Genomic DNA, 114647 nt, shown 5'->3' with positions numbered 1-114647 from the left:
GCAAGTCAACCGCCCGCCGCGGCGGCCGGGCCCCGAGATGCCCGACGGCGAGATCCAGCTCCAGGAGCCGCCCGGCCTGCCCGAGAAGCAGAGCGGTGTGGGCAGCATCATCACGATGGTGCCGATGGCGCTGTCCTCGCTCTCCATGGTCTTCATCTTCCTGCGCCCCAACGGCGGCATGATGACGTACATCGCCATGGGCACCATGGCCGTGTCCGCCATCGGCATGGTCGTCACCCAGATCATGCGCGGCAACGCCGACCGCAAGCAGGAACTCACCGGCGAACGCCGCGACTACCTGCGCTACCTCGCACAGATGCGGCGGCAGGTCCGCAAGGAGATCCTCCGCCAGCAGGAGGCCCTCGCCTGGCGCCACCCCGACCCGGCCGAACTGCCCTTCCTGGTGCGGACCTCGCGCCTGTGGGAACGCCGCTCCTCCCACCCCGACTTCAGCGACGTGCGGATCGCGCTGGGCTCCCAGCGGCTCGCCGTCCGCCTCGCCCCCCTCGCCACCAAGCCGGTCGAGGACCTCGAACCGCTCAGCGCCCACGCGCTGCGCCGCTTCATCCACGCGTACGGCTCCCTCGCCGACCAGCCCGTCGCCATCCACCTGCGCGGCTTCGCCCACGTCCTGATCCGCACCGGGGACACCGGCGCCGAAGCCGGTGCCGCCGAGCCCGGGGCGGGGACGGAATCCGAGGACGACCGGGCCCGCGCCCTGGTCCGCGCGGTCCTCGCCCAGCTGGCCACCTTCCACGCTCCCGACGAACTGCGCGTCGCCGTCGTCGCCGCCCCCGACCGGCGCGCCCACTGGGAGTGGACCAAGTGGCTCCCGCACGCCCTGCACCCCCACGAGACGGACGGCGCGGGACCGCTGCGGCTCGTCGCCGGCAGCATCGGCGAACTGGAGCAGCTCCTCGGCGAGGAGTTCGGCGCCCGGCCCCCGTACGAGCCCGACGCCACCCCCAGCCGCGACGAGCCCTACACCGTCGTCGTCCTCGACGGCGCCGTCCTCACCGGCCCGCACCGGGCCGCGCTCGGCGGCTACCGCAACGCCACCGTCGTCGACATCGGCTCCACCCTGGAGTGGACGCACGGCCGCCTCACCCTCCGGCTGCGGATCACCGGCGCCCCCGATGTCCCCGGCGCCCTGGAGATGGTCGGCGCCGACCGCAACCGCAAGGACCAGGTCACCCCGCTCGGCGTCCCCGACGCCCTGACCCCCGCCGCCGCCGTCCGGCTGGCCGCCGCCATGGCCCCGTACCGCCTCGGCGACAGCTTCGACGCGGGCGAACCCCTGGAGAGCGACTTCGACCTGGCCGGCCTGCTCGGCATCCCCGACCTGCACCGCTTCGACGTCAAGGAGCAGTGGGCGCGGCGCAACCAGTCCAACAAGCTGCGCGTCCCGCTCGGCCTCGGCCCCGACGGCACCCCCATCGACCTCGACATCAAGGAGTCCGCCCAGGGCGGCATGGGCCCGCACGGCATGCTCATCGGTGCCACCGGCTCGGGCAAGTCCGAACTGCTGCGCACCCTCGTCCTCGCCCTGGCCCTCACCCACTCCTCGGAGATCCTCAACTTCGTCCTCGTCGACTTCAAGGGCGGTGCCACCTTCCTCGGCCTGGACGGCCTGCCCCACACCTCGGCCGTCATCACCAACCTCGCCGACGAGGCCGACCTCGTCGACCGCATGCGCGACGCCCTGCACGGTGAGATGGTCCGCCGCCAGGAGGTCCTGCGCGCCGCCGGGAACTACGCCTCCCTCCTGGAGTACGAGACCGCCCGCGCCGCCGGCACCCCGCTCGACCCGCTGCCCACCCTCTTCGTCGTCGTCGACGAGTTCTCCGAACTGCTCGCCGCCCACCGTGACTTCATGGACCTCTTCGTCATGATCGGCCGCCTCGGCCGCTCCCTCGGCGTCCACCTGCTGCTCGCCTCCCAGCGCCTCGACGAGGGCCGCGTGCACCAGCTGGAGTCCCATCTGTCGTACCGGATCGGCCTGCGCACCTTCTCCGCCATGGAGTCCCGCGGCGTCCTCGGCGTCCCCGACGCCTACCAGCTGCCCTCCCAGCCCGGAAACGGCTACCTGCGCAGCGACATCTCCACCCTCAGCCGCTTCAAGGCCGCCTACGTCTCCGGCACCTACCGGCCCAAGCGGCGTCCGGACGCCCGCCGTTCGGTCATCGAGAGCCAGGTCGTCGCCCTCGGCACCGAGTACGTGGCCCCGCACGTGCTGCCCGCCGCCCCCGATCCGCAGGAGGAGACGGCCGCCGAGGAGACCGGCACCCTCCTCGACATCGCCGCCGAACGCCTGGTCGACGCGGGTCCCCCCGCCTACCAGGTGTGGCTGCCGCCGCTCGACGTGCCGCCGACCCTGGACGAACTGCTGCCCCCGATCGGCCCCGACCCCGAGCACGGCTTCACCGCCGAGGGCGAGATCCGCGGCACCCTCAAGGTCCCCGTCGGCGTCGTCGACAAACCCTTCCAGCAGGTCCGCGACCTGCTCGTGGCCGACCTGGGCGGCGCCGACGGCCACATCGGCGTCGCCGGTGCCCCGCAGTCCGGCAAGTCCACCCTCATCCGCACCCTGATGACGTCGCTCGCCCTCACCCACACCCCCGCCGAAGTGCAGTTCTACTGCCTGGACTTCGGCGGCGGCGCCCTGTCGAGCCTGCGCGGCCTGCCGCACGTCGGCGGCGTCACCGGCCGGCACGACCCCGACCGGGTCCTGCGCACCATCGCCGAGGTCAACGCGATCATCACCCGCCGCGAGAAGTACTTCGCCGAGCTCGGCGTCGACTCCGTCGCCGCCTTCCGCCGCAAGAAGGCCGCCGGTGAACTTCCCGACGACCCGCACGGCGACGTGTTCCTGGTCATCGACGGCTGGAACACCCTGCGCCAGGAGTTCATGGACCTGGTCCAGCCCCTCACCCTCATCTCCCAGCGCGGCCTCAACTACGGCGTCCACCTCTTCATCGGCACCACCCGCTGGGGCGAGGTCACCGGCGCCCTCCGCGACCAGCTCCAGACCCGCTTCGAACTGCGTCTGGGCGACCCCGTCGACTCCGTCGTCAACATGCGGGCGGCGGGCAAGGTCCCCAAGATCCCCGGCCGCGGCCTCACCGCCGACCAGATGCACTTCCTGTGCGCGCTGCCCCGCATGGACGGCATCGGCACCGCCCACGACCTCGGCGAGGGCGTCGCCGACCTGGTGGACGTCGTCGCCGACCACTGGACCGGCCCCCGCGCCCCCGAGGTCCGGATGCTCCCGCTCGTCCTCGACGCCGCCGACCTCCCCGAGCCCCACGGCTCCCTGCGGATCCCGCTCGGCCTGGAGGACACCGAGGTCCAGCCGCTGTGGCACGACTTCTCCCGCGACCCGCACCTGATCGTCGTCGGCGACAGCGAGACGGGCAAGACCAACCTCCTCAAGCACATCGCCACCCAGATCATGCGCGCCTACACCCCCGACCAGGGCCGCCTGATGCTGGTCGACTTCCGCCGCGAGATGTACGAGACGGTGCCCGAGGAGTACCGCCTCGGCTACGCCGTCTCCGTCGACCCGCTGCGCCAGATGATCACCGGCGCGGGCAAGGCCATCGCCAACCGCGTCCCGGCCGCCGACATCACCCCGGACCGGCTGCGGCGGCGCGACTGGTGGAGCGGACCCGAGCTCTTCGTCCTCGTCGACGACTACGACCTCGTCAACGGCTCCATGACCTCCCACCCCTTCGCCGCCGTCCTCGACAACCTCGCCCAGGGTGCGGAGATCGGCCTCCACATCATCGTCGCCCGCTCCGCCAACGGCGCCGGCCGCGGCCTGTCCGACCCGCTCCTGCGCAGGCTCCAGGACGTCAACACCCCCGCCGTCCTGCTCTCCTGCCCGAGCACCGAGGGCTACCTCTTCGGTGGTACGAAGCCGAAGGTGCTGCCCGCCGGACGCGCGCAGCACATCACCCGCCGCCGCACGGTGCAGCTCCAGACCCCGCTGCTCGACCCCGACGGCGGGACCCCGCAGAACGGACACCCCGGATGACCAGCCGCGTCCCCGCACCCGCTTCCGGGACGGGCACCCACCCCGTCGGCCCGCACCTGGTGATCTCCTCCGCGGAGACCGCCGCCGCCCTGGCCCCCGTCCTGGACGGACTGCCCCCGCTGCCCGGCACGCTCCTGGTGCTGGCCGCCGCCCCGGACGCGGCCCCGTTCCTCCGCCGCACCCTGCCCGATCTGGTGCTCCTCGCCCGGGAACGCGGCGCGACCCGCCTCCTCCTCGCCGCCTCGGGCCTCGCCGCCCCGGGTTCCGGCGGCGACCGCCCGGTACGCGCGGTGGCCACGGCGGCGGACTTCACGGTGATCGCCCCGGACGGTGCGGCCAGCGTCGAACCGGACGGCACGCTGCGCCTCGCGGAACCGGGCAGCTGGTGGCTGGCGGAGCCCGGGGAGGAGCCGTACGAACTGGGCCCGGGCTGGCCCCCGGAGGCGGCGGAGCCCGCGGAACCGGAGCCCGCGGAACCGGAGCCCGCCGCGGAGGACGAGGAGGTGATTCCGGCCCCTGCTCCTCCCGTCCCCGTGGTGGCGGAATCCCAGGGCGGCGCGCACCGTTTCGGCCCGACGGCGTCGGAGGAGCGGGCGGAGGACGCCCGTACGGTTCCGGGAGGAAGCTGGCTCGGAGCACTGCCCGAGGCGGTCGAGCCGCTGATCGGCGTCGCCCCGGACACCTACCTCCTGGGCGTCGGATCACCTGCCCGTCCCGCGCTGCCCGCCACCGAACTCCTGGCCCGGGTGCCGGCGGAGGCGGCGGAGGCGCGGCACCTGCTGCTGGCCGCGCCGTGGGCCGATCCGTCCGACCTCGTCGCCATGGCGGTGGCTCTCGCGGACGACCTCGACCGTACGGTGCGGGCCGCGATCGGCCTTCCCGTGCGGACGGCCGACGACCACGCCACCACGTTCCTCGACGGACGGGGCGCGCCCACCTGGCAGCCCCTCCTGCTCGAACTCGCCGCCTCGCCCGCCCGTCACCGCGTGGCGCCGTCCGCGTGGCTGCGGCCGTCCGGACCGGAGGCGAAGGCCCCGGCCCTGTACGCGTGCGCGGACCCGGAGGGCTGGGTCGCCGAACTCGTCCCGGCGGGCCTCTGGCTGCGTCCGGCGGACCGGCAGCCGGACGCGGCACCGCGCACGAGCCGCCCCGACCCGGCCCGCCCGGCCCTGATCGTGGGCGACGGCGCACACCTGTTGCCGCCCGAGCTCCTGCACGCCCTGCCCGGTGTCCTGGCCACGCTTCCCGACCTGGGGGCGACGGAACCGTACGGCCTGCTGCTCCACGGCACCGCGTCGGACGAGGACCGGGCGCGCTCCTGGGCGGAGGAACTGGACCTGCACTGGCTCGGCTCCACCTCCCTGAGCCCACCTCGGCAGGAGCGGGAGCGGGAGCAGGAGCAGGAACGGAAGCAGGAACGGGAGCGGGAACCGGAGCGGGAACGGGAACCGGAACCGGAGGCGGACCCGGCGCCGACCTCCCCGGCACAGCAACCCTCCACCCTCCCGCCCGCGCCGGGCGGCCGCAGCGGCCCGGACGACCGGGCGGCCCTCCGAGGACTCCTGGGCGAGAGGTACCACATCCTCGCCAGCAAGGCGGAGCTGCTGGCCTCCCGGCTGCCGTCCCTGCGCTCCCTCGCGCAGGACGGCCTCAAGGCGGACCTGGTGGCCATCGCCCTGTATCAGGACGACGCCCCCGACCTGGGGTCCCGCGCGGGACTGGCCGAGGCGGCGAGGGCGGGCGGGCCCGGCCCCTTCACCCCGCTGCTGCGCTGCCTGGACTCGGGCCTGCGCCGCCTGCCGGGGCACTACGGGGCCGTCATGCTCGCGGCCCCGGCGGAGGAGGTGCCGCTGGACCGGTACGCGCAGGGCGCGGTCCTCGTCGAGCCCGCGGCGGTGGCGGCCGTCCCGGCGTGCGACGCGGAACTGGAGGGCGTGGTGGAGTTCGGGATCTGGTCCACCACCGGCCGGCGCACGTCCGTGTTCCTCGGCACGGACGACGAACCGGAGGTGGTGTTCCCCCCGGGCACGGCCTTCTCCGTGCTGGACCTCCACCTGCCGGAGGAGGAGACGGCGCCGATCCGCGTCCTGCTCCGCGAGATCTCCCCCGCGGAGACCGACCGCGCGGACGAGCGCTTCCGCAGGCGCGACGAACAGGCCCGGACCCGCCTGACCGAATGGTTCGCGCGCAGGGACATGCTGGAACCCCACGACCGCCGCCCCCTCCCGGACGCCTCCCGCTTCCACGTGGTCCCCGGGGCCGCCCGGGAGCCCGGGTCCGGCACGCGCAGGACATGAGGCGCGGTGTGCGCCGATGCCCTCCGGACGGTCCGGCGAAGCTCCCGGCGGACGGGTACTCCGCCATGATCCGCCGCCTCGGCGAGCAGGTCATGGCCACCCGGGGGCCGGCGGAGCGCGGCGGGACCGCCGACGGTCCCGCCGCGCTCCGCCGGCGGCCCGGTGTCCGAAGAGTGAGACGCGTTGTTCGGCACGTGGGCTTCGTGGGAAGATCGGGGCATGCAGCGGCGGCTCATTATCAGCGCCCGCGTGCCGGCACCGAGGTGACCGGAGGCGAACCCTCCCGGTCGGCCCCACCGCCCGCACGCAGACCTCTCGTGTTCCACGAGGGGTCTTCTTGTTTCCCGGAAACCCTGACACCACGGCCCACCCGGCCCGGCAGACCTGGACAGGAACCTCCCATGGCACACGACAGCACCTCCCTCGCCGGCAGCACCCTCACCGACACGGCCAGGCCCCGCGAGGAGGGGCCGGACGCCTCCGACGCGTGCACGGTGGTCGTCGCGCTCCGGGACAGCCCCGGGGCGCTGGCCCGGATCGCCGCCACCCTCGGCAGCACGCCCGTCCTGGCCCTGGCGTACGTCGTCACCGGCCCGCGGCGGGCCCTCGCCGAGATCCGGCTGCCCCGGGCGCACGTGGTGCGCGCCCGGAACAAGCTCAGCCGCATGGTGGACACCACCTACGTCTCGGACCCCGGCCCCACCCCCACCCGCACGCTCTGAGCCCCGCCCCCACACTGAGCCGCACCCGCACCCGCACGTCCTGAGCCCGTACCGGCCCCTCCCGCCCGGCCGGAGGTCGTACCGCCATCGTCCGATCGGTTGATCGCGGATCGAGCGGGACGGCCGATACCGGCGAGGCCCCGGCGGGGACGATCGTGGGGGCATGGCGATGATCGAAGTGCGGGACCTGCACAAGGCGTACGGGGAGCGGAAGGCCGTCGACGGCGTCTCCTTCTCCGTGGACGAGGGAGAGATCTTCGGGATCCTCGGGCCCAACGGCGCCGGCAAGACCACCACCGTCGAGTGCGTGGCCGGCCTCCGGACCCCCGACTCCGGCGTGGTGCGGGTGGCGGGCCTGGACCCCGTCGCCGACCACGCCCGGGTCACCCGGCTGCTCGGGGTCCAGCTCCAGCAGAGCGAGCTCCAGGCCAAACTCACCGTCCGGGAGGCGCTGGAGCTGTACGCCTCCTTCTACGAGCGGCCCGCCGACCGGCGGGCCCTCGCCGGGCGGCTCGGGCTCGACGCCCACCTGGACGTGCGCTTCGGGAAGCTGTCCGGCGGCCAGAAGCAGCGGCTGTTCATCGCCCTCGCGCTCGTCGGCGACCCCCGCGCCGTCATCCTCGACGAACTCACCACGGGCCTCGACCCCCGGGCCCGCCGCGACACCTGGGCCCTCGTCGAGGACATCCGCGCGAACGGCGTCACCGTCCTCCTCGTCACCCACGTCATGGAGGAGGCCCAGCGCCTCTGCGACCGGATCGCGGTGATCGACCGCGGCCGGGTCACGGCCCTCGACACCCCCGCCGGGCTCATCGGCCGCACCGCCACCGCCCGGGTGATCTCCTTCGCCGCCGACAGCCCCCTGGAGACGGCCGAACTCACGGCCCTGCCCGGCGCCGCCGACGTGACCTCCCGCGACGGCCGCACCGTCGTGACCGGCACCGACGCCACCGTCGACGCCTTCGTGTCGCTGCTCGCCCGCCGCGCGGTCACCGCCCGCGGCCTGCGCATCACCGACACCACCCTCGACGACGCGTACCTCGACCTCACCTCCTGACCCACCCGCGACCCGACCCGCGATCCTCCGCCCGGCCGCCCGCCTCCCGACAGGAGCAGACCCATGGCCAGCACCACCGCACCGGCCTCACCCACCCGCGCGGTCCTCAGGACCGAGGCCCGCCTCTTCGCCCGTGAACCGGCCGCCCTGTTCTGGGTGATGGTCTCGCCGACCGTCCTCCTGGTGATCCTGGGACTCGTCCCCTCCATGCGGGAAGCCTCCCCGGACCTCGGTGGCCGCCGGCTGATCGACGTCTACGTCCCCGTCTCCGTCCTCTTCGCCCTGATCATGGCCGGCCTCCAGGCCATGCCGCCGGTCCTCGCCGGCTACCGCGAACGCGGCATCCTGCGCCGCATGTCCGCCACTCCGGTCCGCCCGGCCGCGCTCCTCACCGCCCAGCTCGTCCTGCACGCCGCCGCCGCGCTCGTCTCCGCCCTGCTGGTGATCGCCGTCGGCCGGGCCGCCTTCGGCGTCGCCCTCCCCGGCAACCTCCCGGGCTACCTTGCCGCGCTGCTGCTCGCCGTCGCCGGCGCCCTGGCCCTCGGCGCGGCCGTCTGCGCGCTCTCCCGCACCCAGAAGATCGCCACCGCGGTCGGTACGGCCGTCTTCTTCCCGACCATGTTCACCGCGGGCGTCTGGGTGCCCGTCCAGGCCATGCCGGATACGCTGCGCCGGATCGTCGAGTTCGCGCCGTACGGGGCCGCCTCGCGGGCCCTCGACGAGGCGGCGCGCGGCGGCTGGCCGAGCCTGGTCGCGGTCGGGGTGATGGCCTTCTGGGCGGTCGCGCTGACGGCGGCGGCGATCCGCCGCTTCCGCTGGGAGTGACGGGGAGACGGCAGGCGGAGGGGGCACCGGACATGGCGGCGACGGTCGAGGAACGGTGGCGGCAGTACTTCCGCTGGGGGCCGTACGCGCTCCTCGGCATCGCCACGGCGCTCGCCGGCGCCACCGCGGGCGAGCTGATGACCGGGCCCGAACGGGCCGCCGCGGGCTGCCTGACCGCCGCCGCCCTCGTCCTCCAGCTGTGGTGGCACACCCGGTGGACGGCCGTGCCGCCGCCGGCGGACGGGGAGGACGGCGACCCGGTCGCGCTCGTCCCGGGCGCCCCGGGGCGCGCCTCCACCGTCTACTTCGCCCTGCGGACGGCGTTCGCCTTCACCCTCACCTGGCTCAACCCGTTCTTCGCCGTCTTCGCGTGCGTCGGCTACTTCGACGCCGTCCAGCTCCTGCCGCCCCGCCCGTCCTACGTCCGGGCCGGACTGCTCGTCGTCGCCCTCACCCTGGCCGGCTCCCAGTCGGGCGGGCTGCCGCCGGCCTCCCCCCTCCAATGGGTCGCGTTCGGCGTGCTGTTCCTGCTCAACGCCGGTCTCGCCGTCGGCCTCGCGCACCTCGGCGCCAAGGAGGCCGAGAAGACCGCCGAGCGCGCCGCGACCATCGCGCAGCTCGCCCGCGCCAACGCCCGCCTGGAGCAGGCCCTCGCCGCGAACGCCACCCTCCACGCCCAACTCGTCCTCCAGGCCCGGGAGGCCGGTGTCGCCGACGAGCGGCGCCGGCTCGCCGCCGAGATCCACGACACCCTCGCCCAGGGGCTCACCGGCATCATCGCCCAGCTCCAGGCCGCCGACGCCGCCGACCCCGGTCAGGCCCGCGTCCACCACCAGCGGGCCGCCGACCTCGCCCGGCACAGCCTCGGCGAGGCCCGCCGCTCCGTGCAGAACCTCGGCCCGGTCGCCCTGGAGCACGACAGCCTGCCCGCGGCGCTGGAGAAGACCGTCGGCGGCTGGGCCGAACGCACCGGCATCACCGCGCGGTTCACCTCCACCGGCACCGAACACCCCCTCCACGACGAGGTCGCGGCCACCCTCCTCCGCATCGCGCAAGAGGCGCTGGCCAACGCCGAACGCCACTCCGGGGCCGGCCGGGCCGGGGTGACGCTCTCCTACATGGGCGACGAGGTCGTCCTCGACATCCGCGACGACGGACGGGGCTTCGACCCGGCCGCCCCGCCCGCGCCGGGCTCCCACGGCGGCTTCGGACTGGACGGGATGCGGGCCCGCGCCGCCCGCCTCGCCGGGGAGGTCGAGGTCGAGTCGGCGCCGGGGGAGGGCACCGCGATCTCCGTTCGCGTACCGTTGGCCCGCCATGACTGAGATCACCCTGCTCGTCGTCGACGACCACCCCGTCGTCCGGGACGGCCTGCGCGGCATGTTCGACGCCGATCCCGGATTCCGCGTCCTCGGCGAGGCGTCCGGAGGCGTCGAGGCCGTCGAACTGGCCCTCCGCCTCGACCCGGACGTCGTCCTCATGGACCTGCGCATGCCCGCGGGCGGCGGCGTCGACGCCATCGCCGCCCTCGCCCGGCACGGCGCCCGCGCCCGGATCCTCGTGCTCACCACGTACGACACGGACACCGACACCCTCCCCGCCATCGAGGCCGGGGCGACCGGCTACCTCCTCAAGGACGCGCCCCGCGACGAGCTGTTCGCCGCCGTCCGGGCCGCCGCCGAGGGCCGTACCGTCCTCTCCCCGGCCGTCGCCACCCGCCTCGTCAGCGCCGTGCGCCGGCCCGCCGGGCCCGCCGACGACACCCTCTCGGCCCGCGAGCGCGAGATCCTCGTCCTGGTCGCCCGGGGCACCTCCAACCGCGGGATCGCGGCCGAACTCTTCATCAGCGAGGCCACGGTGAAGACCCACCTCACCCACATCTACGCCAAGCTCGCGGTCAAGGACCGGGCGGCGGCCGTCGCCGCCGGCTACGACCGCGGCATCCTCGGCCGCGGCTGACCCCGTCCGCCCGGGGCCCCCGCCCCGTCCGGGAGGCGTGGCGGCGGTCACGCTCCGGCACCCGGCCGGCCGGGTATACCCGTCACGAGCCGTCGCGGGACGGCGGGGGAGGGGGAGACCATGGCGGAAGTCGTGGGGGTGGCGGTCGTCCTGTTCGTCGGCTGGATCGTCGTCCGCGGCCTGGGGCGCGGCGGATCGGACAAGGGCGGCGACCACGGCGGCGGAGGGGCCGGGAACAGCGGTGGCAGCGGCAGCGGTTGCGGGGGTGGCTGCGGGGGCGGGGGCTGCGGAGGGTGCGGCTGCGGCTGAGCACGGCGGGGACGCGGCGGGGAGCCTCCGGCGCCGCCCGCTCAGCGGACCAGTTCCGCCGCCAGCAGGTCCATCAGCAGCCCGTCGTGCCAGGTGCCGTCCTCGCCCCGCTCGTACTGGCGCATCACCCCGACCGGGCGGAACCCGGCCTTCTCGTAGCAGCGGATCGCCGCCGCGTTGTCGGCGGCCGGATCGATGACCAGCCGGTGGAAGCCGTGGTCGTCGACGAGGTGCCGGGCGAGGGCGCGGACGGCGTCGGTGCCCAGGCCCCGGCCGTGCACCGACGGGTCGAGGAACAGGTCGATGCCGGCGTGCCGGTAGTCCGGCTCGTCCTCGGAGTACCACTGGATCATGCCGACGATCCGGCCCTCGTGGCGGATCGTCAGGCACCGCGTTCCGGGGTCCTCCAGATCGGCGGCGACCTCCCCGGCCAGGTCGTCCCCGCCCCGCCAGCGCGCCCGCACCTCGGGCGTGGCCCGGACGGCGGCCAGGGCGGGGACGTCCGCGGGGACCGCGGGCCGCAGGACGACGGCGGCACCGTACACGTCGCTCGATTCGCTCATGGCCCCAGCTTGCCCGACGCCCGGCCCGGGGCGCGGGCGCCGTCGGACGGACGGCGGCACCCGGGGCCGGGCGGGACGGCGTCAGTCGCCGGAGGGCGGACCGCCGTCGGGGTGCGGGGCCGGGCCCGTCACGACCTTCGGCAGGGCGGCCGGGTGCTCCCGGGCGAGCCAGCGCACCAGCTCCTCGCGGACGGCGCAGCGCACCGTCCACAGCTCGTCCGGGTCCTTGGCCGTGACCAGCGCGCGGACGGTGATCCCGGTGGGGGAGGTGTCCGTCACGGCCAGGTCCCAGCCGCGCCCGTCCCAGCCGGGGCACTCGTCGAGGAACGCGCGCAGACGCGCCCGCAGCAGCGGCACCGGGGTGGCGTGGTCGCAGTGGAGGAAGACCGTGCCCGTCATCTCGGCACCGCCCCGGGACCAGTTCTCGAAGGGGCGGGAGGTGAAGTACGAGACCGGCAGCGTGACCCGCCGCTCGTCCCAGGTGCGCACGGTGAGGAAGGTCAGGGTGATCTCCTCGACCAGGCCCCACTCCCCGTCGACGACGACGGTGTCGCCGATCCGGACCATGTCGCCGAAGGCGATCTGGAAACCGGCGAAGAGGTTGCCGAGGGTCGACTGCGCCGCCACGCCGGCCACGATGCCGATGATCCCGGCCGAGGCGAGCAGCGACGTCCCCAGCGCCCGGAACGACGGGAAGGTCACGAGCGCCACCGCGCAGGCGATCACGCCGACGGCCACCGACACCACCCGGGTGATCAGCGTGACCTGGGTCCGCACCCGCCGCACCCGGGCCAGGTCCGGCGTGCGCCCGGCGTAGCGCGCGTACGAGGACTCCACCAGGGCGGTGGCGACGCGGACCGTCAGCCAGGCGCCGCTGCCGATCAGACAGAGCACCCGGATCCGGGCGACGAGACCGGCGTGGTCCTGCGCCGGCGCCCAGCCGGTGACGCGCACCGCCCACCCGAGCAGAGCCGTGAACAGGACCACGAAGAGGGGGGTGCGACAGCGGCGCAGCAGCGCCCACAGGGGCGTGCCGGGGCGTCGGGCGTCCGCGCGGCGGGCCGCGAGGTCCGCCCCGCGGACGACGGCGTACGCGGCGAGCGCGGAGCCGCACAGGGCGATCAGCAGCCGCAGCGAGTTCTCCATGTCCTCCGCCTCACCGCCCGGGCCGCGGTCAAACCACCCCGTGACGGGAGGGGTCCCTCGGGGCCGGAGGGGAGGCGCTCGGCCGCGACGGGTCCCTCGGGGCCGGAGGGGAGGCGCTCGGCAGCCCCGGACGGGAAAGCGGCCGGACGGGTTCGCCTCCGCGGGGACCATTCCGTCCGGTGGGCCTCCTCCGTGCGGCGTACACGATCCGCTCCTCGCGCGGGATTCCGTGAGGCCGCGATCCGCGAAAGGGTGCTGCGGACCGATCCCTCCGCACCCACGAGGAACTGACGCCCCGTGCGCATCCGCATAGCCTCCGTCGTGGCGCTGACCACCGCCGCGGCGCTCCTGCCCGCACTCACCCCCGCCTCCGCCGCCCCGTCGCCGGCCGCGGCGACCGTCTCCCCGGCCACCGGCGCGCCGGCGCCGTACACCCGGCAGAAGCCGCGCTGGGCGCCCTGCGACCCGCAGGCACCGGCCGGCCTCGAATGCGCCACCCTCAAGGTCCCCCTCGACTACGCCGACCCGGCCGGCCGGAAGATCGACCTCGCGATCTCGCGGACGAAGGCCACCAGCCCCCGGGACCGGCGCGGTGTCCTCCTCCTCAACCCCGGCGGCCCCGGCGGCCCGGGCCTCGACATGCCCCTGTGGATGGCGCCGCAGCTGCCCGACGCCGTGAAACAGCGGTACGACCTCATCGGCTTCGACCCGCGCGGCGTCGGCCGCAGCTCGCCCGTCGGCTGCGGGCTCACCGGCGACGAGCTGAACTGGCAACGCCCCTACAAGGCCGCCTCGTTCGACCAGGACGTGCGCTGGGCGCGGACCGTGGCCGAGAAGTGCCGGGCGCGCAACGGAGCCGTGCTGCCCCACCTCACCACCCGCAACACCGCCCGCGACATGGACGTCGTCCGCGCCGTGCTCGGCGAGAAGAAGATCTCGTACCTGGGCTACTCCTACGGCACCTATCTGGGCGCCGTCTACGCCCAGTTGTTCCCGCGCCGCACCGACCGCTTCGTGCTCGACAGCGCCGTCGACCCGGCGCGGATCTGGCGCGGCATGATCCAGCAGTGGGCGGAGGGCGCCGAACCGGCCTTCACCCGCTGGGCGGGATGGACCGCGCGGCGGGACGCCGCGTACCGGCTCGGCGACACCCCCGGTGAGGTCCGCGCGGCCTTCTGGAAGCTCGTCGCCCGGGCGGACCGCACCCCGGTCGAGCTCGACGGCGAGCGGCTGACCGGCGACGACATCCGGATCGGCCTGCGGGCCGCCTTCTTCGACCCGCGGGCCGCCGCCGACCTGGTGGTCCGGCTGCGGACGGCCGCCGAGGGCGGCACCCCGCCGGCCGCGCCGTCCCGGCGGCCCGCGCCGGAGCGGCCCGCGCCGCCGTCCTTCGCCGCCGGGGCGCTCGCCGAGACCCCCGCCGACAACATGGACGCGAGCTTCTGGTCCGTCGTCTGCGCCGACACCCGCGCCTGGCCGCGCGACCCGGAGCGGTACCGCCGCGACGCCGTCCGCGACCAGGCGGCGTACCCCCTCTACGGCGACGTCGCCTCCCACATCAAGCCGTGCGCGTTCTGGCCGGCCGGCGCCGAGCCCGCCACCCGGATGGACACCGCGGCCGGCGCGCTCATCCTCCAGAACGAGTGGGACTCCCAGACGCCCCTCGCCAGCGGCCAGGGTCTGCGCCGGGTCATGCGGGGCGCCCGGATGGTCACCGTCCTCGGCGGCCAGGGCCACGGCGTCTACGGTTCCGGGTCCTGCGCCGACGCGACCGCGACGGCCTACCTGACGACGGGCCGGCTGCCCGCCGGCGACCTGGCCTGCCGGACCGCGCCGCAGCAGGCCCGCCACGACCTGCGGCTGCCGCTGCCGGCCCCGCAGGGCTTCTGACGGGGCGGGGCCCTCCCGTGAGGGGGAGGGCCCCGCACCACCGGAAGGGAGGAATTCCCGGCGCGCGCCCCGCGCCTGGAACCCTTCGCCGCCGAACACCCTCATGATCGGTAGGCACGGGGGCACGGCCGGCGACGTCGGCGTGTGCCCCCGGCCACGCGGCCACGGAGGGCGTGCGCCGCGCCGAACACCACGTGAGCAGCCGAGGATCCATCGTGACCCTGACGTCCCACCGCCGCCTGACCACCGGCGCCGCCGCCACCCTGATCGCCGCGCTCGCGGCCGGACTCGCGCCCGCCGCGACCGCGAGCGCCGCCCCCCTCCCCTCGGCGTCCGCCGCCGCGACCCCGGCGACCCCCGCCCCCGACGTGGCCGGCATCGCCGCCGCCCTGAACGCGGCCATGGCCGACGGCGCTCCGGGCGCGATGGCCCGCTTCGCCGGCCCCGACGGCGTCGAGAGCCTGACCGCCGGCGTCCGGGACCGCGCCACCGGGGCGCCGATGGACATCCACGCCCGCTTCCGGATCGGCAGCGTCAGCAAGACCTTCTCGACCGTCGTCCTGCTCCAGCTGGTGGAGGAGGGACGGCTGGAGCTCGACGCACCGGTCAACCGCCACCTGCCCGGGCTGCTGCCCGACGACCGCATCACGGTCCGCCACCTCCTGACCCACCGCAGCGGCCTCGCGGACTACACCAACGCGATGTTCGCCGACACGGTGCCGGGCTTCGAGGCCGTGCGGAACCGGGTCTTCGGCTACCAGGAGCTCGTCGACCTCTCGCTCGCCGAGCCGCGCACCACCGAGCCCGGCGTCTCCTACCGCTACTCGAACGCCAACTTCGCCGTCGTCGGCATGCTCATCGAGAAGCTCACCGGCAAGCCGGTGGACCGCGCCTACGAGCAGCGGATCTTCAAGCCGCTGAAGCTGCGCGACACCTCCTACGTCCACCCCGACACCCGCATCAAGGGCCTGCGTGTGCGCGGCTACCTGCACCCGGACGCGGCCGGCGAGCCGCTGGTGGACTCCACCGAGCAGACCGTGTCCTGGGCGCAGTCGGCCGGCGCCGTCATCTCCAGCCCCGCCGACCTGAACACCTTCACCAGCGCGCTCATGCGCGGGCGGCTGCTCTCCCCGGCGATGCTGGAGCAGATGACGACGGTCACCCCGACCGACGCCACCGGCACCCGCTTCTACGGGCTCGGCCTGCGCCGCTACGACCTGTCCTGCGGCGCCCAGATCTTCGGCCACACCGGCACCGTGCAGGGCTACTACACGTACGCCTTCTCGACCCGTGACGGCCGGCGCAGCCTGTCGGCGGTCGCCAACACCTCCAACCACGGCGCCGCCAACACGGCGCTCGGCGGCACCCTGGAAGCGGCCTTCTGCGGCCCGAAGCCGGCGCCGCAGGCGTCCGCCCGGACCGCGTCCGGCGCCGCGTCCGCCGACAGCGCGCCGCTGCCGGCGGAGCGGGACCTGCCCGAGCGCCACTGACGCGGCACCCCGGCGGCCGGCACCCTCGGGCCGTCTCCAGGAGGGGCCCGGGCCGTTTCTCCCGGATCGGCCCGGCACCATCCGAGAGGGACGGCCTAAGGGGTTCGGCCGGTCGCCGGGGGGAGGCTGCGGGGCCCCGCGCAGCGGGCCCCCGCCTCCTCGACCCGCCGGCGCAGTTCCCGGTCGGCCGTGATCACCAGACACGGCCGGCCGGCCGCGTTCCGGGCGAGCTCCGCGATCAGGTCGTCGCCGCTGCCGGCGGCCTCCTCCACCCGGACCCCCGGCACGGACGCCACCCCGCGGGCCCGCCCCTCGACGACCAGCACGATCTCGTACGGCCCCGGCCACGGCCCGTCGACGGGTCCGCCGTCCGCCGCGAGCCGGTCCCGCAGCCGCTCCGCGGCCCCGCGCCGGTCGCGCCACCACCCGTCCGGCACGGATCCCACGACGTTGGCCCCGTCGACGACGAGCAGGGGACGGGGCGAGGGGGCTTCGGCGCTCATGGCTCCAGCATGTCAGCCCCGGCGCGCACCCGGCGGGAACGGCTCTTACCGACGGTCACGGAGCCGCCGCGGCCGCACCGCCGTCCGGCGGCGGAATGCGGCGCTCCGGACGTGTGTACGCTCCGTGACGAGAAGGGCGGCGAACGGCCGGACCGCACCCGTCGAGGGGATTCCGGTCCGCTCCGGACCGGGGACGTTTCCGCAGCGGAAGGGGGTCAATTGGCGCCTCCGCCCTCTTTCGTACGGTTCCGCTCCCGGCAACTCGCCTGCCGGAAGGGTGACTTTAGGCCAATCAATCTCGGCCGATCACACCGGTCTCGATACCAGACTCCGCAGGTCTACGGGCAGGTTTGCCAACTGCGCCCCCCACGCAACCGGTTGACGACTACCCTGAGTGGTCGGTGATCATCGGTAGGCTCATCGCACCTGCCGTCCTCACCGGCACTCCCCTCAGCAGCCCCGCACACCCCCAGCCCACGAGCACCCCCAAGTACCCCTCAGTACGCCGAATTTCCGGGCACGTACCAAGGACACTCATGTCACAACTTCGCGCACCCGCCCCGCGGTCCGACCGCCGCGAGGGCGGGCGGCACGGCCGATCGGGCGCCCGCACCACGACCACCGGCACCACTCCGGCCAGGCCCGCGACGGCCGCCCCCGCCGAAGTGCGCATACGCCCCCAGCTGCTGCGCACCTCGGTTCTCCCCGCCGTCGCCGTCGCCCTCGGCGGCGCCGCCGCCGTCCTCTTCACCCTCCGCTCCACCGGCACCAGCCCGACGCCCGCCCTGTGGGCCGCGCTCGCCGGAGCCGCCGCGATCACCGTCGCGTCCGTGGCGGCCGCCGCGATCGGCGCCGACCGCGCCGCCCGCGCCGTCCTCACCCGCGTCGCCGGCCTCCGCCGCGACGCCGCCCAGGACCAGAACGAACTGCGGACGCTCATCGAACAGCTGCGCCGCGGCGAGGACCCCGCCCCCCGGCCGGTCCTCCCCGCCACCGCCGGCGGCGACGAGTTCGACCGGCTCGGCACCGAGCTGGCCCGCTCCCACGAGGCCGCCGTCGCCGCCGTCGTCCAGGCGTCCCGGCTCTCCACCAACGTCGGCAACGAGCAGAAGGTCGAGGTCTTCGTGAACCTCGCCCGCCGGCTCCAGTCCCTCGTCCACCGCGAGATCCAGCTCCTCGACGAGCTGGAGAACGAGGTCGAGGACCCCGAGCTGCTCAAGGGCCTCTTCCACGTCGACCACCTGGCCACCCGCATCCGCCGCCACGCCGAGAACCTCGCCGTCCTCGGCGGCGCGATCTCCCGCCGCCAGTGGTCGAACCCGGTCACCATGACCGAGGTGCTCCGCTCCTCCATCGCCGAGGTCGAGCAGTACCCCCGGGTGAAGCTCGTCCCGCCGATCGACGGCACCCTGCGCGGCCACGCCGTCGCCGACGTCATCCACCTGCTCGCCGAACTCGTCGAGAACGCCACGGTGTTCTCCGCGCCGCACACCACCGTGCTGCTGCGCGCCCAGTACGTCACCGCCGGCCTGGCCATCGAGGTCGAGGACCGCGGCCTCGGCATGCCGGTCACCGAGCAGAACAAGATGAACGCCCTGCTCGCCGACCCCGACCAGGTCAACGTCGCGCACCTGCTCCAGGACGGCCGCATCGGCCTCTTCGTCGTCTCCGCGCTGGCCCGGCGCCACGGCATCGCCGTCCGCCTCCAGTCGAACATCTACGGCGGCATCCAGGCCGTCCTCGTCCTCCCGCAGGGCCTCCTCGGCGCCGACCCGGAGGGCCTCGCCCACCACGAGCGGCAGACCGCCGCGGTCACCGGCGGGGGCGGCACCCCCCAGCAGCCGCAGCCGCAGCCCCAGCCCCAGCACGACCGGCCCCAGCAGGACCGGCCGGCCTACCCCCGGACCGACGCCCCCTCCGCGCCGCTCCCGCCGGCCGGGGCCCCCGCCCCGGTCCCCGTCTCCGCGGACACGCAGGCCCCGCCCGCGTACCCCTACCAGGCGCCCGCCGCACCGGTCGCGTCCCCCGCGCCCGTCGCCCCCGCCGTCCCGCAGCAGCCCGCGGTCCGTGCCGAGGAGCCCGTCGCCCCGAACCCCTTCGTCCCCTCCCGTACCGGAGCGGCGAACGGGTACGCGGAGCACGGCGCCGCCCCGGCCGGCTTCGGCGCCGCCGCACCGCAGGCGCACCTCGCGCCCCGCGCGGAGGCACCCGGCCGGCCCGACCTCCCCAAGCGACGCGCCCAGGAGCACATCGTCCCGCAGCTGCGGGACCAGCCGATGACCCGCGCCTCCGAGGAGCACGCCCTGCACGACCCCGGCCTGATGGCCGCGTTCCAGCGTGGGATCGGCCTGGCCGAATCCCAGCCCACCCCCCAGGAGTCGCTGCGTCACGGCGACGCGCACAAGGAGTAGATACACGATGGCGAGCAATGTGCCGACCGGCCATTCCTCGGATCTCGACTGGCTGTTGAGCGGTCTGGTCCAGCGGGTCCCGTACACCCGCAGCGCGGTCCTGCTCTCCTCCGACGGCCTGGTGAAGTCCGTCCACGGGCTCGACCCCGACGCGGCCGACCACATGGCGGCCCTCGCCTCCGGGCTCTACTCGCTCGGCCGCAGCGCGGGCGTCCGGTTCGGCGACGGGGGCGAGGTCCGCCAGGTCGTCGTGGAGCTCGACTCCACCCTGCTCTTCGTCTCCACGGCCGGGTCGGGCACCTGTCTGGCCGTGCTCGCGGGCCGCGAGGCCGACGCCGCCGTCCTCGGCTACGAGATGGCGATGCTGGTCAAGAGCGTCCGCCCGTACCTGGTGACGCCCGCCCGGCAGGCGGCCGCAGCGGCGGGTGGCGCCGGTCAGTGAACGTGTCTCCTCCGCAGGAAGGGCCCTGGCTCGACGACGCGGCCGGCCGGCTGATCCGCCCGTACACGGTCAGTGGCGGACGGACCAAGCCCACCGCCTCGCTCGACCTGCTCTCCCTGGTGATGGCGACCGGATCCGACCCCCAGGCCCACATGGGCCCCGAGCACAGCCTGGCCCTCAGGCTGTGCGACGGGCCCACCTCGGTGGCCGAGATCGCGGCGCACTTAAGACTCCCGGCCGTCGTCACCAAGGTCCTGCTCTCCGACCTCGTGGACTGCGGGGCCCTCACCGCCCGGGCCCCGCGCTTCCACGCCAACCCATCCGACCGTTCCTTGCTGGAGGCAGTGCTCGATGGCCTACGACAGCGGCTCTGAACGCCATGACGGTTTCGCGGCCGATCCCTTCCCCACCGCGCTGAAGATCCTGGTGGCAGGGGGCTTCGGCGTGGGAAAGACGACCTTCGTCGGCGCGGTCAGCGAGATCGAACCGCTCAGCACGGAGGAGCTGCTGACCTCGGTCAGCGCCGCCACCGACAGCCTGGAGGGGGTGGAGAGCAAGACCACCACCACCGTGGCCATGGACTTCGGCCGGATCACCCTCGACGACCGCAACGTCCTCTACCTCTTCGGCACCCCGGGCCAGGAGCGGTTCTGGTTCATGTGGGACGAGCTCTCCGAAGGGGCGCTCGGCGCGGTCGTCCTCGCCGACACCCGCCGCCTCCAGGAGTGCTTCTCCGCCATCGACTTCTTCGAACGGCGGGGCATCGCCTTCGTGGTGGCCGTGAACGAGTTCGACGGGGCCTTCCGCTACGACCAGGGCGAGATCCGGCAGGCGCTCGACCTCGACGGCGACGTGCCGATCGTCCTCTGCGACGCCCGGATCTCCAGCTCCGCCGTCACCACCCTCCTGACCCTCGTCCAGCACCTGCTCAACTCGACCCCGGCCAGCGAGCCGAGCTTCGGAGTCACGCCATGACCTACGACCCGACGGGTCACCTCCTCCTGACCCCCGTCGACAAGGAGGCCCCGGACCGGGTCCGGCGGCTGCGCGAACTCGGCCTCGGGGAGCGCCCCGACCCGGCCTTCGACGAGTTCGCGCACCGGCTCGCCGAGGTGACCGGAGCCCCGTTCTCGATGGTCAACTTCATCGACGAGAACCGGCAGTTCTTCGCGGGCCTGCACACCCCGGGCGGCTCCCACTCGGGCACCGACCTCGGCGCGGCCGGCGCGGGCGGCGTCGGACGGTTCATGGCGCGCGACCACGGCTACTGCCCGCACGTCGTGGTCCGCAGGAAGGCGCTCGTCCTGGAGGACGTCTGCGACTACCCGCGCTTCGCCGGCAACCCGGTCGTCGACGAGATCGGCATCCGCTCCTACATGGGCGCGCCGCTGATCGACCGCACGGGCGTGGCGCTCGGCACCATCTGCGTGGTCGACACCGACGTCCGGCCGTGGGGCCGCTCCGGTCTGGAGACCATCAAGGCGATGGCGGCGGAGCTGGTCGAGCAGATCCACCGTCGCGAGGACGGCATGTTCTGACCCGGTTCCGGGCAGGGGTGGGGCCCGTACGGCACGTGCCGTACGGGCCCCACCCGTTCCGTCACGCGGAGGCGGGCTCCAGCTCCGGGGTGCGGACCAGCTCGGAGAGCCGCTCCGACCAGCTGCCCTTGTCCTGGCCGAGGGCGACCTCGCCCAGCCGGAGGAGCTGGATGTCGGAGGTGCCGGCCGGCGCGAAGATGTGGTGCGCGTCGCGGAGGTAGCGCTCGATGGAGCGGTCGGTGAAGAGACCGGCGGCGGCGTGGATCTCCATGGCGCTGCGGCCCGAGTCGATGGCCGACTCGACGTTCACCAGCTTGGCGTTCATCAGCTCGGTGTCGCAGGAGAGGCCCTGGTCGAGCAGGTGCACCGCGTGGTACGCGGCGAGCCGGGCGGTCATGAGCCGGGACTGCATCTGCCCCAGCTTGAGCTTGACCGTGGGCAGCTCGGAGAGCGGCTTGCCGTAGCGGATCCGCTCGGTGGCGAAGCGGGTGGTCTCCTCCAGGATCGCCTGGTGGATGCCGAGCGAGACGGCGGTGAGGTTGGCCCGCCCGTACAGCACGCTGGAGGAGTACGCGACGGCGAGACCGTCGCCCTCGTCGCCCAGGCGGTTGGCGGCCGGCACCCGGCAGTCCTCGAAGATCAGCTCGCCGAAGCTGAAGCCGTGCAGACCCATGGCGGGCTGCTGCGGTCCGAGCCGGAAGCCCGGGCGGTCGGCCTCGACGAGGAAGGCGGTGAGCCCCTTCGAACCGGGACCGGTCCTGACCACGACGCCGTGCAGGTCGCCGACGTGGCTGTTGCCGACGTACACCTTGCTGCCGTTCAGGATGTAGTCGTCGCCGTCCCGGACCGCGCTCGCCTCCATGCCGAGCACATGACCGCCGGACTCCGGCTCGGTCACGGCGATGGTCGGCAGGCACTCGCCCGAGGCGACCTTCGGCAGCCAGGTCTTGCGCTGGGCGTCGGAGCCGAAGTGGACGATCTTGGCGGTGCCGAGCTGGGACGCCTGGACCATGGCGCCCATGGCGCCGCTGACCCGGGAGAGCTCCTCGATGATGATCGTCTTCGCCAGGTGGCCCGCGCCCATGCCGCCGTACTCGGGGCTGATCGTCGCGCCCAGCCAGCCCTGCTCGGCGATGAGCCGGGACAGCTCGTGGTGGACCGTCCGGGAGGACTCCATCTCGGCTATCCGGGGTCGCACCTCCCGTTCCGCGAAGCCGCGCACCGTCTCCCGGAGCTGATGATGGAGCCGGCTGCTGAAGTAACTGTCCATACGAGTCCCTCCCTGCGAATCGCCTGCCCGGCATCGTCCGAGCAGGTGGAGCATCGGCAGTGGTCCCGTCCCGAACAGGCCGACACTTCATGGTGTTGATCTTTCCGGGGTGGAGCAATATCGACTCAGTGTTTGTCCGAAACAGGTGCTGTTGACGATCACTTCGGACTGTGTTTGTGCGATCTGGAGGTCCTCGGTCCGTCCCGGCCCGATTGTCCAGGGGCGTCTTTCTGCCACATGCCAGCGGCAAGAGCGGTGATTCAGGCCACCGCCCGGTGTGACGCCGGTAAAGCCGTTCGTGACCACGACAGGAAGTGCGGTATTGTTCTCTTGCACGCCAGGCCGGGGGAAACCCCAGGTCAGACGGGCATCGGGACGTGGCGCAGCTTGGTAGCGCACTTGACTGGGGGTCAAGGGGTCGCAGGTTCAAATCCTGTCGTCCCGACTCGAAAGAGTCGTGGTTCGAGGGGCCGTTTCAGAGAGATCTGGGACGGCCCCTTGATCGTTCCCGGAGACCCGCCCGGGGAAACCCGGGTGCGGGGCGGGGCGGGGAGCGGGCAGACTCCCGCGCATGATCATGGACCACTGGCCCCTGTACGGGCTGCGCGTGCGGACCCCCCGGCTGGAACTGCGGCTGCCGTCCGAGGAGGAGCTGGCCGCCGTCGCCGGTGTCGCGGCGGACGGGGTGCACCGGCCGGAGGAACGGCCGTTCCTGACGCCCTGGGGCGAACTGCCCCCCGCCGAACGGGCCCGGCACGTCCTCCAGCTGCACTGGAGCCGGCTCGGCCGGTGGACGCCCGGCGACTGGGCGCTGAACCTGGTCGCCTTCCACGAGGGGCGGCCCGTCGGCATCCAGGACGTGCGGGCGGTGGACTTCGGGGTACGGCGCGAGTTCGTCTCCGGCTCCTGGCTGGGCCTCGGCCACCAGGGGCGCGGGCTCGGCACCGAGATGCGCGAGGGGATGCTGCACCTGGCCTTCGCCGAACTCGGCGCCGAATCGGCGACCTCTCTCTCCTTCACCGACAACCACTCCTCGCTCGCCGTCTCCCGCAAACTCGGCTACCGGCCGGACGGCATCACCCGGGACGTGCTGCACGGAAAGGTCGTCGCCTCCCAGAGGTTCCGGCTCTCCCGCGCCGACTGGGAGCGGCGGACGGACCGGCCGGAGGTGACGGTCACCGGCCTCAAGGGCTGCGAGGACCTGTTCGGCATCGCGGAGGAGCCGCGCGAGGGCTGACCGGCCGCCGGCGACCGGTCGCCGGTGACGTGCCGCCGGTGACCGGCCGGGGGAGTCGTTCACCTCCCCGTACGCGTACCCGTGCCCGTACCGGTCTTCGTACCCGTACCCGTGCCCCTTGCCGGCGCGGGCCCGAGCCTCATCTCGCGGCCCTGCCAGCGGCGCCGGAGCCAGCGGTCGTGGCTCGCCACGACGATGGCGCCGGGCCCCGCGCCGAGGGCCTCCTCCAGTTCGTCGCAGAGCCGGGGCGAGAGGTGGTTCGTCGGCTCGTCGAGGAGCAGCAGCTCCGGCGGACGGGCCATCAGAAGGGCCAGGGCCAGCCGCCGGCGCTGGCCCGCCGACAGACGGCCGACGGGCTTGTCCAGGTCGGCCGCGCCGAACAGGCCGAGGCCGGCCAGCGGCGTCCGCTCGGCCCGCTCGGGCCCCAGCTCCCCGGCGTACGTGTCGCGGACCGTGCGGTCCCGCGCGGCGAACACGGTGTCCTGGGCGAGCAGCCCCACCTTCAGCGCCGGCCGCCTGCGCACCTCGCCCTCGGCCGCGAGGTCTCCGGCGAGCAGCGCGAGCAGGGTCGACTTGCCCGCGCCGTTGCCGCCGGTGACCAGCAGCCGGTCGTTCGCGGACACCTCCAGGGCGGCGAGCGCGAGCCGGCCGGGCACCCGTACGTCCCGCAGGGACACCAGCGGGTCCGGGCCCTCCGGCGCGGCCACGGCCGGGTGCGGGGCCGCGAACCGCAGCGGGGGCGGCGGAGCGGCGACCCGGGTGCGCTCCAGCTCCGCGAGGCGCCGGGTCGCGTCGCGGACCCGGCGGGAGACCTGGCTCTGCACGCGGCCCGCCCGGTGGCCGTACCCCATCTTCTCGTGGTCGCGCGGCCCCCGGTCCGGCGCGACCCGCCGCGCCGTGACGCCCGCCGCGTGCCGCAGCGCCTCCGCCTCCTCCCGCTCCTCGGCGTACCGGCGCTCCCAGCGTGCCCGCTCGGCCCGCTTCTCCCTCACGTAGGAGCTGTAGCCGCCGCCGTACCGGACCGGCCCGTCCACCGCCGGATCGAGGTCGATCAGGTCGGTGCACACGGCGTCGAGGAACGCCCGGTCGTGGGCGGCGAGGACCACGGCGCCCGGCAGTCCGCGCAGCCGCTCCTCCAGGAAGGCGGCGGCACCGTCGTCGAGGTGGTTGGTCGGCTCGTCGAGCAGCAGCGCCGGTGGGCGCCGTACGAGGAGGGCGGCGAGGGCCAGCCGGGCGCGCTGCCCGCCGGAGAGCGAGCCGAGCGTCCGGGCGGGGCCGAGCCCGCCGAGGCCCAGCCCGTCCAGGACCAGGGCCGCCCGGCGGTCGGCGTCCCACGCCTCCCGGTCCCGGGCCCGCTCCAGCAGCGCGGCGTAGGCGTCGAGCAGCGCGGGGTGGCCGGGGTCGTCCTCCGGGAGCCGCGCCAGCTCCTCGCCGAGCCGGTCGAGCCGCGCGAGGTCCTCGCGGGCCTCGCGCAGCGCGTCGTCCAGCACCGCGGCGAGGGTGGAGCCGGGCTCGAAGGGCGGCTCCTGAGGCAGGAAGCCGAGGCCGGGCGGGCGCGAGACGCTGCCGGAGTCCGGCCGGTCGGCGCCGGCGAGCACCCGCAGGAGGGTGGACTTGCCGGCGCCGTTCTCCCCGATGAGGCCGACACGGCGGCCCGGGGGAGCGGTGAGGGACACGCCGTCGAGGACGCGGCGGTCGCCGAGGACGCGGACGAGGTCGTGGGCGAGGAGGGCGGGCTGGGGCATGGTGACCTTCCGGGGTGGGCGGGGGCCCGCCGGGCACGGGGCCTCGGGCGCGGGCCGTGGCACGCACCGGCGGGTCACTCCCCGGGGGCTCCCGTGGTCCGCAGCGTCCCGTCCTCCAGCCGCAGCCACCGGTCCACCCCGATCTCGGAGAGGAACCGCTCGTCGTGGCTGACCACCATGAACGCGCCCCGGTACGCGTCGAGCGCGCTCTCCAGCTGCGCCACGCCGACCAGGTCGAGGTTGTTGGTCGGCTCGTCGAGCAGCAGCAGCTGCGGGGCCGGATCGGCGCACAGCACGCAGGCGAGGGTGGCCCGCAGCCGCTCCCCGCCGGAGAGGACGCCGACGGGCAGATGGGCCCGGGCGCCCCGGAACAGGAAGCGCGCCAGCAGGTTCATCCGCTCCGCCTCGGCCCGCTCGGGCGCGTACGCGGCGAAGTTCTCCGCCACCGTGCGGTCCGGGTCCAGCAGGTCGAGGCGCTGCGAGAGGTAGGCGACGCGGCCGTCACCGCGCTTGATCTGTCCGCCGTCCGGGGCGAGTTCACCCGTGACGAGCCGCATCAGGGTGGTCTTCCCCGAGCCGTTGGGACCGGTCAGCGCGATCCGCTCGGGACCGCGCACGGACAGGTCGACACCGCCCTCGGCGAAGACGTCCCGGCCGTCGTGCCGGACCCGCAGCCCCTCGCCGAGGAAGAGGGTGCGCCCGGCCGGCACCTGGGTGTCGGGGAGGTCGAGGACGAGGCGCTGCTCGTCCCGGAGGGCGCGCCCGGCCTCGTCGAGCCGGGCCTGGGCCTCGCCGACCCGGGACGCGTGCGTCTGCCCGGCCCGGCCCGCGGACTCCTGGGCGCCGCGCTTCATGGTGCCGGCGAAGATCCGCGGCAGTCCGGCGTTCTTGAGGTTGCGGGCGGCGTTGCTCGCCCGCCGGTCGGCACGCTCGCGCGCCTGCTGGAGCTCCCGCTTCTCCCGCTTCAGCTCCTGCTCCGCGGTGCGCACGTTCTTCTCCGCGACCTCCTGCTCGGCGCGCACGGCCTCCTCGTAGGAGGTGAAGTCGCCTCCGTACAGGCGCAGTCGGGAGGTGCCGAGCTCGGCGATGGTGTCCATCCGGTCGAGCAGCGCCCGGTCGTGGGCGACGACCAGGAGGAGGCCGCCGAAGTCGGACAGCGCGTCGTACAGCTTGTGCCGGGCCTCCCCGTCGAGGTTGTTGGTCGGCTCGTCGAGCAGCAGCACGTCGGGCCGCTTGAGCAGCTGCGCGGCGAGGCCGAGGGAGACGACCTGGCCCCCGCTGAGGGTGCCGAGGGAGCGGTCGAGGGCGAGCCCGCCGAGGCCGAGCCGGTCGAGCTGGGCGCGGGTCCGCTCCTCGATGTCCCAGTCGTCTCCGATGGTGGTGAAGTGCTCCTCGCTCACGTCGCCGGACTCGACCGCGTCCAGGGCGTGGATCACGGCGGCGACACCGAGCACGTCGGCGACGGTGAGGCCGGCGGTCAGGGGGAGGGTCTGCGGCAGGTGACCGAGGGTGCCGCCGACCTGGACCGATCCCGCGGTGGGACGCAGCTCGCCGGCGATCAGCTTGAGCAGGGTGCTCTTCCCGGAGCCGTTGGGCGCGACCAGGCCCGTGCGGCCGCCGGTCAGGCTGAACGACAGCTCGCTGAAGACGGGGGTGTCGTCGGGCCAGGCGAAGGACAGGTCGGAGCAGACGACGGTGGTGTGGGACGCGGCATGAGACATGGCGATGACCTCGGGGGAGGACAGGGGACGGGCGACGGACACAGCTCCGCCCCGGGCAGACGAGGGAAAAGGGGTACGACGGACGGGCCACTCCGGCGTCGCGCTCCTCGGCGCGTCCGGTGGCCGTCAACTCCGGATCTCACCCGGAGATGTCGTCGTCACCCGCCATGTCTGCCGCTCCTCGTCAAAGGTTCAAGGTCCCTGCCAGCGTAACAGTCCGCCGTCGCGGACCGGCGGAATTTCCGGGCGCGCTACGCCCGGGGTGTGCGGGCCGGGTGGGGATGCGCCTTGGTGAGGGTGCAGACGCCGTCGGCGCACTGGCGCTCCAGCCGGCCGCGGGAGATCGTCTGCGCCAGGCCGACCGCCCAGCAGGTGGGGCAGCCGCGGAAGGCGATGAGGGCGAGCGGGGCCGCGAGGAGGGTGACCGGCCCTGCCACCGGGATCAGGGCGATGGAGCCGGCGATCAGCCCGAAGCCGACGGCGCCGCGCGCCAGGTGGCGCGGGACGGACGTGCTGGCGTAGTCGGGGCCGGGGGCGCGGACGGGCTTGAGGGTGATGGGCCGCGCGGTGAGGGACGGCACGGGGGTGGGCTTCACGGTGACGGGGGCGGGCGTGATGCCCACGGCTCCGGCATGCGGGGCGTCGGTCTGCACGGCTCCGGCGTGCGGGGCGCCGGTCGTCACGGCTTCGGCGTGCGGGGCATCAGTGTCCACCGCGGTGGCGTCGGCGGCGGTGGCTTTCGTGGTGCCGGCGGTGGGTGGGGTGTTCACGGTCGCGGGTCTCCTTCGTCGGGACGACGATCGGGCGCGGGATCGGACGGGGCGGGTGACGCCGGCCCGGGCGGGGCGAGCGGCGCCGGCTCGGGTGCCGCCAGGGCGAGGCGCAGGGCGGCTCGCGCCCGGTGCAGGCGGGACTTCATCGCCGCGTTGCTCAGGCCGAGCGCGTGGGCGACGGTCCTGCCGGGCAGGCCCTGGACGTCCCGCATGATCAGGACCTGGCGCTGGTCGCGGGGGAGCGCGCCGACGGCGGCGGCGATCCGCCGGGCCTCCAGGCGGTGCAGCACGGCCTCCTCGGCGGAGGGTTCCGCCGCCTCCGGTCCGCCCTCCGGCTCCTCGCCCCGCCGGACGAGCTGCCGGACCTGCCGGAGGCATTCGTTGCGCACGATGCGGAACATCCACGAGGCGAGCGCCCCCGTCGCCCGGAGGGTGCCGATCTTCCGGTACAGGATGATCAGCGCCTCCTGGGCCGCGTCCTCAGCGTCCTGCGGGGAGGCGCACAGCGACAGGGCGAACTTCCGCACGTGCGGCTGGGATTCCAGGACGACGGTGGTCAGCGAGGCGACGTCGCCGTCCTGCGCCGCCTTGACCAGCCGCTCGTCGGGCCAGGAGAAGGGTCGGTTCATGTGCTCTTCCTCGTGGTGCTCCGCGGGCTCCGGCGGGGACCGGATCAGGCCCGGCTCCGGTACCGCCGCAGCAGATGCCAGCCGCACGCTCCGACGAGCACGACTCCGACGGCGACGAGGGCGGTGATCAGCATGATGTCTCCTTCCGGGACCGGCCCGTGCGGCCGGTACGGGGATAGGAGACGGCGGGACGCGAAAAGGATTCACCCCCGCCGCGACGTTCTTCGCGGCGGGGGTGACGGAGAGCGGCGGGCCCGGCCTCGCCTCGGCCCGCCGGGCCGGGAGCCCATGGGCAGCCGGGCCGTGAGCCGCCGGAACGGGGTCCGTCAGACCGGGAGACGCTCCAGCAGACCCGTGAAGTCCGTCGCCGGGGGGAGGGTGCCGAAGGCGAGGCCCTGGTCGCCGGAGAGCCGGGACGCGCAGAAGGCGTCGGCGACCGCCGCCGGGGCGTGCCGGACCAGGAGCGAGCCCTGGAGCACCAGCGCGGCCCGCTCGGCGACCCGGCGGGCGCGCAGCGGCGCGTCCTCGGTGAGCCGCAGCTCGCCCTGGAGCGCGGTCCAGGCCGCGTCGAGCCGCCGGTCGGCGCCGGCCGCCGCGCCGATCTCCGCTCGGAACGCCTCCAGGGCCTCCGGCTCGCGGGCCAGGGCGCGCAGCAGGTCCAGGGCGCTGACGTTGCCGGAGCCCTCCCAGATGCTGTTGAGCGGGGCCTCGCGGTACATGCGGGGCATGCCCGACGCCTCGTCGTAGCCGTTGCCGCCCAGGCATTCCAGGGCCTCGGCGACCGCGGCGGGCTGCCGCTTGCACACCCAGTACTTGCCGACGGCCGTGGCCAGCCGCAGGAAGGCGCGCTCGCCCTCGTCGCCGAGCCGGGCGCGGTCGGCGGCGCCGGCCAGCCGCAGGCCGAGGGTGGTGGCGGCCTCCGACTCCAGCGCGAGGTCGGCGAGGACGTTCCGCATCAGCGGCTGGTCGACGAGGGTGGCGCCGAAGACCGAACGGTGGCGGGCGTGGTGGGCGGCCTGGGCGAGCGCGCCGCGGATGCCGGCGGCGGAGCCGAGCACGCAGTCCAGGCGGGTCATCGTGACCATGTCGATGATGGTCCGCACGCCCTTGCCCTCGGTGCCGACCAGCCAGGCCACGGTGTCGTCGAACTCGGGCTCGCTGGAGGCGTTGGAGCGGTTGCCCAGCTTGTCCTTGAGCCGCTGGATCCGGAAGGTGTTGCGGGCGCCGTCGGGCAGGACGCGCGGGACGAGGAAGCAGGAGAGGCCGCCGGGCGCCTGCGCGAGGACGAGGAAGACGTCGTTCATCGGCGCGCTGGTGAACCACTTGTGACCGCGCAACCGCCAGGTCCCGTCGGCGTGTTCGGTGGCGGTGGTGGTGTTGGCGCGCACGTCGCTGCCGCCCTGCTTCTCGGTCATGCCCATCCCGGCGAGCAGTCCGCGCTTGCCCGCCGGGGCGCGCAGCCCGGGGTCGTACGACCGGCTGGTCAGCAGCGGCACGTACGTCTTGGCGAGGTCGGGGGAGTGGCGCAGCGCCGGGACGACCGCGTACGTCATCGAGACCGGGCAGAGGTGGCCCGCCTCCAGCATGGTGGCGAGCATGAAGCTTCCGGCGCGCGCCACGTGGGCGCCCGGGCGTTCGTCGGCCCAGGCGGCGCCGGCGATGCCCTCGCTCACCGAGAGGTCCATCAGCCGGTGGTAGGCGGGGTGGAACTCGACCTCGTCGACGCGGTTGCCGTACCGGTCGTGGGTGCGGAGTTCGGGCTCGTGGCGGTTGGCCTGGTCGGCCCAGTGCTGGGCCTCCTCGCCGCCGACGATCCGGCCGAAGCGGTGCAGGTCCTCCAGGTGCCACCCGGCGCCCTCGCGCGCGACGCCTTCGAGCAGCACCGGGTCGGCGGCGGCGTCGTGGCCGGTCAGCGGCGGGGGCTGGTTGGTGACGGTGTGGGTCGCGGCCGTGGGGCGGCTCCGGGGCGCGGCGTCGGTGGCGCCGGCGGTGTCGGAGCCGGTGGCGTCGGAGCCGGTGGTCGTGGTCACGGTGGTTGCTCCTCCGGAAGGCGGGTCGGTACGGGGCGGTGTCGGCCGGGACAGGGCCTAGGAGGCCGGTGCGCCCGCGCAGCGCAGGGCCATGGCGGTGAGGTCGGCGAGCAGGGTCTCGGTCGTGGTCGGGCCGGGGGTGCCGAGCGGGTCGACCAGGACCTCGCCGACCGCGCCGGTGAGCGCGGCGGCGGTGATCTCGCCGTTCTGCTCGGGCAGCACCCCGTCGGCGATGCCCTCGCGGATCACCGCGGCGAAGAGCGCGCGGTAGCGGCGCCGGAAGTCGAGCCGTTCGGCGCCGACGGCGGGTTCGGCCGGGGCGGCGAGGAGGGCGTAGGCGAGCCCGCGGTTCTCCAGGGCCCGGCGGGCGAAGACCTGGATGCCCCGGCCGATCCGCTCGACGGGGTCGCCGGGGGCGGCCAGGACCTCGCCGAGGACCTCCACCTCGCGGCCGGCGGCACGCCGGAAGACCTCCACGGCGAGCGCCGCCTTGGACGGGAAGTGCTGGTAGACGGAGCCGGCCGCGATCCCGGCGGCGTCGGCGACCGCGGTCACGGACGCCTGGGACCAGCCCACCTCGGCGACGACGGAGGTGGCGCAGGCGACCAGGTGCTCCCGGGCCTCTTCGAGCCGGCGGAGCTCGGCGGGGGTCTTGCGGTAGGCCATGGAAGAAGTGAACCATCATTCAGAGTTTCCCGCCATGGTCGGGCTCCCCTGTCCCCGGCGCGTCAGGGCGACGTGACGCACGTCCGCGCCCCGATGGACGCCGCCGCGCGCGGCCGGCGGGTCAGCCGAAGTCGGGGATGGGATGGCCGGGCGCCAGCGCGGCGGCGACGCGCTGGGCGATCACGTGGGCGGTGTGGCCGGCGGACGCGCCGGGACCCTGGGTGGTCGAGACGGCGATGGCCAGCGGCTCGGAGGGCAGGTACGCCTGCGAGGCCGAGTAGCCGAAGTGCAGCGGGTGCTGGGAGATCCAGTCGCCGAGGACGAGCACGCCGAGGCCGTAGTGGGTCCGCTCGGTCTGGGCGAGGCAGACCGTCCCCGGGTCCAGCAGTGCCCGGTACGACGCCGGGGAGAGGAGCTCGCCGGAGCCGATGTCGGCGGCGTCTGGTTCCATGTCGGCATGGAACGATCCGACGAGCACGCCGAACTCCTCACCCTCCTGCGCCGCTTGGCCTGGGAGGGCACAAGCGATCTCCGCTGCGAGGAGCCCGGCCACCCCGACGGGCACGTCTGCCTGGCTCCGCCGCCCGGCGAGGCCGCTCTCGACCTGCTCCGGCGGGACCTCGTCGAGGCGTACGGCCGGGCGCGGAACCTCGCTGCCGACGGGCACGCCGACCCGACCGCCACCGACCGGACCGGACTGCCGCTGCTCGCCCCCTTCGGGGACCGGCTCGTCGGGATGCGGGGCTGGTCGGACGGCGGGCGGTGGATCGGCCTCGGCGCCGTCCGCGGCGGCGCGGGCACCCGGCCCGTGCTCCTGGTCGCGGAGGGCCGCGGACCGGCGGGCGAGGTCCCCGAGGGGTCCACCTGGCTGGGCGGGATCGTCGCCACCACCGGGTGGGACCTGGCCGCGCCCCGCCACGCGGTCGACTGGGCGGACGTCGAGGCCCGGCTCGGCACGTCCCTCCCCGTCGACTACCGGCAGCTCGCGGAGGTCTTCGGGGAGGGCGCCTTCGACGACCACCTCCGGCTGTACGTCCCCGGCGCCGGGCCGCGCGGCTCGGACCTCGTCAGGCACGCGCACTGGCTGGGCGAGTGGGCGGGGGCCCGGGGTGAGCTGTGGCAGCCGTACGAGGTGTACCCGGCGCCCGGTGGGCTCCTCCAGTGGGGCGACACCGAGCAGGCGGACACGTTCTACTGGCTCACCGAGGGGAACGACCCCGACCGCTGGCCGATCCTGGCGACCGAGGACGACTTCGCCTCGTGGCAGCGGTTCGACGTCACCCTCACCGAGTTCCTCCACCGCGTCCTGACCGACCCGCACCACCCGTACTCCACGGCCCGCCACTTCGACCGCCACTGGTTCGAGCCCTACGGGGACGCGGACCTCACGGAGTGACCGCGATGTTGGTGAGGCCCGCGGTGGCGCCGCGGACCGTGTTGGAGGCGTGCACCACGTTCAGCCGGCCCGGGCACTTCGACGTCGACGTGACCCGGATCGCGTACGCGCCGACGCCCCCCAGGTCGGAGGAGTTGCCGCGCCACACGTTGCCGCAGCCGTTCGGGAAGGCCGGGGTGGTGGCCGGGTTGTGCGTCTCGTACCCGTTGGCGAAGGTGCCCGGCGTCGTGAAGGTGCCGGTGTTGCCCTCGATGAGGTAGTCGACGCCCTTCACGTCGATCCAGGAGTCCGCCGAGTTCTGGCCGCTGAGCCCGCGTCCGTCGAAGGTGTTGCCGCGGATGACGCCGCCGAAGGTGCCCTCCTTGACGTCGATCGCCTCCGCGGCGACGTCCGGGCCGATCCGGTTGTTCTCGACCCGCACCCGGTCGGAGCGGTCGGCGCCGCCCTCGTTGCCGTGGCAGCCCCAGTTCGAGCCGGCCGACCCGATGTACACGCCCTCGCCGTACCCCGGCTGCGTCAGGCCCGTCTGCTCGACCGTCGAGTCACGGAGCACGCCGTCCGCCGAGGAGCGGCGGAAGTGCACGCCCTCCTCCTCGACGCGGTGCACGTGCAGCCCGGCCGCCGTCACGTGCGGGGAGGCGTCGACGACCACACCCTTCTTGGAGTCCCGGACGGTGAAGCCCTCCAGGTTCCAGTGCGGGGCCCGGTACAGCCACAGGCCGTAGCCGGAGTCCCAGCCGGCGGTGGGGACGGGGCAGGAGGGCCCGCTGCCGGACGGCCCGTCGTTGACGAGCACCGCGGTCCGCGGACCGGTCAGGGTGATCGGCCGGTCCGCGGCGCCGGGCCGCTGCGCGACGAAGGAGCCCCGGTACTCGCCGGGGGCCATCCGGATCGTCTGACCGGGCGCCGCCGAGGCCAGCGCGGCGCGCAGCTCCGCGGCCGTGGCGACGTCGACGACGGGGCCGGCGGGCGGGACGGTCGTGGGAGTGGGAGTGGGAGTGGGAGTGGGAGTGGGAGTCGGCGTCGGTGTGGGAGTGGGGGTCGGGGTGGGGGTGGGTGTCGGGGTGCCGCCCTGGCAGGGGGCGCCGTTGACCGTGCAGTTGAGCGGGAGGCCGAGCCCGCTCGCGTTGAAGCCGAACCCCTGGGACGCGCCCGGCGCGACCGGGCCGTTCCACGAGACGTCGGTGAAGGTGTAGTGCCGGCCGCTCTGGGTCTTCGTCGCCGACCAGTGGCTGGTGACGGCCGTGCCCTCCGGCAGGTCGAACTCCACCGTCCACCCGGTCGCCGGGGCGTCCCCGCCGTTGGTCACGGTCACGTCGGCGCCGTACCCGGTGCTCCACTCACTGGCCCGGGTGACCGAGGCGGTGAGGGCGGGGGCGGCGGCCTCGGCCGGCGGGGTCAGGAGCCCCGCGGCGATCAGGACGGCGACGGCGGTCGCGGCCGCGGCCGGAATCGCTCTGCGCATGGTGGTGGTCTCCTCCTGCCGGACGGCGGCGGGTCGGTCGGCGATTGTTGTCAGTAAACCTTCCTTACTGTTGCGGGCACGTCAACGGACGCGGCGGATCCCGTGCCGCCCGCGCCCCCGCGTGAACGCCCCCCGAACCGAACGCGCCCCGAACAAAGCGCACTTCAGGCCACCCGGGGGGCGGTGCGGCCGGAGCCGCGCTGTCCTCCGGCCGTCCCGCGCCCCTACAGTGCGGGGTGACCGCGCCACCCGCACGCGAGGGCGTGCGGACGCCGAACAGGAGCCCCGCCGTGGCCATCCCCGCACCCCGCGGCGCCCGCGAGACCCCCGGACCGGCGGGCCGTCCGGTCCCCGAACTCGACCCCGCGCTCGTCGCCGACTGGCACGCCCGGAGCGGCGAACTGGTCGACCTGCTCGCCCTCGTACGGGAACGGCTCGGCGGCATCGGCGCCTTCCGCCCCGACCCCGGGGCCCCGCCCACCGTCCTCGTCACCGACCCCGACGCCGTCCGGCACGTCCTCGCCCACCACCCCGACCGGTACGTCAAGCGCTCCCACCGCGCCCGCGTCCTCGTCGGCGACGGCGTCCTTTCCGCCACCGGAGACGCCTGGCAGCGCCAGCGCCGTCTGCTCCAGTCCCAGTTCACCGGCCGGGGCATGCGCCGCTACGAGGAGCGGATCACCGCCGCCGCCCGGGTGACCGCCGGCCGCTGGGAGACGTACGCCCGCACCGGGGAGGTCTTCGACGTCGGCGAGGAGATGCGCCGCTTCGCCCTCGACACCATCTGGCGCGCCCTGACCGGACACCCGCTCGACCCCGCGACCGAGCGCGAACTCGGCGCCGTCGCCGGGGTGGTGGCCGCCCTGCCCAGTCTGCCCGCCGACCGGATCGCCGCCCAGGCGGCCGTCGCCGCCGACATCGCCCGCATCGACGCCGTCGCCGAACGGGCCGTCCGCGCCGCCCGGGACGGCGGCGCGGGACCCGACGGCCCCGGCCTCCTCCACGTCCTCGTGGAGGCGTCCGGGACCCGCCCCGAATACACCGACCGGCTGATCCGCGACGAACTCGTCACCCTCCTCATGGCCGGGCACGAGACCACGGCCACCACCCTGACCTGGCTCCACCTGCTCCTCGACCGGCACCCCGAGGCCCGCGCGCGGGCCCTCGCCGCCGGACCCGACGGCTCGCCCGAGCGGCAGCAGGCCGTCCAGGCCCTCGTCCACGAGACGCTGCGCCTCTACCCGTCGGCCTGGATCCTGCCCCGTCACGCCGCCGAGGCCGACACCCTCGCGGGCCACGCCCTGCCCGCCGGCACCGATCTGCTCGTCTCCCCCTACCTCGTCCACCGCGACCCCGGGCTCTGGCCGGACCCCGAGACTTTCGACCCCACCCGCTTCACCGCCCCCGGCCGCCGCCCGGCCCACCCCGGCGCCCATCTCCCCTTCGGCATCGGCCCCCGCGCCTGCCTGGGCCTCCAGTTCGCCCTCCGGGAGTCCACCACCCTCCTCGAACACCTGCTGCCCGGCCCCGCCCCCCGCTTCCGCTCCGTCCCCGGCAGGACCGCCTACGGCCTCACCGTCCGCCCCGACGGCCCCACGCCGGCCGTCCTCGCCGGCTGACCACGGCCCCGGGCGTCCGCACCGGCCGGTCGCGGAACCCTCGTCCCCGGGGCCTCCGCACGAGGTCGCGGCCGGGGGGCGCCGTCCGGACGGGCCCACGTGCCGCGGGAGTTGCTCTGTTACGTTGGCGGCTCCGGTCCCGAGGAGAGGAAACGAACCGCCCATGGCCGTCATCCACCGCACCACGATGCAGCCGACCAAGCTGGAGCTCATCGCCGACTGGCTTCCCACCCGCGCCTGGTACACCGCCGGGCCGGAGGCGCCGCGGCCGGTGAAGTCCGGCGGGTTCCGGCTCGACGACCCCGCGGGCGAGGTGGGCATCGAGTTCATGGCCGTCGTCGACGGCGAGGCCGCTGACGCGGCCGTGTACCTCGTGCCGATGACGTACCGGGGCAAGCCCCTCGACGGTGCCGAGGACGCCCTCATCGGCACCTCCGAGCACGGGGTGCTCGGCACCCGCTGGATCTACGACGGCGCCCACGACCCGGTCCTCGTCGCCCAGTTGTACGCGCTCCTCGCCGGCCGGGCCGTGCCCCAGCAGCAGTCCGTCAGCGACGCCGTCGACCCGACCGTCGCCGCCTCCCTCGACGCCGCCCGCGTCTCCGCCGGCGACGCCGAGGTGCTGGAGGCCGCCGACGGCACCGACGGCACCGACGTCCGCCTCCGGGTGCCTGGCGCCGGCGCGCCCCTCGCCCTCCGCTTCCACCGGGTCCTGCGCCCGGCCCCGGCCGAGGGCCAGGACGACACCGGCGTCCTCGGCGGCGTCACCGCCGAGTGGACCCCGGCCGGCGACGGCGCCTCCGCCGAGCGGGGCGCGTACGTCACCGTCCGCGAGGTCTGACGCGCGGCGCGCGCTCCGCCCTCAGGGGCGGAGCGCCGTCGCCAGCTGGGCGCGGGAACGGACGTCCAGCTTCTGGTAGATGCGGGTCAGCCGCGCCTCCACCGTCTTCACGCTGAGGAACAGCTTCGCCGCCGCCTCCTGGTTCGAGGCGCCCTGCCCCACCAGACGCGCCAGCCGCAGCTCCGCCTCCGTCAGCGACGCCAGCGCCGTCGGCGCCTCGTCACCGCCCGGCGCCGCCCCGGGCAGCTCACCTGCCGGGGCCTCCGTGGCCAGGGCCAGCCACGGCACCGCACCCGCCCGCTCGAAGACCGTGGCCGCCCCGTGCAGTGCCGACTGCGCCGCCGACCGCCGCCGCCGCTTCCGCTCCACCCGGGCCAGCGCCATCAGCGCCCGCCCCTGCTCCAGCGGCAGCCCCGCCTCGGCGAACCGGCCGGCCGTCCGGGTCAGCAGCTCGGCCGCCTCGTCCGTCCGCCCCTCCGCCGCCAGGCACAGCGCCTGCGCCCGGTCGCAGCCCAGCAACACCGTGGTGCGCCCCAGCCGTTCGGCCACCGGCCGCACCTCCGCGAGCAGCGCCAGCGCGTCGTCGACGGCGTCGTGCGCGAGCAGCGCCTCCGCCAGCTCCTCGTGCCAGCGCAGCATCGACGGGTCCACCGTCGACTGCGCCCGCTCGTCGGCCTGCACCCGGCGCAGCGTCTCCAGGGCCGCCGCCACGTCGCCGTTGACCAGCTGGACGCGGCCGAGCGCGTACCGGCTGCGCGAGAGGAAGACCCGGTCGCCCTCCTCCTCCGACGCCTGCACGCTCCGCCGCGCGTAGCTCGCCGCCCGGCCCAGGCTTCCGCCCGCGGTCTCGGCGAGCGCCAGCGCGTACCAGGCGGGGCCGGGCGAGAGGCCGGCCTCCAGGGTGAGCGCCAGCGACTGTCCGGCGTGCGCCAGCGCCGCCGGACACGCGCCGATCCGCGACTCGATCTCCGCGAGCGTGCGGAACAGTTCGATGGCGTCCTCGACGGAGCCGCGCCGCTGCACCAGCGGCAGCAGCGCGTTCAGCTCGTCCCGCGCGTCCGTCAGCCGGTCGTCGAACAGGGCATGGCGGATCGTCAGGATCTGGGCGGCGTTGCGGATGCCGAGCGGCCGCTCCGCGAGTTCGAGGTCGCGGGCCCGCGCCAGGACCGGTTCGGCGTCCGGGGAGCCCAGCGCCCGCTCCATCCGCGCCTGCACGGTGAGCGCCTGCGCGGCCGTGCGCGGGTCGCCGACCGAGGCGGCCAGCGCGGCGGACTCCATCGCCGCCGTCCGGGACCGTTCCGGATCGCCGTCCGCGAGCACGTACTTGACCGCCAGCCGGAGCTGCACCGCGGCCCGCAGCGCGGTCGCCCCCTCCGAGTCCTCCATGGCGTGCACGTACATGTCGTCCAGGTCGGTCAGGCCCTGGCCGGCGGTGTCCAGGACCGCGAGGCGGGCCCGCACCCGGTCGGTGGGGGACGCGTCCCGGGCGAGCAGGTCGGTGGTGGCCCGCATCGCCAGGTCGGCGCGGGCGGCCCGGGCCGCCTCCTCGGCCGCGTCCACGAGCCGGGCGATCCGCCGGGCACCGTCCCGTCCGGGCGTCGACTCGGCCGCCAGCATGGCCAGTTCGGCGGCGAGCGCGGTGTTCCCGCGCCGCCGCGCGGCCTCCGCGGCGGCCGCCACCTCGGCGGCCAGCTCCTCGTCCGGCCGGTCGGTGGCCAGCGCCCGGTGCCGTACCGACTCCACCGGATCGTCCACGACCTCCGCGAGCGCCGCGTGGCCCGCGCTGCGCTCCGCCCAGCAGGCGTCGTGCACCAGCGTGGACGGCAGCAGCCCGGCGGTGAAGACCAGCGAGCCGTCCTCGGCGAGCGAGACCAGGCCGGCCCGTTCGGCCGCCGCGAGCTCCGCCTCCGCCTCGGGCCGGCCCGCCCGCCGCACCAGCGTCGCCGAGGGGCGCAGCGCGAGCGCCGCGAGCAGCAGGGTGGCCCGGACCGGCGGGGGAGCGGCGCCCAGGAGCTGGCGGGCGAGGTCCCGGGCGCGGCCGGAGAGCGTCAGCGCCTCGGCGTGGTGCACGGGGGTGCGGGCGTCGGCGAGGGAGCGGCCGACGGCGAGCGCGAGCCGCGGATTGCCGCCGCTGGCGCGGTGGATGCGGCCGGCCATCCGGGACGGGAGCCGGTGGTGGATGAGCAGCTCGGCGATCTCGTCGGCGTGGAGCGGGGGGACGAGCAGCAGATCGGCCTCGGACGGCACCCACAGGTGCGCGGAGTGCCCGGCGTGCGGCCGTCCGGGGGTGCCGGGCTCCGTCCCGTGGGCGCGGTGGGTGTCGCCGTACGGTTCCGGGGTCTCGACCGCGATGACGCGCAAGGACGGCGGGGCGAGGTGGAGGGCGAAGCGGAGCAGGTCCGTGCTGTCGGGGTCGAGGAACTCGGCGCCGTCGACGACGAGCAGCACCGGGCCCCGCGAGGTCAGCGCGCGCAGGATGCGGGCGATGCCCAGGCGCAGGGCGATCGGGTCCCAGCCGCCCTGCTGGATGGGCGCCTCGCGGCAGAGCATGGCGACGGCGGTGCGCTGCGGCCCGGGCAGGTCGTCGAAGACGCCGGAGGTGAAGACCCCGGCGGGCAGGGTGCCCGGGATGCCGGGGCCGAGAGCGCCGTCGGGTCCGGCCGGGGCGTCCTCTCCCGCCCCCGCGGTGCCCGGTTCGCCGCGCGGGCCGGGCGGGGCGACGGTCGCCGCCACGGAGGCGACGAGCGCGGCCGCGGCGGCGCCGGGGATCGCGCGGTCGGCGGGGAGGGCGGCGAGCCACAGCACCGTCTCGCCGCGGGCCTCGGCCCGGGCGGCGGCGGCCAGCGCGACCTCGGTCTTGCCGACGCCGGCGGGTCCGGTGAGCAGGGCGCGGCCGCGGGCGTGCAGGACGGTTTCGAGGCGGGCGAGCAGTTCCTCGCGGCCCACCGGCGCGGGCGGTCCGGCGCTGCCGGGGGTGCGTGCGGGCAGGGGGCCGTGAGGAACCGTCGTCACCTGGTCGTCACCTCCGCCCGTGGGCCCCGCCCATGAGCCCTGCGCAGAGGATACGGAGCCCAGGGGCCCCGTCCAGGGGCCTTGTCCGACATACGGACAGCCGGCACCGTGCAAGATCTCTCCCGGAACTCGGCGACGCCCTCGTGGTGTAGACCACGAGGGCGTCGCTGACCAGCGGTGATGCTGGTGTGGGGGGTGGTGTTACGTGAGTGGAGCGGTGACTCAGAAGGTGAGGCTCCAGGAGTCGATGTAGCCGGTGTCACCCGTGGCCACATCGCGGACCTGGAGCTTCCAGGTGCCGTTGGCGACCTCGCTGGAGGCGTCGACCGTGTACGTCGCGAGGACGTTGTCGGCGCTGTCCGAGGAGGAGGACGCCTTCAGGTTGCGCACCGTGCCGTCGGGGGCGACGAGGTCGATGACCAGGTCCCCGCGCCAGGTGTGCTTGATGTCCACGCCGACCTTGAGGGCGGCGGGGGCGTTGCCGGTGCGGCCGGTGACGGCGATCGAGGACGACACGGTGGTGTTGTCGGCGATCGTCACGTTGTTGGCGTTGGTGAAGACGGTGCCCGGCTGGGTGGTTCCGGTGACCGCGTCCACGGTCTTGGCCGCGTCGGCGATGCCGGTGCCGCAGCCGCCGGAGCAGGTGCCGGGGAGCGGGCGGGCGTTGCCCTTGATCGCCGTCTCGATCTCGGCCGGGGTGAGGGTGCTCTTGGCCGACTTCAGGAGGGCGGCGAGGCCCGCGATGTGCGGCGCGGCCATGGAGGTGCCCTGGTAGGGCTTGTAGTTCTCGGCCGACTGGGTCGTCGTGCCCGAGTTCAGCGTGGAGTAGATGCCGTTCTCGGGGGTGGTGACGGTGCCGGGCGTGTCGGTGGCGCGGCGGGTCTCGCCGCCCGGGGCGGACACGTCCACCAGGGTGCCGTAGTTGGAGTAGTACGACCGGTTGCCCTCGCGGCTGGTCGACGCCACGGTGATGACGTTCGAGCAGTTCGCGGGCGTGAAGCCGGAGGTGTTGGCGTTGCTGTTGCCCGCGGCGACGACGACGGTGGTGCCGCGCGAGACGGCGCCGTTGATCGCGGTCTGGTAGACGCTCGGGCAGGTGGAGCTGGCGCCGCCGAGGCTCAGGTTGATGACCTTGGCGGGGGTGGCGTTGGCCGGGATGCCCGACACGGTGCCGCCGGAGGCCCAGGTGATGGCGTCGGCGATGTCGGAGGACGAACCGCCGCACTTGCCCAGGACCCGGACGTGCTGGACCTTCGAGCCGTAGGCGATGCCCGCGATGCCCTTGGTGTTGTTCGTGACGGCGCCGATGGTGCCGGCCACGTGCGTGCCGTGCCAGGAGGAGTTCGACGCCTTGGAGCCGGTGCCGCACTCGCCGTCGGTGGCGTTCCAGTCGCCCTCGTCCTTGGCGTCCGCGTCACGGCCGTTGCCGTCGCGGGCGTCGGAGGAGGTGGAGATGAAGTCGTACCCGGCGACCGTGTTGGCCGCGAGGTCGGTGTGGGCGGCGTAGCCGGTGTCGATGACGGCGACGGTGACGCCCGAACCGGTGGTCTTGTCCCAGGCCGCGGGCACGTTCATGCCGCCGGTGGCCTCGAAGAGGTCCCACTGCTTGGCGTAGTCGGTGTCGTTCGGCGCGGCGGCCATGGCGTAGGCGCGGATGTCCGGCTCGACCGTGGCGACGGACGGGTCGGCACGGAAGGCGGCCATGACCTCGGTCACGTCCTGCGGCGTGGCCGAGTCGCCCAGGTCGACCAGGGCGCCGCCGCCGGAGAGGCGGCGCTCGAAGGCGAGCTGCTCGCCCGTCTTGGCGGCCTTCTCGGCGGTGTCGGTCTTCGCCGCCGCGTTGGAACCGGCCTCGGCGGCCTGGCTCTTGTAGGTGACGATGACCTTCTCGACCGGGGCGCTGGGCAGCGCCCGCATCGCCTGCGAAGCCGGGGCCGGCTTCGGAGTGGGAGCGGCCGGGGCGGCGGCGAACGCCCCGGTGGTGGTGGCAGCGGCACCGATGATCGCGGCGGTGGCGACCACGGATATGACTCTCCGCCTGGAACCGTTCAAAGTGGTTGGCCCTTTCAAGTACGACGTAGGTGCGGAGCAGTGGCGGCGGCGCGGGAGTCGCGGGGCGAAGTGGGGTCGCGTCCGAGGTCCCTGGGCTGGGGGGCCCGTGCGCCGCCACCGGCGCCGACGGCCCGGGTCAAGGCCGTCACCAGCGGTGATCTCCCCGCATGCACCTGTCAGGTGCGCTGCGGGGGATGTTATCCGCCGGTGCGGAGGACAGTAGGGAACGGGGAGGTGAACGCGATACGGGGAAAACCCTTGTCACCCCTCAGGGGTGGGGAGGGGGTCCCCCCGCGGGGACCGGCGGGGGCGGCCGGCGGGGGGACGCGGGGGCGGGAGGCGAGGGCCTGTGAGCTGGCGGGAAGGGCGCGAGGGGGGAGGGCGAGGGGAGGAGCGGGGCGGGTGCGGGGGTGGCGCGAAATGGCCCGGCGCGGAGGAGTGCGCACGGGCCCGTGGGGTCGCGCGGAGGCGCGAAGCGGCCGGAAGCGGCCCGCGCCGGGCCGAGTTCGGGGCGTGCTCGCCGCGGGCACGCTCGCCGTGATGCCGAGGACGTGCCCGGCCGAGTTCGGGGGGCGTGACGCCGAGGCTCGCCCGGCGGAGTTCGAGAGGCGTGATCCCGGGGGCCTGCCGGCCGAGTCGGGGGGTGTGATGCCGGGGACCTGCCCGGTCGAGTCGGGGGTGTGATGCCGGGGACCTGCCCGGTCGAGTCGGGGGCGTGATGCCGACGGCGCCCTCAGCCGAGTTCGAGGGTGGTGATGCCGAAGACGCGTTCCGTCGCGACCGGTCGTACCGGTCCGGTGTACATGCGGGCCGTCTCGAAGGTCGGCGTGAGCCCGCGCTCCTCCGCGAGGCGGGCCGCCGCGGGGTTCGTCTCCGGCATGTCGACGGCGATCGACCGCGCGCCGAAACCCCGGGCCGCCTCCGCCAGCGCGTCGAGCAGCGCCGCCGCGTCCGCCGGCCCGTCCGCGAACAGCGGGCCCACGCGCGCCTCGTCCTGCGAGGGCCGGACGACGCCGTAGCCGGTCACGCGGCCGTCGACGACCCGGGCCAGGGCGCGGTGCCCCGGGGTCGTCAGCCAGGAGGACAGGAAGCGGGGCCGCTCGGCGTGGTGACAGGCGGAGTCGTACGCGGCGAGTTGTCCCGGATCGACGCTTCCGGCCGGAACGATCCCGGTCACCGGACGCTCGGGAGACGGCACTTCCCCGACATAGCGGGCGGTCCGGTAGGCCGGGGCGAACCCGGAGCGCCGGTAGTTGTCCTGCTGGGCCGGCACCCCGTCGAGCCCCACCGTCCGGCCGCCCGCGTGGGCGAGCCCGGTCCGCCAGGTGGCCAGCCCGAGTCCCCGCCCGCGCAGTTCGGGCCGGACGAGGTAGAAGCCGAGGAAGGCGTAGGCGTCCCCGTAGGTCACCACGGAGACGGCGGAGACCGGCTCGCCGCCGATCCGCCCCAGGAAGAAGCCGTCCGGATCCTGTGCGAAGAAGGCGCCGGCGTCCGCCCGTCCGGGGTTCCAGCCCTCCTCGGCGCACCAGGCCCGGACGAGCTCCCACTCGGCGCGGGTGGCGGGGGCGACGACGAGCGGACCGGGGGAGGAGGTGGTCACGGGCGTTCCTTCGAGTGCCGGAGGGAGCGGGGGAGGGGCGGAGCGCGGGCGGGCGGAGGCCGCGCCCCGCGGGAGCCGGACCCGGTCCTCCGGCAGGTCGTACGACATGCCTGTCACCGCACACCAAATCGGTCAAAGCGCCCCACCGTAGCGCCTCCTGGGCCCCCGCCCTGGCCCCGCCGATCGATTCCGGCCGCGTCGGACCCGGGCGCGGGCCGGCTCAGCCCACCAGCCGGAGGCGGGTGTCGGCGACGGTGAGGCGGACGGTCTGGCCCCAGGTCAGGTCGAGGGTGTCGGACTCGACGCCGTCGCCGAAGGCGACCAGGCGGTCGGACTCGACGGTGAGGCGGAGGCCCTGCGCGGGGCCGAGGACGCCCTCGACGCGGCGCGTGCCGGTCGTCGGCGACGGCCACGCCTCGCGGACGAACCAGGCGAGGCGTGGCTCCGTCGGCGCGGGCAGGGCGAGCGCGCTGGAGCGCTGCTGCCAGAGCGAGCGGAGCCAGCCGGTGGCCCCGGTGCCGGTGCCCGCGAGGACCCCCGAGGACGCCTGGGGTTCGGGCTCCGCGGCGCCCGCGCCCCCGGCGCCGTCCGTGCCGAGGGTGTAGCGGGCGGTCTGGTGGCCGGGCGGCCCCACGTAGATCTCGTTGAGCGCGAGCAGCCGCTGGCCGTCGTCCGTGGCCGCCGCGACCATGGTGAGTTCGTCGGCCGTCACGCCCGGCGCCGTCGCGTACGGCAGCAGCCGGCGGGCGTCCGCGGGCCGGTGCCGCACGAGTACGCCCGGGTTGCGTCCGGGGTCGGCGTCGATGCCGACGACGGGCTGTCCGGCGAGGTACTTGGCGGTGTTGGCGACCAGCCCGTCCTGGCCGACGACCACGACCACGTCCTCGGGGCCGAAGAGGAAACGGTCCAGATCGGCGCGTTCCACCCGGGTCTGCCGCCAGGTCAGCGGCACGGCGCCGGCGACGTCCGCGAGCGCCCGCCGGGCGCGCTCGTGCCGGTCCCGGACCTCGTCGGCCGAGCGGCCGCGCGCCGCCAGGAAGAACGCGGCCTGCCCGTGCGTCCCGTGCCGGGCGAGCAGCTCCTCGTACTCCGTCCTGCGGTGCACGAGGACCGCCCGCGGCGCGAGGCTCACGCGCCCGCCCCGCCGTTGCCGCCGCCCAGCTTGGCGAGGAGGCCGGTGAGGACGTCGGGGGAGAGGGTGAGGTGCTCGATGCGGGGCAGCTGCTCGGCGGCCCGGGTGAGCGCCAGGGCGTGCAGGACGGCCGGTTCGGCGGCGGCGTGCGCCTGGAGCCAGGCGGTCTGGGCGGCGGCCCTGGCCTCGCCGACCTCGCGGGCTGCCTCCGCCTCGGCCCGTGCCAGCCGTACCTTCCGCACGGCCTCGGCCTCCGCCCGCACCGCGTCGGCGGCGGCGGACTCCTCCGCCTCGCGCCGGGCGTTGGTGCCGCGCTGCTCGACGAGCCGCTCCTCCTGCCGGGCCAGCTCGATCTTGCTGGCCAGCTCGTTCTCGGCGATGGTCCGCTCGCGTTCGACGGCGACCGCGCGCCGCTCGTACGTGGCCCGGTCGGCCTCCTGCTGGATCTGCTCCCGGGCGGGGGTGCGCAGCGCGCGCTCGACCTCGGGCTCGGGGCGGATCGCGACGACGCGGACGGCGACCACCTCGATGCCGGTCGCCGGCAGCCGCGGTTCGGCGGCGAGCCCGTCCGTGATCCGCTCCCGGACCGCCGCCACGCCGTCCATCAGCGCCTGCGCGAGCGAGGTCCGGGCGAGCACGTCGAGCGCGTGCTGCTGTGCCGTCTCGGTCAGCAGGGTCGCGATCTGCTCCAGCGGGGTCCCGCGCCAGACGCCGGTGTCGGGGTCGATGGAGAAGTCGAGGCGGGCGGCGGCGGTCGCGGGGTCCCCGATCCGGTAGGTGACGGTGGACTGCACGCTCACGTCCTGGAAGTCCGCGGTGCGCGCGTGGAAGGCCATCGCGAGCTCCCGGTCGTCCACCGGCACCTCCGACAGCGCGGCGCTGAGCGGCCGGAACCAGAAGCTGAGCCCGGCGCCGTCGTGGGCGAGCCGGCCGCGCCGCTGGTGGCGGATGTGGGCGGTGGGCGCGGAGCGGAGATGGCGCCAGCCGGCCCGGCGGGTGATGTCGGCCATGAGAGAACCCCCTTGTCGTCAGCATGACGATAGAGCCGGATTCCGGTTGTCGTCAAGATGACGTAAAGGGGGAGGTCCTCCCTGGTTCAGCGCGCGGGCTCCGCCTCCGGTACGGGGACGAGCGCCCCGCCCAGCGCCTCCGCCAGGCTCGCGACCGCCGGCTCGTCGGCGGGCTCCGCCGGGGCGGACGGCGCGGGCACGCGCACGGGCTCGGCCGCGCCCGCGCATTCCGGTACGGCCGGCTCCGGGGCCGCCGGGCCTCCCGTGGTGAGGAGGACGACGCCCCGGGCCGCGACCAGGGCCGCGCCGCCCGCGATCAGCCAGCCCCAGGCGCCCGCGCGGAACGTCTCGCCGAGCAGGGCGACGCCGATGACGGCGGCCGCGGCCGGGTTCGACAGGTTCACCACGGCGAGCGGCGCGGCGAGCCCGCCCCGGTAGGCGGTCTGCGACAGGAACAGGCCCCCGACCGCGAAGGCCGAGATCAGCAGCGCGAGCAGCGCGGTCTGCCACCACGCCGGCCGGCCGCCGGGAAGGCTCAGCGCCAGTGCGGCGGTGAGGGTCTGGGTGAGTGCCGAGGCGACGCCGGACGCGATCCCGGAGGCCGTGGCGTGCCCCAAGCCGTGGGCCCGCACGCCGCCCTCCCCGCGCGCGGCCCGCCGCCCGGCACCGGGCAGGCCGCCGGCGAGCGCCGCGATCAGCAGCGCCGTCGCCGCCGCGACCACCAGGGACTCGCGCAGGCTGAGGGACTCTCCGGGCGCGGCCGGCCCGGTGACGGCGACCAGCCCGACCAGCCCGGCCAGGGTCCACAGCGCGCCCCGCCACTCCGTGCGGGTCACCCGCCGCCGGGCGGTGTACGCGCCGAGCGGCAGCGCCGCCACGAGGGTCAGCGCGCCGAGCGGCTGCACCAGCGTCAGCGGGCCGTAGTGGAGCGCGGCCACGTGGGCGAGGGCGCCGGCGGCGTTGAGGCCGACGGCCCACCACCACTGCCCGCGCGCGAGCAGCGCCCGCAGCGCCCCGCGCCCCGACGGGGTGGAGGGGGCGGCGGCGAGCCGGGCCTGGGCGACGGCGGCGAGCGCGTACCCGGCGGCGGAGACGAGGGAGAGGAGCACCGCGAGCACGGTGCCGGCGGCGGTGCTCATCGCAGCACCCCGGCCGGTACGGCCCCGGCGGCGGACCGCGCGCGCGGGACGGCCGGCGGCTCGGGCGGCGCCGACGGGCGCGCGGGCGCCGGTACGACCAGCAGCGCGAGGCCCAGCAGCACGGTCGCGGCGAGCGCGTCCAGCCAGTAGTGGTTGGCCGTGCCGACGATGACCAGGAGCGTCAGCACCGGGTGCAGCAGCCACCACCGGCGCAGCGGCGAGCGGGTCGCCGCGATCAGGCCGATCGCGACCATCAGCGCCCAGCCGAAGTGCAGCGACGGCATGGCGGCGAACTGGTTCGCCATCGAGTCCGCCTCGGGGGTGGCCCCGTACACGGACGGGCCGTAGACCCGCGCGGTGTCGACGAGGCCGGCGGCGGCGAGCATCCGCGGCGGGGCGAGCGGCACCAGGATGTGCAGCGCCAGGGCGGCGCCGGTGACCAGTGCCAGGACGCGCCGCGACCACAGGTAGTGCGCGGGGCGGCGCCAGTACAGCCAGGCGAGGAAGGCGATCGTGGCCGGGAAGTGCACGGCCGCGTAGTAGGTGTTCGCGACCCGGATCAGCGGCTCGCCGTGCAGCAGGAGCTGCTGGATCGCGCCCTCGCCGGGGAGGTGGAGGGCCCGTTCGGCGTCCCACACGCGGTCGGCGTTGTGGAAGGCGCGGGTCTCGTGGCCGTTCGCGAGGAGCCGGCCGAACTTGTAGACGAGGAAGAGCCCGGTGACGAGCAGCAGCTCGCGCAGGAGCGGCGGCCGCCCGCCCTCCGCCCGGGAGGCGGGACGGAGCCCGCGTATCCCGCGTATCCGGGTAGCCATGGCGCGGCACTTCCCATCCGTCAATCGGTCAAATCTGCAACATCCCCAACAAACGGAGGAACTCTAGATCCGATTTCATCGAGACGCAAGCGTCTCGATACGTTTGCGTCTCGATTGTGCACCCCCTACTCTCGTATGTGCAGAGAGAAGGGTGCTCTCGCCCCGGCGCAGAGCCCCGGAGGTTTCCGGGAGGGACCGATGTCCACGCAGGCCGCCACCGCCGCCGCCCGCCGCAGCAAGATCACGCCGGAGCGCGAGGCGGAGCTGTACGAGGCCGTGCTCTGCCTCCTGCGCGAAGGCGGCTACGACGCGGTGACCATGGAGGGCGTCGCCGCCCGCACCAAGTGCGGCAAGGCCACCCTCTACCGGCAGTGGGGCACCAAGCCGCAGCTCGTCACCGCGGCCCTCGCCTCCCGCCGCTGCGCGATCTTCACCGGCCTCGACACCGGCAGCCTCGCCGGCGACCTCCACGAGGCCGCCCGCATCGCCTCCGCCCGCCACGAGCGCGACACGGAGCTCATGGAGGCCGTCGCCCAGGCGTACCTCCACCACCCCGACCTGCGCAGCGCCCTGCGCGACACGGTCATCGCCCCCGAGGTCGCCGCCATCGACGCCGTCGTCCAGCGCGCCGTCGAGCGCGGCGAGGTCGCCGCCGACAACCCGGCCATCGCCTTCGTCGCCCCCAGCTTCATGGGCCTGCTCCGCATCGAACGGCTCCTGGAGGACCGCTTCCCCGACGCCTCCGCCGCCCGCGCGTTCGTCGACGCCGTCCTGCTGCCCGTCCTGCGCGTCGACGGGTGACGGACGCCGGGGTCGCGCACCCTGGAACCATGCCCGCCAGCACCCCCGACGTCCGCGTCCGCCGCGTCTACGACGCCCCGTCCCCCGACGACGGGATCAGGGTCCTCGTCGACCGCCTCTGGCCGCGCGGCCTCGCCAAGGCCGACGCCCACATCGACGAATGGCCCAAGGCCCTCACCCCCTCCACGGAACTCCGCCGCTGGTACCACGGCCCCGACGGCGACTACGACGAGTTCCGCCGCCGCTACGAGGCCGAACTGGCCGCCCCCGGGGCCGCCACGTCCCTGGCCCGCCTCCGCACCCTCGCCGAGACCCGGACGATCACCCTCCTCACCGCCACCAAGCACCCGGAGACCAGCCACACGACGGTCCTGAAGGAGGAGCTGACGGGGTAGGGGGCGTCGAGGGTGGTGTGCCGGAGATCCGCCCGCACCGCACCGCCCGCTCCGCCCCGCGCCGCCCGCTCAGGGGCCGGTCAGCCGAGGTGCCTCGGTGGCGGCGTCCGGAGGGGCGGCGTCACGGCCCGCCCCGCCGCCGGCCCGCCGCTCCACCCGCCCGGCCAGCTCGCCGGCCCAGGCCACGAGGCCGGCGACGTCCAGGCCGTACGTCTCCCCGCCCCCGTCCGCGTACGCGGCGACCCGCCCGGCCCCGCGCCGCAGCAGCCGCGCCCCGCCCGTCGCGTTCCCCCGGGCGGAGTGCGTCAGCCCCACGGCCAGCTGCGCCAGCCCCTGCCACAGCTCCCGCTCGCCCTCGGGCCCCGACTTCCACGCGTCCTCGAAGACCTCGTGCGCGTGGAACGGCATCCCCGCGTCCAGCAGCCGCTGCGCCTCCCGCACGGTCTCCGCGGGCCCGCGCACCACCCCCTCGGGCTGCCGCGCCACGCCCTCGGCCCCGTACGGCAACGGCCGCCCGAGCCCGTCCCGGGGCCGCGCGTTCCGCGCCCGCCCCTCCACGTCCCGGTCCCTGCCGTGACCCGCCCGCCTGGCTCCACCGCTCATGCCGCCATTCTCCGCCCCGACCACCGGTGGGTGATCGCCCCCCACGGAGTGAGGTAATGTTCTCCTGCACGCCGACGCGGGAATCCCCGCCGCCGACGAGCACCGGGACGTGGCGCAGCTTGGTAGCGCACTTGACTGGGGGTCAAGGGGTCGCAGGTTCAAATCCTGTCGTCCCGACTCGAAAGAGTCGTCGATCGAGGGGCCGTTTCAGAGAGATCTGAGACGGCCCCTCGATGGTTTTCCGGAACCTGCCGGCGCCCTTCGGGCCGCCGGGCGCGCCGGGGCTTCGCCTATGATCGCGGAGGCGGGGGAGGGCCATGATCCGGATTCTGTTGGCCGAGGACATGCATCTGATCCGCGGGGCGCTGGTCGCCCTGCTGGGTCTGGAACCGGACATGGAGGTCGTGGCCGAGGTGGCCCGGGGGGACGAGGTCGTTCCCGCCGCCGTCGCGCACCGGCCGACGGTCGCCGTGCTCGACGTCGAGATGCCCGGGGCGGACGGGCTCACCGCCGCCCGCGAGCTGCGGGCCGTGCTGCCGGAGTGCCGGATCCTGGTCCTCACCGCCCTGGGGCGGCCCGAGGTGCTGCGGTCGGCGCTCGCGGCGCAGGTGAGCGGCTTCATGCTGAAGGACGCGCCGCCGGACCGACTGGCCGACGCGGTACGGCGGGTGGCCGCGGGGGAGCGGGTCGTCGACCCGGAGCTTGCGGCCACGGCGCTCATGGCCAAGGAGAGTCCGCTGACCGCGCGGGAGACGGACGTGCTGCGGCTGGCCGCCGACGGCGGTGAACTCGCCGGGATCGCCCGTGAGCTGCACCTGTCGCAGGGCACGGTACGGAACTACCTCGGCGCGGCCGTCACCAAGCTGGACGCCCGCAACCGGCTGGACGCGGTGCGGATCGCGCGGGAGCAGGGCTGGCTCGCCTGACGTCACGTCAGGGGGCCGCCGTGGCGGCCGGCGCGGGGTGCAGGAGCAGCGCCAGGGTGTAGCCGCGGCCGTCGGGGTCCGGGCCGGCCCGGAGGTGAGCGCCGTGGAGGGCCGCCCGGTCGCGCAGGTTCCTGATGCCGTTGCCACCCGGGGCCGTGCCCCGCGGGGTGGGAGGCGCCGCCGGACGGTCGGCCCGGTTGGTGACGCGCAGCGAGCCGGGGCCGAACTCGATCGTGCAGGGGCCGGCTCCGGATCCGTGCCGCAGCACGTTCGTCAGGGCCTCGCGCAGCACCGTGGCGAAGAGCGTCTCCGCCGCCGCGTCGAGGGTGCCCGCGGTTCCGCTCACCCGCACCGTGACGCCCGCCGCGGCCAGGACCTCCCGGGCGGAGGCCAGTTCCGTGTCGAGGGCGAGCTCCGCCGATTCCCCCGGGATCGCCCGCAGGTCGGCCAGGGCCCGGCCCGCCAGACCCGCCGCGTCGGCCAGGTGGCCCTCGGCGCGCCGGTCGTCCGGGTCGCGGGCGGCCAGTTCTCCCTTCAGGGCGATCGCGGAGAGGCCGTAGCCGAGCAGGTCGTGGACGTCCCGGGCGATGCGCCGCCGCTCCCGCGCCACGGCCAGCGACGCCAGCGCCTCACGGGCCTCCCGCACCTGGTGCACCAGACCGGTGAGCAGGGCCAGGCCGTAGAAGACCAGGGCGATGACCACGATGTCCAGGACGAGCAGCGCCGTCCCGTGCGCCCCCGGCCCGTCGCCGCGCGCCAGGAGCACCCCCGCCGTCAGCGCGGTGAGCGCCGTCGCGGCCGGCACGGCCGCGCGCGCCGGAAGGACGATCAGCGTGGACGCCGCCGCGAAGGCGACCAGTTGGGGGTAGGGGCCGTCCGGGGCGACCAGCAGCGCCAGGGCGAGCGCGACCTGCCCGCCGAGTGTCCGGAACGCGTACCGGGGCCGGACCCCGAGCGGACGGGGCAGCGAGTGGTACGCCTGCAGGGCGACGACCGCGGTGAGCGCGGCCGCGTACAGGGCGCTCCGCGGGCCCGGGATGTCCTCGCCGAGGAGGAACGCCGCGCCCACGGCCAGGTAGGCGAGGTGCGTGGCGATCACGATGGGCCACGCCAGCCGGGGCGTCATGGCCCGCGGCGACGCCTCCTCCGGGCCGGCCGACTGCGGGGACGGCGCGGCCCGTACGCGCTCCGTCGCCTCGCGCGCCACGGCCGCCAGCTCCCGCGCCGCGCTCCGGCCCCGGCCGGAGAGCGCGATGACCGCGGCGAGGGCCGTGCCCAGGGCGGCCTCCAGTTCCCGGCCGGTGTGCTGCCGTTCGGCGGCCACGCGGGCGGCGGCCAGGGCCCCGCGGGTGGCGTGCAGTTCGGCGTACAGGTCCGTGAGCCGGCTCAGCGCGTAGATGACGAGCCCGTGGGCGAACGCGTTGCCGATGCCGTTGAGCACGGGGAACAGGCCGCCGTCGCCGGGGGCGAGCGGTCCGGCGGCCAGCACCACGACGGTGAACAGGGCCCAGCGGACCGGCCGTTCGACGGCGAGGAGCACGGAGGCGGCGAGGAAACCGGGCAGGCCCGCCCACGGCGCCAGCAGGATCTGGGCGGCCAGCGTCCAGGCCCCGCGCAGCCGCCGCGTCCAGGGCAGACAGGTGATCAGCTGGACCAGCAGCATCAGGACGGCGGCCGGCCCCGGCAGGAGCCTGCCGGGCTCGATGGAGAAGCCGAACAGGACGAGGACCAGGACCACCGAGACGACCACCACCGGCCCCTGGGAGGACGCGTCCCCGGCGTCGTCCGGGCCCGCGGGCAGGGGGCCGTCGCCCGGGCCCCGTTCCGGTCCGTCCTCCCGCCGGCGTCCCGGCCCGATTCCCCACCTGATCACGGAGCCACGCTAATCGCAGCCGCCGCGCCCGCCCAACCCCCGCCCTCGCCACCCCGCCCGCCCCCCACCCATGTGAAATACACAGGGACCGGTGTGTCTCGCACTGCCGCCGCCCCGCCCTCCGGCGCGATCGTCGACCCATGCGTACGAAGCCGATGCGGGCCCTCGCCACGATGGCCGCCACGATCACGATCAGCACGACCGCCCTCCTCGCCGGCACCGCTCACGCGGCGGCCCCCGCGGACCTGGAGTCCCTCGTGGACGCCGCCGTCACCGGACATCTGAGGGACGACCGGATCCCGGGCGCGGCCGTCACCGTCGTCCACGGCGGCAGGACGGTCCTCGCCAAGGGGTACGGCGTCGCCGACGTCCGGACGGGGACGCCCGTCGACGCCGAGCGCACCGGCTTCTTCCTCGGCTCGCTGGCCAAGCTCTTCACCGCCCAGTCCGCGGCGCAGCTCGTCGCCGAGGGCGAGATCGACGCGCGGGCCGACGTCAACGACCGCCTCCGCGAGGTCGTCGTCCCCGACACCCACCCCGGCCGCCCCGTCACCCTGGACCACCTGCTCACCCACACCGCCGGCTTCGACAGCGACCTCGTCGGCCGCAACCGGGCCGCCGCCGAGGACGTGGAGCCGCTCGCCGAGAGCCTGACCACGCGGCGACCGCCACGCGTGCGGCCCCCCGGGGAGACCGCCGCCTACGACAACTACGCGTACGCCCTCGCCGGCCAGCTCGTCGCCGAGGTCTCGGGACAGGACTTCCCCGACTACGTCGACGCGCGCGTCCTCCGGCCCCTGGGCATGACCCGTTCCACCGTCGCCCAGCCGCATCCCGAGCGGATCGCGCGGAATCTGGCCCGAGGCTACCGGCCCGACGGCGCCTCCGGCTGGATCGAGGACGAGGGGCAGTACGGGGCGTGGAGCCCGGCCGGTCCCGGGGCGGTCAGCACCGCGGGCGACATGGGCCGCTGGCTCGTGGACCAGCTCGCCGCCGGCTCGGCGGCGAACCGGCTGATGCAGCGCGTCCATTACCGTCAGGACGCCCGCCTGCCCGGCGTCGGCTACGGCTACGAGGAGTGGCGGAGCGGCGGGCGCACCGGGTGATTCAAGGACGGCGACATCCCCGGTTTCCACTCCAGCCTGCTCCTCCTGCCCGGACACGACCTGGGGATCTTCGTCGTCTTCAACGGCGACGGCACCGGCGGACGGGCGGGTCAGGACGGCAGGGAGGTGATCGGCGCGATCGTCGACGCCCTCGCCCCGGACGACCCCGCCGCGCCCGACGCCGACGACGCCACGCCCGGAGCCGATCCCGCCGCGCCCGACGCCGACGCCGCCGTGCCCGGGGGAGCCCCCGCCGCCTCCGACCCCGACCTCGCCTCGTACACCGGGAACTACCGCGCCGCCCGGGTCAGCCGCACCGGCATGATGGCCGTCGAGGGGCTGGTCGGGGCGGTCACGGTCGAGGAGGACGGCCGGAACGGGCTGCGCACCACCGGACTCTCCCCCGACCCCGACCGGGGCGAACAGCGCTGGACCGCGCTGGGCGACGGCCTGTTCCGGGAGCGCGGGGGCGGTGGTGCCACGATCGCCTTCACCGGCGACGGGGTGCTCGCCTCGTCGGCGACGCCGTCGACGGCGTACGAGAAGCTGACGTGGCGCCAGTCGCCGGCCCTGCACCTGGCCCTGCTCGGCTCCGGTCTGGCCGTCTCGGCGCTCGGCGCCCTCGCCTATCCCGCGACGGCGGCGGTACGGCGTCTGCGCGGCCGGACGCCCCACCCGCGCGCGGCGCGGGCCGCGCGCGCCGCGGCGGCGGGGACGGGCGTCCTCACGGCGGGATTCGCGGCGGCGCTCGCGGCGGTCGTCTCGGACGTCAACGCCATGATGGAGAAGGTGCCGCTGGGCTCCCCCCTGCTGTCCGTGGTCACCGGGCTGGGCACGGCCCTGGTGGCGGCGCCCCTCGCCGTCGTGGCGGGCGCGGTCGCGGCCTGGCAGCGCGGGTGGTGGACCCGGACCGCCCGGATCCTCTTCACCCTCACCGCGCTGGCCTCGCTCGCCACGGCGGGCGTGCTCCTGCGGTACCACCTGGTGGGCGCGCCGTTCGTGTGGCTCGCGGGCTGAGGCGGCGGAGGAGGGGAGGGAGCCGTGGGGAATCAGCGCGTCGCTCGGGCCTCCTCGGCGTACCGGGCCAGGGTGGTGGCGATGGCGGCGAAGGCGACCGCGTGCCCGCGGGCGTTGGCGTGGACGCGGTCGGCGGCGTAGAGGGACGGGTCGGCGGCGAGCGGGTGGTGGTGGGTGTCGACGTGGACGCCGCCGAGCGCGCGGGCCAGTTCGGCGGTGACGCGGTCCAGCGCGTCGAAGCGGCGGGCCATGCCGTCGGCGTGCTCCGGCGGGACGAGGCCCGACCGGGCGAGGTCGAACAGGCCGATGGTGACGACGACGGCGCCGCTCTCGGCGAGGGGCGTCAGGAGCGAGGCCAGCTCGGCACGCAGCTCCTCGGGGGCGAAGCCGCGGAAGGCGTTGTTGCCGCCGGCGCTCACCATCACCACGTCCGCTTCGAACTCCAGGGCGGGGACGAGCTGTTGCTCCCGGATCTCGTCGAGGAGGAGGTGGGGCCGGGCCAGGTTGACGGCGGCGAAGCCGGGGCGGGTCGCGGCGAGGGCGTCGGCGAAGCGGTCGGCGAAGGAGCGCCGGCGGTAGCCGGGGAGGGGGTCCATGACGCCGGCGGTGACGCTGTCGCCCAGCACGGCCAGCCGGTTCCAGGGGAGGCCGCGGAGCAGGCCGGCGGCGGCCTCCGGCGGCAGGCAGAACGGGTCGGACGACTCGGCGGCGAGATCGGCGGAGGTATCCGGCCGGTCGTGCGCGGCAGGCAGGTCGTGCGCGGCGGGCAGAGTACGTACAGCGGGCAGGTCGGGCCGGGCACGTACGGCGGACCGGTCGCTCACGGTGGGCAGTTCGGACCGATCGGGCAGGTCGGGCCGGTCGGGCAGGCCGGGCCGGTCGGGCAGCTCCGGATGTTCGGGCCGGTCGGTCATCGCTGGTCTCCTTCGAGGACGCGGGTGCGGTCGGCCGGCGGCGCGGGGCGCGGCGCGGGCGGGGGAGTGGGGCGCAGGGCGAGGCCGCCGGCCGCGGCGGCGAGGTTGACGGCGGTGGCGAACCCGTACACGGCGGCGTACGGTTCCGCGCCGGTGCCCGCGACCTCCGCCACGATCACGGCCGTGGCGGCGATGCCGAGGCCGCCGCCGACCTGGCGGGCGGCCATGACCATGCCGGTCGCGGCGGCGAAGTCCCGGGGCGCGACGGAGAGGGCGGCGGCGCTGGAGACGCCGACGGTGGCCATGCCGACGCCGGCGCCCATCACCGCTCCGGCCGGGAGCCAGAGCGTCCAGAAGTGCGGCTCGGTGTCGATCAGCAGGGCCAGCACGGCCGTCGAGGCGGCGACCAGGGCCGAGCCCGCCGCCACCAGGGTGCGCGGGGTGAGGGCGACGGGCAGCCGGCCGACGCCGATGCCGACCACGGCGGTGACGAGTGCCGCCGGGCTCATCGCGAGGCCCGCCTCCAGGGGGGAGTAGCCCCACGCGTCGGTCAGGAAGAGCACGCCGAGCAGCATCGTGGCGAACAGGGCGGCGCCGTACGCGAGGGAGACGCCGCTCGCGACGGCGAACGTCCGGCTGCGGAACAGGTCGAGCCGCAGCGCCGGCCGCTCGTGCCGGAGCGACCGCAGCACGGTCGCCGCGCCCGCGAGGACGGTGACGCAGGCGGCGGCCAGGACGTGGACCGAGGCCCAGCCGTGGTCGGGGCCCTGCGTCAGGGCGTACACCGCGGCGCCGACGCCGAGCGCGAGCAGCACGCCGCCCGCGAGGTCGGGTCCCCGGCCGGCGCGGGCCTCGCCGGCCACGAGCGTGCGTCCGGCGACCAGCACCGCGAGGCCCACCGGCAGGTTGAGGCAGAACAGCGCCCGCCAGTCGAGGACGTCGACGACGAGGCCGCCGAGTGCGGGGCCGGCCGCGGCGGCCAGCGCGCCCGCCGCGCTCCACAGGCCGATCGCGGCGCGCCGCCGTTCGGCGGGGACCTCGGCGAGGACCAGCCCCAGCGAGGCGGGGACCAGCAGCGCCGCCGCCAGGCCCTGGACCGCGCGGGCGCCGAGCAGCACGGGCAGGTTCGGGGCCGCGGCGATCAGCAGCGACGACGCCGTGAAGACGGCGACGCCCACCAGGAACAGACGCGCCCGGCCGACGGCGTCGGCCAGCGGTCCGGCCGGGGCGAGGAGGGCGGCGAAGGGGATCACGTAGGCGGTGGCGACCCACGAGACGGTGGTCAGCGAGACGTCGAAGCCGGCGGCGATCGGCGGCACCGCCAGGTTGGTCACGGTGGCGTCGAGAAAGCTCAGGAAGGTGCCCGCGCAGGCGAGTAACAGGGCGAGGGAGGCCCGGCGGGACGAGGCGGGGACGGAGGCGGTAGGCGTCATGGCGAGGATTTAAGAGTACGATCGTTCGTACGTCAATGCCGTACGGTCGTTTGCTAAACTCGGGGCATGGCAGGACGTGCATCGGCTCAAGCGGCCCTCGAAACCCGGCGATCGGTGCTGAGCGCCGCCGCCGAGATCGCCTCCATGGAGGGGCTGGACAGTGTCACCATCGGCCGGCTCGCCGACCTGCTGGGCATGAGCAAGGCGGGGGTGATCGGCCAGTTCCGCAGCAAGGAGAGGCTCCAGCTGGAGACGGTCGAGCTGGTCATGGACGCCTTCCGCGCCCGCGTCTGGCAGCCGGTGCGCCACCTCGATCCGGGCCTGCCCCGCCTGCTGGCCGCCTGTGCGGCCTGGGTGCGGTACGGCGCCGACCCCGGCTACTCCGGCGGCTGTCTGCTCACCCAGGTGACCTACGACTACGACGGCCGCAGCGGCGCCGTGCACGACCGGATCGCGGAGGGTCGCGCCCGCTGGCGGGACACCCTCCGCCACGACATCGACGCCGCGATCGCCGCCGGCGACCTCCCGCCGGGGACGGACGTGCCCCCGCTCGTCTACGGCCTGGAGTCCCTCGCCGCCGGCATCACCCCGGCGAGGCTCCTCCACGGCGACGGCCGGGCGGAGGAGTGGGCGCTGCGCGGGATGCGCACCCTCCTGGGTCTCGCTCCGGAGGGGTGATCCCGGCGCCCTGGCGCGGCCCGTCCAAGTCCTCGGCCGAGCCGGTGACTTGGCGACCCGCGCCCCCGGCGTGTTCCGCGGGGGTGACGTGCGTCACTTATTAAGAGTTGTTTAAGAATCTACGTCGCGAGTGCCCGCTTTTTATGCGGTCTGTCCGCTGTTGACGGTCAGCTTGAGTGCCGGTCAAAGTCTCCTCGACTCCACGCGGTTCTTCACGATTCCGCCGTACCGTCCACCGCTTCGCCATATCTGGAGCACCCGTATGCGCAACAGGACTGCCCTGACCGAAGCAGTCGCACCCCGCGCCCCCGAACCGGAGCCGCGCGCCACCGGGGCGCAGGGCGACGACGTCTTCGGGAAGGTCGCCCGGCCCGGCGGCGGCGGGGGGCCGGGCGCGCGCGTGCAGGACGTCGAACTCTTCGACGGCGATCCGGCGCCGCCGGGGGGAGCCGGACAGGCCGGAGGGTCCCGGGAGCCCGCCGTGGCCGGGGCACGCGGACGCCATGGGGCGGGCAGGCGCGGGCGCAGAGCGCCCAGGGCGGCGCGGCGCCGCGCACGGACCTCCGGGCGCGACGAGCGGAGCGCCGGACTGTCGCTTCCGCTGCTGATCGCCGGGGCGCTGGCCGCCGGGATCGGGCTGACGGTCGGACTCACCTCCCGCCTCGACCACGCGGGACCCGACAGCCTGACCCTCACGATGCCCGATCTCCCGCCGCCCTCGTCGGCCCCGGACGCCGAGCCGCCGGACCCCGGCCCGTCGCGTACGAGCTCCGCTCCGCCGGCGCCCGTCGCCGCACCGTCGACGGGCACGGGAGCCCCGTCCGCGGCCGCCGGCACGCCGTCGGCCGGGACCTCCGCCGGCCCGGCCGCCTCGTCCGCGCCCGCCCGCCCCCGTGACCGCGGCGCGGCGCCGACCTCCGCGCCCCCGGTCACGGCGGCGCCCGAGCCGTCCGCGACCCGGAGCGCCCGGCCCACCGGGAAGCCGGGAACGGAAGGGCTCCGGGTCGGCAGCACCGGCCCCGAGGTCGAGGACCTCCAGCGGCGCCTCCAGCGGCTCTTCCTGTACCTGGGGTCCGTCGACGGGACGTTCAGCCCGTTCCTGGAGGCGGCCCTGATCCGTTTCCAGGGCGCCCGTGACATTCCGGAGGAGCGGGGCGTGTACGGGCCGCTGACCCGCGCGGCCCTGCACGCCGAGACCGGCCTGGACGAGGACGGGCCGGACGGGGGCGGCCGGGGCGACGGCGACGACAGCGACGACAGGGACGACAGCGACGACGACAGGGACGACGACCGGGACGGTTGGGGCGGCTGGGGCGGCGCGGGCGGGGACGGCCGCGACGGCGGCGGCGGCCGTGAGGAGTGGGGCGGCTGGGGCGGCTGACTCCGGTGGCGCCCGGCCGGCCCCGGACGGTCCCTCCCCGCCCTCCCGCGTCCACCCGACATGCGGGAGTTCCGCGCCGGTGATCGGATGGGTCGACAGGCCGTGCGAGAGACCGTGAGCGGAACGGAGCACCAGGCACATGACCGAGACCCTGCCCTCCTTCGGGGACACGACCGACTTCGAGAACGCCGACCGGGGGTTCCTCGGCGCGCTCGTGCCGGGTGTCGTGACGGCCGGTGACGGCCGGGTGATCTGGGACGGCGACGCGTACGGATTCCTCAAGGAGCCGTGTCCGGAGACCGCCCACCCGAGTCTGTGGCGGCAGGGGCAGCTCGCCGCGCGCCAAGGGCTGTACGAGGTCACCGCGGGGATCTACCAGGTCCGCGGCCTGGACATCTCGAACATGACGATCGTCGAGGGCGAGCGCGGGGTCGTGGTCGTCGATCCGCTGATCTCCGTCGAGACGGCCGCCGCCGCCCTCGCGCTCTACCGGGAGCACCGCGGGGACCGGCCGGTCACCGGAGTCGTCTACACGCACTCGCACGGCGACCACTTCGGCGGCGTCCGCGGTGTCCTTCCGCACGGGACGGAGGAGGGCGTGCCGATCCTCGCGCCGGCCGGCTTCCTGGAGCACGCGGTCAGCGAGAACGTGTACGCCGGGACCGCGATGACCCGCAGGGCCAGCTACATGTACGGCGTCGGCCTGCCGAAGGCGCCGGACGGGCAGATCGGCGTGGGGCTCGGACAGGCCACCTCGACCGGCACGATCAGCCTGATCCCGCCGACCGTGGACATCACGGAGACCGGGCAGGAGGAGACGGTCGACGGCGTGCGCATCGTCTTCCAGCTGACACCGGGCACCGAGGCCCCGGCGGAGATGAACTTCCTCTTCCCCGACCACCGCGCCCTGTGCCTGGCCGAGAACGCCACCCACACCCTGCACAACGTGCTCACCCTGCGCGGCGCGGTCGTCCGGGACAGCCGCGTCTGGGCCCGCTACCTCGACGAGGCCATCGAGTACTTCCACGGGCGGTACGACGTCGGCTTCGCCTCCCACCACTGGCCGACCTGGGGCCACGACGCCGTGGTGCGGTTCCTGGAGGAACAGCGCGACCTCTACGCGTACATGCACGACCAGACCCTCCGCCTGCTGAACGAGGGGCACACCGGCGTCGAGATCGCCGAACGGATCGAGCTGCCGCCCGCCCTGCGGAAGGCGTGGCACGCCCGCGGCTACTACGGCTCGCTCAGCCACAACGTGAAGGCGATCTACCAGCGCTACCTCGGCTGGTACGACGGCAACCCGGCGCACCTGTGGGAGCACCCGCCCGTGGAACTGGCCCGGCGGTACGTGGACGTGGCCGGCGGGCCCGCCAACGCCCTGGCCAAGGCGCGTGCCTACGCCGAGGACGGCGACCTCCGCTTCGCCGCCACGCTCCTCGGCCACCTCGTCTTCGCCGACCCGGAGAACCAGGAGGCGAAGGAGGCGCTGACGGGGGTGTACCAGCGGCTCGGGCACGGCGCCGAGAACGCCACCTGGCGCAACGTCTACCTGCGCGGCGCCCAGGAGCTCCGGGAGGGCCTCACCGGGGACATGGTCGACATGACCAACCCCGAGATGGCGATGGCCCTGACGGTCCCGATGCTGATCGACTCGGTCGCCATCGCGATCGACGGCCCGCGCGCCTGGGACGACACGCTCGTCATCGACCTCGTCGTGACGGACGGGCCGGCGGCGGCGGGCACCCGGCACCGGCTCACCCTGCGCCACGGCGCCCTCACCCACCGGGAGTCCGCGGCCCCGCCCCGCACCCCCGCCGGGCTCACCCTCACCCTCGCCAAGGCCCAGCTCCTCGGGCTGCTCGCCGGGCGGACGACCGAGGAGCTGGGGATCGGGACCGAGGGCGACCCGGCGCTGCTGGCCCGGCTCCTGTCGTACCGCACGGTGCCCGACCCCGCGTTCCCGATCGTCACGCCCTGAGGGGGCGCCGGGGGTCAGCCGGCGGTCTCGCGGACCGCGTCCTCGATCAGGTCGGCCACCGCCCGGGGCTGCGAGGCCAGGGAGGCGTGGCTCGCGGCCAGTTCGACGGTCCTGCGGGGGTCCATGCGCGCGGCCATGCGGCGCTCGTTGTCGGGGTGGATCATGCGGTCCCCGGTGGAGACCTGGTACCAGACGGGCTTGTTCCGCCAGGCCGGCGCCGTCACGGCGTCGCCGAACGTGGAGGCGAGCGGGGCCTTCTGGGTGACGGCCATGACGAGGGCGTCGTCCCCGGACAGGTCCTGGGCGAAGCTCTCGTGGAACTTCTCCCGCTTGATCCAGAGGTAGCCGTCGGAGTCGGGCGCGATGTTCTCGAACGCGGCCGGCGGCATCTCCTGGCTGAGCCCGCCGGGGCTCTCGCCGGCGTCGGGCGCGAAGGCGGCGACGTAGACGAGCGCGGCGACGTTCGGCAGGTCGCCGGCCTCCGTGATGACGGCGCCGCCGTAGGAGTGGCCGACGAGGACGACGGGGCCGTCCACCTGACGGAGCATCTTGCGCGTGCGCTCGGCGTCGTCGGCGAGGGAGGTGAGGGGGTTCTCGACCGCGCGGATCCTGTCGTACCCGCGCTTGTCCAGCTCGACGATGACGTTCGCCCAGTGGGCGGCGCCGCCCCAGAAGCCGTGGACCAGGACGATGGTGGGCTTGTCGCTCATGGTGCTTCTTCCCTGCCTTGGCGATCCCGTGACGGAATCGGTACGGGCCATCACTGAGAGTGATTGTCGCGTCTCGCGGCCCGTGCGGCGCGGTACGGCATCCAAAAGGGTGTCGGCCGCGCCGGTGCTCCGCCGCGGCCGGTCCCTCCCCGGGAGGAAGGGCCGGCCGCGGCGGGGCGGGTCAGGCGGGGTCGGGCTCGACGGTCAGCTCGACCCGGTCGGTGTAGGCGCGGACCTCGGCGACCGGGTCGGCGTCCCAGGGGAGGTCGGCGACGACGTAGGCCGAGCGGCCGGAGGAGTCGGCGAGGGTGCCCAGGCGGGCGTTCCGGGGAAGCGCGACCATGACCGAGGCGCAGCGGGCCGGCGCGTCGGGGGTGGTGGCCTCGACGCTGGGCCAGAAGGCGTCGTCGACGATCCAGGACACCGGCTCGCCCTCGTAGCGGACGTCCGTGAGGCGGCCGGGGGTGTGCTCGACGAAGCGCTGGACGGCCCGGCGGGTCGGCGTCGGGTAGTCGGGGCGCACGCCGAGGGCGAGGTCGACGATGGCCGGTTCGATGGGGCGGCCGGTGGCGAGGTGCCACATCATGGTGATCGCGTCGCCGGGGAGGCGGGCGGCGATCTCCATGAGGACCGGCTGGCCGTCGCGCAGCCGGAACTCGGCGTGGGTGATCCCGCTGTCGAAGCGCAGCGCCTTGAGGATCGCGGCGTTGGCCGCGACGAGCGCGTCCGTGTGGGCGAGCGGGAGGTCGGCGGGGCTGGTGTGGCCGATCTCGGTGAAGAAGCGGCTGTCGTCCTCGTTGGTGAGCTTGGCGGTGACGCCGCTCCAGATCAGCTCGCCGTGGTGGACGAGGGCCTCGACGGAGAACTCCGGTCCGGTGACGAGCTCCTCCACCAGGATCGTCTCGTCCGGCTCGTACGCGGTGAGCGCGGCGCGCAGCTCCTCGTCGTTCTCGACGCGGACGACGCCCGAGCTGAACATCCGGCCGGCCGGCTTGACGACGGCGGGGTACGCGTCGGCGGCGGCGGACTCCCGCTGGTGCGGGGCGAAGGCCCGCCAGGTGGGGCCGTGGTCGCGGAGGATGACGCGCTGCATGACCTTGTCGCGGCAGACGCGGGCCGCCCAGGAGCCGGGGCCCGGCAGGGCGAGCGCCTCGGAGAGGACGCCGCACGGGTCGACGAAGACCTCGCCGCTGCAGATCACGCCGCGGATGTCGTAGTCGGCGATCCAGTCCTGCACGGACGCGAGGACGCCGGCGATGACGGCGTCCGGGAACTGGCGGACGGCCCGGATCCGGGAGAGCGGGTGGGCCGGGTCGTCGATGTGCCCGGTCAGCTTCGCCAGGTCGGTGGTGGGACCGACGACGACCAGCGGCGCCAGCCCGCGCTCCGCGATGTCGGTGATCAGGCGGTGCTGGCGGGCGAGGGCCGCCAGGTCGCTCATGACGATCACGGCGGGCGGGCGTTGGCTCTGACGGTTCAACGGAGCTCCTCCGGTGGGATGCACCACGGGTGTCGGGTGCGAGGAACGGTCACTTCATGATCCAGCTTGCCCGCCCGTGGCGTCCACGGTCCGGCGATACGTCAATTGCCGGTTCCGGCAGCGGAATTGGCTGGAACCGGACGCCCTTCCGGCCCGCTACTGGCGGTAGGTGGAGAGGAAGCGGCCGATGCGGTTGATCGCGGTCTCCAGGTCGTCGGCGCGCGGCAGCGTGACGAAGCGGAAGTGGTCCGGGCGGGGCCAGTTGAAGCCGGTGCCCTGGACCAGGTGGATCTTCTCGCGCAGCAGCAGGTCGAGGACGAGCCGCTCGTCGTCGACGATCTTGTGGACGTCCGGGTCGAGCCTGGCGAAGGCGTACAGGGCGCCCTTCGGCTTGACGCAGCTGACGCCGGGGATCTCGTTCAGCGCCCGCCAGGCCACGTCCCGCTGCTCGGTGAGCCGGCCGTTCGGCAGGGTGAGGTCGTGGATCGACTGGCGGCCGCCGAGCGCGGCCTGGACGGCGTACTGGGCGGGCACGTTCGGGCAGAGCCGCATGCCGGCCAGCATGGTCAGGCCCTCCAGGTAGTCGCCGGCCTGCTCCTTCGGTCCGGAGACGACCAGCCATCCGCTGCGGAATCCGGCCACGCGGTAGGACTTGGAGAGGCCGTTGAAGGTGAGGGTCACGACGTCGTCGGCGAGCGCGGCCAGGCAGTGGTGCTCGGTGCCGTCGTAGAGGATCTTGTCGTAGATCTCGTCGGCCAGCACCATCAGGCCGTGGCGGCGGGCGAGGTCGAGGACGCCCTCCAGGAGCTCCTTCGAATAGACCGCGCCCGTGGGGTTGTTGGGGTTGATGACGACGATGGCCTTGGTGCGGTCGGTGATCTTCGACGCGATGTCGTCGAGGTCGGGGAACCAGTCCGCCTCCTCGTCGCACATGTAGTGCACGGCCCGGCCGCCGGCGAACCGCACCACGGCGGTCCACAGCGGGTAGTCGGGCATCGGCACGAGCACCTCGTCGCCGTCGTCGACCAGCGCCTGGACGGCCATCTGGATCAGTTCCGAGGCGCCGTTGCCGAGGTAGACGTCGTCGACGGTCACGCCCGTGACACCGCGCTGCTGGTAGTACTGCATCACCGCGCGCCGGGCCGGCAGGATGCCCCGGGCGTCGCTGTAGCCGTGCGCGTTGGGCAGGTTGCGGATGATGTCCTGGAGGATCTCCTCCGGCACCTCGAAGCCGAACGGCGCCGGGTTGCCCGTGTTCAGCCGCAGGACGCTGTGACCCGCCTCCTCCAGGGCGTTGGCCTGGTCGACGACCGGGCCACGGATCTCGTAGCACACGTCCTTCAACTTGCTGGACTGTCGAAAATTCATCTGCGGCCTCCCGACCGTGACCGTCATCCGCGCCGCCGTGGCTGCTTCGTTCTACCAAGTTCCTACTTGGAAAGTCCAACCCTTTGGCTATGCTGGCCACCATGCCACGCCGAAGCTACGACCAGTACTGCGCCGTCGCCCGAACCCTGGACGCGGTGGGGGAGCGCTGGAGCCTGCTGATCGTCCGGGAACTCCTGAACGGCCCCCGGCGGTACACCGACCTCCACGCCGACCTCCCCGGCGTCTCCACCGACATCCTCGCCAGCCGGCTCAAGCAGCTGGAGAGCGAGGAGCTGATCGAGCGCCGCCGCCTGGAGCGGCCCGCCAGCGCGACCGTGTACCAGCTCACCCCGCGCGGGGCCGAACTGCGTCCGGTCGTCGAGGCCCTGGCGGTCTGGGGCCTCGACGCGCTCGGTGAACCGCGCCCCACCGACGCCGTCCGCACCCACTGGTTCACCGGCGGCGGACCGGTCGGCGGGACCGCCGCCGCCCCCGAGGAGACGGCCGCCGCGGCACGGACGTGAGACGGGTACGGCACGGGACCGGGGCACCGCCCCGCCCCCCCGCCGCCTCCTTCCGCCGCGCCCCGGCGTCAGCCGTCGACGGTCGCGGCCACCGACTCCCGCAGGACGTCGAGCCCTTCGGCCAGCTCCTCGTCGGAGGCGGTGAGCGGCGGCAGCAGCTTCACCACCTCGTCCTCGGAGCCCGAGGTCTCCACCAGGAGCCCGCGGGCGAAGGCCGCGTCGGCGACCCGCCGGGCGAGCGGCGCCTCCCGGAAGGCCAGGCCCCACGCCAGGCCGCGCCCGCGCCGGGTGGCCACCTGCGCCGCGTACCGCCCCGCCAGTTCGCCCAGCCGCTCCTCGAAGAGCGCCCCCCGCACCTCGGTCTGCTTCTCCAGGGCGCTGTCCGCCCAGAACTCCCGCAGCGCCGCGGCGGCCGTCACGAACGCCGGGTTGTTGCCCCGGAACGTGCCGTTGTGCTCGCCCGGCCGCCAGACGTCCAGCTCGGAGCGGAAGAGCGTCAGGGCCATCGGCAGCCCGTACCCGCTCAGGGACTTGGACAGGCAGACGATGTCCGGGGTGATCCCGGCGCCCTCGAAGCTGAAGAACGGGCCGGTACGCCCGCAGCCCATCTGGATGTCGTCCACGATCAGCAGGATCCCCCGGCGGTGGCACAGCTCCGCCAGGTCCGCCAGCCAGGCCGGCCCGGCCGGGTTCACCCCGCCCTCGCCCTGCACGGTCTCCACGATGACGGCGGCCGGGAGGTCCATTCCGCTGCTGCTGTCGTCGAGCATGCTGTCGAGCAGCCTCAGGCCCGAGACCTCGCCGCCGGCGAAGCCGTCGTACGGGAGCCGCCAGGTGTGCCCGAGCGGCACACCCGCGCCGCCCCGCTTGGACGCGTTCCCGGTGACCGCGAGGGAGCCCAGCGACATGCCGTGGAAGGCGCCCGTGAAGGCGACGACCGTCTGCCGGCCGGTCACCTTCCGGGCCAGCTTCAGCGCCGCCTCCACGCTGTTGGTGCCGGTCGGGCCGGGGAACTGGACCTTGTAGTCCAGCCGCCGGGGGGCGAGCACCCGCGCCCCGAACTCGGCGAGGAACTCCTCCTTCGCCACCGTCAGCATGTCCAGGCTGTGCGTGATCCCGTCCCGCTCCAGGTGGCCGAGGAGCGCCCGCTTCAGCGCCGGGGGGTTGTGCCCGTAGTTGAGGGCGCCCGCGCCGGCGAAGAAGTCCAGGTACGAGCGGCCGTCACGATCGGTCAGCCGGCTGCCGCGGGCCTGGTCGAAGACCACCGGCCAGTTCCGGCTGTAACTGCGGACCTCGGATTCGAGGGGGGAGGCGTTCATGAGGGGTCTCCTCGGAGAGGGGGGTGGAAAGGGAGCCGTAGGAACGGGAGGAGGCGCCCGGCGGTCTCACGCGCCGGACAGGAACGGGACGGCGGGCACCGCGAGACCCACCAGCACGGCCAGCAGCAGCGCCCCGGCCGGCCGCAGGAGCGGCCCGCCGTGACGTACGGCCGCCGCGGCGGCCAGCGCGTACCCGGCCAGCGCGGCGGCGGCGGGCCCGAGCAGCAGCAGGGGTACGCCGCCGTCCCGCGCCCCCGCCCAGGCGAAGGCGCAGCAGGCCGCGCCGACGGCCACGAGCAGCGCCGGGGCGGGCCCCCGCGCCGCGGACCGCCGCCCGGCCGGGTACAGCCGCGCCGCGATCCGGGCGGCGGTACGGACGTTGGTGAGGACGTACGACGTCAGGACGACGGCCGTCGCCACGGCGAGTGTCCAGCGCAGCGGCGCGCCCGCCGGAGCGCGGGCGCCGTGCTCCTGGACCGCCGCGAGACCCAGGTAGACGACGCCCACGAGGACCGCCCCCAGAGCCACGCCCGTGGCGGTGCGCCGGGGGCCGGCGCCGACCGCGGGGACGGCCCCGGTGACGGTCTCCCAGCCGACACCGGCGAAGAACAGCGCCGTCAGCGCCAGCCACAGCGCACCCGGCGCCGAGAACCCCGACGGCGCCAGCGCCGTGCCCGCCCCCGGATCCGCCGGCCAGAACAGGGCGGCGCACGCCAGGGCCAGGGCACCGGTCACCCACGGACGCCACCGGAGCAGCACGGCCGGCGGCGCCACGGGAGCCAGCGCCCCCGCCACGCCCACGGCGAGCACGCCGAGGGCGACCGGCAGGCCGTCCGGCCCCGCCCGGGGCGGCGAGCCGTCGCCGGCCGTCAGCAGCGCCGTCGCGGCGAACCAGGCGATCGCCGCCTGCCCGGCCGTGAAGGCGACCGCGAAGACACCGTCCACCGCCCGCTCCGCCCAGGTGCCCAGCAGCGCCCCGACCGCCCCCGCCAGGGAGGACGGGCCGAGCCGCGCCCGGACGAGCCCGGCCAGCACCAGGCTGACCGAGCCGCCCAGCAGGACGTGGGCCGCCCACACGAGGAGGGCGTCGCCGGCCGCGAGGGCCGCCACGACGGGCGGCATGACCAGCATCCCCGCGCCGAGGACCCCGCCGGCGACCTGCCCGGCGATCGCGAGCCCGGGCCGCCGCGCCGCCCGCTCGGAGGCGGCCGCCCCGGAGCCGTCCGGAGGCTCCCTCACGAGAGGCGCTTGCGGAGGCTCTCCGCGATCACCTTGGCCCGCAGCGACAGCAGGCTGAACGAACCGGCGTCGCCGATGCCGTGGCTGGACTCGCACAGGCCGTTGAGGAAGAGCGCCGGCGTCTCGGGCGCCACCGGCCGCACCTCGTAGTCCGGGCCGACGGCCAGATGGCCGTGCGTGTCGAAGGCGAACTCCTCCGCCATCCCGCGCATCAGCGCCGGGACCCGCTCCTGGTGGGCGGCCGGGCCGAGATCGCGGAACCCGGTGGCCAGGACGACGAAGTCGGCCTCGTGCTCCTCGGACTCCCCGGTGTTCAGCTCGTCCACGCTCATCCGGACGCCGGCCTCGCCCACCTCCAGCGCGCGCACCTGCCGGCTGCCGCTGACGAACACCCGCTGCTCGCCGTCGAGCCGCTGCTCGTAGATCAGCCGGTACAGCTCGCGCAGCACGTCGCCGTCGGCGGACGAGTAGTTCGTCAGCCGCATGAACTGGTCGATGGCGTCCTTCCGTTCGCGCGAGGCCCCGTAGTAGTAGTCGGTGAAGCCGGGGAAGTACCCCTCCTCGCTGAACGGGCTGGTGTCCTTCTCACGGAGCGTCAGTGACCGTACGAGTGTGGTCACTTCCGCCGCCGGATAGCGCCGGGCGAGGTCGAGGGTGAGCTCGACCGCGCTCTGGCTGCCGCCGACGACCGTCACCCGGCGCGGCACCACGCCCGCCTCCTCCAGCTCCCGCAGCGCCGGAAGATAGCGCGTCAGGTGGAAGACGCGCGGCGAGTCCACCGCGTCGAACGGCTCCGGCACGAACGGGGCCCGCCCCGTGCCGACGACCAGCGCCCGCGCCTGGAGCGTCTCGCCCGCGGAGGTGACGACCGTGTACCGCGGCCGGCCCTCGGCGTCCGGGCCGACCGTGACGCCGGTGACGCGCACGCCGTAGTCGACGAGCCGGTCGAAGTGACCGGCGGCCCAGGTCACGTACTGCGCGTACTCCTTGCGCAGCGGGAACTCCATCGGGAGGTTGAGGTGGTCGAGCAGCCGCCCGTTCTCGAAGAGGTAGTTGATGAAGCTGTAGCGGCTGCGCGGATTGCGCAGCGACACCAGGTCGCGCACCGGATGGTTCTGGATGTCCGAGCCGTCGAGCATCATCGCGCTCTGCCAGGACGGCCCCGGACGGGCCTCCAGGAAGCGGATGTCGAGATCGTGCCCCTCTTCTTCCAGGGCGATGGCCAGAGCCAGGTTGGCCGGACCGAAACCTATGCCGAGCACATCATGGCAGCGGGTCACTGTTCCCCCTTGACGAGAGCGAATGGGAGTGGTGCAGCCCGGGGCGAGGGCGCGCCGTGCGCGGCCCGCGGGCGGTCGAGCCGGAGCGCGCCGTCAGGCGGAGCCGGGACAGGAGCCGGCCAGGACGGCCTCGGCGATGCGGCGGCCGGCCTCCGGTGCCGTCTTCACCCCGCCGCCGTTCCAGCCCCGCACCGCCCAGGCGCGCGGCACGGCCGTCTCCGTGAGCAGTCCGGACGCCGGCCCGTCGGGGTCCGGCGCGCCATAGGCGTCGGCGGCCCGGATCGTGTCGAGGCACGGGGCCGTGGCGAGCCACGGGAAGTGCGCGGCGAGCGCGGCGACGGTCGCCCGCGCGTGGTCCGGGTCCGGCGGCGCGCCGACCGGCGAGCCCCAGACCAGGTGCGGCATCCCGACCAGCGTCCGGTCGGCGCCGACCGGCTTGGCGTACAGGCCGGTCCGCAGGTCGACGAAGGTCGCGTGATCCGGCACCGACGGGCCGCGCCCCACGATGCTCACCTGGATCGACCGCGAGCGGACCGGCACGGCGGGCCGCAGCCCGGGCACCGGATCGGCGGCCCACGGCCCGACCGCGGCCACGACGGCCCCGGCCAGGACGGTGCCCGCGTCGGTGACCACGACCGGGCGGCCGCCGCGCGCCTCCACCGCCCGCACGCGCACCCCGCAGCGGACGGCGGCGCCGTCGGCGCGCGCCTGCGCCAGCCAGTCCGCCGTGACCTCCGCCGGGGCCACCCATCCCGCCTGCGGCTCGACCAGGGCGATCCCCCCGGCCAGCCGGACGCCCGCCGCCTCCGCGGGCCCGGCCACCACGTGCGCCGAGGTGCCCAGGGCGGCGTTGATCCGTCCCGCGGCCGCCCGTAAGGCGGCCTCCTCGCCGGGGTCGGCGGCGGTCACCGCGCCGACCGTACGCAGCGGGGCCCGCCCCGACGCCCAGCGCCCCGGATCCCGGTAGGCGGCCAGGCCGGCCAGGGCCAGCGGGGCGATCGCCGGGTCGGGGTCGTAGGCGCGCACCATGCCGCCGGAGAAGCCGGTCGCGCCCGCGGCGCCCGGGCGGGGCGCCTGTTCCAGGACGACGACGGACGCGCCCCGGCGGGCCAGGTGGTGGGCGACGGCGGCGCCGGTGATCCCGGCGCCCACCACCACGACGTCCGCCGTGGCGGGCGGCCCCGCGCCGCCGGCGGGGCCGGCCGGACCGGCGTCGCTCACGATCGCCCGCTCGCGGCGGGGCCGTCCGCCGCCGCGCGGGCGGGCGCGGGCGACGCGACCCGGGTGCCGGAGGGCAGGAAGGACCAGTCGGCCTCGCGCACCGGCTCGCCGGGCAGGCCCAGCCAGGCCCAGACCCGCTCGGCCAGTCCGGGGGTGACCGGCCAGGCCAGCGCGGCGAACACCTTGGCCGCCAGGTGTTCGAGCGCCAGGCTGGTGCGGGCCTCCTCCGCCAGCGACGGGACCCTGCGGGCCACCTCCTCCGTCGCCCGGAACTCGGCGCAGCGCTTCACGAAGGAGTCGAGGAGGTCGACGTAGCCGCGGGCGCTGAACGACTCCGGCAGGACCAGGCCGTCGAACTGCCGCGTGGTCAGGTTCAGGTGGCGGTAGAACTCGCGGTGCGCGTCCGTCCAGGCGCCCGTTCCCGGCACCACGCCGTCGCCCGTCCCGTCCAGCGCCGCGAAGCCGTCGAGCCACGCGTGCGCCGCGACGTACAGCGGGTCCTCGGTCAGCCGGCCGGCGCGCTCCTCGGTGATCCGGGTGACCCGGCCCTCCGGGGCGTCGCGCAGCAGCGCCAGCCGGACCGCGTCCGGGCCCGCCTCGGCGAGCGCGTCGTCGGCCCAGACGGCGTGGCCGCGGCTGGTGGAGAACTTCTCGTCGCCCAGGTGCAGGAACTGGTTGGTGACGAACGCGGCGGGCAGGTGCTCGCCGAGACCGGCCGCGAAGGCCAGCACCGGGAGCAGCACCGCGTAGTAGAAGCTGTTGTCGTAGCCGAGGAAGAGCGCGATCCGCGCCGGACCGCCGTCCTCGGACTCCGCCCGGGCGGCGTCCAGGAAGGTGAGCGCGAGGTCCGCCCAGGCGTCGAGGGCCGTGCCGTCGCCCAGGTCGACGCCCCACCCGGTGGTCCGCGCGAGCCGGTACGGGGGCAGCCCCTCGTCGAGCAGGCGCTCCACCAGGATCTGCAGGTCGGGCGCGGTGGCCGACACCCGCAGGTACTCCCGCAGTTCGTCCGCGTAGGCGTTCAGGTCCAGCCAGAGCGCCCGCTCCGGGCGGGTGACGGCGGCCGTGCCGCAGATCCGGCACTGGACGCCGGCCAGTTCCCGCGCCTCGTTGGGCCGGCCGCACGCCTCGCAGATCTCGCCGTCGCTGGACGCCGCGCAGTGCGCGCAGGCCCCGCGCGCGAACGCCTGGTGCAGCGAGAGGTCGCAGCTCGGGCAGTACGCCGTCTCCCGCTCCTCCTCCCGCACCGCGGGCGAGGCGGCGACCCGGTCGAGCAGCTTCCGGATCCGGTCGGCGTGCCCCGGGTCCCCGGCGGGGCGGGTGAGCCGGTCGACGCCGACGGCGGCCGCGCGCAGGGTCGCCACGATGGCGTCGCCCTCGGCCGTGGCCACGGCCTCCGGCGTCGTGCCGTCCAGGAGGGCGGCGGTGGCGACGTACGACTGGTGGTCGTCGGTGCCCGTGACGTACCGGGCGTCGCGGCCCATGCTGCGCAGCGCGCGCACCAGCATGTCGGCGCGGACGTACGGGCCGGCGAGGTGGCCCAGGTGGAGGCCGCCGTTGGGCGTGGGCGGCGGGCAGAACACCAGGGTGCGGTCGGCGAGCCGGTCGCGCGGCGGCGACTGCTCCAGGACGGCGACGGCGCTCGGGATGTGCTCCCAGTACACCGAGACGATGTCGAAGGGCTCGTCGTGGTCGTTGCGGATCTCGTGGAAGCCGAACGGCGACAGGTAGCAGACGTGCCCCGGCCCCAGCTCGCGCTCCTCGTCCCCGAGCACGACGACCGCCCGGCCGGCCAGGACGATGAACATCTCGCCGTCCTGGTGGGCGTGGCGCTTCGAGACGGTGTGCCCGGGGACGCTGCCGAAGACGGAGCCGAACGGCAGCCCCTCGATGTCGGTGGCGGACAGCATGGGTTGCAGGTGCATCTCGTACGACCAGCTCATCGCCGACCGGTCGAAGGCACGCGTGATCAAGGGGACCCCCTGGTGGAGTGGAAGGGACGGGCCGGACGGCGTCAGGAGCCGGACGCGGAGGCGGTGCCCGGCCGCCCGGCCGCGCCGCCCAGCCGCGTGGGGGCGCCGTCGGCGTCGAACGGGTGGCGGAACGAGAACGAGAACGCCGAGGAGCCGTGGTCGTGCAGGTGCTCCAGCCGGGCGCAGGCGTCCGCCCAGGTGGGGACGGCGTCGTCGGGCACCCACCAGGCCGCGTACGTGGGCCACTCCGGCTTCAGGAACCACTCGTGCCGCCGGCTCAGCGTGGAGCGGTGCAGCCCGGCGTAGACGAAGGCGAAGACGGAGTCCAGGTCGGTCCAGAGGGACAGGGTGGAGGCCCGGCTGTCGGTCTCGTCGGTCCGGCCGCCCGTGTAGAACCGCGGCACCTCGAACTTCCCCCAGTCGCCCCAGTCCCGCTGGAAATTGGTGAGATGGCTCTGGCCGGGGTCCTCCTTCGCCCGCGCGACGAATCCCGGGCTGCGCTCCGCCTGCTCGAAGGTCGGCGGCGTCAGGTCGTCGAACTCCTGGACCTCGGGATTCCCGTACGGCTTCTTGAGGATCGCGAACGTCGTGAACGCGACACGCGGCATCGGTGTCTTTTCCTTCCCTGGTGGAATGACCGGACGGCCGGAACGGCCGGCGGGAACGGATCGCTTTCCGGACAGCGGGGCCTATTTCTTCGCCGCGCCCGAACCGCGGGCCATCAGGCCGCGCATGAAAGCGCGCTGGAATTCGGCCGGCATGATCATGCGGCCGGTCAGGGCCAGGTATTTCTGGCTCAGTTCCGGATTTCCGCAGATGGTGTCGAACATCCGCTTGCGGGTGGCTTCGTCCTTGTCGACGAGGGAATCCCCGCAGATTCCCTCGGCGTGCGGCAGGAGCGTCTTCTCGAACCGCTCCCGGTAGGCGTCGAGCCCGTCCCGGACGCCCTCGGCGTCCAGGGTCCGGCCGGCGAAGGAGTGGGCCAGCAGCTGGGCCGTGAGAAGCGCGAAACCGCAGCCGACGCCGCTCATGGCGTCCAGCGACAGGGCCGCGTCGCCGACGAAGGGGACGGAGCCGGCCACCGGCCGCCGGATGAGGCTCGGGTAGTCGCCGTAGCCGAGCAGCGGTCCCTCCGGGATCGCGTCGGCCACCGACGGCGCGTCCGCCAGGCCGTCGAAGTACTTGAGGAACTCCTGCATCCGGCCGTCCGTGCCCCGCCACCCCTCGACCCGCGACTTCTCGGCGAAGAGGACCAGCTCGGTCCTGCCGTCGACGAGCGGGTAGCTGCACGCCAGGTCGCGCTCGTTCATCACGAAGACCGAGCGGTTGTCGGCCGGCGCCTCGATGCCCCTGAAGTAGCCGAAGAGCGCCGCCCGTTCGTTGGGCCGGCTCTCCGCCTCGTTGCCGAGCAGCCCGGCCAGCCGCGAGCGCCGTCCGTCCGCCGCCACCACCAGCCGGGCCCAGTACCGCCGCGCCCCGGCCTCGCCCGCGGTGCGCAGGCTCCAGCCGTCGGCGTCCCGCTCGACGCCCTCGACGCCGGTGGCCTCGACGAACCGGACGCCGTGCCGTCGCGCGGACTCGCGGATCGCCGGGTCGAGGACCCGCCGCTCCAGGTTGAGCGCGTACGAGTCCGGGCGGTCGGGGTCGTATCCGGTCCCCGGGGTCTCGACCACCCCGCCGGGGGTGACGAAGACGGCCTTCGTCGCCACCGACGAGGACGGCTCGCGGAGGTGCGCCAGTCCGAGGGCGTTGAGCAGCGGCACCGTGTGCGGCTGCACGAAGTGGGTGCAGAGCTGCTTGTGGTACGTCTCGGGCGTCGCCCTCTTCTCGAACACCGCCACCCGGTGTCCCAGGGTGGCGAAGTGGACGGCGGTGGCGCAGCCGGCCAGGCTGCCGCCCACCACCGCCACGTCCAGCGGCGCGTCCTCGTGCTCCTCGGTGCTCACAGCTCGGCTCTCCACTCTCTCCGGTCCGGCGGACGGTCGTTCCTGGCGCGGCTCTGGTCCGGGTCGCCCCGGTCAGCACCCGCAGGCGGCGTGATGGGTGTGGTCCGGGGCGGCGTGGCCGTCCGTCGGGTGGCCGTCCCGCTTCCACCAGTCGAGGCCGCCGATCAGCTCCTTGACCCGGAAACCCGCCGTCGCGAGCTTGATCGCCGTCTTGGTGGAGGCGTTGCAGCCGATGCCGTCGCAGTAGGTCACGTACAGCGGAGCCCTGGAGAGGCCGGCCAGCGAGTCCTGGGAGATCGAGCGGTGCGGGATGCTGAGGGCGCCGGGGATGTGCTCCGCCGCGTACGACTCGCTGCTGCGTCCGTCGACGACGACGAGGTCCTGCCCGGCGGCGAGTGCGTCCCTGAGGTCCGCCGAGTCGATCTCGTAGGCCAGTTTCGCCTGGTAGTAGGCGAGCTGGCCGTGGTGCTCGCGGGGCTCGGCCGCGCTCTCGGCGACCGGTGCCTGCTCCTCCGGCTCGCCGAGGAACCGGTCGGCGAGGGCGTACAGGTCGCCGAGGGTGCTGGGCGTGACGAGCGAGTCCGCGTGCTCGCCCAGGTCGACGCCGGCGTCCTCCAGGAGGGTGACGAGGACGCTGATGGTCAGGAGCGAGTCCAGACCGAGGGTGTTGAGAGGGGTGCTGTCGGGGAGAGGGGAGAGGTCCACCGGCTTGCCGAGGGCCGTCTCCAGGTAGGCGCCGACCTTCTCCTTGACCGTGTCGTTCACCGCTGTGCTCATATCTCCACCTCGTCATCGAAGGGTTCGACGGCGCCGTCGGCCGACATTGCGAAGTACGTCGCGTGCGACCGCCGTTCGGCCGCCGCGGTGAGTCGTCCGGCCAGGTCGGCTCCGCCGTGCTCCGGTGCCCAGGGGGCCGGTGCGGGGCGGTTCCAGGCGAGCAGGGCCGGGCGCAGGGGTTCGGGCAGCAGCTCGCGCAGCTGCTCGGTGAGGCCGGGGAGGTCGCGCCGTTCCTTCGCGGCGACCACGAGCGCGACGACGTCGCGGCCGGAGCGCCGGACCACGGTGGCGGCCGCCCGCTCGACCCCGGGGCAGCTCAGGGCGGCCCGTTCGATCTCGTGCAGGTGGGTGCGGCGGCCGGCGAGCCATGTGATCCGCTCGTCGGCGTGGCGGCGCAGCACGAGGGCGCCGTCGGCGTCGTACCCGCAGAGGTCGCCGGTACGGAACCAGCGGGTCCCGTCGGCGTCGACGACCAGCCGGGCGGTCTCCTCGGGCTGGTCGAAGTAGCCGCGCATGACCTGCGGGCCGCCGATCCAGAGCTCTCCCTCCGCGCCGGGCCCGTGGACCTCGGCCCCGTCCCGGACGAGCTTCGCGAGGGTGCCGCGCAGGGGCCGGCCGACGGGGCAGGGGTCGGCGCTCCCGGTGTCCGCGGCCCCGACGGTGTGGGTGAGGCCGAAGATCGTGGCCTCGGGCGGGCCGAACGCCTGTACGAGCCGGATCCCGGGGAGCTGCTCGGCCCAGACGCGCAGGACGGGGGAGGGGCAGACCTGGGCGCCCGTCATCACCACCTCCAGGGTGGGCAGCTTCTCCGGGGTGATCTGGCGCGCGTCCCGGGTGAACAGGTCCAGCAGCACGGTGACGGCGACGAGGTGCGTGACGCGGTGGCGGGCGACCGCGGACCGCAGCAGGGCGCCGACGGGGAGGCTGCGGTACTGGTGGACGAAGGCGCCCACCGACAGGGGGAGCAGGGTGTCCAGGAGGGACACGTCGAAGTGGAACGGGGAGAGGCTCAGCACGCGCGCGTCGGGTGTGAGGCGCAGCACCTCGTTGTGGCCCGTGAAGTGGGCGAGGAGTCCGGCGGCGGTGATCTCGGCGCCCTGCGGCACCCCCGTGGCGCCGGAGGCGAAGACGATGTAGGCGGTGTCCTGCGGGCCGTGGGCGACGGTGGTGTGCGGGGCGGCGGGTCCGGAGAGGACCGCGGCCAGGTCCTCCCCGTCGAGCATCGGGGTGCCGGGGAGCATGTTCCTCCGGGCCGGCGGTGCGATCACGGCGGCCGGCCGGATCCGGCCGAGGAGCGCGCGGGTCCGGTGCGCGGGGTCGTCGGAGTCGACGGGCACGTGGACGGCGCCGCGCTTCCAGATGCCCAGGATGATCATGGGCATGACAGGTCGTGTCTCGGTGAGGACCGCGACCCGGTCGCCCGGGCCCACCCCCTGGCCGGCCAGCCACGCCGCGATCCTCAGGGCACCCTCCTCCAGCTCGGCGAAGGTGTGCCGCGTCGCCCCGTCGTCGATGGCGACGCGATCCGGCCACTTGCGGGCCGGAGCCGCCAGCAGATCGCCGAGGGCGGGCGGCGGGCCGGCCGCGCCGGCGGGATCGGTGGACCACGGCGGCAGCGTCACCGGGCCGGTTCGGGCGGTCATGAGCGGCCCCGTTCTGTGAGGGGGAAGGCGGTCCTGGCGATCTCGGCGACGGCGCTCCCGGCCGAGGCCAGCCGCCCCGAGTACAGGCAGAAGTCGTGCGGGAGGTCCGGGAAGTGCCGGTGCCGCAGTCCGGGCGACCGGCCGGCCATCAGCTCCGCCCAGGCGAGGCCCTCGTCGCGGAGGACGTCGCACCCCGCGGTCACGATCGAGCAGTCCGGCAGCCGTTCCAGATCGCTCCCGGACAGGCGCATCGGGTCGAAGTCGCGGGCCGAGAAGAAGGGTTCGAGGAACGAGGTGAAGAGCCGCATGGCGTCCCGGTCGAGGAAGTGGCCCTCGCCGAAGGCCCCGTAGGACGCCCGCTCCGTCCGCAGGTCGAGGACGGGATAGAGGAGCACGATCCGGGCGAAGGCCCGGGGCAGGACCCGCAGGCTCAGATAGAGCGCCAGCAGCCCGCCGACGCTGTCGCCGGCCAGCACCACCGGGCGGTCCGGCAGCGTCCGGCAGCGGGCGGCGATCCGGTCCGCCAGCAGCTCCACCGACTCCTCGACGGTGTGCTCCGGCGCCTTCGGATAGTCGAACGCCTCCACGGGCGCCCTGAGGGTTCCCGCCAGCGTGCGTAAGAAGGGCTGGAAGACGGCGGTCGAGTAGTAGACCATCCCGCCGCCGTGGATGTACACGACCCACGGGCTGTCCGGATCCTCGCGCGCCGGCCGGACGGTGACCGCGTGCGGTCCCGCCTCGACCGCGGCGCCGTCCGCCGGGTCGACGGCGCCGCCGAAACGGGCGATCCAGCGTTCGGCGTTGGCCCGGTCCTCCGTGAGCGACCCGGTGGAGCCCCGGACCGCCATGATCCGGCGGGCCGTGGCGAGCCGGGCGAACTCGGGGTGCAGCGCCGCCGTCTCCGCGTCAGGCATGACCGTCCCCGTCGACCGGCGCCACGTCCCCCGCGGGGCCGAACGCGAAGCGGGTCGCGCTCGCGTCCCGGACGGCCTCGGCGAGCCGCCGCATGAGCAGCTTCTCGTCCGTCTTGCCCGTCGAGGAGACGGTGAGCTCCGGCGACCAGGCGACGACGGTCGGCAGCATGTACGCGGGCAGCAGCTCCGCGAGCCGTTTCTCCACGTCCGTGACGACCGCCCGGTCCGGTGCCATCACCACCAGCGCGATCACGTCGTGGCCCAGGCGCGGGACGAGGGCGACGGCCGCCCGCTCGACACCGGGGCAGCTGAGCACGGTCTGCCGGATCTCGCCCAGGTGGATCCGGCGGCCGGCCAGTTTGACCTCGTCGTCGTCGCGGCCGCGGAAGACGATGTCGCCGTTCCCGTCGTAGCTGCACAGGTCGCCGGTGCGGTAGTAGCGGACGCCGTCCACCTCGACCACCCGCCGGGCCGTCTCCTCCGGCTGCCCGTAGTAGCCGCGCATCACCTGCTCGCCGCCGATCCACAACTCGCCGACGCGGCCGGCCTCGTGGACCTCGGTCCCGTCGTCGACGATCCGTGCCGCCACGCCGCGCAGGGGCCGGCCGATCGGGTACGAGCCGACGCGTTCCCGGTCGACGCTCTCGATCTCGTGGGCGACGCAGACGATCGTCGCCTCGGTCGGCCCGTACACGTTGATGACCCGGACCTCGGGGAGGCCGTCCTTCCAGACGTTGATGACGCCGGGGTCGCAGACCTCCGCGCCCGTCATCACCATCTCCAGGTTCGGGAAGTTCTCCCGGGTGACGTGCCGCCCGCCCTCGGTGATCATCGTCAGCAGGGTGGAGACCGCGATCAGATGGGTGATCCGCTCGCGCGTGATGACCGCCCGCATCACCGCGCCCGCGTGCATCCCGCGGAACTGGTGGACGAACGCGCCCAGCGACAGCGGCAGCAGCGTGTCCTCGATCGACACGTCGAAGTGGAACGGGGAGAGGCTGAACACCCGCGACTCCGGCGTGAACCGGAGCACCTCGTTGTGGTTCCCGAAGTACGCGACCAGGTTGGCGACGGTGATCTCCACGCCCTTGGGCTCGCCCGTGGAGCCCGAGGTGAAGATGATGTACGCCGTGGACTCCGGCCGGTGCGGCACGGTCGGCCACTCCCGCGCCGGACCCGACAGGATCTCGTCCAGCTCCGTCCGGCCCGCCCAGACCTCCCCGCCGGCCACCGGCTCCCGGTCGTCGAGGGCGAGCACGACCCGCGGTTCCAGCCGCCCGAGCAGCCCGCGCAGGCGGGGCTCCGGGGCCGTGCCGTCGAGCGGTACGTAGACGGCGCCGCACTTCCAGATCGCGACGGCCAGCACCGGCATCAGCGCGCTCTTCTCGGCGAGGACCGCCACCCGGTCGTCCGGGCCGACCCCCCGCCCGGCCAGCCAGGCCGCGAGCGTCGTGGCCCGCCGCTCCAGCTCGGCGAAGGTGAGGCCGAGCCGTCCGTCGTGGAGGGCCGGACGGTCCGGCCAGTTGACCGCGGGGACGCGGACCAGGTCGCCGAGCGCGGGCACCGGGCCGGCCCGTCCGGCCGGGTCGATCGACCACGGCGGCAGCGCGGCGGGCGGTGACGCCGGCGCCGCGTGCGCGGAGCCGGCGGTCGGGGCGTCGGCGGTCGGGGCGTCGGGCGTCGGTCCGGACGCCGGTCCGGGGGTCGTCGTCACGAGGCGTCACGCACCCCGGCGTCGTAGTGGAAGCGGACCTTGTACTTCGACCGGGCGCCCATGCGCTCGTAGAAGCCGATGCCCGACTCGTTGTCCGGCGGGGTCTGCCACTCGGCCCAGCCGCATCCCTCGGCGAGCGCGAACTCCCGCAGCCGCTCCAGGAAGACCCTGCCGAGCCCCAGTCCGCGGTACTCCTCCTGGAGGTACAGGCAGTCCATGTAGGCGAAGCGCTCGGCGCTCCAGGTGGCGAAGTCGGTGGTCACGGTCATGAAGCCGCAGGGCTCCCCGCCGTCCAGCGCGACCCAGCCGTACAGCGCCGGCGGCTCCCCGAAGAACGCCGAACGCCAGCGCTCCACCTGGCCGTTCTCGTGGAACTCCGCCTTCTCGTACTCCGCGTGCTCGACGCACAGTGCGAGCAGCGCGTCCAAGTGGTCCGGCTCGATCGGCCGGACCTCGATGTCGTGGTTCACACCCACCCCGAGAAGGTCGTGTCCAGGTACGCGTCGATGGCCGCCCGGTCGTCGCTGCCGCGCGCCAGCACGGTGTTGACCCAGGCGTCGCGCTCGAACTTCACCACTTCGAGCTCCCAGACGCAGGCGATCAGGTCCCGCTGGGCGAGGGGGGCGAAGGACGTGGTCCCCCCGGCGTCGACGACCGCGCCGCGCACCCAGTGCTTCAGCATGTCGGCGTCGTACCACTGGCTCACCAGCAGATACGTTCCTTCCGCACCGCGGTGCAGGATCAGGAAGCCGGCGGGGTGGTCGCCCTCGGCCGGGGGCTCGCTCAGCACCGTGGCCGCGTGGTGCTCCAGCCACTCCGGCTTCGGGAGCTCGCCGGCCCGCTCCGGCTCCGCGAACATCGCGTACGCCTTCAGCGTCCGGCCGTTCACGTGCACCGGGGGGAGCGCCTTCACCAGGCGCGGTGTGTAGGTCAGAGGGTTCATCCGGCGGTGTTCCCCGCCCGTGGTTCGCGTTCCATGTCGGTCATGTGCTCTTCGCCTCCGAGCTGTCGTGGATCAGCGGTGCGGAAGTGCTGTGAAGAACGGGAAGAACTCGTGCGATCCGCATCCACCGGGCCCGTGCCGGCGCTGCGGGCCCAAAAGTCTGACTGATCCTCATATATCGCGGTACATCAGTGCATGGGGCCGGTGCGCGAGTAAGATCATAGGGATGGAGAGCGTCACGCGAAAGACCCCGCTGACCTCGCCGTTTGCGGAAAACTCCGTCAACTCCGAAGAATCGGCGGGCATGTGCGGGCTCTTTCGCGGACCACGGTAGCGTCCGGCGGGGAACACCGTCACTCTTCCGCCGAAAGGTTCCCTATCTCCCCGGTGAACCACATTCACGGGCGGTTCACCCACCTGTCCGAGAGGCGCGTGGCGCGTTCCCGCCTTTCGCGGAACCGCTCCGGCCGGTATTCATTCGGTGTTCGGCCCGGCGGAACTCCGGTCTCGTACCGTCCGCCCCGTCCGACACCGTCACGACGAAGGGGCACGCATGCGATTCCGGCCACTGACGAAGGCGCGCACGTCCTTCGCCGCGACCTTCGGCGGGCTCCCGTCCGGCTTCTGGTGGCTCTGGACCGCTCAACTCATCAACCGCGCCTGCGGCTTCGTGATGCCCCTGCTCGCCTTCTACATCACCGAAGAGCTGGACCGCAGCGCCGCCTTCGCCGGCACGGTCGTCGCCGGCATCGGCGTCGGCTCCCTCGTCGCGGGGCCGTTCGGCGGTGCCCTCGGCGACCGGTTCGGCCACAAGCCGACGCTCGTCGGCGCCCTGGGCGCCACCGCGGCCAGCATGATCGCCCTCGCCTACGCCCGCTCCCCGTGGACCCTGCTCATCGGCGCCTTCGTCGTCGGCGTCACGAACAACGCGACCCGCCCCGCCCACAACGCGCTCATCGCCGACGTCATCCCCGGCAAGGACCAGGTCCGCGCCTACTCGCTCAACTTCTGGGCCATCAACGTCGGTTACTCCATCGCGATGCTCTCCGTCGGCCTCGTCTCCCTCACCGGATACACCGCCCTCTTCTGGCTCAACGGCGCCACCACCCTGATCGGCGCCGTGATGATCGCGACCCGCGTCCCCGGCCGCTCCCGGACCACCGCACCCACCGAGGCCGAGGAGGCCGAGGGATTCGGCGCCGTCCTGCGCGACCGGTCCTTCGTCGCGTTCGTCGCCGCCCAGTTCCTCGTCCTCACCATCCTGCTCCAGTCGGAGAGCGGACTGCCCATCGCGATGGGCCAGGACGGGTTCTCGCCGAGCACCTTCGGACAGGTCGCCGCGCTCAACGGCATCGTGATCGTCCTCGTGCAACTGCCGCTCACCCGGCTCTACAAACGCTTCCCCGAATCCTGGGTGCTCGCCGGCTCCTCGGCGCTGATCGGCGTCGGCTACTCCGTCCTCCTCTTCGGCCACACGGCCTGGATCTACGGAGCCTCCATCATCGTGTGGACCCTCGGCGAGATCGGCAACACCCCCACCAGCTTCGCGCTCGTCGCCCGCATCTCCCCGGACCACCTGCGCGGCCGCTACCAGGGCCTCTACCAGGTCGCCTGGACCGGCTCCGCCGTCGTCGCGCCGCTGGTCGGCGGCTGGGTGATCCACACCTGGGGCGCCGCCCCGCTCTGGATCGGCTGCCTCGTCGTCGCCCTCGCCGCCGCGGCCGCCCAGCTCGGCATCGGCACCCGCCTCACCCGCCGGGTCGCCGCCACCGAGACACCGGACGACCGCCCGGAACCCGCCACGTCGTCCCCCGCCCCCGAGGCGGGCTGAACCGCGCCGAAGCGGGCTGACCCGCCCCTGAACCCGGAGGGAACCCCTCCGCCCGCCCGTCCGTCCTTACCGGTGGAACGGTGATCCATCGTGTGCGACCCGAGCGAGGTGCCATGCGGACGAACGACCCGAACACGCTGGAGACGACCCTGGCCGACGGCCGGCGGATGACGCTCTCCCTCCGCGCCGACCGCGCGGACCAAGCCGCGGACGGCCTCGCCGCGCTGCGCCCGGTGCGCCCGACCCACACCGGCCGGGGCCAGGAACCGCCCGCCCTGCCCGACCGCCCCGCCCTCCCGCTGGAGGTGGCCCTCCTGGGCCTGGGCTTCTAGATCCGGCCCGACGGAGCGGGACGGAGCGGGGACAGGACGGGACGGACGGGACGGTCAGAACGTGACGTCGGCGGCGTCGACGATCCGGCCGTCCATGTTCCGCTCGATCATGCGCAGCGCCGCCCGCGCCAGGTCCGCGTGGATGTGGGCGACCGCGTCCCGGGGCACCGTCACGCCCAGGTGCCGGATGTGGGCGTCCAGCGCCGAGTACAGCACGCACTGCTCGGTGACCTGGCCGGTGAGGACGAGGTCGGTCACCCCGAGGGAGCGGAGCAGGTACGCGAGCGGCGTCTCGTAGAACGCCGAGTGCCGCGCCTTGACGACGAAGAGCGCGTCGTCGTCGGGCCGCACCGGCTCCACCAGGTCCGGGTGCCGGCCCGCGAGGGCCAGGTCGAGGATCTCCCCGTGGTGGGAGCGCCACTGGCCGAAGTTGTCGTTGGCGTAGACGACCGGGGCCCCGGCGGCCCGCGCGCGCCGCAGCAGGTCCACGAGCGCGGGCAGCGCCGCCGTCACGGACGGCACGAGCCGATCCGCGTCCTCGTGCGCGTACGTGTTCAGCATGTCGATCACGACGAGCGCCGAGCGTGTCATGGCGGGCCGCCCTCCTCCGCGTACCGGTACCTCCGGCATACCGGCACGGTCCGGGGCGCGCACCCGGAGCGGGTGCCGTCCCCGGCCCGGCGTGGTGTGCTGGGGGTGAGGGGGTGGAGCGTCGCCTCACGAGGAGGAAGGGTCATGGCGATCCTCGTCCACGCCGTCCTCGGCGGAGTCAGCACGGACCAGTACGACACGCTCAACGCCAAGCTCCAGTCCACGCCCGGGATCTTCGACGGCTGCCTCTCCCACGCCTGCGTGAGCACCGACAGCGGTCTGGAGATCTTCGACGTCTGGGCGAGCGAGGAGCAGATGAAGGCGTTCGCCGACAGGATGATGCCGATCGCGGCCGACCTCGGCTGGAAGGACCAGCCGATGCCCCGCGTGGTCAGCGTGCACAACCACTGGGTGCCGGGCGCCGGCGGCTGACCGGGGGCCGGCGCGGCCGGGGCGGGAGCCGGGGACCGGCCAGGAACCGATGGTGTGCGCCCAGCGGTGTGGCCGGCCCGCCGTGCTGCCGGGGAGCGGGGCGAGGCGCGGGTTACGGTCGCCGGTATGGCCGGAGATCGACGCGGGTGGCTGCCCTGTCTGCTCGGCGGAGCGGTGTTCGTGGTGTGCATGGCGGGCACCACGCTCCCGACCCCGCTCTACCCCCTCTATCAGGAGAAGTTCGGCTTCTCCGAACTCACCGTCACGGTGGTGTACGCCGTCTACGCGTTCGGGGTCATCGGCGTGCTGCTCCTCGCCGGCAACGCCTCCGACACCATCGGCAGGCGCCCCACCTTGCGGTGGGGACTCGCGTTCGCGGCCGCCAGCGCCGTCTGCTTCCTCTGCGCCGACGCACTCGGCTGGCTGTACGCGGGCCGGCTGCTGTCCGGGCTCTCGGCGGGCCTCTTCACCGGCGCCGCCACCGCGTACGTCATGGAACTCGCCCCGCCCGGCGGCACCGCCCGCGCCACCCTCGTCGCGACCGCCGCGAACATGGGCGGCCTCGGCTGCGGGCCCCTCCTCGCCGGTCTCCTCGCCGAGTACGCCCCCGAGCCGCTGCTGCTGCCCTTCGCCGTCCACCTCGTCCTCGTCGGGGTCTCGGCCCTCGTCCTCCAGTGGCTGCCCGAGACGGTGGCGGAACGCCGCCCCCTCAGCGCCGTACGGCCGCGGAAACCGGCCCTCCCCGCGCGCGTGCGGGCGGTGTTCGTGCCGGCGGCCGTCGCCTCCTTCGCCGGCTTCGCGCTCTTCGGGGTCTTCACCTCCGTCAGCCCCGCCTTCCTCGCCCGCTACCTGCACGTCGACAACCACGCCGTCAGCGGCCTCGTCGTCGCCCTCGCCTTCTTCGCCTCCACCGCCGGGCAGGTCGCCGCCGGTCATTTCGGAGCCACCCGCTCGCTGCCGCTCGGCTGCGCCGTCCTCTTCGGCGGTCTCGTCCTGCTCGCCTGCGCCCTGTACACCGACCAGCTCGTCTTCATCGTCCTCGCCGCGCTCGTCGGCGGCACCGGCCAGGGCCTCGCCTTCCGCGCGGCGCTCTCCGCCGTCGCCGCGGCCTCGCCCCCCGACCGGAGGGCCGCCGTCATCTCGTCCCTCTTCGTGGTGGCGTACACCGGCATCTCGATCCCGGTGATCGGCGTCGGCCTGCTCGCCGACCCCCTCGGTCTGGAGGGCGCGGGCCTGGTCTTCATCGCCTGCATGCTCGTCCTGGTCGCCTCGGCCGCCGCCTACCTGCTGCGGCGGACCGGGCAGCGCGCTAGCGCCGGCCCCACGCCGTGAGCATCCCGGCCGACAGCGCCGCGCACTGCGCCGACTCCAGGTAGCGCACCGCCCCGTCGAGGCCGGCGTCGTCCACCAGCCCCGTGGCGACCATCGCCGTCCGGCTCCGCTCCCAGGTGTCCGCCCAGAACCGGCTGATCGGGCTGCCCGGCACCAGCGGCGGCACGTGGATCTCGGCGGCCACGCCGCTCAGCCCGGACGCGCGCAGCAGGGCCGGGTACGACGGGACCCAGGAGACGTCGGTGCCGATGGTGTCCCGCAGTCCCCGCCACATCGCCCGCATCGCCCGCGTGTACGGCGTCGCGGGCGCCCCGTCGCTCGTCAGGTCCACGGCGTCGCTCAGCACCAGCACCCCGCCGGGTTCCACCAGCTCGGCCAGCCGGGCCACCACGCGCTCCCGCTCCGGGAGGTGCATCAGCACGAACCGCGCGTGGACGAGCCGGAACCGGCCCGGGGAGAAGTCCGGCGCGGTGACGTCGGCCTCCAGCAGGTCGAGCCCGGGCACGGGCCGCTCGGCGAGGAACCGCACGTCCCGGTCGACGGCCAGCACGCTCTCGACCCCGGCCTCCTCCAGGAGGCGGCGGGAGACCGTGCCCGTACCGGCGCCGACGTCGAGGCAGCGCCACCCCGGCCCTGCGCCGAGCGCCGTCAGCCGGGCCAGGGTGACGTCGTCGTAGGCGAGCGCGCCGAAGTCGATCCGCTCCCCCTCGCCGGCCTGCTCGGGCCGGAACACGGCCTCGCCGTACCGGCGGCGGTTGCTGTCGTGCGGGTGCATGGGCGGACGGCCCCTTCACGAGGAGGACGGCGGACGGCGGGGGAGGGAGAGCACGACGGGGGAGGTGGAGGGAGGTGGAGGGGGGTGGAGGGAGGCGTACGGCGCCGGGCCGCCGCCCCACTGATCCTCCGCCCGTCCGAGCCTCCGAGCCTCTGCTTCTTCCGATCCTCCGCCCCGGCCGCGCCCGCCGCACCATCGAGGACGGCCGTTCGGCCGAGGCCCCGTCCCGCCCCTCAGGCGGGCGCCGCGGGCCGGCCCGCGGCCGACGCCGACGAGGCCCGGGCCGCCTCGGGCGAGTCCTGGGCCGCCTCGGTCGGGTCCTGGACCATCTCGGGCGAGTCCTGGGCCGCTCCGGACAGGCCCCGCGCCGCCTCGGTCGGGTCCTGGACCATCTCCGACGGTTCCTGGGCCGCCTCGGACGGCTCCTGGGCCGCCCCGGGCGCGGCCTTGGGCGTTCCGCTCAGGTGGACCAGGCGGACGTGGTGGTCCACCCGGGCCAGCTCCCGTCCGTGACCGTCCGTCAGACGCCCGGTCACCCGGTAGAGACCGCAGTGGGCCTTGCCGACGGGCATCCGCTGCGGCGGGAGCCGCACCTCGTACGGTCCCCCGCGGCGGAAGCCGCCGAGCGGCGTCCGGTGGGAGACCGGCGCCCGCCCGTCCCGGACGCGTTCCTCCTCGAAGACCAGCGCGTCCACGTCCAGGCCCAGCCGGAAGGTCAGCCCCACGCTCACCACCGTGCCCTCGCCGAGGACCAGCGGAGCGGCGTCCCTCGCCCCGGCACCCAGGGCCACCGCGATACGGCCCCGCTCCTCGGTGTGCAGGGAGACGTCGAGGAGACGGAAGCCGGAGCGGGGGCCGGAGCCGGGGGAGCGGGTGCCGTCCATGACTACATGGGTCCGTCGTACGGCGGGCCGGCCCGCCGCGGCACGGTCCCGGACGGGGGCGCGGGCATGCCGCCGGGGAGCATGTCCCCTTCGGGGGCGGCCGGGGCGGCGGGGGCGGGTTCGCCCGAGCTGTCGGCGGGGCGGAGGCGGCCGCGCCAGCCGCCGGTCGCGTGGTCGCGGTCCTCGATGTAGTCCTTGAACCGGTGGAGGTCGCCCTCGACCTGGCTCTCCACGACCCCGATCGCCTTCGCGGCCTTGTCGGCGATGCCCGAGGGCTCCACCTCCATGCTGAGCCGCACACGCGTGTGCGCGTCGTCCACCCGCTCGAAGGTGACGACACCCCTCTGCTTCACGTCCCCGCCGACCGTCCGCCAGGCGATGCGCTCGTCGGGGAGCTGGTCGATGATCTCGGTGTCGAACTCGCGGGTCGCCCCCGCGACCTTGGTCCGCCAGTGGCACAGCCGGTCGTCGAGCTGCCGGACCTCCTCGACACCGCTCATGAAGCGGGGGAACTCCTCGAACTGCGTCCACTGGTCGTAGACCTCGCGCAGCGGGGCCTCCACCTCGATCGTGTCGTGCACCATCTCGGTCATCTCCCTGTGTACGGCGGAGTACCTTTCGGCGCGCGGCTACCCGCCCGCACAGGCCCTAACCCCTCCGCCGCCCCGCAGGCCCTGCCCCTCCGCCGCCGCGGGTCCTACCTCCTCCACCCCGCCCGTCTCGCCCTCCACCGTCAGCCCCGTCCGCCGCCCGCCCTGTCCTCCACCGTCCGCCCGGTCCAGCCCCCGGCGGCCGTCACCGCCACCCGCCGCGACGCGCGCCCGCCCGGCTGCCGGGTCCGCGTCCTGCGCCGCGACCTCGCCGCACCGGTCGCGGGGGAGCGGTTCGAGCGGCGCGGCCTCGTCCCGCCGGGCACGCGGACCGAGCGGCTCGTCGTCATCCGCGCGGTCAGCGCCTTCGCCCCCGCATGGCCGGGCCGGGCGAGGGCAGGCGCACGGTGCCGGCGCCCGGGGACGGCACCGGCCCAGCGGCACCCTTCCGCCCCGGGAGACGCCATGACCCCGCACCCCGCGCCCCGCCCCCGCGGCGTCGCGCTGTTCGACGTCGACGGCACCCTCGTCGACACCACCTACCTCCACACCCTCACCTGGTGGATGGCCCTGCGGCAGCACGGCCACACCGTCCCGATGGCCCGGATCCACCGCGCCGTCGGCATGGGCGCCGACCGGCTCCTCGACGCCGTCCTCGGCGACGGCCGCAGGGCGGGCGAGGACGACGCGATCGCCGGCGCCCACAGCACGCTCTACGCCACCTGGTTCGACACCCTCGCCCCCTTCGACGGCGCCGCGGAACTGCTGCGCGCCACCGCCGCCCGCGGCTGGCGCATCGTGCTCGCCAGCTCGGCGTCGGAGGAGGAGGTGGCCGCCGTCCGCGCCCGGCTCGGCGCCGACGACGTGATCGACGCGGCCACCACCGGCGCCGACGTCACCGCCACCAAACCCGCCCCCGACCTGGTGCGGGCCGCCCTGGCCAAGGCGGGCGCCGACCCCGAGGACGCCGTCCTCGTCGGCGACACCGTCTGGGACGTCGAGGCCGCGGGACGCGCCGGGGTGCCCTGCGTCGGACTCCTCACCGGCGGCACCACCCGCCGCGAACTGGAGGACGCCGGAGCCGTCGTCGTCCACGAGGACGCCCTCACCCTCCTCCGGCACCTCGACACCGGCCCCCTGGCCCGCCCGCCACGCTGAGCGGCCGCGGCGGACGCCGCCGGCGCCCGGGCATGGACGGGCCGGGAAGGGGGCAGGCGCCAAGGCGTCCGTCCCGTGGGACCGGAGCCGTACACTCCTCCGCCCCACGGCCCGCCCCCGGAGGTACGCCGTGGACACCGCGCACGACCCGCCCGCAGCCCCGCGCCCCGAGGACCCCGCCGCACGGCCCGGCACCGCCCCGCCGCCGGCCCCCGGGTCCCGCCCCCGCGCCCCCGCCGTCCGGATCACCCCCCTCGCGGAGGGCCCCCTGCTCGTCGAGGGCCCCGTGGAGGTCGTGGCGGCCGACGGGACCGTACGCCGCAGCGACCGGCCCGTCGTCGCGCTGTGCCGGTGCCGGCGCAGCCTGCGGGACCCGTTCTGCGACACCAGCCACCGCCGCCGGGCCCGGTCCCGGCGGGCCGACCCCGCGCCGCCCGCCTGACGGCCCGGACGCCCGGACCCGGGCGCCCCGCACCGAGGAGACCGCGCCATGACGACCACCGCCCCGCACGCCGAGGGGACCCGGGCCCCCGCCCTGCCCCCGGACCGCGGGGACCTCTCCGCCGCCGTGACCGCCCGGCTGCGCGGCCGGTCCGGCGCGCTGCCCGGGCCCGGCGCCGTCGCGGCGGCCGACCCGTACGGCGAGGACGTCCAGCTGGCCCTGCACCTCGGCTACGAGCTCCACTACCGCGGCTTCGCGGACGTGCCCGACGCGGCCGAGTGGGACCTCGGCCTGCTGCGGCTGCGGGCCCTCCTGGAGGACCGCTTCGAGGAGGCGCTGCGGGAGGAGTGCGCCGGATCCGCGACGCCCGCCGAGGTCTTCGACGGCCTGCTGACCGAACCGCCCGACGGCGGCGGCGTCTCCCGCCACCTGATGCGCCACGGCACCCTGGAGCAGCTGCGCGAGCACGCGGTCCTGCGCTCCGCGCACCAGCTCCGCGAGTCGGACCCGCAGGCTTGGGTGCTGCCCCGGCTCCGGGGGCGCGCCAAGGCGGGCATGGCGACGGTGCTGTACGACGAGTTCGGCGCCGGCCGGGAGGAGCGCGTCCACGCCCGGCTCTACGCCGGCCTGATGCGCGCCCTGGGCCTCGACCCGGGCCACGGCCACTACCTGCCGGTCATCGGGGCGCCCGCCCTCGCCACCGCCAACGTGATGTCGCTGTTCGGTCTCCACCGCGCCCACCGGGGCGCCCTCGTCGGCCACTTCGCCGTCCTGGAGATCACCTCCCCGCCCGCCGCGTCCTGGCTCGCCGCCGCCCTGCGCCGGTGCGGGGCGGGCGAGGACGCGGCCCGCTACTACGACGAGCACGTCGAGGCCGACGCCGTCCACGAGCAGCTGGTCCGGCGCGAGGTCGTCGGCGGTCTGCTCGCCGAGGAACCCGGACTCGCCGCCGACGTCGCCTTCGGCGCGCGGGCCACCGTCCTTCTGGAGGACGTCCTCGCCGAAGCCGTCACCACCGCGTGGCGCTCCGGCGGCACGGCCCTGCGCGCCCCCATCGAGGAGGCATGAACCCATGGCACACGCCACCCACACCAGGGAGGACGCCGGGGGAGGCGGCCGCGGCACGGACCTGCTGCCGCCCGACCACACCCAGGCCATCCTGGAGGTCACCAAGGAGGTCGGCGCCGTCCTGAAGAACTCCGGCTGCCCGTTCGCCCTCGTCGGCAGCGTCGCCGCGTACGCGTACGGCATCCCGGTCCGGCTCCAGCACGACACCGACTTCGCGCTGCGCGCGGAGGACTCCGAGACGGTCGTCCGGCTGCTGCGCGAGCGCGGCGTCCGGATCGTCGATCCGCCCGAGGACTGGCTGGTCAAGGCCCGCAGCGGCGGCGAGCAGATCGACCTGATCTTCGCCCTCGCCGGACGGGCCGTCACCAGGGAGCTCCTCGACCGGGCCTGGACCCTCCCCGTCGACTCCGTCCACCTGCCGGTGATCGACCCCACCGACCTCATGACCGGCCGCCTCGCGGCGCTCTCCGAGCACCACTGCGACTACGGCGCCCTGCTGCCGGTCGCCCGCGGCCTGCGCGAGCGCGTCGACTGGGACCGGGTCCGCGAGGAGACCCGCGACCGTCCGATGGCGGTGGCCTTCCTCTACCTGCTCCGCCTTCTCGGCGTCCTCCCGCACACCCCGCCGGCGGAAGAGGAGGGGGCGGACGGCCGTGACTGACCGGACGGAGCCGTACGCGGACGACTACCGCATCGCCCTGCTGCGGGAGCGGCTCGCGGTCGACGGCCAGGCCGAGCTCGGCGTACGGGTGGAGCGGCGCGGCGGCGTCGTCCTGCTCAGCGGGACCGTGCCCAACGCCACCCGCCGCGACGAGATCCTGGAGCTCGCCCGCACCACCCTCAGCGGGTGCGTGGTGCGCACGGAGGTCGCCGTCGCCGGCCGTGACGCGCCGGACCACGGGGAGGAGCTGCCATGAACCTCCTCGGACCGGAACGCGCCGGCCGGCAGGCCGCCGTCCGTGTCGCCGCGGTCGGCGACATCCACCTCGGCGAGGACTGCGCGGGCCTCCTCCGCCCCGCCTTCGAGACCCTGCCCGACTGCGCCGACCTGCTGCTGCTCGCCGGCGACCTGACCCGGCACGGCTACGCGGCCGAGGCCCAGGTGGTGGCCGGCGAGGTCGCCTCCCTCGGCGTCCCCGTCGTCGCCGTCCTCGGCAACCACGACCACCACGCCGACGAGCCGGACGAGGTCACCCGGGTGCTCCGCGACGCCGGGGTGCAGGTCCTGGAGGGCGAGAGCACCGTCCTGCCCGTCGCCGGCCACAAGGTCGGCGTCGCCGGGACGAAGGGCTTCTGCGGCGGGTTCGTCGGGCGCAGCGCGGGCGAGTTCGGGGAGCCCGAGATGAAGGCGTTCGTCCGGACGACCCGGCGGAGCGCGGAACGACTGGCCCGCGCGCTCGCCGAACTGGCCGGGCACGGCTGCGCCGTCCGCATCGCCCTCACGCACTTCTCCCCGGTGCCCGACACCCTGGCGGGCGAACCCCTGGAGATCTACCCCTTCCTCGGCAGCTACCTCCTCGCCGAGGCCATCGACGCCCAGGGCGCCGACCTCGCGGTCCACGGCCACGCCCATCTGGGCACCGAGCACGGCATGACGGCGGGCGGGGTCCGCGTCAGGAACGTGGCCCAGCCCGTGATCGACCACGCCTTCGCCCTCTACCGCCTCCCCCTCGACGGCCACCGGGAGACCACCGCCCCCACGACTCCCGTGACGGCCCCGGCCCGCTACGGGACGCGCTGACGGCCGGGCGGGGGCGCCGCGGGAACGGGGCCGGCCGGCGTCGGCCTTCCGACGCCGGTGGACGCGGACGCCGGTGGACGCGTGGGCGGAGCCGGCCGGTGGTGATTCCGCCGGTGGTGATTCCGGAGGCGGGCGGGTCGGGCTCGGTGCTCACCGGAGCCGCCGGGGTCCGGCCGCTCAGTGGGCCGCGGCGCCGAACTCGGCGTGCTGGGCGCGGAACACGAGGTCGTTCTCGTCCGGCGGGGGCCGGCCCAGGAAGCCGCGCCGCGCCAGGGACCTGGCCTCCCGCATCAGCGTGCGGAACTCCTCGTCCGTGAGCCCGGACCGGCAGCCGGTACGCGGGTCGGCCGCCCCGTTCCGAAGGTGCTCGCGCATCGTCCTCGCCGCCTTCCGGCTCCCTGGATGTTCACGCACGGCGTCTACCCGGAACGGCCTCCTCCAGCCGTCGGGACCCGGGCGACGTAGGCTGGCACGCGGACGCGCGAGGGAGCGGGAGGGCCGGATGGGCGACACGACGGTGGACGAGGTGCTGGCCGAGCTGGCCGCGCTGGAGAACCCCCGGACGCGCGAGGTCAACGAGCGCCACGGCGACGACCACGGCGTCAACCTCTCCCAGCTGCGCGCGGTCGCCAAGCGGCTCAAGACCCAGCACGAGCCGGCCCGCCGGCTGTGGGCGAGCGGCGACACCGCCGCCCGGCTCCTCGCCACGCTGGTCTGCCGCCCCAGGTCGTTCGAGCGCGACGAACTCGACGCGATGCTCCGCGAGGCCCGCACCCCCAAGGTCCACGACTGGCTCGTCGCCTACGTGGTCAAGAAGAGCCCGCACGCCGAGGAGCTGCGCCGCGGCTGGCTCACGGACCCGGACCCCGTCGTGGCGAGCGCCGGCTGGGCCCTCACCACGGAGCGGGTCGCGAAGCGCCCCGACGGCCTGGACCTCGACGCCCTCCTCGACACCGTCGAGGCGGAGATGAAGGACGCCCCCGACCGGCTCCAGTGGGCGATGAACCACTGCCTCGCCCAGATCGGCATCGAGCACCCCGGCCATCGCGCCCGGGCCCTCGCGATCGGCGAACGCCTGGAGGTCCTCAAGGACTACCCGGCCTCCCCGGGCTGCACGTCCCCCTACGCCCCCGCCTGGATCACCGAGATGGTCCGGCGCCGCGAGGCGTAGCGGCCGCTTTGCTGAACGTTTGCTGAACCGGAGAGGCCGACTGGACAAGGTCGACAACGTTGTCAGAGGGTGTGTCCAGTGAAACCCGGCCGCACGGCCGTGAGGGAGAGGTGGGACGTGATGGTGTACGGCGCGCTCGACGTCGGAGGCACGAAGATCGCCGGGGCGCTCGTGGACGCGAGCGGGCGGCTCGTCGCGCGCGCCCAGCGGCCGACACCGGCCCGGGACACGGCGGAGGTCCTGATGGACGCCGTCGCCGAGGTCGTCGGCGAGCTGGCGGCGCACCCCGCCTGGGCCGGCCTCTCCTGCCTCGGCATCGGCAGCGCCGGACCCGTGGACACCGTCGCCGGCACCGTCAGCCCGGTCAACATCCCGGCCTGGCGCGCCTTCCCCCTCGTGGAGCGGGTACGGACCCACCCGGCGGTCCCGGCGGGCATCCGGCCCGTCCTCGTCGGCGACGCGGTCGCGATGACGGCCGCCGAGCACTGGCTGGGCGCGGCCCGGGGCGCCGCCAACGCCCTCTGCATGGTCGTCTCGACCGGCGTCGGCGGCGGTCTCGTCCTCGGCGGCGCGGTCCACCCGGGCACGACGGGGAACGCCGGCCACATCGGCCACATCACCGTCGACCAGAACGGTCCCCTCTGTCCCTGCGGCGCCCGCGGCTGCGTCGAGCGCTTCGCCAGCGGCACGGCGATCGCCGCCCACGCCCTGGAGTCCGGCTGGACGCCCCCGCCCGGTGCCCCCGCCACCGCCCGCGAGGTCGAGACCGCCGCCCGCGCCGGGGACCCCCGGGCCCTCGCCGCCTTCGACCGGGCCGCCCGCGCCCTCGCGGCGGCCGTCGCCGCGACCGCCGCCCTCGTCGAACTCGACCTCGTGGTCATCGGCGGAGGAGTGGCCCAGTCGGGCGACATCCTCCTCGCACCGCTCCGCCGGCACCTCGCCTCGTACGCCGTCCTCGACTTCACCCGGAACGTCCGCGTGCTCCCCGCCGCGCTCGCCCTGGACGCGGGCCTGATCGGCGCGGCGGCGATCGCCGCGGAGACCGGCGAGCACCCCGTCGCGCCCCTGCGCCACCGTCGCGCCTGACCCTCGCCCGGACCCGCTTCCCACCCTCCGTCCCCTCTCCCTCCCCTCTCCCTCCCCTCGCTTCCGTCTGTCCCCCTCAGCCCCCTCTCCCCTCCCGCCGTCCACCCGCATCCCGAAGAGGCACCGTGGATCCGCTCCTCAACACCGTCCAGCCCTACGCGTGGGGCTCCACCACGCTCCTCCCCGCCCTCAGGGGGGTGCCGCCCACCGGTGCGCCGCAGGCCGAGGTGTGGATGGGGGCGCACCCGGCGGCGCCCTCGCGGATCCGGCGGGGCGGGGACGTCGTACCGCTCGACCGGGTCGTCGCGGGCGACCCGGAGGGGGAGCTGGGGGCGGGAGTGCTGCGGCGGTTCGGGGCCCGGCTGCCGTTCCTGCTGAAACTGCTGGCCGCCGACGCGCCGTTGTCCCTCCAGGTGCATCCCGACCTCGCCCAGGCCCAGGCCGGGTACGCCCGGGAGGACGCGCTCGGCATCCCGGCGGACGCGCCGCACCGGACGTACCGCGACGACCAGCACAAGCCCGAGATGATCGTGGCGCTCACGGAGTTCCGGGGGCTCTGCGGCTTCCGGGACCCGGGGGAGTGCGCCGGGCTGCTCGACTCCCTCGGCGTGCCCGCGCTGCGGCCGCACGCCGCCACGCTGCGGACCGGGAGCGGGAGCGGGACCGGGGCGGAGGCGCTCGCCGCGGTGTTCGGCGCCTTCCTGCGCCCGCCCGCGGGGCTGCTCGACGCCGTCGTCGCCGCGCTCGGGACGCCCGGAGGGCCGTACGCCACCGACCTCGCCGCGTACCGGGACGTCGCCCGCGCCCACCCCGGTGACGCCGGCGTCCTCGCCGCACTCCTGCTGCGGTACGTCGAACTCGCCCCGGGCCAGGCGCTGTTCCTCGGCGCCGGCATCCCGCACGCGTACCTCTCCGGCCTCGGGGTCGAGATCATGGCGGGCTCGGACAACGTGCTGCGCTGCGGGCTCACCGGCAAGCACGTCGACGTGGACGAACTGCTGAGGGTCGTGCGGTTCGCCGCCCCTCCGGCCCGGATCGTCACCCCGTGCCCCGGCCCCGGCGGCGAGGAGGTGTACCCGGCCCCCGTCGACGACTTCCGGCTGTCGCGGCTGCGCCCGCACCCGGGTCTCCCGCCCTTCCCGCTCGCCCTCGACGCACCGCAGATCGTGCTCTGCACGGAGGGGCGGGTGGAGGTCCGCACGGGCGGCGGCACGTCCGGCGGCGCGACGGTCGTGCTCGGCCCGGGGGACTCCGGCTATCTGCCGGCCGGCGCCGACGCCGTCCTCGGCGGCGAGGGGACGGCCTTCCGCGCGACCGTCGGAATCGCGCGCGGGCGCGTGACGCTCACCCCTTAACCGGTTATGCGGCGCCTCTCGGGCGTGTTCGCGGCAGCCCTCCGCCCCCGGCCGCGCGGCCCGCGGCGAAATACGCCGAAGAATGCGTGACCCGGGCTCTCCTGACGCATCCTCACGCGCCTTCCGCGCCGGCCCGCCCGCGGGCCCCGATTCCCCCGCCGTCCGGCACGAGCCGCAGCAGTACGGGCCGGGCGGCGGGGTTCTCCCCGCACCCGCGGACGCCTCCGCCCCGCCGTCGGGACGGACGGAAGGCCGCACCCCGGCCCGGGGTGCGGCCTTCCGTCGTACGGCGATCCGTCAGGCCCGCCGCGGCGGGCCCGTCGAGCCGCGGGGCGTCAGGGACGGGGTCGGGACCTGGCGGGCTCCCTTGTGGGTGCCCTCGATCACGCCGAACAGGGTGCGGGCCACCTCCTCCCCGAAGTGGTGCACGTCATGGCTCATCGCCGATAGCGGCGGATGCGTCAGCCGGCACAACTGCGAGTCGTCCCAGGCCAGGAGCGAGACGTCGTCGGGGACGGACAGGCCCATCTCGGAGGCGACCGCCGCCCCCGCCACCGCCATGATGTCGTTGTCGTACACGATCGCCGTGGGCCGGTCGGGGGAGAGCAGCAGACGGCGCGTGGCCCGCGCGCCCTCCTCGCCCACGAAGCCGGTCGCCACCTGCCGGCGCCCGTTCAGGCCCAGTTCGGCCATGGTCGCCTCGAACGCGGCGGCCCGGATGGTGCTGTGGCCGAGCCCCGAGGGGCCGCCGACGCGGGCGATCCGCCGGTGCCCGAGCGCCGCCAGATACCGCACCGCCTCCGCGGCCGCCGAGGCGTCGTCGGTCCACACCGAGGGGAAGCCTCCCGTCAGCGACGGATGTCCGACGGCCACCGCCGGCATCCCGAGCGCCCGCAGCGGCCGGATCCGCGGGTCGTCCCGGTGGAAGTCCACCAGGATCGCCCCGCCGACCGTCCGGCTGCGCCACCACTCCTCGTACAGCGCCGTCTCCTCGTCCAGGTCGCGGACGAGCCGGAGCAACAGGGAGCACGAGCGCCCGGCGAGGACGTCCTCGATGCCCGAGATGAACTCCATGTAGAACGGTTCGAGGCCCAGCAGCCGGGCCGGCCGGCAGATCGCCAGGCCGACGATGCCGACCCGCCGGCTCGACAGGCTCCGCGCCGTCTGGTTCGGCGTCCAGCCCAGCTCCCGGGCGGCGGTGAAGATCCGCTCCCGGGTGGTCCGGGCGACCCCCGGCCGGTTGTTGAACGCCATCGACACGGCGCCCTTGGAGACCCCGGCCCGCGCCGCCACGTCGTTGATCGTGACGCGCGGCGCGGGCACCCGGGGCAGGGGACCGGCCCCCGGCGCCGGTCCCCGCCCCGCGTCCGGTCCGCCCCCCGCATCCCGTGTCAGGCCACGATCCGGCACCGCCCCGCGATCCGGCACCGCCCCGCGATCCGGCACCGGCCCGGGACCGGACACCACCTCGGGGCCCAATACCGGCCCGGGACCGGACACCACCTCGGGACCGGGCACCACCTCGGGGCCGGACGCCGGCCCGGGGCCGGACCCGGGCCGGCCTCCGCCCGGGGCCGGTACGCGCGGAACGGCGCTCACGCCGCTCCCACGCTGAACAGGGCCGCCCGTACGGCCTCCAGGTCGTCGCCGGTCCAGCCGCGCACCCCGATCCGGACCTCCTCGCCCGGCAGCAGCGTGACCAGCCCGTGGTCGGCGGTCGCCGCCGGGGCCAGCCGGTCGGCCTGGAGGAGGAGGTCCCGGATCAGGGTCCGGGCCGTGACCACGACGACCGAGGCGCCGTCCCCGGCCGGTTCGACGCGCAGGTCGTAGCGCGGAGCCGGATAGGCGAACTCCTTCTCGTACACCGGCAGATGGACCGCCCGCAGGCCGTCCGCGTCGGCGACCAGGAGCTCCTTCGCCGAGCCGGCGTCCGGGAGCAGCGAGGCCGGGACGACCAGCCGTACGACCGTCCGGGCCGCCGCCTCCAGGTCCAGCGCGGCCTCCCGCAGCACGCTGCCGTCCGCGCCGAGGCGGCGCAGGGTGACGGTGGTGCGCCACGTCGTGCCGGACTGGTTGTCGAGGGCGAGCACGGGGCCGTCCTCGGCGGGGACGAGGCTGAGGAGGCGGTCGGCGTAGACGCGGCGCAGCTCGTGGTAGAGCGGCTTGAGGTGGCCGTCGCCGTCGATGGCGGCCCAGGAGCTCACCGGCCAGCAGTCGTTGAGCTGCCACACGACCGTGCCCGCGCAGACCGGCCAGTGGGAGCGCCAGTGCTCGATGCCGGCCGCGACGGCGCGCGCCTGCACGACCTGCGCGAGGTAGTGCCAGCGGTCGAAGTCCCCGGAGGGCAGGCCGAAGTGGCGCTCGATGCCGCGGTCGAGCTTGCCGTTGCCGTCCTCGGCCTTCTGGTGGTGCAGCATGCCGGGGGAGTCGGGGGCCAGCTCCTCGCCGGGCAGGGCGCGCCGGAGCGTCGCGAGCGCGGGCGGTGCCTGCCAGCCGAACTCGGCGCAGAACCGGGGCACGTCGGCCCGGTATGCGGCGTAGTCCCGCCGGTTCCAGACCTCCCACGAATGGTGGGTGCCGTGCCGGGGGTCGTTCGGGTGGTGGTCCCAGGAGCCGGACCAGGGGCTGCCGGCGGTGTAGGGGCGGGTGGGGTCGAGTTCGGCGACGATCCGGGGCAGGACGCCGAGGTAGTAGCCCTCGCCCCAGGAGTCGCCGGCGAGGGGGGTCTCCCAGTCCCAGTCGCGGAAGCCCCACAGGTTCTCGTTGTTGCCGTTCCAGAGGACGAGGCTGGCGTGCGACATCAGGCGGACAACGTTGTCGCGCGCCTCTGCCTCCACTTCTCCGCGCAGCGGCTGCTCCTCGGGGTAGGCGGCGCAGGCGAAGAGGAAGTCCTGCCAGACCATCAGGCCCAGCTCGTCGCAGACGTCGTAGAAGGCGTCGTCCTCGTAGATCCCGCCGCCCCAGATCCTGACGAGGTCGACGTGGGCCTCGGCGGCCTGGGTGAGGCGGGTGCGGTAGCGCTCGGGCGTGACCCGGGACGGCAGGACGTCGTCGGGGATCCAGTTGACCCCGCGCGCGAAGATCCGCACGCCGTTGACGACGAACGTGAAGCCGGTGCCGTGCTCGTCCGCCGAGCGGTCCACGGTCACCGTGCGGAAGCCGATCCGCCGCGACCACGCGTCGAGCGGGGCCCCGTCCTCGTCGAGGAGCGCCACGTCGAGCCCGTACAGCGGCTGCGCGCCGTATCCGCGCGGCCACCACAGATCGGCGTCCGGCACGGAGAGCCGGAGCACCGCCTCCTCGCCCTCGAAGACCGTCTCGGCGGCGCCGCCCGCCATGGTGGCGCGGAGGAGGAGCCGCCGGCCCGCGCCGCCGGCGGTCCGCTCGGCGCGGACGCGCAGTTCGACCCGGCCGGTCGTGCCGTCCACGGTGACGAGCGGGCGCACCTCGGCGAGGCGGGCGGTGGACCAGCGCTCGATCCGGACCGGCCGCCACATGCCGGCGGTCACGACGGTCGGACCCCAGTCCCATCCGAAGGAGCAGGCCATCTTCCGTACGTACTGGAAGGGTTCGGGATACACGTTGGGCCGGTCGCCGGTGAGCGCGCGGACCCGCTCGGCCTCGTCGTACGCCGAGTCGAAGCGCACCTCCAGGGGGCCGGTCCTGCCCGTCACGTCGAAGCGGTGGACGCGGTGCATGTTCCGGGTCGTGCCGAGCGACTCCCCGCCGACGAGGACCTCGGCGGCGGTGTCGAGACCTTCGAAGACCAGGTCGGACCGTTCGTGTCCGCCGTCGTGGAGGGCGGGTGCGGCGACGTACGACCACGCCCGGCGGCCCACCCAGGCGATCCCGGTCTCGTTCAGGCCGAGGGAGGGGTCGGGGAGGACGCCGGCGTCGAGCAGGTCGGTGTGGACGCAGCCGGGGACGCGGGCGGGGAGCAGCGCGTCCCCGTGGCGCAGACTCCAGCCGTCGTGCAGCGGAAAGACTTCCTTCATGGTGTGCGGCTCCAATCGCCTGGCAGAGGGGCGGTGTGGGGAGGTGGGGTCGGCGTGGCCGGGTGCGGCCGGGCGCGGTGGGCGGCCGGTCCGGGGGCGGGCGCGGTGCGTCCGCCGCGCCGGGCGGCGCGGTCCCGGAGCGACAAGCTAGCCGTCCGGTCGCTGAACTGTCCATGAACCGGTGAAGTGACCTCGCCTTTCACGGAGTGTCGCCGACACGCTGCGCAGATCGCCTCGTTCGGGACTTTCGGCGGCCCGCGGTAACGATTGTGCATCGCGCTGGAAATCAGCACTTTACCGGTTCACCACAGCCTGACATAGTGCCGACATCCCACCGATGACCTGAGCCGTGACTTTGAAGGAGTTGGGCCATGGGGAACAAGAAGACGACGGCGCTCTCGGGAGCGCTGGTGGCCGCCGCGATGCTGGCCCTGTCGGCGTGCGGCGGCGGAGGGGGCGGCGCCACCGGCGAGGTGGCCGCTCCTCCGTCCGACCCGAAGGAGGTCTCGGGCAGGATCAAGGTCCTCACCCAGCGGACCGACCTGGTGCAGAACGGCGTGCTGAAGCAGTACGCGGCCGAGTTCAACAAGGTCTACCCCGAGGTGCAGGTGACCTTCGACGGCATCACCGACTACGAGGGGGAGGTGAAGATCCGCATGAACACCGAGGAGTACGGTGACGTGCTCTTCATCCCCGGCGCCGTGGCCAAGAACGACTACCCGAAGTTCTTCGCCCCCCTCGGCACCACCGCCGAGCTGTCGAAGTACCGCTTCGGCGACAAGACCGAGGTGGACGGCAAGGTCTACGGCATCGCCCAGTTCGGCACCGCCAACGGCTTCGTCTACAACAAGAAGCTGTGGAAGGAGGCGGGCGTCACCGCGTGGCCGAAGACCCCGGAGGAGTTCCTGGCCGGCCTGGAGGCGATCGGGGAGAAGACCGGCGCCGTCCCCTACTACACCAACTTCAAGGACGGCTGGCCGCTGGTCCAGTGGACCGGCAACCTCGGTGTCGTGGGCTGCGACGCCCAGGCCGGCAACGCGCTCGCGGGCCCGGTCTCGCCCTGGAAGGCCGGGAGCGAACTCCGTACCGTCGACACCCTGATCCACGACATCGTGAAGCGGGGCCTGTCGGAGAAGGACCCGGCGACCACCAACTGGGAGACGTCCAAGGCGCTCCTCGGCGAGGGCGAGATCGCCACGATGATGCTGGGCTCCTGGTCGATCACGCAGATGCAGGATGCGGCGAAGAAGGCCGGCGGCGATCCGTCCGACATCGGCTTCATGCCGTTCCCCGTGCAGAAGGGCGGGAAGCACTGCGCGGCCCTGGTCTCCGACTACCAGCAGGCCGTAAGCCTCCACTCCCACGACAAGCCCGCCGCGCGCGCCTGGATCGACTGGTTCACCGAGAAGTCCGGCTTCGCCGCGAAGGAGGGTGTCGTCTCCGCGGTCAAGTCCGCCCCCATGCCCGACACGCTCAAGGACTTCGTTGACAACGATGTCACGTTCTTCGACCGCTCCGAGGCGAAGACCGCGGCCGTCAACGACATCGACGAGGCCGCCGAGATCGGCCTCAACAAGCCCGACTACCGCCAGAAGCTGATCGACACCGCCCGGGGCGCCCAGAAGGGCAGCCTCGACGACTTCTTCGCCGACCTGGACAAGAGGTGGGACGAGGCGGCGAAGACCGCCGGCGGCTGACGCCCGGCGGAGGTGGCCCCGGCCGCACGACACCGGCCGGGGCCCCTGGACCCGCTCCCGCACCCAGCACCCCCCCACCCCGCACTGAGCACTCCCCACCTCCGCACCCCGCGCCCCGCACCCCGCGCCCCGCACCAGGAACCGGGACCGCGCCGGGATACGGCGGACGCGACAGGTACGCGGACACGACAGGTACGCGGACGCGAAACGTACGCGGACGCGACAGGTACGCGGACGGGACCGCCGTCGGCGCCGGCGGCCACGACAGGCCGGCGGCCACGACAGGCCGTGGCCACGACGGACACGGCAGGACGGCGGACACGCAGGACGGCGGACACGGCGGTCACGGCAGGCAGGCGGGCACGGCGACATGGCGACACGGCGGACACGAAAGGCCGACATGACCGAGACAGACACGACCCACACCGCACGGGGGAGCACCGCCGCCGGGCCGCGGACCCCCGCCCCGGAGAAGGCGCGGGGCGACGGGCCGCCGCGCTTCCGGCGCCGGCCCTCCGGCGCCACGGCCCCCCGGTCCTGGCGGAGTTCGCCGCTCCGCCGGGTCACCCCCTGGCTCTTCCTCGCCGGGCCCCTGGCGCTGCTGATCACGTTCACGTACGTCCCCGTCGCGAGCATGGTCTCGTACAGCTTCACCGACTGGGACGGCGTCAGCCCGGACCGGGAGTACGTCGGCCTCGACAACTACGTACGGATCTTCACCCGCCCCGAGCTGTTCCGGGTCTTCTTCGTCAGCGGGTACTACCTCGCCGCTTCCGTCGTGCAGATCGCCGTGGCCCTCTACTTCGCGGTGATCCTCAGCTTCGACGTGCGGTTCCGGAACTTCTTCAAGGGGATCCTCTTCTTCCCCTACCTCGTCAACGGCGTCGCGATCGGCTTCGTCTTCCTGTACTTCTTCCAGGACGGCGGCACCCTCGACGCGGTGCTGGCCTGGCTCGGCGTGACCACCGACCACGCGTGGCTCGGCGACCCGGCCTCCGCCAACGTCTCCCTCGCGGGCGTCTCCGTCTGGCGTTTCACCGGACTGAACTTCGTCCTCTTCCTCGGCGCCATCCAGTCCATCCCCGGCGAGCTGTACGAGGCGGCCGAACTGGACGGGGCCGGGAAGTGGCAGCGGTTCCGGCACATCATCGCCCCCAGCATCAAGCCCGTCATCAGCCTCAGCGTCATCCTGGCGGTCTCGGGGTCCCTCTCGGTCTTCGAGATCCCCTACATCATGACCGGCGGCGCGACCGGCACCTCGACCTTCGTCATCCAGACGATCAAGCTCGCCTTCCAGTTCAACAAGACCGGCCTCGCCTCGGCCGCGGCCGTGGTGCTGCTCCTGCTCATCCTGCTGATCACCTGGATCCAGCGCCGGCTCGTGCCCGACGACAAGGTGGACCTCGTATGACCTCCCCCGACCTCACCGCCACCCCGCGACGGCCCCGTGCCTCGCGCCGCCGCCCGACCGCCGGCGGCGTGCTGATCCATCTGTCGCTCCTCGTGGCGTCCGCGGTTGTGCTGCTCCCGCTCGCGGTCGTCCTCCTGACCTCGCTCAAGACCTCCGAGGAGGTGGGGAACGGCGGCGCGCTCTCGCTGCCGGGCAACTGGTTCAACCTCGACAACTACGTCACGGCGTTCGTCGACGGCAAGATGCTGACGGCGTTCGGGAACACCGGGTTCATCCTGGTCTTCTCGATCGGCGGGACGGTGGTCATCGGCTCGATGACCGCCTACGCCGTCGACCGCTTCGACTTCCGCGGCAGGAAGCTCGTCATGGCCGGCTTCCTGATCGCCACGCTCGTGCCCGGAGTGACCACCCAGGTCGCGACCTTCCAGGTGATCAACGGCTTCGGCCTGATCGACACCCGCTGGGCGCCGATCCTCCTCTACATGGGCACCGACATCGTCTCCGTCTACATCTTCCTGCAGTTCATCCGCGGCATCCCGGTCTCCCTCGACGAGGCCGCCCGCCTCGACGGCGCCAACGCCTTCACCATCTACCGGCGGATCATCTTCCCGCTGCTCAAGCCCGCGATCGCCACCGTCGTCATCATCAAGGGGATCACCACCTACAACGACTTCTACATCCCCTTCCTCTACCTGCACTCCGAGGACCTGGGGACGATCTCCACGGCACTCTTCCGCTTCAAGGGCCCCTTCGGGGCGCACTGGGAAGCCATCTCCGCCGGCGCGATCCTCGTCATCCTGCCGACGCTGGCGGTCTTCCTGCTGCTCCAGCGGTGGATCTACAACGGCTTCGCGCAGGGCGCCACCAAGTAGGGGAACGGCGCCGGGCCAGGGGGCGAGAAGGAGGGGGCGCCGGCGGCCCGGGTCAGCGCAACGCCCGCCGGCTCCCGGTGCCGTCCCCGGGCGGCGGCGGAGCGGTGCTGCCCCGGGGCACGAAGTGCGCGTAGCCCTCGCGGATGTCGGCGACCTCCTCGCCGTCGATCAGGGCGAGGAGCGCCTCCGCCGACCGTGCCCCGTACGCCGCGATGTCCCGGCTGACCGCCGACAGCATCGGGCGCACGACCTGGGTCAGCGGCGACTCGTCCCAGGCGACGACCGACAGGTCGGCGGGGATGGAGAGGTTCAGCTCCTGGGCGACGGAGAGGGCGGCCACGGCCATGATGTCGTTGTCGAAGACGATCGCCGTCGGCCGCCGCGGCCCGATCAGCAGCGCCCGCGCGGCCCGCGCGCCCTGGTCGCCGGTGTAGTCCGTGTGGACCACCGCCGCCTCGGGGATCCCGGCCTCCCGGCACGCCTCCGCGAGGGCGGCGTCGCGGACCGCCGTGTGCGCGAGCCCGACGGGGCCCGCCACCCGCGCGATCCGCCGGTGCCCGAGCGCCGCCAGGTACCGGACGATCTCGTGGACGCTGCCGCCGTCGTCGGACCAGACGGCCGGCAGGGCGCCCGAGACGTCCGGCGGGCCGATCGCCACGGCCGGAAGGCCGATCTCCTCGACGGCGGCGACCCGCCCGTCGCCCGCCTGGAGGTCCATGAGGAAGACGCCGTCCACGCGCCGCTCGCCCCACCAGCGCCGGCAGACCTCGATCTCCTGCCCCTGGTCCGCGACCATCTGGAGCATCAGCGCGTACGAACGCTCGGCGAGCACCGTCTCCACGCCGCTGATGAACTCCATGAAGAACGGTTCCACGCCGAGCGTCCTGGCCGGACGCCGCACGGTCAGGCCGACCGCCTGCGCCCGCCCGCCGGTCAGCGCCCGGGCCGCGCTGTTCGGGCGCCAGCCCAGCTCCTCGGCGATGGCCTTGATGGAGGCCCGGGTGGCTTCGGAGACTCCGGGCTGATCGTTGAGCGCGTACGAGACCGCCACCTTGGACACGCCTGCGCGGCGTGCGATGTCCGCCATGGTCGGCCGCTTCACGTGCCGCTCCCGTCCTCCTGAACCCTGCCCGACCCACCGACCCTACCCCCCTGCCGTCCACGGCCCGGCCGCACGCGGACCGGCGCGGACAGCGGGACGCACAGCCGCCGGACCGGACCCGGGAGTCGGGCCCCGGTCCGGCGACACTCGCGCGTGCGCCCCGCCGGGCCTGGCCTCCGCGGCCCCGCCCGCCGCATCCTCGTGGGGGAACGCGCCCGCCGTCGTACGCGAGAGATCCCGCCGTCGTATAGGAGCGGGCGCCCGCCCGCGCCCACGCGAACCCGGCGGCGCCTCCCCTTCCCTGCGTTCGCCGTCGTCGGCGGTTCGGGGGCCGGGGAATCGACCCTGCTGGACCTCGTCCTCGGATTCCACCAGCCGACGGAGGAGCACATTCTTCTCGACGGCCCGGAGATGGCGGAACTGGATCTGCGGAGCCATCGCGGATTCGTCTCCGTCGTGCCCCCAGGAATCCGTCCTGTTCGAGGCGGGCATTCGGGAGAACGTCGCCGACGGAATGCCGGAGACCGGCGAGGAGACCGTACGGAAAGCCCTGCGCGACGCGAATGCGGCGGAATTCCACCGGCTCTCCACGATCAGGAACGCGGACCGCGTCCTCGTGCTGGACCGCGGGCGCCTCGTGGAGTCGGCACCCACGAGGAACTCTCGCCCGGGGCTCGGCCTGCGCCCGCCTCCAGGCCGGCCGGCACGCCTGAGACCCCGGAGCCTCCCGGCCCGTGGGAACGGGCCGGGAGGACGGGGGCGCACAGCGGACCGGCGCGGTCCGCGTCAGCGGTCGGCCGCGCCGCCGCGCACGACGCAGGACCGCTGTCGTTCCCAGCCCCAGCCGTCGCCGTCGGGGTCGGAGGCGGCGCCGTCGACGCAGTACGGGTAGCCGTTGGGAGCGGTGCCGCCGTCGTTCCCGCCGCCCCCGTTCCCGCCGCCGTACACGGCGGCGCGCTTCGAGGTGGCGGCGATGCCGTCGGCGCCGCGGAGGAAGCGGTCGCCCCAGGCGGTCGGCCTGTTCGCGTCGAAGTCCTGGACCATGTCGAGGTACTCGACGCCGCTGCCGTTGCCGCTCCACGACCAGCCGAGGTAGCCGACGCGCAGCGCCCGGGCGGTCGCCATGATGGCGTTCTCGTCGGGGTCGCCGTCGCTGTGGTTGTCGCCGAACTCGCCCACGACGATGGGGAGTCCGGCGGACACGAAGTGGTTCAGGTAGTCCTGGACCTCGGTGGCCGTGTCGTACACGCCGTACATGTGGATCGAGAAGACGGTGTTGCGGCGCGGGTCGGCGGCGAAGACGGAGGCGGCGTTGTCGCGCATGGTGTGCGACCAGTCCTGGCCCCAGTTGGGGGCGTCCACCATCAGCGCGTTCTCGATGCCGGCGGCGCGGAGCTTCGCGACGGCGCTCTTGGTGGCGGCGGTCCAGGCGGAGTAACCGCTGTTGCCGAAGGGTTCGTTGCCGATGTTGACGACGACGTGGTCCTCCTGGCCCTGGAGGGCGCTCCTGACGCCCACCCAGTAGTCGGCGGCCTGGTCGAGGGAGGCGGCGGCGCCGTCCTCGCCGTACCCGGTGGTGTCGTGCACCTCCAGGACGCAGATGACCTTGTTGGCCTTGCAGTCGGCGATGATCGACGCCACCTCCGCGCCGCTCGTCCTCGTCCAGCGGTCGCCGCTGGAGAGGACGACCCGGACCGTGTTGGCGCCCGTGGCGGCGATGTCCGCGAGGGCGCCCGTCTCGGTCGGGTACCAGGTGTGCGCGTGGTTGACTCCGCGCATCACGAACTCGCTGCCGTCGGCCTCATGGAGGCGCCCGTCGCGGACGTGGAGTCCGCCGTCGGCGGCCTGGGCGGCTCCGGTGGGGCCGAAGACGGGCAGCAGCAGACCGGCGACACCGGCGAGGGCGCTGCCCGCGGCCGTGACCCACCTGCTTCTCGGCTTGTTCATGCCTCTCCTTAGAAAGGGGGTCCGGGAAAGGAGTCCCGGGAGGGAAGGGGTGAGATCCCGGAATGCTGACAACGTTGTCATGCCGTCGTCGCGCACCGAGCCGCTGATGCGCATTCCGGGGTTCCCCACCATGAGGCACCGGGCATTCCGCCGCTGTCAAGATCCGTAACGGGAAAAGCCCTTCGACCCGCTGAACGGAAAGGCCGGTTCAGATGAACGCGCACGGAACCCGCTGAATTCTCTTGGCCGAACGGGCCGATTCCGGGGGAGTGGGTGCGCGGGAGGGGGCCCCACGGAGTCTCCCCGCCCTCAGGCCGGGGTTTCGTGCCGCAGCCAGATGTACGCCACCGGCTGCGCCGCGTTCCACTCCTGTGCCGTTTCCGCGTCCACGCGCACGAAGCCCGCGCCCTCGTAGCAGCGCAACGCCACGGCGTTGTCGGGGTGGACGCGCAGGAAGACGTCCGTGAAGCCGGCCGCCAGCGCCTCCGCGAGCAGCCGCAGCGTCAGGACGCGGCCCAGGCCCCGCCCGCGCGTTCCGGGTGCGACGACGATCCGGGCCAGTTCGGCCTCGTGCTCTTCGGCGTCGTGCCAGACCTCGCCGTATCCGAGGAGGTCCGGCCCGTCCGTCAGGACGTACGCCCGGCTGTCCGGGTCCGTCCGCCAGTCGGTGACGGTCTCCGGCGGCACCGGGTGGCCACGGTGTCCGCACCAGTGCAGCGCCTCGGTCGGGGAGGTGGCCCAGCCGGCCACGGCGGCGGCGTGGCCGGGGGTGAAGGGGAGGAGGTCCATGCCGCTTCCTGCCGGTTCCGGGGGTGCTGTCGTCGCAGACCCTACGCGCCGGCGGTGGATCATGGACTTGCGGCGGCGGGAACCGTCACCGACAATGGTTGAATCTGAAACTAAAGCGAGGAGGGGTCGGAGATGGGCGACACGAAGGTCGAGATCCTCACACCCCGGGACGTCCCGCTGGGCGGCCCGCGCGCCATGACCGTACGGCGCACGCTGCCGCAGCGGGCCCGCACCCTGATCGGCGCCTGGTGCTTCGCCGACCACTACGGCCCCGACCCGGTCGCCGCGTCCGGCGGCATGGACGTCGCACCCCACCCCCACATCGGGCTCCAGACCGTGAGCTGGCTGTTCAGCGGCGAGATCGAGCACCGCGACAGCCTCGGCAGCCACGCCGCCGTCCGCCCCGGCGAGATCAACCTGATGACCGGCGGGCACGGCATCGCCCACTCCGAGGTCTCCACCCCCGACACCACCGTCCTGCACGGCGTCCAGCTCTGGGTCGCGCTCCCCGACGCCCACCGCGACACCCCGCGCGACTTCACCCACCACGCGCCCCGCCCGGTCCGCGTGGACGGTGCCGAACTCCGCGTCTTCCTCGGCACCCTCGCCGGCGACACCTCCCCCGTCCCCACCTTCACCCCCCTCCTCGGCGCCGAACTCCTCCTCGACCCCGGCGCCACCGTGACCCTCGCCGTGGACCCGGAGTTCGAGCACGGCCTCCTCGTCGACGAGGGCGACGTCACCCTGGACGGCACCGCGCTCCGCCCCGCCGAACTCGGCTACACGGCCCCCGGCCGCGCGAGCCTCACCCTCGCCAACACCTCCCCGCACCGGGCCCGCCTCGTCCTCCTCGGCGGGCCGCCCTTCGAGGAGGAGATCGTCATGTGGTGGAACTTCATCGCCCGCACCGACGCCGAGATCCGCCGGGCGAGGGAGGAATGGGCGCGGGCCACCGACCGCTTCGGCGCCGTCACGGGCTACCCCGGCGACCGCCTCCCGGCCCCCGAACTCCCCACCACCCCGCTCAAGCCCCGCCGCAACCCCCGCTGACGGGACGGCCGGACGCGGACACCGGCGCCACCACCACCGTCCGCTACCCCCGCTGACGGGACGGTCGGACGCGGACACCGGCGCCACCACCACCGTCCGCTGCCCCCGCCGACGGGACGGCCGGGCGCCCGGGCATCGTTCCGCCGCCCGGCCGCCCGGCCGCCCGCCGCCCCGCCGTCCCGCCGATATCCCGGCTCACGGGACGCCCGGACGCCGGAGACCGGCGCCACCACCCCACATGGTGACGCCGGTCCTGTCGTGCCCGGCCCTCAGCGGGCTGTCGTCACCTGCCGATCCACGCGTTGCGGATCGACAGCGTGGACGTGTTGCCCTGCTTGTCCGTGACCTCGGCGGCGAGCGAGATCCCCGCGCCCTTCGCCGGGTTCTTCACGACGATCCGGCCGCCGGCCACCGGCACGGCCTGCCAGCTCTTCCCCTCGTCGTAACTGGCCTTCACCGTCAGGGACGCGAGGTTGCCGCCGGCCGCCGAGCCCTGCACGGTCACCGGGACCGAGGTCCACGCCCGCTCCGGAGCCCGCGTCGCGAGGTCCACCGGCGCCGCGAAGCGGACCGTGGAGACCGGCAGCGCCGTCGTCGCCGCGACCTCCTTCGACCGGAAGGCGAACGAGGTCTCGACCCGGGTGGACACCCCGGCGACCTCCGCCGGACGCTCCGCCGAGGTGACCAGGCGGTACGCGGCGTCGGCGCCGTCGACCACGAAGGGCTCGGCACCGCTCAGCGGGTCCTCGTTCGACGCGACCTTCACGCCGTCGCGGTACAGCGTCGTCGTGGCCGAGGAGTACGGCGTGGAGCCCACGTGGCCCTTGCCGTCGGCCAGCAGCGGCACCGCGCCGACGAGCCGCTGCTCGCCCGTCGCCGGATCGGGCGCCGTACGGAAGACGCCCGTCCCCTCGCCCAGGAGCGGGCCGAAGACACCGGAGTTGAACCGCTCGCCGTACGTCCGGCCCGCCTCGTACCGCTTCGGCGCGGCCATCTCGTAGCTGCCCTCGAAGGCCGGGTAGCCCCACTCGTCGGGCGCGCCCAGCTGGTTGAACCGGGTCAGCCAGCGGACGCCGTCCGCCGTCGAGACGTGGAAGACGCGGGTGCCCGGCGCCGGCTGCGGGGCGGAGAAGCCGTTGCCCTCCGGGGCCCCCGGCAGGTGCGCGTACGGGGAGGCGAGCGCGGACTTGCCGGACGCGGAGGCGCCGAGGCCGACGTTCAGGGTGGCGAACTCGTCCGCCTTCACCCGGCGGTCGTAGCCGGTCGCGACCTTCTCCGTCCTGCCTCCGAAGGCCACCGCGTACTGGGTGGTGGCGTCCTTCAGGAAGTGCGCGTCCCAGGTCTGGAGCAGCGAGCCGTCGGTGACGGCCGGGCCCTGGTGGGCGGTGCGGAAGCCGGCGAAGCCCCGCAGGACCCAGCCGTTGCCGACCCGGCCGATCTCGGTGTCCCGCTCGTAGTACGTGCCCGCGTAGTTGGCCTGGTCGATCCCGGGCACGGTCAGCGCCACCGGCCGGGTCGTGCGCGCGTCGACCGTGACGGTCGTGTCGCCGGAGACGTCGAGCCTCGGCTGGGCGATCCAGTCGGTGCCCTTGGTGTAGTCCGAGGGGTCCTCGTAGACGGCCGTGCTGAGCGTGTACGCGCCCTTGGGCACGCGGAGGGTGTGGCTGCCCGGCTCGCTGTCGATCCGGGTCTGGAATCCGGCCGCCGGACCGGCGATGCCGATCAGCGTGTTGGCGAAGTCCGTGGCGTCGGCGCCGTCGCGGCCGAGCGTGCGGACCGTGAGGTCGTACGACTCCGCCTCCCGGACGGCCACCGCGGCGGTACGGACGGACAGGCCCGCGCCGGTGGCGGTGACGTATCCGGAGAAGGTGCCGTCGGTGTCGCCCACGCGGGTGTCGGCGGTGAGGTCGACCTCCGCCGTCCCGCCGGCCGGCACGGTGACCCGGGGGGCGCCGAGCGAGAAGAAGCCCGCCGGGGCCGGCTTGCCCGCCGGGTCCAGGCCGGAGACCGACAGGTCGAGCGTGACGTCGGCGGTCCCGAGGTTGCGGTAGCGGACCTTCTGGGTGACCGGCCGGTCGTCGGCGTGCGGCCACCGGGCCGTGCCGAAGTTCAGCGACACCGGCTCGGAGATCACGGTCCCGGCCAGGGCCCGGTCGACCTGGATCCGGCCCGTGCCCTGCTGGAAGGCGGTGAGGCCGTCGCCGCCCACGGCGGACCCCGTCAGCGCGCCCTTGAGCTCGGCGGCCGTCCAGTCGGGGTGGCGCTGTTTCAGGATCGCGGCCGCGCCCGCCACGTGCGGGGTCGCCATCGAGGTGCCGTCGATCTGGAGGTAGCCGGGCGCCGGGTGCGGGGTCCCGGGGCGCGTGTCGATCGCGCTGCCGGGCGCGGCGGCCGCCGTGATGCCGACACCGGGCGCGGTCACGTCCGGCTTGACGGCGCCGTCGCCGACCCGGGGGCCGGTGCCGGAGAACGGTGCGAGCCGGTCGTCGTGGTCGACGGCGCCGACGGTCAGCGCGGCGTCCGCGCTGCCGGGCGAGCCGACCGTCGAGGCGCCGGCCTCGCCGTCGTTGCCGGCCGCGACGGCGAAGAGGATCCCCTTCTCGGCGGAGAGCCGGTCGATCGCCGCCTCCAGCGGGTCCACTCCGGGGCTGTCGGGGCTGCCGAGGCTGAGGTTGACCACGTCGGCGCCCTCGGCGGCGGCCCATTCCATGCCGGCGAGGACGGCGGAGTCGTCGCCGAACCCGTCGTCGTCCAGGACCTTTCCGCTGATCACCTCGGCGCCGGGCGCGACGCCCTTGAACCGGCCGTCCGACCGGGCGCCGGTGCCGGCGGCGATCGAGGCGACGTGGGTGCCGTGGCCGACGCGGTCCACCGCGTCGGGGGAGGCGGAGAAGTTCTTCTCGCCGACGACCCTGCTGCTGAGGTCGGCGTGGGACCGGTCGACGCCGGTGTCGAGGACCGCGATCTTCACGCCGGTGCCGTCGAAGCCGGCCGCCTGGGCCCGGTCGGCACCGATCTGCCGGACGCTGCGGTCGAGGCTCGCGCCCCGCACCCCGTCCAGCCACACCGTGCCGATGCCGGCCGCGGTGGCCCGCGCGCCGCTCGGCCGGCGGTCGGTCAGCGCCTCCCACACCCGGGCCAGGTCGTCCTGGGAGGCGAGCAGGGCGTCGGCGCCGATCGTCGGGAAGGTGCGGCGCAGTTCGGTGTCCCCGGCGGTGCGGAGCTGGGTCCGGGCGGTGCCGGCGTTCCCCTCGTACCGGACGATCAGCTTGAGGCCGGAGCGGTGGCTCGCCCGCAGCCGCGGGTCGGTGAGCACGGAGAGATCGAAGAGCCGCTGGTCGAGGCGGCCGTCCGCGATCAGGGACCGCGCGTCGGCGGGCACGACGAGCGTGCGGTCGCCGACGCGCCGCACCTCGACGGGTATGCGCTCGCGGCCGGGGGCGGCCTCGAACCGCACCATCCGGCCCTCGGCGTCCACCACGACGCGGTCGCCGGTGACGAGCGGGATCCGCTGGTCGCCGCCGAACCGCGCGAGGGGCGGTGCGGCCGCGTCCGTGGCCAGGGTGTTCTTCGTGCTGTGCGGGGTGGTCAGGGTGATCGCCGTCGCCGGGCCGGTCATGCCCGCCACGAGGGCCACCGAGGTGGCCGCCGCGATCGTGAAGGCGCGTGCTTTCTGCACGGGTGCGCGCAAGTCTCCCCCAGGAGCTTTGGGATGAGGTCGAGTGGTCGGATCCGGCCAGCGGCGCGAACGGCGCCCGCGGTCGGTCAGCGCAGTATCCGAGGTCACAGAGGCGTGATCAACGGCGGTGGGGGAGTGGGGCGTTGGAGCGCATGGTTTCCGGCCACGCGGAAGGACGCCAGTTCGATGGGGCGACGACGGAGGTGTGACGAGCGTGTGACACCCGTGCGATGCCTGTGCGACAGCCGCGCCCGCCGGCGGCTCCGCGCCCCAGGTGTCACGGGGTTTTCCGGGGGTGCCGCCGCCATGATCGGAGCGTCCCTCTCCGATTGGCCGTAACCGGGCCGCGGGAGCCTGGTCCTGTCCGGGCCGTTGACGTCCCCGTGTTCCGGCCACAAGGATGTCCACCGCCTGTTTGGGAGCGCTCCCACTCCCGGTGTGCTCCACCACCCCCCTCGGAGGAGTCCGGACGTGAACCGACGCAGAACCGCCCTGCTGTCCCTGACGGCCCTGCTGGCGGCCGGCCTCACCGCCGTGCCCGCCGGACCGGCGGGAGCCGACGAGGTCGAGCGGATCAGGAACGGCACCTTCGACACCGGCACCGACTCCTGGTGGACCAGCGGAGTCACCGCCGCCACCACGGGCGGCACGCTCTGCGCCGACGTGCCCGGCTCCACCGCGAACACCTGGGACGCCGCCGTCGGCCAGAACGACCTCACGCTCGTCAAGGGCGAGTCGTACCGCATCGCGTTCCGCGCGACCGGCACCCCCGCCGGCCACTCCGTCCGGGCCGTCGTCGGCCTCCAGGTCGCCCCGTACGACGCCTACCACGAGGTCGTCCCGCAGCTCAGCGTCTCCGGCGACACCTACACGTACACCTTCGCCTCCCCGGTGGACACCGCCCAGGGCCAGGTCGCCTTCCAGCTCGGCGGCGCCGCCGACCCCTGGCGGTTCTGCCTCGACGACGTCTCCCTGCTCGGCGGGGTGCCGCCGGAGACGTACGAACCCGACACCGGCCCCCGCGTCCGGGTCAACCAGGTCGCCTACCTGCCCCACGGCCCCAAGAACGCCACCCTGGTCACCGAGGCCACCGGCGCGCTCCCCTGGCAGCTGAAGGACGCGCGCGGCACCGTCGTCGCCCGCGGCCGGACCGTCCCGCGCGGAGTGGACCCCTCGTCCGGGCAGAACGTCCACTCCCTCGACTTCGGCGGACACCGCCGGTCCGGCGAGGGCTTCACCCTCGTCGCCGACGGCGAGACCAGCCGCCCCTTCGACATCGGCACCGACGCCTACGACCGACTCCGCCTGGACGCCGCGAAGTTCTACTACACCCAGCGCAGCGGCACCCCGATCCGCGACGACCTGCGCCCCGGCTACGGCCGCGCCGCCGGCCACGTCGACGTCGCCCCCAACCGGGGCGACGGCGACGTCCCCTGCCGGCCCGGCGTCTGCGACTACACGCTGGACGTCACCGGCGGCTGGTACGACGCCGGCGACCACGGCAAGTACGTCGTCAACGGCGGCATCTCCGTCTGGCAGCTCCTCGCCACCCACGAGCGGGCCCTGCACGCCCGCACCGGAGACCCCGAGGCCCTCGGAGACGGCACCCTGGCCCTCCCCGAGAGCGGCAACGGAGTCCCCGACATCCTCGACGAGGCCCGCTGGGAACTGGAGTTCCTCCTGAAGATGCAGGTCCCGGAGGGCCGACCCCTCGCCGGCATGGCCCACCACAAGATCCACGACGAGCAGTGGACCGGCCTGCCGCTGATGCCCTCCGACGACCCGCAGAAGCGCGAGCTGCACCCGCCGACCACCGCCGCCACCCTCAACCTCGCCGCGACCGCCGCCCAGGCGGCCCGCCTCTACGAGAAGTACGACCCCCGCTTCGCCGCCACCGCGCTCACCGCCGCCCGTACGGCGTGGGCCGCCGCCCTCGCCCACCCCGCCGTCCTCGCCTCCGACAGCGACGGCGTCGGCGGCGGCACCTACGCCGACCGGAACGTCGCCGACGAGTTCTACTGGGCCGCCGCCGAGCTCTACCTCACCACCGGCGAGAAGGAGTTCCAGGACCACGTCCTCACCTCGCCGGTCCACACCGCCGACGTCTTCGGCCCCGTCGCCTTCGACTGGGCCGCCACCGCCGTCCCCGCCCGCCTGGACCTCGCCACCGTCCCCAGCCGCCTCCCCGGCCGCGACCGGGTCCGCGGCTCCGTCCGGGCCGGCGCCGACCGCTACCTCGCCACCCTGAAGGCCCACCCGTACGGCATGCCGTACGCCCCCGAGGGCCAGAAGTACGACTGGGGCTCCACCCACCAGATCCTCAACAACGCCGTCGTCCTCGCCACCGCCTTCGACCTCACCGGCAGCGCGAAGTACCGCGACGGAGCCGTCCAGACCATGGACTACGTCCTCGGCCGCAACGCCCTCAACCTCTCCTACGTCACCGGCTACGGCGAGGTCCACGCGCGGAACCAGCACAGCCGCTGGTACGCGCGCCAGCTCGACGCCGCACTGCCCCCGCCGCCCGCCGGCTCGCTCTCCGGCGGCCCCAACTCCAGCATCCAGGACCCGCTCGCCCAGGCGAAGCTCAAGGGCTGCACCGGCCAGTTCTGCTACATCGACGACATCCAGTCCTGGTCCACCAACGAACTCACCGTCAACTGGAACTCCGCCCTGACCTGGATGGCCTCCTTCGTGGCCGACCAGCGATGACCGCACCCCCCATGGGACGGTGAGTACCCGTACTCACGAGGGAATCCCGCGCTCCTGTCTAGGGTGGCGACGACAGGGCGGCCCGACGGGGTGGGCCGCCCGCTCGTCGCCGGAGCGCCGGCGACCGACGGGGGAGGGGCACCGGCATGCCCGAGAGGGACGAACGCACCACCGTGTTCGGCTGGGCGAGCGTGGCACTGATGGCCCTCGCCGGGGCCGCGATCGCCTACCTGGGCGTCTGGACCGCCGAGGCCGTGGCACCGGTCGAGCGGCACCACGCCGTCATCCTGCGGGTGAACGACGCGGACGGCGCGGAGGGGCACGAACGCTTCGGCTACGACCTGGAGGCCATGACCGGCGACGGCCGCGTCATCGCCCTCGCCCCCGGGCAGGAACGGGTGGACCGCCTCTCCATCGGCGAGCCGGTGATCGTCACCCTCTCCCGTGCCACCGGCCGGCCCCTCTCCGTGCGGTACGCGGAGGGCGACGTCGAACTCCACCACCACACCACGGCGATCGTCCTCGTGACCGTCGCGGGCCTCTTCGCCGCCGTCGTGGCCTGGCGGGCACGCCCGCTCCTCGCCGCCGCGTCGGCCGTGCTCCCCGTGGCGCCCAGGCTCCTCGTCGCCGCGGTGACGGCCACGGCCGTCGCCGTGACGGCCGTCGGCATCCTCGACCGCGAGACCGGCGGCGACATTCGCCACGTGGCCGACGGCATGGACATCTACGGCGACCCGGAGTTCTTCCCGGAGCGGGTCGTCGCGGTGGGGGAGGAGGCTCCCCTCGACGGTGTGTTCGTGACCGCCCGGGGCCCCGCCGCGGAGGTCACGACGCCGGGGCCCGACCCGGCCCTGCGCGTCGTGGCGGTCCCCGTCACCCTGCGCAACCCCACCCCCGAGACCGTTCTCACCGTCCGCCTCGTCCTGATCGGCGAGGGCCAGGGGGAGACCCAGATGCTCCGCGGCTCCCGCTGCGGCGACGAACCGGGGGCCCTCGTCGGCACGTTCCCCCACGGCACGACCACCGGCCGCCTCTGCTTCGTCGTGGCCCAGCGCTTCGATCCCCGCTACCTGATCCTGGAACGCGGCGACACGTCCCTGGCCCTCGACGTC

The 114647-nt window shown here is 74.8% G+C and carries 96 protein-coding genes, 2 tRNA genes and 2 pseudogenes (2 of these 100 only partly in view); 50 read left to right on the top strand and 50 right to left on the bottom strand.

Annotated features, from left to right (window positions below; all coding sequences use genetic code 11):
- From eccCa to ACFVU3_RS05970, 8 genes are all read left to right on the top strand, one after another.
- Positions 1–4036: the 3' portion of a type VII secretion protein EccCa gene (gene eccCa / locus ACFVU3_RS06005; RefSeq protein ID WP_390064052.1), read on the top strand. The gene continues 11 nt to the left of window position 1, outside the view; only the last 4036 of its 4047 coding nucleotides appear in the window; its start codon lies off the left edge, out of view; its stop codon occupies positions 4034–4036.
- The gene (locus tag ACFVU3_RS06000; RefSeq protein WP_390064050.1) at positions 4033–6333 is read left to right on the top strand and encodes a hypothetical protein; all 2301 of its coding nucleotides are present in this window, start codon (positions 4033–4035) and stop codon (positions 6331–6333) included. Before eccCa ends, ACFVU3_RS06000 begins: the two co-directional genes overlap by 4 nt.
- Before the next feature lie 401 nt (positions 6334–6734).
- Positions 6735–7055 (top strand): hypothetical protein, encoded by a 321-nt coding sequence (locus ACFVU3_RS05995; RefSeq protein WP_390064049.1) that lies wholly within the window; start codon positions 6735–6737, stop codon positions 7053–7055.
- Positions 7056–7218: 163 nt separating this feature from the next.
- On the top strand, positions 7219–8112 hold the full coding sequence (locus tag ACFVU3_RS05990) for an ABC transporter ATP-binding protein (protein ID WP_390064047.1): 894 nt from the start codon (positions 7219–7221) through the stop codon (positions 8110–8112).
- A 63-nt stretch (positions 8113–8175) separates the two neighbouring features.
- On the top strand, positions 8176–8937 hold the full coding sequence (locus ACFVU3_RS05985; protein ID WP_390064045.1) for an ABC transporter permease: 762 nt from the start codon (positions 8176–8178) through the stop codon (positions 8935–8937).
- A gap of 32 nt (positions 8938–8969) precedes the next feature.
- Complete coding sequence (locus tag ACFVU3_RS05980) at positions 8970–10262, top strand: sensor histidine kinase (RefSeq protein ID WP_390064043.1); 1293 nt, start codon at positions 8970–8972, stop codon at positions 10260–10262.
- The gene (locus tag ACFVU3_RS05975) at positions 10255–10896 is read left to right on the top strand and encodes a response regulator (RefSeq protein ID WP_390064041.1); all 642 of its coding nucleotides are present in this window, start codon (positions 10255–10257) and stop codon (positions 10894–10896) included. Before ACFVU3_RS05980 ends, ACFVU3_RS05975 begins: the two co-directional genes overlap by 8 nt.
- Before the next feature lie 120 nt (positions 10897–11016).
- The gene (locus ACFVU3_RS05970) at positions 11017–11205 is read left to right on the top strand and encodes a hypothetical protein (protein WP_390064040.1); all 189 of its coding nucleotides are present in this window, start codon (positions 11017–11019) and stop codon (positions 11203–11205) included.
- A 41-nt stretch (positions 11206–11246) separates the two neighbouring features.
- Here the strand turns inward: ACFVU3_RS05970 and ACFVU3_RS05965 are convergent, their stop codons facing one another.
- Positions 11247–11768, bottom strand: a complete 522-nt coding sequence (locus ACFVU3_RS05965) for a GNAT family N-acetyltransferase (protein ID WP_390064038.1) — start codon at positions 11766–11768, stop codon at positions 11247–11249.
- Positions 11769–11849: 81 nt separating this feature from the next.
- Positions 11850–12914, bottom strand: coding sequence for a mechanosensitive ion channel family protein (locus tag ACFVU3_RS05960; RefSeq protein WP_390064036.1), 1065 nt, complete (start codon positions 12912–12914; stop codon positions 11850–11852).
- Between the two features lie 297 nt (positions 12915–13211).
- Here ACFVU3_RS05960 and ACFVU3_RS05955 point away from each other — a divergent pair, with 297 nt between their 5' ends.
- A complete protein-coding gene (locus tag ACFVU3_RS05955) occupies positions 13212–14804 on the top strand; it encodes an alpha/beta hydrolase (RefSeq protein ID WP_390064034.1) in 1593 nt (530 codons plus the stop codon).
- A 215-nt stretch (positions 14805–15019) separates the two neighbouring features.
- The gene (locus tag ACFVU3_RS05950) at positions 15020–16294 is read left to right on the top strand and encodes a serine hydrolase domain-containing protein (protein ID WP_390064032.1); all 1275 of its coding nucleotides are present in this window, start codon (positions 15020–15022) and stop codon (positions 16292–16294) included.
- A 95-nt stretch (positions 16295–16389) separates the two neighbouring features.
- Here the strand turns inward: ACFVU3_RS05950 and ACFVU3_RS05945 are convergent, their stop codons facing one another.
- The gene (locus ACFVU3_RS05945) at positions 16390–16797 is read right to left on the bottom strand and encodes an NTP pyrophosphohydrolase (RefSeq protein ID WP_390064030.1); all 408 of its coding nucleotides are present in this window, start codon (positions 16795–16797) and stop codon (positions 16390–16392) included.
- A gap of 536 nt (positions 16798–17333) precedes the next feature.
- Between ACFVU3_RS05945 and ACFVU3_RS05940 the strand changes: the two genes are divergently transcribed.
- From ACFVU3_RS05940 to ACFVU3_RS05920, 5 genes are read left to right on the top strand one after another with little or no spacing between them, the layout of a single operon-like run.
- Entirely contained in the window at positions 17334–19208 is a 1875-nt protein-coding gene (locus tag ACFVU3_RS05940) for a sensor histidine kinase (protein ID WP_390064029.1), read from the top strand.
- Positions 19209–19215: 7 nt separating this feature from the next.
- On the top strand, positions 19216–19650 hold the full coding sequence (locus ACFVU3_RS05935; RefSeq protein ID WP_351105369.1) for a roadblock/LC7 domain-containing protein: 435 nt from the start codon (positions 19216–19218) through the stop codon (positions 19648–19650).
- A gap of 2 nt (positions 19651–19652) precedes the next feature.
- A complete protein-coding gene (locus tag ACFVU3_RS05930) occupies positions 19653–20024 on the top strand; it encodes a DUF742 domain-containing protein (protein WP_390064309.1) in 372 nt (123 codons plus the stop codon).
- Positions 20002–20625, top strand: a complete 624-nt coding sequence (locus ACFVU3_RS05925) for an ATP/GTP-binding protein (RefSeq protein WP_390064027.1) — start codon at positions 20002–20004, stop codon at positions 20623–20625. Before ACFVU3_RS05930 ends, ACFVU3_RS05925 begins: the two co-directional genes overlap by 23 nt.
- On the top strand, positions 20622–21188 hold the full coding sequence (locus tag ACFVU3_RS05920) for a GAF domain-containing protein (protein ID WP_390064025.1): 567 nt from the start codon (positions 20622–20624) through the stop codon (positions 21186–21188). Before ACFVU3_RS05925 ends, ACFVU3_RS05920 begins: the two co-directional genes overlap by 4 nt.
- Positions 21189–21249: 61 nt before the next feature.
- Here ACFVU3_RS05920 and ACFVU3_RS05915 read toward each other — a convergent pair whose 3' ends face one another.
- Complete coding sequence (locus tag ACFVU3_RS05915; protein ID WP_390064023.1) at positions 21250–22458, bottom strand: acyl-CoA dehydrogenase family protein; 1209 nt, start codon at positions 22456–22458, stop codon at positions 21250–21252.
- A 371-nt stretch (positions 22459–22829) separates the two neighbouring features.
- Here ACFVU3_RS05915 and ACFVU3_RS05910 point away from each other — a divergent pair.
- Both ACFVU3_RS05910 and ACFVU3_RS05905 read left to right on the top strand, forming a co-directional pair.
- Positions 22830–22903, top strand: a tRNA-Pro gene (locus ACFVU3_RS05910).
- A 126-nt stretch (positions 22904–23029) separates the two neighbouring features.
- The gene (locus tag ACFVU3_RS05905; protein WP_390064021.1) at positions 23030–23695 is read left to right on the top strand and encodes a GNAT family N-acetyltransferase; all 666 of its coding nucleotides are present in this window, start codon (positions 23030–23032) and stop codon (positions 23693–23695) included.
- A 59-nt stretch (positions 23696–23754) separates the two neighbouring features.
- On the opposite strand, the gene ACFVU3_RS05900 is transcribed toward ACFVU3_RS05905, so the two are convergent.
- The 7 genes from ACFVU3_RS05900 to ACFVU3_RS05870 all read right to left on the bottom strand — a co-directional run bounded on the left by ACFVU3_RS05900 (position 23755) and on the right by ACFVU3_RS05870 (position 31710).
- Positions 23755–25440 (bottom strand): ATP-binding cassette domain-containing protein, encoded by a 1686-nt coding sequence (locus tag ACFVU3_RS05900; RefSeq protein WP_390064020.1) that lies wholly within the window; start codon positions 25438–25440, stop codon positions 23755–23757.
- A 74-nt stretch (positions 25441–25514) separates the two neighbouring features.
- Positions 25515–27161 carry an ABC-F family ATP-binding cassette domain-containing protein gene (locus tag ACFVU3_RS05895; RefSeq protein ID WP_390064018.1) on the bottom strand — a complete coding sequence of 549 codons (1647 nt, stop codon included), beginning with the start codon at positions 27159–27161 and terminating at the stop codon, positions 25515–25517.
- A 251-nt stretch (positions 27162–27412) separates the two neighbouring features.
- On the bottom strand, positions 27413–27742 hold the full coding sequence (locus ACFVU3_RS05890; RefSeq protein ID WP_390064308.1) for a hypothetical protein: 330 nt from the start codon (positions 27740–27742) through the stop codon (positions 27413–27415).
- Between the two features lie 185 nt (positions 27743–27927).
- Complete coding sequence (locus tag ACFVU3_RS05885) at positions 27928–28563, bottom strand: RNA polymerase sigma factor (protein ID WP_390064016.1); 636 nt, start codon at positions 28561–28563, stop codon at positions 27928–27930.
- Positions 28564–28889: 326 nt separating this feature from the next.
- Positions 28890–30593, bottom strand: a complete 1704-nt coding sequence (locus ACFVU3_RS05880) for an isovaleryl-CoA dehydrogenase (protein ID WP_390064014.1) — start codon at positions 30591–30593, stop codon at positions 28890–28892.
- 57 nt (positions 30594–30650) lie between these two features.
- Complete coding sequence (locus ACFVU3_RS05875; RefSeq protein WP_390064013.1) at positions 30651–31259, bottom strand: TetR/AcrR family transcriptional regulator; 609 nt, start codon at positions 31257–31259, stop codon at positions 30651–30653.
- Between the two features lie 121 nt (positions 31260–31380).
- A complete protein-coding gene (locus ACFVU3_RS05870; protein ID WP_390064011.1) occupies positions 31381–31710 on the bottom strand; it encodes a hypothetical protein in 330 nt (109 codons plus the stop codon).
- Between the two features lie 6 nt (positions 31711–31716).
- Between ACFVU3_RS05870 and ACFVU3_RS05865 the strand changes: the two genes are divergently transcribed.
- The gene (locus ACFVU3_RS05865; RefSeq protein ID WP_390064009.1) at positions 31717–32655 is read left to right on the top strand and encodes an SMI1/KNR4 family protein; all 939 of its coding nucleotides are present in this window, start codon (positions 31717–31719) and stop codon (positions 32653–32655) included.
- Here the strand turns inward: ACFVU3_RS05865 and ACFVU3_RS05860 are convergent.
- Positions 32645–34120, bottom strand: coding sequence for a cellulose binding domain-containing protein (locus tag ACFVU3_RS05860; RefSeq protein WP_390064008.1), 1476 nt, complete (start codon positions 34118–34120; stop codon positions 32645–32647). The genes ACFVU3_RS05865 and ACFVU3_RS05860 overlap by 11 nt on opposite strands.
- A gap of 290 nt (positions 34121–34410) precedes the next feature.
- On the opposite strand from ACFVU3_RS05860, the gene ACFVU3_RS05855 reads away from it, so the two are divergent.
- Both ACFVU3_RS05855 and ACFVU3_RS05850 read left to right on the top strand, forming a co-directional pair.
- Positions 34411–35739 (top strand): cytochrome P450, encoded by a 1329-nt coding sequence (locus ACFVU3_RS05855; protein WP_390064006.1) that lies wholly within the window; start codon positions 34411–34413, stop codon positions 35737–35739.
- A gap of 163 nt (positions 35740–35902) precedes the next feature.
- Entirely contained in the window at positions 35903–36580 is a 678-nt protein-coding gene (locus ACFVU3_RS05850) for a 1,4-alpha-glucan branching protein (RefSeq protein ID WP_390064005.1), read from the top strand.
- A 21-nt stretch (positions 36581–36601) separates the two neighbouring features.
- Here the strand turns inward: ACFVU3_RS05850 and ACFVU3_RS05845 are convergent, their stop codons facing one another.
- The 7 genes from ACFVU3_RS05845 to ACFVU3_RS05815 all read right to left on the bottom strand — a co-directional run bounded on the left by ACFVU3_RS05845 (position 36602) and on the right by ACFVU3_RS05815 (position 47337).
- The gene (locus ACFVU3_RS05845) at positions 36602–39592 is read right to left on the bottom strand and encodes an AAA family ATPase (RefSeq protein WP_390064003.1); all 2991 of its coding nucleotides are present in this window, start codon (positions 39590–39592) and stop codon (positions 36602–36604) included.
- 222 nt (positions 39593–39814) lie between these two features.
- Entirely contained in the window at positions 39815–41509 is a 1695-nt protein-coding gene (locus ACFVU3_RS05840) for a S8 family serine peptidase (RefSeq protein ID WP_390064306.1), read from the bottom strand.
- An 868-nt stretch (positions 41510–42377) separates the two neighbouring features.
- The gene (locus tag ACFVU3_RS05835; protein ID WP_390064001.1) at positions 42378–43244 is read right to left on the bottom strand and encodes a GNAT family N-acetyltransferase; all 867 of its coding nucleotides are present in this window, start codon (positions 43242–43244) and stop codon (positions 42378–42380) included.
- Between the two features lie 220 nt (positions 43245–43464).
- The gene (locus ACFVU3_RS05830) at positions 43465–44376 is read right to left on the bottom strand and encodes a hypothetical protein (protein ID WP_390064000.1); all 912 of its coding nucleotides are present in this window, start codon (positions 44374–44376) and stop codon (positions 43465–43467) included.
- Positions 44373–45386 carry an SPFH domain-containing protein gene (locus ACFVU3_RS05825; protein WP_390063999.1) on the bottom strand — a complete coding sequence of 338 codons (1014 nt, stop codon included), beginning with the start codon at positions 45384–45386 and terminating at the stop codon, positions 44373–44375. The genes ACFVU3_RS05830 and ACFVU3_RS05825 overlap by 4 nt, the downstream gene beginning before the upstream one ends.
- Positions 45387–45472: 86 nt before the next feature.
- Complete coding sequence (locus ACFVU3_RS05820) at positions 45473–46525, bottom strand: DMT family transporter (protein WP_390063997.1); 1053 nt, start codon at positions 46523–46525, stop codon at positions 45473–45475.
- Positions 46522–47337, bottom strand: coding sequence for a phosphatase PAP2 family protein (locus tag ACFVU3_RS05815; protein ID WP_390063996.1), 816 nt, complete (start codon positions 47335–47337; stop codon positions 46522–46524). The genes ACFVU3_RS05820 and ACFVU3_RS05815 overlap by 4 nt, the downstream gene beginning before the upstream one ends.
- A 198-nt stretch (positions 47338–47535) precedes the next feature.
- Here ACFVU3_RS05815 and ACFVU3_RS05810 point away from each other — a divergent pair, with 198 nt between their 5' ends.
- Both ACFVU3_RS05810 and ACFVU3_RS05805 read left to right on the top strand, forming a co-directional pair.
- The gene (locus ACFVU3_RS05810; RefSeq protein ID WP_390063994.1) at positions 47536–48138 is read left to right on the top strand and encodes a TetR/AcrR family transcriptional regulator; all 603 of its coding nucleotides are present in this window, start codon (positions 47536–47538) and stop codon (positions 48136–48138) included.
- Between the two features lie 29 nt (positions 48139–48167).
- Positions 48168–48533, top strand: coding sequence for a DUF488 domain-containing protein (locus ACFVU3_RS05805; RefSeq protein ID WP_390063992.1), 366 nt, complete (start codon positions 48168–48170; stop codon positions 48531–48533).
- A 69-nt stretch (positions 48534–48602) separates the two neighbouring features.
- On the opposite strand, the gene ACFVU3_RS05800 is transcribed toward ACFVU3_RS05805, so the two are convergent.
- A complete protein-coding gene (locus tag ACFVU3_RS05800) occupies positions 48603–49136 on the bottom strand; it encodes a DUF309 domain-containing protein (RefSeq protein WP_390063990.1) in 534 nt (177 codons plus the stop codon).
- A gap of 103 nt (positions 49137–49239) precedes the next feature.
- On the opposite strand from ACFVU3_RS05800, the gene ACFVU3_RS05795 reads away from it, so the two are divergent.
- Both ACFVU3_RS05795 and ACFVU3_RS05790 read left to right on the top strand, forming a co-directional pair.
- Positions 49240–49313 (top strand) — tRNA-Pro (locus tag ACFVU3_RS05795).
- Positions 49314–49453: 140 nt separating this feature from the next.
- Positions 49454–50062: a DNA-binding response regulator gene (locus tag ACFVU3_RS05790; protein ID WP_390063989.1), complete on the top strand. Its 609-nt coding sequence runs from the start codon at positions 49454–49456 to the stop codon at positions 50060–50062.
- A 7-nt stretch (positions 50063–50069) separates the two neighbouring features.
- Here ACFVU3_RS05790 and ACFVU3_RS05785 read toward each other — a convergent pair whose 3' ends face one another.
- The gene (locus tag ACFVU3_RS05785) at positions 50070–51935 is read right to left on the bottom strand and encodes a sensor histidine kinase (protein ID WP_390063987.1); all 1866 of its coding nucleotides are present in this window, start codon (positions 51933–51935) and stop codon (positions 50070–50072) included.
- A 140-nt stretch (positions 51936–52075) separates the two neighbouring features.
- Between ACFVU3_RS05785 and ACFVU3_RS05780 the strand changes: the two genes are divergently transcribed.
- Both ACFVU3_RS05780 and ACFVU3_RS05775 read left to right on the top strand, forming a co-directional pair.
- Complete coding sequence (locus tag ACFVU3_RS05780; protein ID WP_390063985.1) at positions 52076–53041, top strand: serine hydrolase domain-containing protein; 966 nt, start codon at positions 52076–52078, stop codon at positions 53039–53041.
- Positions 53042–53167: 126 nt separating this feature from the next.
- Positions 53168–54058 (top strand): hypothetical protein, encoded by an 891-nt coding sequence (locus tag ACFVU3_RS05775; protein ID WP_390063983.1) that lies wholly within the window; start codon positions 53168–53170, stop codon positions 54056–54058.
- A gap of 32 nt (positions 54059–54090) precedes the next feature.
- Here the strand turns inward: ACFVU3_RS05775 and ACFVU3_RS05770 are convergent, their stop codons facing one another.
- Entirely contained in the window at positions 54091–54972 is an 882-nt protein-coding gene (locus ACFVU3_RS05770) for a GDSL-type esterase/lipase family protein (protein WP_390063982.1), read from the bottom strand.
- On the bottom strand, positions 54969–56405 hold the full coding sequence (locus tag ACFVU3_RS05765; protein WP_390063980.1) for a DHA2 family efflux MFS transporter permease subunit: 1437 nt from the start codon (positions 56403–56405) through the stop codon (positions 54969–54971). Before ACFVU3_RS05765 ends, ACFVU3_RS05770 begins: the two co-directional genes overlap by 4 nt.
- 66 nt (positions 56406–56471) lie before the next feature.
- Between ACFVU3_RS05765 and ACFVU3_RS05760 the strand changes: the two genes are divergently transcribed.
- From ACFVU3_RS05760 to ACFVU3_RS05750, 3 genes are all read left to right on the top strand, one after another.
- The gene (locus ACFVU3_RS05760; RefSeq protein ID WP_390063978.1) at positions 56472–57083 is read left to right on the top strand and encodes a TetR/AcrR family transcriptional regulator; all 612 of its coding nucleotides are present in this window, start codon (positions 56472–56474) and stop codon (positions 57081–57083) included.
- Between the two features lie 262 nt (positions 57084–57345).
- Positions 57346–58464 carry a peptidoglycan-binding protein gene (locus ACFVU3_RS05755; protein ID WP_390063977.1) on the top strand — a complete coding sequence of 373 codons (1119 nt, stop codon included), beginning with the start codon at positions 57346–57348 and terminating at the stop codon, positions 58462–58464.
- Positions 58465–58603: 139 nt separating this feature from the next.
- Complete coding sequence (locus ACFVU3_RS05750; protein ID WP_390063975.1) at positions 58604–60445, top strand: alkyl/aryl-sulfatase; 1842 nt, start codon at positions 58604–58606, stop codon at positions 60443–60445.
- A 14-nt stretch (positions 60446–60459) separates the two neighbouring features.
- On the opposite strand, the gene ACFVU3_RS05745 is transcribed toward ACFVU3_RS05750, so the two are convergent.
- The 3 genes from ACFVU3_RS05745 to ACFVU3_RS05735 all read right to left on the bottom strand — a co-directional run bounded on the left by ACFVU3_RS05745 (position 60460) and on the right by ACFVU3_RS05735 (position 64003).
- Entirely contained in the window at positions 60460–61155 is a 696-nt protein-coding gene (locus tag ACFVU3_RS05745) for an alpha/beta hydrolase (protein WP_390063973.1), read from the bottom strand.
- A 181-nt stretch (positions 61156–61336) separates the two neighbouring features.
- Positions 61337–62635 carry an acetyl-CoA carboxylase biotin carboxylase subunit family protein gene (locus tag ACFVU3_RS05740; RefSeq protein ID WP_390063971.1) on the bottom strand — a complete coding sequence of 433 codons (1299 nt, stop codon included), beginning with the start codon at positions 62633–62635 and terminating at the stop codon, positions 61337–61339.
- A 156-nt stretch (positions 62636–62791) separates the two neighbouring features.
- Complete coding sequence (locus ACFVU3_RS05735) at positions 62792–64003, bottom strand: pyridoxal phosphate-dependent aminotransferase (protein ID WP_390063970.1); 1212 nt, start codon at positions 64001–64003, stop codon at positions 62792–62794.
- Between the two features lie 101 nt (positions 64004–64104).
- Here ACFVU3_RS05735 and ACFVU3_RS05730 point away from each other — a divergent pair.
- A pseudogene (locus tag ACFVU3_RS05730) lies at positions 64105–64458 on the top strand (winged helix-turn-helix transcriptional regulator); the annotation flags it as partial.
- Positions 64459–64595: 137 nt separating this feature from the next.
- Here ACFVU3_RS05730 and ectB read toward each other — a convergent pair.
- The 13 genes from ectB to ACFVU3_RS05665 form a co-directional block, all read right to left on the bottom strand.
- Complete coding sequence (ectB, locus tag ACFVU3_RS05725; RefSeq protein WP_390063968.1) at positions 64596–65846, bottom strand: diaminobutyrate--2-oxoglutarate transaminase; 1251 nt, start codon at positions 65844–65846, stop codon at positions 64596–64598.
- 66 nt (positions 65847–65912) lie between these two features.
- Positions 65913–67085, bottom strand: a complete 1173-nt coding sequence (locus ACFVU3_RS05720) for an amino acid:polyamine antiporter (RefSeq protein ID WP_390063967.1) — start codon at positions 67083–67085, stop codon at positions 65913–65915.
- On the bottom strand, positions 67082–68365 hold the full coding sequence (locus ACFVU3_RS05715; protein ID WP_390063966.1) for a lysine N(6)-hydroxylase/L-ornithine N(5)-oxygenase family protein: 1284 nt from the start codon (positions 68363–68365) through the stop codon (positions 67082–67084). The genes ACFVU3_RS05720 and ACFVU3_RS05715 overlap by 4 nt, the downstream gene beginning before the upstream one ends.
- Before the next feature lie 93 nt (positions 68366–68458).
- A complete protein-coding gene (locus ACFVU3_RS05710) occupies positions 68459–69586 on the bottom strand; it encodes an NAD(P)/FAD-dependent oxidoreductase (protein WP_390063965.1) in 1128 nt (375 codons plus the stop codon).
- The gene (locus tag ACFVU3_RS05705; protein WP_390063963.1) at positions 69583–71556 is read right to left on the bottom strand and encodes a class I tRNA ligase family protein; all 1974 of its coding nucleotides are present in this window, start codon (positions 71554–71556) and stop codon (positions 69583–69585) included. The genes ACFVU3_RS05710 and ACFVU3_RS05705 overlap by 4 nt, the downstream gene beginning before the upstream one ends.
- 41 nt (positions 71557–71597) lie before the next feature.
- A complete protein-coding gene (locus ACFVU3_RS05700) occupies positions 71598–72164 on the bottom strand; it encodes a DUF3291 domain-containing protein (protein WP_390063961.1) in 567 nt (188 codons plus the stop codon).
- A gap of 81 nt (positions 72165–72245) precedes the next feature.
- The gene (locus tag ACFVU3_RS05695) at positions 72246–73502 is read right to left on the bottom strand and encodes an NAD(P)/FAD-dependent oxidoreductase (protein WP_390063960.1); all 1257 of its coding nucleotides are present in this window, start codon (positions 73500–73502) and stop codon (positions 72246–72248) included.
- A gap of 72 nt (positions 73503–73574) precedes the next feature.
- Positions 73575–74279, bottom strand: a complete 705-nt coding sequence (locus tag ACFVU3_RS05690) for a rhodanese-like domain-containing protein (protein WP_390063959.1) — start codon at positions 74277–74279, stop codon at positions 73575–73577.
- The gene (locus ACFVU3_RS05685) at positions 74276–75922 is read right to left on the bottom strand and encodes an AMP-binding protein (protein ID WP_390063958.1); all 1647 of its coding nucleotides are present in this window, start codon (positions 75920–75922) and stop codon (positions 74276–74278) included. The genes ACFVU3_RS05690 and ACFVU3_RS05685 overlap by 4 nt, the downstream gene beginning before the upstream one ends.
- Complete coding sequence (locus ACFVU3_RS05680; protein WP_390063957.1) at positions 75919–76836, bottom strand: alpha/beta hydrolase fold domain-containing protein; 918 nt, start codon at positions 76834–76836, stop codon at positions 75919–75921. The genes ACFVU3_RS05685 and ACFVU3_RS05680 overlap by 4 nt, the downstream gene beginning before the upstream one ends.
- Positions 76829–78442, bottom strand: coding sequence for an amino acid adenylation domain-containing protein (locus tag ACFVU3_RS05675; RefSeq protein ID WP_390064304.1), 1614 nt, complete (start codon positions 78440–78442; stop codon positions 76829–76831). Before ACFVU3_RS05675 ends, ACFVU3_RS05680 begins: the two co-directional genes overlap by 8 nt.
- A 104-nt stretch (positions 78443–78546) precedes the next feature.
- Positions 78547–79026 (bottom strand): GNAT family N-acetyltransferase, encoded by a 480-nt coding sequence (locus tag ACFVU3_RS05670; RefSeq protein WP_390063956.1) that lies wholly within the window; start codon positions 79024–79026, stop codon positions 78547–78549.
- Complete coding sequence (locus ACFVU3_RS05665; protein ID WP_390063954.1) at positions 79017–79493, bottom strand: hypothetical protein; 477 nt, start codon at positions 79491–79493, stop codon at positions 79017–79019. Before ACFVU3_RS05665 ends, ACFVU3_RS05670 begins: the two co-directional genes overlap by 10 nt.
- Before the next feature lie 553 nt (positions 79494–80046).
- Between ACFVU3_RS05665 and ACFVU3_RS05660 the strand changes: the two genes are divergently transcribed.
- The gene (locus tag ACFVU3_RS05660) at positions 80047–81324 is read left to right on the top strand and encodes an MDR family MFS transporter (RefSeq protein ID WP_390063952.1); all 1278 of its coding nucleotides are present in this window, start codon (positions 80047–80049) and stop codon (positions 81322–81324) included.
- A 113-nt stretch (positions 81325–81437) separates the two neighbouring features.
- Positions 81438–81656 (top strand): hypothetical protein, encoded by a 219-nt coding sequence (locus tag ACFVU3_RS05655; RefSeq protein ID WP_390063950.1) that lies wholly within the window; start codon positions 81438–81440, stop codon positions 81654–81656.
- Between the two features lie 54 nt (positions 81657–81710).
- On the opposite strand, the gene ACFVU3_RS05650 is transcribed toward ACFVU3_RS05655, so the two are convergent.
- The gene (locus ACFVU3_RS05650; RefSeq protein ID WP_390063949.1) at positions 81711–82247 is read right to left on the bottom strand and encodes an isochorismatase family cysteine hydrolase; all 537 of its coding nucleotides are present in this window, start codon (positions 82245–82247) and stop codon (positions 81711–81713) included.
- A gap of 144 nt (positions 82248–82391) precedes the next feature.
- Here ACFVU3_RS05650 and ACFVU3_RS05645 point away from each other — a divergent pair, with 144 nt between their 5' ends.
- Together ACFVU3_RS05645 and ACFVU3_RS05640 are read left to right on the top strand one after the other, a co-directional pair.
- A complete protein-coding gene (locus ACFVU3_RS05645; RefSeq protein WP_390063947.1) occupies positions 82392–82679 on the top strand; it encodes a hypothetical protein in 288 nt (95 codons plus the stop codon).
- Between the two features lie 126 nt (positions 82680–82805).
- Positions 82806–84011: an MFS transporter gene (locus tag ACFVU3_RS05640; protein WP_390063945.1), complete on the top strand. Its 1206-nt coding sequence runs from the start codon at positions 82806–82808 to the stop codon at positions 84009–84011.
- Here the strand turns inward: ACFVU3_RS05640 and ACFVU3_RS05635 are convergent.
- The 3 genes from ACFVU3_RS05635 to ACFVU3_RS05625 all read right to left on the bottom strand — a co-directional run bounded on the left by ACFVU3_RS05635 (position 83989) and on the right by ACFVU3_RS05625 (position 86263).
- Positions 83989–84786 carry a class I SAM-dependent methyltransferase gene (locus ACFVU3_RS05635; RefSeq protein ID WP_390063943.1) on the bottom strand — a complete coding sequence of 266 codons (798 nt, stop codon included), beginning with the start codon at positions 84784–84786 and terminating at the stop codon, positions 83989–83991. The two genes, ACFVU3_RS05640 and ACFVU3_RS05635, sit on opposite strands and share 23 nt — an antisense overlap.
- Before the next feature lie 233 nt (positions 84787–85019).
- Positions 85020–85670 carry a hypothetical protein gene (locus ACFVU3_RS05630; protein ID WP_390063942.1) on the bottom strand — a complete coding sequence of 217 codons (651 nt, stop codon included), beginning with the start codon at positions 85668–85670 and terminating at the stop codon, positions 85020–85022.
- Positions 85671–85672: 2 nt separating this feature from the next.
- On the bottom strand, positions 85673–86263 hold the full coding sequence (locus tag ACFVU3_RS05625) for an SRPBCC family protein (protein ID WP_390063940.1): 591 nt from the start codon (positions 86261–86263) through the stop codon (positions 85673–85675).
- A gap of 6 nt (positions 86264–86269) precedes the next feature.
- Here ACFVU3_RS05625 and ACFVU3_RS05620 point away from each other — a divergent pair, with 6 nt between their 5' ends.
- From ACFVU3_RS05620 to ACFVU3_RS05595, 6 genes are all read left to right on the top strand, one after another.
- Entirely contained in the window at positions 86270–87418 is a 1149-nt protein-coding gene (locus ACFVU3_RS05620; protein ID WP_390063938.1) for an HAD family hydrolase, read from the top strand.
- 130 nt (positions 87419–87548) lie between these two features.
- Positions 87549–87860, top strand: coding sequence for a CDGSH iron-sulfur domain-containing protein (locus ACFVU3_RS05615; RefSeq protein WP_390063936.1), 312 nt, complete (start codon positions 87549–87551; stop codon positions 87858–87860).
- A 48-nt stretch (positions 87861–87908) separates the two neighbouring features.
- Positions 87909–88928 carry an iron-containing redox enzyme family protein gene (locus ACFVU3_RS05610; protein WP_390063934.1) on the top strand — a complete coding sequence of 340 codons (1020 nt, stop codon included), beginning with the start codon at positions 87909–87911 and terminating at the stop codon, positions 88926–88928.
- A 4-nt stretch (positions 88929–88932) separates the two neighbouring features.
- Complete coding sequence (locus ACFVU3_RS05605; protein ID WP_390063932.1) at positions 88933–89589, top strand: nucleotidyltransferase family protein; 657 nt, start codon at positions 88933–88935, stop codon at positions 89587–89589.
- The gene (locus ACFVU3_RS05600) at positions 89582–89845 is read left to right on the top strand and encodes a BON domain-containing protein (protein ID WP_390063930.1); all 264 of its coding nucleotides are present in this window, start codon (positions 89582–89584) and stop codon (positions 89843–89845) included. The genes ACFVU3_RS05605 and ACFVU3_RS05600 overlap by 8 nt, the downstream gene beginning before the upstream one ends.
- Positions 89842–90669 (top strand): metallophosphoesterase, encoded by an 828-nt coding sequence (locus ACFVU3_RS05595; protein ID WP_390063929.1) that lies wholly within the window; start codon positions 89842–89844, stop codon positions 90667–90669. The genes ACFVU3_RS05600 and ACFVU3_RS05595 overlap by 4 nt, the downstream gene beginning before the upstream one ends.
- 177 nt (positions 90670–90846) lie before the next feature.
- Here ACFVU3_RS05595 and ACFVU3_RS05590 read toward each other — a convergent pair whose 3' ends face one another.
- Positions 90847–91044, bottom strand: coding sequence for a hypothetical protein (locus ACFVU3_RS05590; RefSeq protein WP_390063927.1), 198 nt, complete (start codon positions 91042–91044; stop codon positions 90847–90849).
- Positions 91045–91171: 127 nt separating this feature from the next.
- On the opposite strand from ACFVU3_RS05590, the gene ACFVU3_RS05585 reads away from it, so the two are divergent.
- The 3 genes from ACFVU3_RS05585 to manA all read left to right on the top strand — a co-directional run bounded on the left by ACFVU3_RS05585 (position 91172) and on the right by manA (position 94281).
- Positions 91172–91840 (top strand): DNA alkylation repair protein, encoded by a 669-nt coding sequence (locus ACFVU3_RS05585; RefSeq protein WP_390063925.1) that lies wholly within the window; start codon positions 91172–91174, stop codon positions 91838–91840.
- Positions 91841–91960: 120 nt separating this feature from the next.
- A complete protein-coding gene (locus tag ACFVU3_RS05580) occupies positions 91961–92926 on the top strand; it encodes an ROK family protein (protein ID WP_390064302.1) in 966 nt (321 codons plus the stop codon).
- A 125-nt stretch (positions 92927–93051) separates the two neighbouring features.
- The gene (gene manA / locus ACFVU3_RS05575; protein WP_390063923.1) at positions 93052–94281 is read left to right on the top strand and encodes a mannose-6-phosphate isomerase, class I; all 1230 of its coding nucleotides are present in this window, start codon (positions 93052–93054) and stop codon (positions 94279–94281) included.
- 297 nt (positions 94282–94578) lie between these two features.
- Here the strand turns inward: manA and ACFVU3_RS05570 are convergent, their stop codons facing one another.
- Positions 94579–95604: a LacI family DNA-binding transcriptional regulator gene (locus ACFVU3_RS05570; protein ID WP_390063921.1), complete on the bottom strand. Its 1026-nt coding sequence runs from the start codon at positions 95602–95604 to the stop codon at positions 94579–94581.
- A gap of 272 nt (positions 95605–95876) precedes the next feature.
- Entirely contained in the window at positions 95877–98276 is a 2400-nt protein-coding gene (locus ACFVU3_RS05565; protein ID WP_390063919.1) for a glycoside hydrolase family 2 protein, read from the bottom strand.
- A gap of 371 nt (positions 98277–98647) precedes the next feature.
- Here ACFVU3_RS05565 and ACFVU3_RS05560 point away from each other — a divergent pair, with 371 nt between their 5' ends.
- The 3 genes from ACFVU3_RS05560 to ACFVU3_RS05550 all read left to right on the top strand — a co-directional run bounded on the left by ACFVU3_RS05560 (position 98648) and on the right by ACFVU3_RS05550 (position 102256).
- Positions 98648–99973, top strand: a complete 1326-nt coding sequence (locus tag ACFVU3_RS05560; RefSeq protein WP_390063917.1) for an ABC transporter substrate-binding protein — start codon at positions 98648–98650, stop codon at positions 99971–99973.
- 400 nt (positions 99974–100373) lie between these two features.
- Positions 100374–101384, top strand: a complete 1011-nt coding sequence (locus ACFVU3_RS05555) for a carbohydrate ABC transporter permease (protein ID WP_390063915.1) — start codon at positions 100374–100376, stop codon at positions 101382–101384.
- Complete coding sequence (locus ACFVU3_RS05550) at positions 101381–102256, top strand: carbohydrate ABC transporter permease (protein ID WP_390063913.1); 876 nt, start codon at positions 101381–101383, stop codon at positions 102254–102256. The genes ACFVU3_RS05555 and ACFVU3_RS05550 overlap by 4 nt, the downstream gene beginning before the upstream one ends.
- 52 nt (positions 102257–102308) lie before the next feature.
- Here ACFVU3_RS05550 and ACFVU3_RS05545 read toward each other — a convergent pair whose 3' ends face one another.
- Positions 102309–103343: a LacI family DNA-binding transcriptional regulator gene (locus ACFVU3_RS05545; RefSeq protein WP_390063911.1), complete on the bottom strand. Its 1035-nt coding sequence runs from the start codon at positions 103341–103343 to the stop codon at positions 102309–102311.
- A 168-nt stretch (positions 103344–103511) separates the two neighbouring features.
- On the opposite strand from ACFVU3_RS05545, the pseudogene ACFVU3_RS05540 reads away from it, so the two are divergent.
- Positions 103512–103760, top strand: a pseudogene (locus tag ACFVU3_RS05540) (ATP-binding cassette domain-containing protein); the annotation flags it as partial.
- A 384-nt stretch (positions 103761–104144) separates the two neighbouring features.
- On the opposite strand, the gene ACFVU3_RS05535 reads toward ACFVU3_RS05540, so the two are convergent.
- Both ACFVU3_RS05535 and ACFVU3_RS05530 read right to left on the bottom strand, forming a co-directional pair.
- Positions 104145–105305 (bottom strand): cellulase family glycosylhydrolase, encoded by a 1161-nt coding sequence (locus tag ACFVU3_RS05535; protein ID WP_390063910.1) that lies wholly within the window; start codon positions 105303–105305, stop codon positions 104145–104147.
- Positions 105306–105614: 309 nt separating this feature from the next.
- A complete protein-coding gene (locus tag ACFVU3_RS05530) occupies positions 105615–106094 on the bottom strand; it encodes a GNAT family N-acetyltransferase (RefSeq protein WP_390063908.1) in 480 nt (159 codons plus the stop codon).
- Positions 106095–106226: 132 nt separating this feature from the next.
- Here ACFVU3_RS05530 and ACFVU3_RS05525 point away from each other — a divergent pair, with 132 nt between their 5' ends.
- Positions 106227–107144, top strand: a complete 918-nt coding sequence (locus ACFVU3_RS05525) for a pirin family protein (protein WP_390063907.1) — start codon at positions 106227–106229, stop codon at positions 107142–107144.
- A 283-nt stretch (positions 107145–107427) separates the two neighbouring features.
- On the opposite strand, the gene ACFVU3_RS05520 is transcribed toward ACFVU3_RS05525, so the two are convergent.
- Complete coding sequence (locus ACFVU3_RS05520; RefSeq protein ID WP_390063905.1) at positions 107428–110823, bottom strand: S8 family serine peptidase; 3396 nt, start codon at positions 110821–110823, stop codon at positions 107428–107430.
- Between the two features lie 471 nt (positions 110824–111294).
- Between ACFVU3_RS05520 and ACFVU3_RS05515 the strand changes: the two genes are divergently transcribed.
- Complete coding sequence (locus tag ACFVU3_RS05515; RefSeq protein WP_390063904.1) at positions 111295–113535, top strand: glycoside hydrolase family 9 protein; 2241 nt, start codon at positions 111295–111297, stop codon at positions 113533–113535.
- A 146-nt stretch (positions 113536–113681) separates the two neighbouring features.
- A protein-coding gene (locus ACFVU3_RS05510; protein ID WP_390063902.1) for a hypothetical protein crosses the window boundary here: on the top strand, positions 113682–114647 show its 5' portion. 42 nt of this gene lie beyond the right edge of the window; the window shows 966 of its 1008 coding nt (coding positions 1–966); its start codon is at positions 113682–113684; its stop codon lies off the right edge, out of view.

The sequence above is a fragment of the Streptomyces sp. NPDC058052 genome (genome assembly GCF_042885515.1).
Taxonomy (GTDB): Bacteria; Actinomycetota; Actinomycetes; order Streptomycetales; family Streptomycetaceae; genus Streptomyces.
The sequence above is the reverse complement of the archived record's forward strand: the minus strand, read 5'-3'. Positions and strand labels throughout refer to the sequence as shown.

Coding starts and splice junctions, on each gene's coding strand:
- ACFVU3_RS06000 (WP_390064050.1), top strand. CDS start 4,033: ATGACCAGCCGCGTCCCCGCACCCGCTTCCGGGACGGGCACCCACCCC.
- ACFVU3_RS05995 (WP_390064049.1), top strand. CDS start 6,735: ATGGCACACGACAGCACCTCCCTCGCCGGCAGCACCCTCACCGACACG.
- ACFVU3_RS05990 (WP_390064047.1), top strand. CDS start 7,219: ATGGCGATGATCGAAGTGCGGGACCTGCACAAGGCGTACGGGGAGCGG.
- ACFVU3_RS05985 (WP_390064045.1), top strand. CDS start 8,176: ATGGCCAGCACCACCGCACCGGCCTCACCCACCCGCGCGGTCCTCAGG.
- ACFVU3_RS05980 (WP_390064043.1), top strand. CDS start 8,970: ATGGCGGCGACGGTCGAGGAACGGTGGCGGCAGTACTTCCGCTGGGGG.
- ACFVU3_RS05975 (WP_390064041.1), top strand. CDS start 10,255: ATGACTGAGATCACCCTGCTCGTCGTCGACGACCACCCCGTCGTCCGG.
- ACFVU3_RS05970 (WP_390064040.1), top strand. CDS start 11,017: ATGGCGGAAGTCGTGGGGGTGGCGGTCGTCCTGTTCGTCGGCTGGATC.
- ACFVU3_RS05965 (WP_390064038.1), bottom strand. CDS start 11,768: ATGAGCGAATCGAGCGACGTGTACGGTGCCGCCGTCGTCCTGCGGCCC.
- ACFVU3_RS05960 (WP_390064036.1), bottom strand. CDS start 12,914: ATGGAGAACTCGCTGCGGCTGCTGATCGCCCTGTGCGGCTCCGCGCTC.
- ACFVU3_RS05945 (WP_390064030.1), bottom strand. CDS start 16,797: ATGAGCGCCGAAGCCCCCTCGCCCCGTCCCCTGCTCGTCGTCGACGGG.
- ACFVU3_RS05940 (WP_390064029.1), top strand. CDS start 17,334: ATGTCACAACTTCGCGCACCCGCCCCGCGGTCCGACCGCCGCGAGGGC.
- ACFVU3_RS05935 (WP_351105369.1), top strand. CDS start 19,216: ATGGCGAGCAATGTGCCGACCGGCCATTCCTCGGATCTCGACTGGCTG.
- ACFVU3_RS05925 (WP_390064027.1), top strand. CDS start 20,002: ATGGCCTACGACAGCGGCTCTGAACGCCATGACGGTTTCGCGGCCGAT.
- ACFVU3_RS05920 (WP_390064025.1), top strand. CDS start 20,622: ATGACCTACGACCCGACGGGTCACCTCCTCCTGACCCCCGTCGACAAG.
- ACFVU3_RS05915 (WP_390064023.1), bottom strand. CDS start 22,458: ATGGACAGTTACTTCAGCAGCCGGCTCCATCATCAGCTCCGGGAGACG.
- ACFVU3_RS05905 (WP_390064021.1), top strand. CDS start 23,030: ATGATCATGGACCACTGGCCCCTGTACGGGCTGCGCGTGCGGACCCCC.
- ACFVU3_RS05900 (WP_390064020.1), bottom strand. CDS start 25,440: ATGCCCCAGCCCGCCCTCCTCGCCCACGACCTCGTCCGCGTCCTCGGC.
- ACFVU3_RS05895 (WP_390064018.1), bottom strand. CDS start 27,161: ATGTCTCATGCCGCGTCCCACACCACCGTCGTCTGCTCCGACCTGTCC.
- ACFVU3_RS05885 (WP_390064016.1), bottom strand. CDS start 28,563: ATGAACCGACCCTTCTCCTGGCCCGACGAGCGGCTGGTCAAGGCGGCG.
- ACFVU3_RS05875 (WP_390064013.1), bottom strand. CDS start 31,259: ATGGCCTACCGCAAGACCCCCGCCGAGCTCCGCCGGCTCGAAGAGGCC.
- ACFVU3_RS05870 (WP_390064011.1), bottom strand. CDS start 31,710: ATGGAACCAGACGCCGCCGACATCGGCTCCGGCGAGCTCCTCTCCCCG.
- ACFVU3_RS05865 (WP_390064009.1), top strand. CDS start 31,717: ATGGAACGATCCGACGAGCACGCCGAACTCCTCACCCTCCTGCGCCGC.
- ACFVU3_RS05860 (WP_390064008.1), bottom strand. CDS start 34,120: ATGCGCAGAGCGATTCCGGCCGCGGCCGCGACCGCCGTCGCCGTCCTG.
- ACFVU3_RS05850 (WP_390064005.1), top strand. CDS start 35,903: ATGGCCGTCATCCACCGCACCACGATGCAGCCGACCAAGCTGGAGCTC.
- ACFVU3_RS05840 (WP_390064306.1), bottom strand. CDS start 41,509: ATGCGGGCGCTGCCCAGCGCCCCGGTCGAGAAGGTCATCGTCACCTAC.
- ACFVU3_RS05825 (WP_390063999.1), bottom strand. CDS start 45,386: ATGGCCGACATCACCCGCCGGGCCGGCTGGCGCCATCTCCGCTCCGCG.
- ACFVU3_RS05820 (WP_390063997.1), bottom strand. CDS start 46,525: ATGAGCACCGCCGCCGGCACCGTGCTCGCGGTGCTCCTCTCCCTCGTC.
- ACFVU3_RS05815 (WP_390063996.1), bottom strand. CDS start 47,337: ATGGCTACCCGGATACGCGGGATACGCGGGCTCCGTCCCGCCTCCCGG.
- ACFVU3_RS05810 (WP_390063994.1), top strand. CDS start 47,536: ATGTCCACGCAGGCCGCCACCGCCGCCGCCCGCCGCAGCAAGATCACG.
- ACFVU3_RS05805 (WP_390063992.1), top strand. CDS start 48,168: ATGCCCGCCAGCACCCCCGACGTCCGCGTCCGCCGCGTCTACGACGCC.
- ACFVU3_RS05800 (WP_390063990.1), bottom strand. CDS start 49,136: ATGAGCGGTGGAGCCAGGCGGGCGGGTCACGGCAGGGACCGGGACGTG.
- ACFVU3_RS05790 (WP_390063989.1), top strand. CDS start 49,454: ATGATCCGGATTCTGTTGGCCGAGGACATGCATCTGATCCGCGGGGCG.
- ACFVU3_RS05780 (WP_390063985.1), top strand. CDS start 52,076: ATGCGTACGAAGCCGATGCGGGCCCTCGCCACGATGGCCGCCACGATC.
- ACFVU3_RS05770 (WP_390063982.1), bottom strand. CDS start 54,972: ATGACCGACCGGCCCGAACATCCGGAGCTGCCCGACCGGCCCGGCCTG.
- ACFVU3_RS05765 (WP_390063980.1), bottom strand. CDS start 56,405: ATGACGCCTACCGCCTCCGTCCCCGCCTCGTCCCGCCGGGCCTCCCTC.
- ACFVU3_RS05760 (WP_390063978.1), top strand. CDS start 56,472: ATGGCAGGACGTGCATCGGCTCAAGCGGCCCTCGAAACCCGGCGATCG.
- ACFVU3_RS05755 (WP_390063977.1), top strand. CDS start 57,346: ATGCGCAACAGGACTGCCCTGACCGAAGCAGTCGCACCCCGCGCCCCC.
- ACFVU3_RS05750 (WP_390063975.1), top strand. CDS start 58,604: ATGACCGAGACCCTGCCCTCCTTCGGGGACACGACCGACTTCGAGAAC.
- ACFVU3_RS05745 (WP_390063973.1), bottom strand. CDS start 61,155: ATGAGCGACAAGCCCACCATCGTCCTGGTCCACGGCTTCTGGGGCGGC.
- ACFVU3_RS05735 (WP_390063970.1), bottom strand. CDS start 64,003: ATGAATTTTCGACAGTCCAGCAAGTTGAAGGACGTGTGCTACGAGATC.
- ectB (WP_390063968.1), bottom strand. CDS start 65,846: ATGAACGCCTCCCCCCTCGAATCCGAGGTCCGCAGTTACAGCCGGAAC.
- ACFVU3_RS05700 (WP_390063961.1), bottom strand. CDS start 72,164: ATGCCGCGTGTCGCGTTCACGACGTTCGCGATCCTCAAGAAGCCGTAC.
- ACFVU3_RS05690 (WP_390063959.1), bottom strand. CDS start 74,279: ATGAGCACAGCGGTGAACGACACGGTCAAGGAGAAGGTCGGCGCCTAC.
- ACFVU3_RS05685 (WP_390063958.1), bottom strand. CDS start 75,922: ATGACCGCCCGAACCGGCCCGGTGACGCTGCCGCCGTGGTCCACCGAT.
- ACFVU3_RS05680 (WP_390063957.1), bottom strand. CDS start 76,836: ATGCCTGACGCGGAGACGGCGGCGCTGCACCCCGAGTTCGCCCGGCTC.
- ACFVU3_RS05665 (WP_390063954.1), bottom strand. CDS start 79,493: ATGAACCCTCTGACCTACACACCGCGCCTGGTGAAGGCGCTCCCCCCG.
- ACFVU3_RS05660 (WP_390063952.1), top strand. CDS start 80,047: ATGCGATTCCGGCCACTGACGAAGGCGCGCACGTCCTTCGCCGCGACC.
- ACFVU3_RS05655 (WP_390063950.1), top strand. CDS start 81,438: ATGCGGACGAACGACCCGAACACGCTGGAGACGACCCTGGCCGACGGC.
- ACFVU3_RS05650 (WP_390063949.1), bottom strand. CDS start 82,247: ATGACACGCTCGGCGCTCGTCGTGATCGACATGCTGAACACGTACGCG.
- ACFVU3_RS05645 (WP_390063947.1), top strand. CDS start 82,392: ATGGCGATCCTCGTCCACGCCGTCCTCGGCGGAGTCAGCACGGACCAG.
- ACFVU3_RS05640 (WP_390063945.1), top strand. CDS start 82,806: ATGGCCGGAGATCGACGCGGGTGGCTGCCCTGTCTGCTCGGCGGAGCG.
- ACFVU3_RS05635 (WP_390063943.1), bottom strand. CDS start 84,786: ATGCACCCGCACGACAGCAACCGCCGCCGGTACGGCGAGGCCGTGTTC.
- ACFVU3_RS05630 (WP_390063942.1), bottom strand. CDS start 85,670: ATGGACGGCACCCGCTCCCCCGGCTCCGGCCCCCGCTCCGGCTTCCGT.
- ACFVU3_RS05625 (WP_390063940.1), bottom strand. CDS start 86,263: ATGACCGAGATGGTGCACGACACGATCGAGGTGGAGGCCCCGCTGCGC.
- ACFVU3_RS05610 (WP_390063934.1), top strand. CDS start 87,909: ATGACGACCACCGCCCCGCACGCCGAGGGGACCCGGGCCCCCGCCCTG.
- ACFVU3_RS05605 (WP_390063932.1), top strand. CDS start 88,933: ATGGCACACGCCACCCACACCAGGGAGGACGCCGGGGGAGGCGGCCGC.
- ACFVU3_RS05595 (WP_390063929.1), top strand. CDS start 89,842: ATGAACCTCCTCGGACCGGAACGCGCCGGCCGGCAGGCCGCCGTCCGT.
- ACFVU3_RS05590 (WP_390063927.1), bottom strand. CDS start 91,044: ATGCGCGAGCACCTTCGGAACGGGGCGGCCGACCCGCGTACCGGCTGC.
- ACFVU3_RS05585 (WP_390063925.1), top strand. CDS start 91,172: ATGGGCGACACGACGGTGGACGAGGTGCTGGCCGAGCTGGCCGCGCTG.
- ACFVU3_RS05580 (WP_390064302.1), top strand. CDS start 91,961: ATGGTGTACGGCGCGCTCGACGTCGGAGGCACGAAGATCGCCGGGGCG.
- ACFVU3_RS05565 (WP_390063919.1), bottom strand. CDS start 98,276: ATGAAGGAAGTCTTTCCGCTGCACGACGGCTGGAGTCTGCGCCACGGG.
- ACFVU3_RS05560 (WP_390063917.1), top strand. CDS start 98,648: ATGGGGAACAAGAAGACGACGGCGCTCTCGGGAGCGCTGGTGGCCGCC.
- ACFVU3_RS05555 (WP_390063915.1), top strand. CDS start 100,374: ATGACCGAGACAGACACGACCCACACCGCACGGGGGAGCACCGCCGCC.
- ACFVU3_RS05550 (WP_390063913.1), top strand. CDS start 101,381: ATGACCTCCCCCGACCTCACCGCCACCCCGCGACGGCCCCGTGCCTCG.
- ACFVU3_RS05545 (WP_390063911.1), bottom strand. CDS start 103,343: ATGGCGGACATCGCACGCCGCGCAGGCGTGTCCAAGGTGGCGGTCTCG.
- ACFVU3_RS05535 (WP_390063910.1), bottom strand. CDS start 105,305: ATGAACAAGCCGAGAAGCAGGTGGGTCACGGCCGCGGGCAGCGCCCTC.
- ACFVU3_RS05530 (WP_390063908.1), bottom strand. CDS start 106,094: ATGGACCTCCTCCCCTTCACCCCCGGCCACGCCGCCGCCGTGGCCGGC.
- ACFVU3_RS05525 (WP_390063907.1), top strand. CDS start 106,227: ATGGGCGACACGAAGGTCGAGATCCTCACACCCCGGGACGTCCCGCTG.